The 115,343-nt window shown below is 34.1% G+C and carries 113 protein-coding genes and 1 tRNA gene (2 of these 114 only partly in view); 56 read left to right on the forward strand and 58 right to left on the reverse strand.

What is annotated here, in order from left to right:
• The 30 genes from QWY92_RS09005 to QWY92_RS09150 form a co-directional block, all read right to left on the reverse strand.
• On the reverse strand, positions 1-1,579 hold the 5' portion of the coding sequence (locus QWY92_RS09005) for a GH39 family glycosyl hydrolase (RefSeq protein ID WP_290270470.1). Its footprint begins 56 nt before the window's first position; 1,579 of the gene's 1,635 nt are visible here — the first part of the coding sequence; the start codon lies at positions 1,577-1,579; its stop codon lies beyond the left edge, outside the window.
• Positions 1,580-1,608: 29 nt separating this feature from the next.
• Positions 1,609-1,809 carry a hypothetical protein gene (locus QWY92_RS09010; RefSeq protein ID WP_290270472.1) on the reverse strand — a complete coding sequence of 67 codons (201 nt, stop codon included), beginning with the start codon at positions 1,807-1,809 and terminating at the stop codon, positions 1,609-1,611.
• 167 nt (positions 1,810-1,976) lie between these two features.
• Positions 1,977-3,569: a sialate O-acetylesterase gene (locus tag QWY92_RS09015; protein ID WP_290270474.1), complete on the reverse strand. Its 1,593-nt coding sequence runs from the start codon at positions 3,567-3,569 to the stop codon at positions 1,977-1,979.
• Between the two features lie 9 nt (positions 3,570-3,578).
• Positions 3,579-5,177: a sialate O-acetylesterase gene (locus tag QWY92_RS09020; RefSeq protein WP_290270476.1), complete on the reverse strand. Its 1,599-nt coding sequence runs from the start codon at positions 5,175-5,177 to the stop codon at positions 3,579-3,581.
• 151 nt (positions 5,178-5,328) lie between these two features.
• Positions 5,329-6,327, reverse strand: a complete 999-nt coding sequence (locus QWY92_RS09025) for a Kelch repeat-containing protein (protein WP_290270478.1) — start codon at positions 6,325-6,327, stop codon at positions 5,329-5,331.
• A gap of 6 nt (positions 6,328-6,333) precedes the next feature.
• Entirely contained in the window at positions 6,334-7,161 is an 828-nt protein-coding gene (locus QWY92_RS09030; protein ID WP_290270480.1) for a 3-keto-disaccharide hydrolase, read from the reverse strand.
• A 237-nt stretch (positions 7,162-7,398) separates the two neighbouring features.
• A complete protein-coding gene (locus QWY92_RS09035; protein ID WP_290270482.1) occupies positions 7,399-9,870 on the reverse strand; it encodes a leucine-rich repeat domain-containing protein in 2,472 nt (823 codons plus the stop codon).
• Positions 9,871-10,090: 220 nt separating this feature from the next.
• Positions 10,091-14,446: a CBM96 family carbohydrate-binding protein gene (locus tag QWY92_RS09040; RefSeq protein WP_290270484.1), complete on the reverse strand. Its 4,356-nt coding sequence runs from the start codon at positions 14,444-14,446 to the stop codon at positions 10,091-10,093.
• Between the two features lie 308 nt (positions 14,447-14,754).
• A complete protein-coding gene (locus QWY92_RS09045) occupies positions 14,755-15,777 on the reverse strand; it encodes a hypothetical protein (protein WP_290270486.1) in 1,023 nt (340 codons plus the stop codon).
• 21 nt (positions 15,778-15,798) lie between these two features.
• Positions 15,799-16,752 carry an alpha/beta hydrolase gene (locus QWY92_RS09050; RefSeq protein WP_290270488.1) on the reverse strand — a complete coding sequence of 318 codons (954 nt, stop codon included), beginning with the start codon at positions 16,750-16,752 and terminating at the stop codon, positions 15,799-15,801.
• 59 nt (positions 16,753-16,811) lie between these two features.
• On the reverse strand, positions 16,812-18,296 hold the full coding sequence (locus QWY92_RS09055) for a sulfatase family protein (protein ID WP_290270490.1): 1,485 nt from the start codon (positions 18,294-18,296) through the stop codon (positions 16,812-16,814).
• Between the two features lie 98 nt (positions 18,297-18,394).
• On the reverse strand, positions 18,395-19,201 hold the full coding sequence (locus QWY92_RS09060) for an SGNH/GDSL hydrolase family protein (protein ID WP_290270491.1): 807 nt from the start codon (positions 19,199-19,201) through the stop codon (positions 18,395-18,397).
• A gap of 49 nt (positions 19,202-19,250) precedes the next feature.
• Positions 19,251-20,840: a sulfatase family protein gene (locus QWY92_RS09065; protein WP_290270493.1), complete on the reverse strand. Its 1,590-nt coding sequence runs from the start codon at positions 20,838-20,840 to the stop codon at positions 19,251-19,253.
• Positions 20,841-20,873: 33 nt separating this feature from the next.
• A complete protein-coding gene (locus QWY92_RS09070) occupies positions 20,874-22,667 on the reverse strand; it encodes an arylsulfatase (protein ID WP_290270495.1) in 1,794 nt (597 codons plus the stop codon).
• Positions 22,668-22,721: 54 nt separating this feature from the next.
• Positions 22,722-24,557, reverse strand: a complete 1,836-nt coding sequence (locus tag QWY92_RS09075; RefSeq protein WP_290270497.1) for an arylsulfatase — start codon at positions 24,555-24,557, stop codon at positions 22,722-22,724.
• 178 nt (positions 24,558-24,735) lie between these two features.
• On the reverse strand, positions 24,736-26,226 hold the full coding sequence (locus tag QWY92_RS09080; protein ID WP_290270499.1) for a right-handed parallel beta-helix repeat-containing protein: 1,491 nt from the start codon (positions 26,224-26,226) through the stop codon (positions 24,736-24,738).
• 19 nt (positions 26,227-26,245) lie between these two features.
• The gene (locus QWY92_RS09085; protein WP_290270501.1) at positions 26,246-27,679 is read right to left on the reverse strand and encodes a right-handed parallel beta-helix repeat-containing protein; all 1,434 of its coding nucleotides are present in this window, start codon (positions 27,677-27,679) and stop codon (positions 26,246-26,248) included.
• Positions 27,680-27,710: 31 nt separating this feature from the next.
• A complete protein-coding gene (locus QWY92_RS09090) occupies positions 27,711-29,090 on the reverse strand; it encodes a 3-keto-disaccharide hydrolase (RefSeq protein WP_290270503.1) in 1,380 nt (459 codons plus the stop codon).
• A gap of 286 nt (positions 29,091-29,376) precedes the next feature.
• Positions 29,377-32,007 (reverse strand): glycoside hydrolase family 31 protein, encoded by a 2,631-nt coding sequence (locus tag QWY92_RS09095; protein ID WP_290270505.1) that lies wholly within the window; start codon positions 32,005-32,007, stop codon positions 29,377-29,379.
• 90 nt (positions 32,008-32,097) lie between these two features.
• On the reverse strand, positions 32,098-33,663 hold the full coding sequence (locus QWY92_RS09100; protein WP_290270507.1) for a sulfatase-like hydrolase/transferase: 1,566 nt from the start codon (positions 33,661-33,663) through the stop codon (positions 32,098-32,100).
• Positions 33,664-33,715: 52 nt separating this feature from the next.
• Complete coding sequence (locus QWY92_RS09105; protein ID WP_290270509.1) at positions 33,716-35,380, reverse strand: hypothetical protein; 1,665 nt, start codon at positions 35,378-35,380, stop codon at positions 33,716-33,718.
• 147 nt (positions 35,381-35,527) lie between these two features.
• On the reverse strand, positions 35,528-38,029 hold the full coding sequence (locus tag QWY92_RS09110; protein WP_290270511.1) for a glycoside hydrolase family 95 protein: 2,502 nt from the start codon (positions 38,027-38,029) through the stop codon (positions 35,528-35,530).
• Between the two features lie 253 nt (positions 38,030-38,282).
• Positions 38,283-39,098: an orotidine-5'-phosphate decarboxylase gene (pyrF, locus tag QWY92_RS09115; protein ID WP_290270514.1), complete on the reverse strand. Its 816-nt coding sequence runs from the start codon at positions 39,096-39,098 to the stop codon at positions 38,283-38,285.
• 13 nt (positions 39,099-39,111) lie between these two features.
• The gene (prfA, locus tag QWY92_RS09120) at positions 39,112-40,188 is read right to left on the reverse strand and encodes a peptide chain release factor 1 (protein WP_290270516.1); all 1,077 of its coding nucleotides are present in this window, start codon (positions 40,186-40,188) and stop codon (positions 39,112-39,114) included.
• A gap of 511 nt (positions 40,189-40,699) precedes the next feature.
• The gene (locus QWY92_RS09125; RefSeq protein ID WP_290270517.1) at positions 40,700-41,398 is read right to left on the reverse strand and encodes a hypothetical protein; all 699 of its coding nucleotides are present in this window, start codon (positions 41,396-41,398) and stop codon (positions 40,700-40,702) included.
• A gap of 508 nt (positions 41,399-41,906) precedes the next feature.
• Positions 41,907-42,872, reverse strand: a complete 966-nt coding sequence (locus QWY92_RS09130; RefSeq protein WP_290270519.1) for a hypothetical protein — start codon at positions 42,870-42,872, stop codon at positions 41,907-41,909.
• A gap of 51 nt (positions 42,873-42,923) precedes the next feature.
• On the reverse strand, positions 42,924-43,883 hold the full coding sequence (locus QWY92_RS09135) for a DUF3078 domain-containing protein (protein WP_290270521.1): 960 nt from the start codon (positions 43,881-43,883) through the stop codon (positions 42,924-42,926).
• A 72-nt stretch (positions 43,884-43,955) separates the two neighbouring features.
• Positions 43,956-44,648 carry a hypothetical protein gene (locus QWY92_RS09140; protein ID WP_290270523.1) on the reverse strand — a complete coding sequence of 231 codons (693 nt, stop codon included), beginning with the start codon at positions 44,646-44,648 and terminating at the stop codon, positions 43,956-43,958.
• A 22-nt stretch (positions 44,649-44,670) separates the two neighbouring features.
• Positions 44,671-45,852 (reverse strand): AIR synthase related protein, encoded by a 1,182-nt coding sequence (locus tag QWY92_RS09145; RefSeq protein ID WP_290270524.1) that lies wholly within the window; start codon positions 45,850-45,852, stop codon positions 44,671-44,673.
• 177 nt (positions 45,853-46,029) lie between these two features.
• A complete protein-coding gene (locus tag QWY92_RS09150) occupies positions 46,030-48,216 on the reverse strand; it encodes a glutamine synthetase III family protein (RefSeq protein WP_290270526.1) in 2,187 nt (728 codons plus the stop codon).
• 318 nt (positions 48,217-48,534) lie between these two features.
• On the opposite strand from QWY92_RS09150, the gene QWY92_RS09155 reads away from it, so the two are divergent.
• Together QWY92_RS09155 and QWY92_RS09160 are read left to right on the forward strand one after the other, a co-directional pair.
• A complete protein-coding gene (locus QWY92_RS09155; RefSeq protein ID WP_290270528.1) occupies positions 48,535-49,557 on the forward strand; it encodes a glutamine synthetase beta-grasp domain-containing protein in 1,023 nt (340 codons plus the stop codon).
• A gap of 428 nt (positions 49,558-49,985) precedes the next feature.
• Entirely contained in the window at positions 49,986-50,171 is a 186-nt protein-coding gene (locus QWY92_RS09160; protein ID WP_290270531.1) for a hypothetical protein, read from the forward strand.
• A gap of 58 nt (positions 50,172-50,229) precedes the next feature.
• Here the strand turns inward: QWY92_RS09160 and QWY92_RS09165 are convergent, their stop codons facing one another.
• The 3 genes from QWY92_RS09165 to QWY92_RS09175 form a co-directional block, all read right to left on the reverse strand.
• The gene (locus QWY92_RS09165; RefSeq protein ID WP_290270533.1) at positions 50,230-51,531 is read right to left on the reverse strand and encodes a leucine-rich repeat-containing protein kinase family protein; all 1,302 of its coding nucleotides are present in this window, start codon (positions 51,529-51,531) and stop codon (positions 50,230-50,232) included.
• A gap of 108 nt (positions 51,532-51,639) precedes the next feature.
• Positions 51,640-52,155, reverse strand: a complete 516-nt coding sequence (locus tag QWY92_RS09170) for a GNAT family N-acetyltransferase (protein ID WP_290270534.1) — start codon at positions 52,153-52,155, stop codon at positions 51,640-51,642.
• 11 nt (positions 52,156-52,166) lie between these two features.
• A complete protein-coding gene (locus QWY92_RS09175; RefSeq protein ID WP_290270536.1) occupies positions 52,167-53,111 on the reverse strand; it encodes a calcium/sodium antiporter in 945 nt (314 codons plus the stop codon).
• A 238-nt stretch (positions 53,112-53,349) separates the two neighbouring features.
• Here QWY92_RS09175 and QWY92_RS09180 point away from each other — a divergent pair, with 238 nt between their 5' ends.
• The 3 genes from QWY92_RS09180 to QWY92_RS09190 all read left to right on the forward strand — a co-directional run bounded on the left by QWY92_RS09180 (position 53,350) and on the right by QWY92_RS09190 (position 55,976).
• Entirely contained in the window at positions 53,350-53,709 is a 360-nt protein-coding gene (locus tag QWY92_RS09180; RefSeq protein ID WP_290270538.1) for a BlaI/MecI/CopY family transcriptional regulator, read from the forward strand.
• Positions 53,710-53,711: 2 nt separating this feature from the next.
• Positions 53,712-55,325 carry a M56 family metallopeptidase gene (locus QWY92_RS09185; protein ID WP_290270540.1) on the forward strand — a complete coding sequence of 538 codons (1,614 nt, stop codon included), beginning with the start codon at positions 53,712-53,714 and terminating at the stop codon, positions 55,323-55,325.
• Between the two features lie 498 nt (positions 55,326-55,823).
• Positions 55,824-55,976 (forward strand): SsrA-binding protein, encoded by a 153-nt coding sequence (locus QWY92_RS09190; protein ID WP_290270542.1) that lies wholly within the window; start codon positions 55,824-55,826, stop codon positions 55,974-55,976.
• A gap of 108 nt (positions 55,977-56,084) precedes the next feature.
• Here the strand turns inward: QWY92_RS09190 and QWY92_RS09195 are convergent, their stop codons facing one another.
• Entirely contained in the window at positions 56,085-56,390 is a 306-nt protein-coding gene (locus tag QWY92_RS09195; RefSeq protein ID WP_290270544.1) for a helix-turn-helix domain-containing protein, read from the reverse strand.
• A gap of 158 nt (positions 56,391-56,548) precedes the next feature.
• Here QWY92_RS09195 and QWY92_RS09200 point away from each other — a divergent pair, with 158 nt between their 5' ends.
• The 9 genes from QWY92_RS09200 (at position 56,549) to QWY92_RS09240 (ending at position 62,638) form a co-directional block, all read left to right on the forward strand.
• Positions 56,549-56,782, forward strand: coding sequence for a hypothetical protein (locus QWY92_RS09200; RefSeq protein ID WP_290270546.1), 234 nt, complete (start codon positions 56,549-56,551; stop codon positions 56,780-56,782).
• A 6-nt stretch (positions 56,783-56,788) separates the two neighbouring features.
• Positions 56,789-57,367, forward strand: coding sequence for a helix-turn-helix transcriptional regulator (locus QWY92_RS09205; protein ID WP_290270548.1), 579 nt, complete (start codon positions 56,789-56,791; stop codon positions 57,365-57,367).
• 111 nt (positions 57,368-57,478) lie between these two features.
• Positions 57,479-57,649 carry a hypothetical protein gene (locus tag QWY92_RS09210; protein WP_290270550.1) on the forward strand — a complete coding sequence of 57 codons (171 nt, stop codon included), beginning with the start codon at positions 57,479-57,481 and terminating at the stop codon, positions 57,647-57,649.
• A 1-nt stretch (position 57,650) separates the two neighbouring features.
• The gene (locus QWY92_RS09215; RefSeq protein WP_290270552.1) at positions 57,651-57,830 is read left to right on the forward strand and encodes a hypothetical protein; all 180 of its coding nucleotides are present in this window, start codon (positions 57,651-57,653) and stop codon (positions 57,828-57,830) included.
• 1 nt (position 57,831) lies between these two features.
• Entirely contained in the window at positions 57,832-58,068 is a 237-nt protein-coding gene (locus QWY92_RS09220; protein WP_290270554.1) for a hypothetical protein, read from the forward strand.
• 30 nt (positions 58,069-58,098) lie between these two features.
• Positions 58,099-61,464: a DNA primase gene (gene dnaG / locus QWY92_RS09225; RefSeq protein ID WP_290270556.1), complete on the forward strand. Its 3,366-nt coding sequence runs from the start codon at positions 58,099-58,101 to the stop codon at positions 61,462-61,464.
• Positions 61,465-61,898: 434 nt separating this feature from the next.
• Positions 61,899-62,144, forward strand: a complete 246-nt coding sequence (locus QWY92_RS09230; RefSeq protein WP_290270558.1) for a hypothetical protein — start codon at positions 61,899-61,901, stop codon at positions 62,142-62,144.
• Positions 62,145-62,154: 10 nt separating this feature from the next.
• Positions 62,155-62,376 carry a hypothetical protein gene (locus tag QWY92_RS09235; protein ID WP_290270560.1) on the forward strand — a complete coding sequence of 74 codons (222 nt, stop codon included), beginning with the start codon at positions 62,155-62,157 and terminating at the stop codon, positions 62,374-62,376.
• Between the two features lie 64 nt (positions 62,377-62,440).
• Positions 62,441-62,638 (forward strand): hypothetical protein, encoded by a 198-nt coding sequence (locus tag QWY92_RS09240; RefSeq protein ID WP_290270563.1) that lies wholly within the window; start codon positions 62,441-62,443, stop codon positions 62,636-62,638.
• A 26-nt stretch (positions 62,639-62,664) separates the two neighbouring features.
• On the opposite strand, the gene QWY92_RS09245 is transcribed toward QWY92_RS09240, so the two are convergent.
• The 9 genes from QWY92_RS09245 to QWY92_RS09285 all read right to left on the reverse strand — a co-directional run bounded on the left by QWY92_RS09245 (position 62,665) and on the right by QWY92_RS09285 (position 69,563).
• Entirely contained in the window at positions 62,665-65,394 is a 2,730-nt protein-coding gene (locus tag QWY92_RS09245) for a class I SAM-dependent DNA methyltransferase (RefSeq protein WP_290270565.1), read from the reverse strand.
• Positions 65,395-65,601: a hypothetical protein gene (locus QWY92_RS09250; RefSeq protein WP_290270569.1), complete on the reverse strand. Its 207-nt coding sequence runs from the start codon at positions 65,599-65,601 to the stop codon at positions 65,395-65,397.
• A gap of 88 nt (positions 65,602-65,689) precedes the next feature.
• Positions 65,690-66,712 carry an FRG domain-containing protein gene (locus tag QWY92_RS09255; RefSeq protein ID WP_290270571.1) on the reverse strand — a complete coding sequence of 341 codons (1,023 nt, stop codon included), beginning with the start codon at positions 66,710-66,712 and terminating at the stop codon, positions 65,690-65,692.
• 229 nt (positions 66,713-66,941) lie between these two features.
• Complete coding sequence (locus tag QWY92_RS09260; RefSeq protein WP_290270573.1) at positions 66,942-67,199, reverse strand: histidine kinase; 258 nt, start codon at positions 67,197-67,199, stop codon at positions 66,942-66,944.
• Positions 67,200-67,276: 77 nt separating this feature from the next.
• Positions 67,277-67,588, reverse strand: coding sequence for a hypothetical protein (locus QWY92_RS09265; protein ID WP_290270575.1), 312 nt, complete (start codon positions 67,586-67,588; stop codon positions 67,277-67,279).
• Positions 67,589-67,779: 191 nt separating this feature from the next.
• Positions 67,780-68,169 (reverse strand): BRCT domain-containing protein, encoded by a 390-nt coding sequence (locus QWY92_RS09270; protein ID WP_290270577.1) that lies wholly within the window; start codon positions 68,167-68,169, stop codon positions 67,780-67,782.
• Positions 68,170-68,252: 83 nt separating this feature from the next.
• Positions 68,253-68,540: a hypothetical protein gene (locus QWY92_RS09275; RefSeq protein WP_290270579.1), complete on the reverse strand. Its 288-nt coding sequence runs from the start codon at positions 68,538-68,540 to the stop codon at positions 68,253-68,255.
• A 183-nt stretch (positions 68,541-68,723) separates the two neighbouring features.
• Positions 68,724-69,290 (reverse strand): hypothetical protein, encoded by a 567-nt coding sequence (locus QWY92_RS09280; RefSeq protein WP_290270581.1) that lies wholly within the window; start codon positions 69,288-69,290, stop codon positions 68,724-68,726.
• Positions 69,291-69,299: 9 nt separating this feature from the next.
• Positions 69,300-69,563 carry a hypothetical protein gene (locus tag QWY92_RS09285; protein WP_290270583.1) on the reverse strand — a complete coding sequence of 88 codons (264 nt, stop codon included), beginning with the start codon at positions 69,561-69,563 and terminating at the stop codon, positions 69,300-69,302.
• A gap of 318 nt (positions 69,564-69,881) precedes the next feature.
• On the opposite strand from QWY92_RS09285, the gene QWY92_RS09290 reads away from it, so the two are divergent.
• The 17 genes from QWY92_RS09290 to QWY92_RS09370 all read left to right on the forward strand — a co-directional run bounded on the left by QWY92_RS09290 (position 69,882) and on the right by QWY92_RS09370 (position 83,975).
• A complete protein-coding gene (locus QWY92_RS09290; protein ID WP_290270586.1) occupies positions 69,882-70,442 on the forward strand; it encodes a hypothetical protein in 561 nt (186 codons plus the stop codon).
• Between the two features lie 54 nt (positions 70,443-70,496).
• Positions 70,497-71,012 (forward strand): hypothetical protein, encoded by a 516-nt coding sequence (locus QWY92_RS09295; RefSeq protein ID WP_290270588.1) that lies wholly within the window; start codon positions 70,497-70,499, stop codon positions 71,010-71,012.
• A 2-nt stretch (positions 71,013-71,014) separates the two neighbouring features.
• Entirely contained in the window at positions 71,015-72,922 is a 1,908-nt protein-coding gene (locus QWY92_RS09300) for a hypothetical protein (RefSeq protein WP_290270590.1), read from the forward strand.
• 10 nt (positions 72,923-72,932) lie between these two features.
• On the forward strand, positions 72,933-73,472 hold the full coding sequence (locus QWY92_RS09305) for a phage holin family protein (protein WP_290270593.1): 540 nt from the start codon (positions 72,933-72,935) through the stop codon (positions 73,470-73,472).
• A gap of 5 nt (positions 73,473-73,477) precedes the next feature.
• On the forward strand, positions 73,478-74,032 hold the full coding sequence (locus tag QWY92_RS09310) for a hypothetical protein (protein WP_290270595.1): 555 nt from the start codon (positions 73,478-73,480) through the stop codon (positions 74,030-74,032).
• 1 nt (position 74,033) lies between these two features.
• Positions 74,034-74,699 carry a hypothetical protein gene (locus QWY92_RS09315; protein ID WP_290270598.1) on the forward strand — a complete coding sequence of 222 codons (666 nt, stop codon included), beginning with the start codon at positions 74,034-74,036 and terminating at the stop codon, positions 74,697-74,699.
• Positions 74,700-74,760: 61 nt separating this feature from the next.
• Positions 74,761-75,630, forward strand: a complete 870-nt coding sequence (locus QWY92_RS09320; RefSeq protein ID WP_290270599.1) for a S49 family peptidase — start codon at positions 74,761-74,763, stop codon at positions 75,628-75,630.
• 36 nt (positions 75,631-75,666) lie between these two features.
• Positions 75,667-77,796 (forward strand): hypothetical protein, encoded by a 2,130-nt coding sequence (locus tag QWY92_RS09325; protein ID WP_290270602.1) that lies wholly within the window; start codon positions 75,667-75,669, stop codon positions 77,794-77,796.
• Between the two features lie 6 nt (positions 77,797-77,802).
• The gene (locus QWY92_RS09330; RefSeq protein WP_290270605.1) at positions 77,803-78,627 is read left to right on the forward strand and encodes a hypothetical protein; all 825 of its coding nucleotides are present in this window, start codon (positions 77,803-77,805) and stop codon (positions 78,625-78,627) included.
• A gap of 198 nt (positions 78,628-78,825) precedes the next feature.
• Positions 78,826-79,977, forward strand: coding sequence for a hypothetical protein (locus QWY92_RS09335; protein ID WP_290270608.1), 1,152 nt, complete (start codon positions 78,826-78,828; stop codon positions 79,975-79,977).
• The gene (locus tag QWY92_RS09340) at positions 79,970-80,560 is read left to right on the forward strand and encodes a hypothetical protein (protein ID WP_290270609.1); all 591 of its coding nucleotides are present in this window, start codon (positions 79,970-79,972) and stop codon (positions 80,558-80,560) included. Before QWY92_RS09335 ends, QWY92_RS09340 begins: the two co-directional genes overlap by 8 nt.
• A 7-nt stretch (positions 80,561-80,567) precedes the next feature.
• Positions 80,568-80,756 (forward strand): hypothetical protein, encoded by a 189-nt coding sequence (locus QWY92_RS09345; RefSeq protein ID WP_290270612.1) that lies wholly within the window; start codon positions 80,568-80,570, stop codon positions 80,754-80,756.
• Positions 80,753-81,085, forward strand: a complete 333-nt coding sequence (locus tag QWY92_RS09350) for a hypothetical protein (RefSeq protein WP_290270614.1) — start codon at positions 80,753-80,755, stop codon at positions 81,083-81,085. The genes QWY92_RS09345 and QWY92_RS09350 overlap by 4 nt, the downstream gene beginning before the upstream one ends.
• Positions 81,086-81,088: 3 nt before the next feature.
• Positions 81,089-81,373, forward strand: coding sequence for a hypothetical protein (locus QWY92_RS09355; RefSeq protein ID WP_290270616.1), 285 nt, complete (start codon positions 81,089-81,091; stop codon positions 81,371-81,373).
• Between the two features lies 1 nt (position 81,374).
• A complete protein-coding gene (locus tag QWY92_RS09360) occupies positions 81,375-82,016 on the forward strand; it encodes a hypothetical protein (protein ID WP_290270618.1) in 642 nt (213 codons plus the stop codon).
• Positions 81,985-83,667: a hypothetical protein gene (locus tag QWY92_RS09365; protein WP_290270620.1), complete on the forward strand. Its 1,683-nt coding sequence runs from the start codon at positions 81,985-81,987 to the stop codon at positions 83,665-83,667. The genes QWY92_RS09360 and QWY92_RS09365 overlap by 32 nt, the downstream gene beginning before the upstream one ends.
• 35 nt (positions 83,668-83,702) lie before the next feature.
• Positions 83,703-83,975 carry a hypothetical protein gene (locus QWY92_RS09370; RefSeq protein WP_290270623.1) on the forward strand — a complete coding sequence of 91 codons (273 nt, stop codon included), beginning with the start codon at positions 83,703-83,705 and terminating at the stop codon, positions 83,973-83,975.
• Positions 83,976-84,273: 298 nt separating this feature from the next.
• Here QWY92_RS09370 and QWY92_RS09375 read toward each other — a convergent pair whose 3' ends face one another.
• From QWY92_RS09375 to QWY92_RS09395, 5 genes are all read right to left on the reverse strand, one after another.
• A complete protein-coding gene (locus QWY92_RS09375; RefSeq protein ID WP_290270625.1) occupies positions 84,274-84,924 on the reverse strand; it encodes an N-6 DNA methylase in 651 nt (216 codons plus the stop codon).
• An 11-nt stretch (positions 84,925-84,935) separates the two neighbouring features.
• Positions 84,936-85,280: an ArdC-like ssDNA-binding domain-containing protein gene (locus QWY92_RS09380; protein WP_290270627.1), complete on the reverse strand. Its 345-nt coding sequence runs from the start codon at positions 85,278-85,280 to the stop codon at positions 84,936-84,938.
• A gap of 1 nt (position 85,281) precedes the next feature.
• Complete coding sequence (locus tag QWY92_RS09385; RefSeq protein ID WP_290270629.1) at positions 85,282-85,719, reverse strand: JAB domain-containing protein; 438 nt, start codon at positions 85,717-85,719, stop codon at positions 85,282-85,284.
• A gap of 16 nt (positions 85,720-85,735) precedes the next feature.
• On the reverse strand, positions 85,736-85,966 hold the full coding sequence (locus QWY92_RS09390) for a hypothetical protein (protein ID WP_290270632.1): 231 nt from the start codon (positions 85,964-85,966) through the stop codon (positions 85,736-85,738).
• A gap of 65 nt (positions 85,967-86,031) precedes the next feature.
• Positions 86,032-86,499: a hypothetical protein gene (locus QWY92_RS09395; protein WP_290270633.1), complete on the reverse strand. Its 468-nt coding sequence runs from the start codon at positions 86,497-86,499 to the stop codon at positions 86,032-86,034.
• 481 nt (positions 86,500-86,980) lie between these two features.
• Between QWY92_RS09395 and QWY92_RS09400 the strand changes: the two genes are divergently transcribed.
• From QWY92_RS09400 to QWY92_RS09475, 16 genes are all read left to right on the forward strand, one after another.
• Positions 86,981-87,232, forward strand: a complete 252-nt coding sequence (locus QWY92_RS09400; RefSeq protein ID WP_290270636.1) for a hypothetical protein — start codon at positions 86,981-86,983, stop codon at positions 87,230-87,232.
• On the forward strand, positions 87,229-88,599 hold the full coding sequence (locus QWY92_RS09405; protein ID WP_290270638.1) for a hypothetical protein: 1,371 nt from the start codon (positions 87,229-87,231) through the stop codon (positions 88,597-88,599). Before QWY92_RS09400 ends, QWY92_RS09405 begins: the two co-directional genes overlap by 4 nt.
• A 5-nt stretch (positions 88,600-88,604) precedes the next feature.
• On the forward strand, positions 88,605-89,549 hold the full coding sequence (locus QWY92_RS09410; protein ID WP_290270640.1) for a DUF6712 family protein: 945 nt from the start codon (positions 88,605-88,607) through the stop codon (positions 89,547-89,549).
• 1 nt (position 89,550) lies between these two features.
• Positions 89,551-89,856 carry a hypothetical protein gene (locus QWY92_RS09415; protein ID WP_290270642.1) on the forward strand — a complete coding sequence of 102 codons (306 nt, stop codon included), beginning with the start codon at positions 89,551-89,553 and terminating at the stop codon, positions 89,854-89,856.
• 1 nt (position 89,857) lies between these two features.
• A complete protein-coding gene (locus QWY92_RS09420) occupies positions 89,858-90,745 on the forward strand; it encodes a hypothetical protein (protein ID WP_290270644.1) in 888 nt (295 codons plus the stop codon).
• Between the two features lie 2 nt (positions 90,746-90,747).
• Positions 90,748-91,200, forward strand: coding sequence for a hypothetical protein (locus tag QWY92_RS09425; RefSeq protein WP_290270646.1), 453 nt, complete (start codon positions 90,748-90,750; stop codon positions 91,198-91,200).
• A 33-nt stretch (positions 91,201-91,233) separates the two neighbouring features.
• Positions 91,234-91,410, forward strand: a complete 177-nt coding sequence (locus QWY92_RS09430) for a hypothetical protein (protein WP_290270648.1) — start codon at positions 91,234-91,236, stop codon at positions 91,408-91,410.
• Positions 91,407-91,778 (forward strand): hypothetical protein, encoded by a 372-nt coding sequence (locus tag QWY92_RS09435; RefSeq protein ID WP_290270650.1) that lies wholly within the window; start codon positions 91,407-91,409, stop codon positions 91,776-91,778. The genes QWY92_RS09430 and QWY92_RS09435 overlap by 4 nt, the downstream gene beginning before the upstream one ends.
• Before the next feature lie 48 nt (positions 91,779-91,826).
• Positions 91,827-91,994: a hypothetical protein gene (locus tag QWY92_RS09440; RefSeq protein WP_290270652.1), complete on the forward strand. Its 168-nt coding sequence runs from the start codon at positions 91,827-91,829 to the stop codon at positions 91,992-91,994.
• A gap of 208 nt (positions 91,995-92,202) precedes the next feature.
• Positions 92,203-92,673, forward strand: coding sequence for a hypothetical protein (locus QWY92_RS09445; RefSeq protein WP_290270654.1), 471 nt, complete (start codon positions 92,203-92,205; stop codon positions 92,671-92,673).
• A gap of 215 nt (positions 92,674-92,888) precedes the next feature.
• The gene (locus QWY92_RS09450) at positions 92,889-93,173 is read left to right on the forward strand and encodes a hypothetical protein (RefSeq protein WP_290270656.1); all 285 of its coding nucleotides are present in this window, start codon (positions 92,889-92,891) and stop codon (positions 93,171-93,173) included.
• Positions 93,173-93,562 (forward strand): alpha/beta hydrolase family protein, encoded by a 390-nt coding sequence (locus tag QWY92_RS09455; RefSeq protein WP_290270657.1) that lies wholly within the window; start codon positions 93,173-93,175, stop codon positions 93,560-93,562. The genes QWY92_RS09450 and QWY92_RS09455 overlap by 1 nt, the downstream gene beginning before the upstream one ends.
• 19 nt (positions 93,563-93,581) lie before the next feature.
• Complete coding sequence (locus QWY92_RS09460) at positions 93,582-93,824, forward strand: hypothetical protein (RefSeq protein WP_290270659.1); 243 nt, start codon at positions 93,582-93,584, stop codon at positions 93,822-93,824.
• A 159-nt stretch (positions 93,825-93,983) separates the two neighbouring features.
• A complete protein-coding gene (locus QWY92_RS09465) occupies positions 93,984-97,553 on the forward strand; it encodes a phage tail tape measure protein (protein ID WP_290270661.1) in 3,570 nt (1,189 codons plus the stop codon).
• Positions 97,553-98,590 (forward strand): hypothetical protein, encoded by a 1,038-nt coding sequence (locus QWY92_RS09470; RefSeq protein WP_290270663.1) that lies wholly within the window; start codon positions 97,553-97,555, stop codon positions 98,588-98,590. Before QWY92_RS09465 ends, QWY92_RS09470 begins: the two co-directional genes overlap by 1 nt.
• On the forward strand, positions 98,583-100,409 hold the full coding sequence (locus QWY92_RS09475; protein ID WP_290270665.1) for a hypothetical protein: 1,827 nt from the start codon (positions 98,583-98,585) through the stop codon (positions 100,407-100,409). Before QWY92_RS09470 ends, QWY92_RS09475 begins: the two co-directional genes overlap by 8 nt.
• Here QWY92_RS09475 and QWY92_RS09480 read toward each other — a convergent pair.
• Together QWY92_RS09480 and QWY92_RS09485 are read right to left on the reverse strand one after the other, a co-directional pair.
• Positions 100,406-101,548 carry a site-specific integrase gene (locus tag QWY92_RS09480; protein ID WP_290270667.1) on the reverse strand — a complete coding sequence of 381 codons (1,143 nt, stop codon included), beginning with the start codon at positions 101,546-101,548 and terminating at the stop codon, positions 100,406-100,408. The genes QWY92_RS09475 and QWY92_RS09480 overlap by 4 nt on opposite strands.
• A gap of 158 nt (positions 101,549-101,706) precedes the next feature.
• Positions 101,707-101,780 (reverse strand) — tRNA-Arg (locus QWY92_RS09485).
• A gap of 82 nt (positions 101,781-101,862) precedes the next feature.
• On the opposite strand from QWY92_RS09485, the gene QWY92_RS09490 reads away from it, so the two are divergent.
• The 6 genes from QWY92_RS09490 (at position 101,863) to QWY92_RS09515 (ending at position 106,372) form a co-directional block, all read left to right on the forward strand.
• Positions 101,863-102,492, forward strand: coding sequence for a Crp/Fnr family transcriptional regulator (locus QWY92_RS09490; protein ID WP_290270668.1), 630 nt, complete (start codon positions 101,863-101,865; stop codon positions 102,490-102,492).
• Between the two features lie 359 nt (positions 102,493-102,851).
• Positions 102,852-103,409: a YeeE/YedE family protein gene (locus QWY92_RS09495; RefSeq protein ID WP_290270670.1), complete on the forward strand. Its 558-nt coding sequence runs from the start codon at positions 102,852-102,854 to the stop codon at positions 103,407-103,409.
• A 2-nt stretch (positions 103,410-103,411) separates the two neighbouring features.
• A complete protein-coding gene (locus tag QWY92_RS09500; RefSeq protein ID WP_290270673.1) occupies positions 103,412-103,825 on the forward strand; it encodes a DUF6691 family protein in 414 nt (137 codons plus the stop codon).
• Positions 103,826-104,620 carry a sulfite exporter TauE/SafE family protein gene (locus tag QWY92_RS09505; protein ID WP_290270676.1) on the forward strand — a complete coding sequence of 265 codons (795 nt, stop codon included), beginning with the start codon at positions 103,826-103,828 and terminating at the stop codon, positions 104,618-104,620. It abuts the gene before it with no gap.
• Between the two features lie 108 nt (positions 104,621-104,728).
• Positions 104,729-106,141: an MBL fold metallo-hydrolase gene (locus QWY92_RS09510; protein ID WP_290270678.1), complete on the forward strand. Its 1,413-nt coding sequence runs from the start codon at positions 104,729-104,731 to the stop codon at positions 106,139-106,141.
• A gap of 24 nt (positions 106,142-106,165) precedes the next feature.
• Positions 106,166-106,372, forward strand: coding sequence for a YgaP family membrane protein (locus tag QWY92_RS09515; RefSeq protein WP_290268282.1), 207 nt, complete (start codon positions 106,166-106,168; stop codon positions 106,370-106,372).
• A 78-nt stretch (positions 106,373-106,450) separates the two neighbouring features.
• Here the strand turns inward: QWY92_RS09515 and QWY92_RS09520 are convergent, their stop codons facing one another.
• The 7 genes from QWY92_RS09520 to QWY92_RS09550 all read right to left on the reverse strand — a co-directional run bounded on the left by QWY92_RS09520 (position 106,451) and on the right by QWY92_RS09550 (position 112,394).
• Positions 106,451-106,726: an ATP-dependent Clp protease adaptor ClpS gene (locus QWY92_RS09520; protein WP_290268259.1), complete on the reverse strand. Its 276-nt coding sequence runs from the start codon at positions 106,724-106,726 to the stop codon at positions 106,451-106,453.
• 69 nt (positions 106,727-106,795) lie between these two features.
• The gene (gene prmA, locus QWY92_RS09525; protein ID WP_290268261.1) at positions 106,796-107,632 is read right to left on the reverse strand and encodes a 50S ribosomal protein L11 methyltransferase; all 837 of its coding nucleotides are present in this window, start codon (positions 107,630-107,632) and stop codon (positions 106,796-106,798) included.
• Between the two features lie 390 nt (positions 107,633-108,022).
• Positions 108,023-108,772 (reverse strand): triose-phosphate isomerase, encoded by a 750-nt coding sequence (gene tpiA / locus QWY92_RS09530; RefSeq protein ID WP_290268262.1) that lies wholly within the window; start codon positions 108,770-108,772, stop codon positions 108,023-108,025.
• A 78-nt stretch (positions 108,773-108,850) separates the two neighbouring features.
• Positions 108,851-109,339, reverse strand: a complete 489-nt coding sequence (locus tag QWY92_RS09535; protein WP_290268264.1) for a TlpA family protein disulfide reductase — start codon at positions 109,337-109,339, stop codon at positions 108,851-108,853.
• 45 nt (positions 109,340-109,384) lie between these two features.
• Positions 109,385-110,461 carry an ABC transporter permease gene (locus QWY92_RS09540; protein ID WP_290268284.1) on the reverse strand — a complete coding sequence of 359 codons (1,077 nt, stop codon included), beginning with the start codon at positions 110,459-110,461 and terminating at the stop codon, positions 109,385-109,387.
• Between the two features lie 12 nt (positions 110,462-110,473).
• Positions 110,474-111,781, reverse strand: coding sequence for a BT_3928 family protein (locus QWY92_RS09545; RefSeq protein WP_290268266.1), 1,308 nt, complete (start codon positions 111,779-111,781; stop codon positions 110,474-110,476).
• Positions 111,782-111,851: 70 nt separating this feature from the next.
• A complete protein-coding gene (locus QWY92_RS09550; RefSeq protein WP_290268267.1) occupies positions 111,852-112,394 on the reverse strand; it encodes a DUF1599 domain-containing protein in 543 nt (180 codons plus the stop codon).
• A 133-nt stretch (positions 112,395-112,527) separates the two neighbouring features.
• On the opposite strand from QWY92_RS09550, the gene folP reads away from it, so the two are divergent.
• The 3 genes from folP to QWY92_RS09565 are packed head-to-tail and all read left to right on the forward strand — an operon-like array spanning position 112,528 to position 114,869.
• Entirely contained in the window at positions 112,528-113,352 is an 825-nt protein-coding gene (folP, locus tag QWY92_RS09555; protein ID WP_290268269.1) for a dihydropteroate synthase, read from the forward strand.
• Positions 113,353-113,364: 12 nt separating this feature from the next.
• Positions 113,365-114,048, forward strand: a complete 684-nt coding sequence (locus tag QWY92_RS09560; RefSeq protein ID WP_290268271.1) for a hypothetical protein — start codon at positions 113,365-113,367, stop codon at positions 114,046-114,048.
• A 35-nt stretch (positions 114,049-114,083) separates the two neighbouring features.
• Positions 114,084-114,869, forward strand: coding sequence for a diadenylate cyclase (locus QWY92_RS09565; protein WP_290268274.1), 786 nt, complete (start codon positions 114,084-114,086; stop codon positions 114,867-114,869).
• Positions 114,870-114,914: 45 nt separating this feature from the next.
• Here QWY92_RS09565 and QWY92_RS09570 read toward each other — a convergent pair whose 3' ends face one another.
• Positions 114,915-115,343: the end of an ABC transporter ATP-binding protein gene (locus QWY92_RS09570; RefSeq protein WP_290268276.1), read on the reverse strand. The gene runs 1,341 nt beyond the window's last position; only the last 429 of its 1,770 coding nucleotides appear in the window; the start codon falls outside the window, past its right edge; it ends in the stop codon at positions 114,915-114,917.

The following is a 115,343-nucleotide window of genomic DNA, read 5'->3' on the forward strand; positions in this document are numbered from 1 at the left end:
TTAGATTTCCGTTGCTATCTGCTTTTACAAATTCTGTTTTCATAGTATTTGCATAGGTCTTCATTACTTTAATTTCTTCACGTGTTGGTGGCTCTGGTTTCCCCATAGACTCCCAAAAATTATGAATATTACCGTGATCTTTATCTAAAATTTCAATTTCAAACATGGTATTAGCTTCTAATCCCGTTAAGGTAAAATCTAGTTTTTTAGCTGTCCCTGACTCCCGTTTATCGGTTCCTGCAGGCACTGCATTTTCATACTCTACGGGGTAATTATATGCTAGAGCCACAACATTTCCTGTTGAAGTTTCTTTACTTACAAACAAATAATCGTCTTTATATAATTGTTGATTTCCTAATTCATGAAGCATTCTATAAGCATGATATGATGGCTTTACAAGACCTTGAAAATTAATCATTCCGAAACCACCATGAAAAATGCTAGATGCGCCACCTTTTTCTTCAAAAATATCTGTAAACGTCCAAAAGGCTAACGAATTAGTTAAACCAATACAATCTAAATTAGATTTCACGATATAAGCTGCCGCTGGTAAACGATCGTGCATATCATCACGACTACTTGGGCTCGTATTCCATTCGGTTAAATGAATTTCAACATCTGGGTAATGACTTTTTGCGATGGTTTCATTCAACCATTCTAAATCCAATTTAAGCGACTTTGCAAAACGTGTTAAGCCTTTCCCTTTACCGGTTTCAGGATTAAAAGCATAATCGGTTGGATATGGGTGCGTAGTTACAAAATCTACTGGTAATTTTTCTTTATGGCAATATTCTAAGAAATCTTCAATCCATACACCATGCCACTGTAAACTATTGATATCTTCAGCATTGAACACAGCATCAGATGCTTTATCATCTGTGATTTCGCCATCAAAACGGGTATCTGGCACAAAATTACTGGTTGATGGGCCGCCTACTTTTAAACGTTCGTCTACCGATTTCACTGCTATAGCCGATTGTTTGTACAATTCAAAATATTGCGATTTGGTACCATCCCAAAACAATGGATATAAATTAGGTTCATTCCATACTTCAAAATACCAAGTAAGTACTTCTTCAATACCATAACGATCTACACAATGTTGGGTGAAAGCTTTTATTAAATCGTGCCATTTTTCAAAAGAATCATTGGCAGGAGTAATATTGGCTTTCCACCAAAATACCGTTTTAGAATCTTTAGCAGCCATGCTTGTTGGCAAAAAGGCTAATTCTACAAATGGTTTTACGTTTAAATCTAACATCCGATCGAATAAATCATCAATATATTGCCAATTATAAACCGTTTTACCACGCTCGATAATTACAGGAAACATATCATCGTGAAACAAACCATGAAAACGTACATATTCGAATCCGCAATTTTCTTGCACCTGTTGTAACTGCTCTAACCAGCCTGCACGCAAACCTTCGTTAGCACGACCAGCACCAACCATTTCACTCCAATAATGATCGAATTGTTCGCCAGTATCTTGTGCGTTAATCGATATCGATTTCTGCGCATTACCGAACAATGAACTCCCGATAATTAATCCAAAAACTATAATTTTAATTGCTTTCATTCTTAATATAAACGTGTTTATTTGTAAATTTAATATTCGTATTTAGGTACTTTATATTCCCTTATTTCGGTGTAATTATCACCCTTTTTCACACCGTATTGGTTTAATTCTGATTGCGCATGTTTAATAGCTTCAATCCCAACATTATTAATATGTTGCGGAGCTACTAAAATGGTTTCTCCTTTTTTTAAATCGATTGTAAATTCGTTTTCAGCAGTTTTTAACAACATGAATAGGCTTGCCTTTATTTATTTGAATAGCATTACTCCAATCATCTACTTTTAAAACACATGGCTTACCCGATAAGCTTTTATTGCTCAGTAAAACACAAAATGCAGAACAAATATTTTTCAAAAATAATTTCATAAAATGAGAACCTATTGAATGCTTTTATTATTTACTCGGTCAAAAATACGGCCGCAGGAAGTCCTTCCTTATTATACAAATTAGCCCCTTCTGGATTTCCAGACCAAGCATAACGCACCTGTACAGGATTGGCTATAGCTTTATGCCAAACCTCAACTTTATTTTTAGATGATATTTTTGCACTCGCTTTTTTCCAAACCCCATCTGCGCCTTTAATTTCGAACCATTTTAGAGGCTCTTCAACTGAAACAGTAGCTTCTAAAAGTATTTTCTTCCCCACCATTAAACCGGAACCTGTTTCTTCAAATTCAATTTCAATTTTATTAGATTTCACTTTCATAGATTTATATAAAGGACCACTTACCGCCGGAACGTCTATATTATAATCGTTTTTCAATGCCCATAAAGCCAAGCGTTTTCCAGCATCCATTTTATTGTGTGGGTGAATATCTTTAGGTTCTCCAATGTCATACAAAACTGCCATACCCGTGTTTGGTAATTTTAAAGTGCGGCGCAACTCATCGTTTACAGTAGCCCAACCTTTATCAGCTTCATCACTACCGCGATTACAAGCTGCTAATTGCACCCAGTAAAACGGAAAATCTCCTTGTGCCCATTCTGCCCTCCAACTATTAATCATGGCGGTAAAATACGTTTCATATTCATTTGGCATAAACACTGCATTACTTTCTCCTTGATACCAAATACCACCTTTTATAGCGTATGGAATTATAGCAGAAAGCATGGCATTATAATCCGATGCTGGTAATTGTCTATCATTTCTAGGGTCTTCAGTTGGTTTTGGTTTCTTACCTTTTTTCCCTTTTGCATTCCATTTGGCTAATTGTGCTTCATAAACTGTATCTACATAACCTTCGGCATCCATAATTTTAATGGTTTCCAAAGATTCTTTACGGCTAGCTTCAAAATAAGCTTTCATATTGGGGTCGGCCATATAAGTTTCTTCTGAAATCCACGGTTGAATTTTGGTTCCACCCCATGAACATTCCAACAATCCGATAGGCACTTTTACATGATTACGAATTGCTTTTGCAAAAAAGTAACCCGTTGCTGAAATTTTCCCAATTTGTTCTGGATTAGCACTTCTCCAATGATCTTCGAAATTCAATTTCTTTTCGAATAAAGATGTGGCTTGTGGCACTTCAATATGTCGAATCCAATCGTCATTAACCGTTGCTACTTCATTTCGGATATATTCTACTAATGGCTGATGTTGTGGATCTCTTGAATCACGAACGAATTTCGACATAGAAAAATCCATATTAGATTGCCCTGTACAAATCCACACATCTCCCGACAAAACATCGGTAATTTCGATTGTGTTTTTTCCGGAAACGGTAATTTTATGAGGTCCTCCTGCTTGAGGTGTTTTAATATCTACACGCCAAGTACCGTCAGCTCCTGTAACCACTGAAACATGCTCTCCCCAACTTGTAGAAACCGTTACGTTTTCATTCGGGTCTGCCCACCCCCAAACAGGCACTTCTGTATCTCTTTGTATCACCATGTGATTGGAAAACAAACTGTTTAGTGTGACATCGGCAAATGCAGATATCGGTAAGCAAATTATTAAAATAGCTAAGAGTTTAATACTGATTTTCATGTTCTCTTTTTAGTTTTTTGTTAAAAACACAGACGCTGGAAGCCCCTGTTTATTATATAAATTAGCACCTTCTGGGTTTGATGACCAAGCATAGCGAACGTCCATAGGACTCAAAACTTCCGCACTCCAAACTTCTAGTTTATTTTTTGAAATTATTTTAGCTTTTGCAGGTTTCCAAACACCATCCTTTTCTTTAATTTCAAATGTTTTTAAGGGTTGGTTTGAAACTTCAATGGCAGGATCTAATAAGTGTTTATGGCCTACCATTAATCCGTTACCTGCTTCAGAAAACTTTACTTGTATTTTGTTTCCTTTTATTTTATGTGATTTGTATAGTGGTCCACTAACAGCGGATACTTTTACGTGATAATCGTTTTTCAAAGCCCATAACGCCAGTCGGCTTCCTGCATCCATTTTATTATGTGGATGCACATCTTTAGCTTCTCCAATATCGTATAATACAGCCATACCAGTATTCGGCAATTTTAAACTCGCTCTTAATTGATTATTAACAGAAGCCCAACCTAAATTTGAGCGTTCATCAGGCACTTTATAATTTGCCAATTGCATCCAATAGAATGGTAAATCGGTTTGCTTCCAATCTGCTCGCCAACTTTTTATTAATGCTGTAAAATACGTTTGATATTCTTCTTCTAAAAAATGCGAATTACTTTCGCCTTGATACCACAAAACACCTTTTATTTTGAACGGCAAAACCGCAGAAAGCATCCCGTTATAAAGCGTTGCTGGCAATTGTTTATCTAAAGAAGGATGTATGGATGGATACGGCTTAGGTGTTTTCTTTCCGCCAGTTTTCCAAGCTTCAAACTTTGCCGTGTATGTGGTGTCTACATAATTTTCTGCAGATATTTTCTCGGTAATTTCCTTTGATTTTTTAAGGCTTGCTTCAAAATAAGCTTTCATATTCGGATCGGCCATATAAGTTTCTTCTGAAATCCATGGCTGAATACGTGTACCTCCCAAAGCACATTCCAGCAAACCAATAGGTACGTTAACTTCTTTCCGAATTGCCTTAGCAAAAAAGTAACCTGTTGCCGAAATTTCTTTTATTTGTTCTGGGTTTACGCTGCGCCAATGATCTTCAAAATTTAATTTCTTATTAAATAATGCGCTTTGAGAAGGCACGGCAATATGACGAATCCAATTATCGTTTGCTGTAGCCACTTCATTTCGGATATATTCAACTAAGGGTTGATGTTCTGGATCTTTAGAATTGTTAACCAATTTAGATATTGAAAAATCCATATTAGATTGGCCGGCACACAACCAAATATCGCCCGACAAGACATCGGTGATTTCAATTATATTTTTCCCGGAAACAGTGATATTATGCGGCCCACCTGCTTGAGGTGTTTTAATATCGATGCGCCAAGTTCCGTCGGCTGCAGTTACAACTGATGCACTAGCGCCCCAACTTGTAGAAACTATAACATTTTCATTCACATCAGCCCAACCCCAAATAGGAATTTTAGCATCTCGCTGCACCACCATGCCATTGGAAAATAAGTTATTTAATGTCACATCGGCAAATCCTGTTTTTGGAAAGCAAATAATTAAAAACACAACTATTTTAAAACTGATTCTCATGATCTTTTTTGTTCAACATTAGCAACGCGAAATTATTACGCTAGCTACTGCAATGTGGCAAAAAAAATGGAAATAGACTATAACTCCATACTCCTACACTATAAACAATGATTCATATTGCGGGTTTAGGCCTTAAAATAGCGGCTATTTCTTATAATTTATGAAAACATTCAATAGAAGTTAACTCGGAACTACCACCTCGTTCGGCACAGCCCGAAGCGATATAAAGTTTCTTTTTATGCCAAATTAATTGGGTGCCATGACGCCCTTGTTTTAAGGCTGGTAAACTACTCCAAGTTTCGGTTTCAGTATCAAAACAATCCACTTGATCGTGAGCTTGTTTTTGCGACATTGTTTCGCCGCCTGTGAATAAAATTTTATTTCCAATAGCAATGGCTGTACAACCTGCGCGTTGGTTTGGAACTGGCATTTCTAGCGTGCTCCAAGTTCCTGTTTTAAAATCGAAAACATCGACTTCTGGTACCGTTAAATGCATCACTTTTTTAATTTTCCCAGACGACCTTCTTCCGCCTAACATATACAACTTATCGTTAGATACCACTGAAACGGCATGATCGCGCGCCCGTGGTGCATCGGGCAATACTTCCCATTCACCTGTTTTAAAATTATAACAGTCGAACCACGTTACATGACCATCCCAATGCCCATCTAAAATACCTCCTGCTATATATAACTTATCTTTATAAACACTCGCCGTTGTAGAAGCCCTAGCTCTACCTTCCGGCATGCTAAAACCTTTAGACCAAGCATCTTTTTTAGGATTGTAAACATAAGCTTCCGTTAACGGTGTTTCATGTGGATATTTTCCCGTGTGCGCACCAACAGCATAAACTTTTCCTTGATATGAAACGCCTTGAAAATGATGAATTTCAATAGGCGGCTCCGCTCCATTTGTCCATGTATTTGTTTTGGGATTAAAAATAGAAACCGGCTGAATTCGGCGTCCGCCTAAAAGATAAAATTTCCCTTTAGCCTCTACAAAAGCAGCTTCGTGCCTTTTAACCGGCTCTCCATTACTTTCTATTATTTCCCATGCATAATTTTCGAACGACTGACTATGCAACGGTTGGAAAATACAACACAATAGCACCGCTTTAATTAAAACTATAGATTTAAAAAACTTGTACATATTCAATTATTTTAAGAATTTTTCCACAGGAATTATTTCGGTGAACTCCTTGATTTCGATATTCCGATAGTATATTTCGGCTGTTTCTGATTGAAAACCAATAATACCTTCGCTTGGGTTTAAATTAAAGGCCATATTAACCACATCACCATTTAATTTATGAATGGTGTATTCACTCCCCATCACAATAATTTCACAGTGATTCCATTGACCATTTAAGGCATTATGATTTTCTGTAGGTGAAGCAAAATGTAACCAACTTTTAGTTTCATCTAAAACACCACCTGCTTTAGGATGTAAATAAGAATCGCCTTCCGGAACCGAATACCAATCGTACTGTACGCCTTTTGGGCGAATTAAATCGCCTGTATGATTCTTATCGGTAACCTGATTGTAGCGTACCTGATACTCAATACCCGTTGGCCAAATTTTATCGTCGGTAACATGATAATACACACCAGCATCGTATTGCCATCTTTCAAAATTGTTAGCTATTTTTTCGCCCCATTTATAGTCGAATCTTAAAATATACTTGCTGTATTTCTTTTTTGTATAAAACAAACCATGTGTTCCGTTTTCTCCTGTACCTAAATCTAAACTATCGGGTGCGCCTTTAAAAACGTGAACCATTTCATTTTCAATAGCGAATATTTCTTTAGCCATTTCGGCATCGTTATTTCTTAATTTAAGATACCAACCATCCCAATTTTCACCATTAAAAATTTTTACAAAACCTGCATTATCGGCTTTGTTTTTTTGAGCGCTTCCTATACTTGTGCATAAAATCAGTGCTAGGATAAAAACGGCAGATGGATTAATTTTTAAAAACTTCATATGGATTTTTCATGCGTTTATAGATTGATAAAATGATGAAAACGGCTGTATTATGATACAACTATTACATGAGCTAAATTATTTATTTGTTTTTTCAGTTCTTATAAATCATCGTTAATTTAGTGTAAATTATAGTTCTTTTATAATAGTGAAATAAAAAAAACAGCATTAAGAATGATCTCAATGCTGTTTTTTTTCAAAAGATATAAAAAGACTTAAAGCTTTTTTCTGAAATTATCATTGCTTTATTATACGCTTAACAAATTGGTTATTTTCAACCTCAACTTTCATTAAATAAACACCTGAAGACAGGTTAGACATATTAATTTCTGATGATGTTCCGCTAAAGTTATTAGTTAATAAAACTCTTCCGTTTAAATCGTAAATACTCACATTTGCATTATTAAGTAATCTGCTTTTTATTGACACCAAACCGCTAGTTGGGTTTGGATAAATATTAAAATCTAAATCTTCTTCTAAGTTGCTCGTACTTAATGTTACCGACACCATTATTGTTCCGAATTTCTTCCAAACATCGGCTGCTTCATAAGCTGCTTTAGCTTCTGCACTAGGTACAAATAAAGTCGCATCAGCAAGATTTACTCCCGAAAATTCTGATGCCGTAATTGCTGCTGGAACTGGATTTAAAACCTGTACCGTACTTAAGTTTTTAAGATTTAAAAATGCGCTAGCTCCAATGGAAGTGACGTTACGTGGGATAATTACAGATGTTATTCCGGCAGCATCTCTAAAGGTTTGCGATGGTATTTCGGTTAATAAAGTTGAGGCCGATAAATCGACTGTTTTTAAATTTGTCATCCCTCTAAAAACGCTCGTTCCCATAGTTGATAATGTATTTGGTGTAGTTACCGAAGTAACACTTGAGTTACCATTAAAGGCACCATCTCCCACGGACTCGGCACCACTCATAATATGGTTTATTTCTAGAATTGAACTGTTTACGAAAAAACCTCTATCATCTATTACTTTTATTCCGTTTGTGGTTGTAAATGATAGCGTTGTTAAACTTCCACCTCTAAACGCCTGATAGCCTATTGATGTTACTGTACTTGGTAATTCAATAGTTTCTGTGCTACTGCCGTTGAAAGCATTATCTCCTATTCTAGTAACCGTAAATGGCGTTTCTGTTTCTGGGCTTGTTGCTGTACTTGGTACAACCACATTAACTAATGAGCTAGATATAACCTCGGCTTCGTAAGGGGCTAAATTTGTTACTTTATATTCTATATCTCCCACTATAAATGTATCACCAATAGTATTTTGTTCTGGTTCTTCAACAACAATATTATCACAATCGGAAACTGTATTAATGGTATTTCCTGTGCCATTATCGGTAAATGTTCCATTTGTATTAATAATACAAGAACTTACGGTTGATAAAATTTCAACAGGCATTTCGGTACAAGTATTCAAAATAGTTCCGCTAGTTGATGTGCTTCCTAGTGGTGAAAACGGATTCGCTCCAGATGGTCTTGTTGCTCCTAATTTTATAGGGTGTTCTTGAAGGCGTGTAGCATCATTCCATTTTTTAAGTGTGACGTTATGATTATTTCCTCCGATAGTAGCAATAGCATGCAACGTAGTAGTTGCCTCTGTTTCCATTAATGAAAGTTCTACGGTTGACGCACCTCCATTAAGATATAACAAGGGTCCATTAACAGCATCTCCTCTACTGTTTTCAATAGTTACCTCTTCCACTTGATAGCCCGCTTCGCAACCTGTAGCTTCACAGTTTTGCATTAATACATCGCCACCATAACGCGTAAAAGCAAAGCCAGAACGTGTGTTTTTGGCAACGCAATTTATAAGCGTAATAGCCCCTGTTGTATGGCCATCAACTCCACCTGCACCGTATGAACGATAACCAACTTCACTTAAAGATTTTGTATAACCAGGTGTGATAACTTTATTACCTTCATAATTAGTATAAACTGCGGCAAAACCTCTATCAAAAGCAGGCCCTTCTGTTTCAGCTAACATATCATCGGTTGTTCTTGTTACAGATTCAGCGTGGCAATCTTCAAAAAGCACATTTCTTCCTCCTTGAATAAAAAATAAATGTCCAAATGCCTCCGAATAAATAGAACAACGCTTTATATTAATATTTAATCCTTCAACTAGCAAACCACTGTGCTTACGTAATGTAACTAGATTACCATCGCCTTTCCCCAGAAGATCACCATATCCATAAGGGTAAGAACCGTTTATATTTAATGTAACATCTTCCATCGTATTATTTTCTCCTGCAATAGTAACAGATTGCATACCTGGACTTGAAGGCGCAGAGTTACCAATATCTGTTATTGTTAAGCCTTTAATGTTTACAAAATTCCCGGTAACATATAGCTCTATAATACGCGTACCATAATCATTTAAGAGCTCTGAATTTATTTCAATAGTAACACCGGTTAAATCAAAGGTGTTATTACTTCCACTGAATTCAATCATAGCGTGTCTGTTGTTCGCGTCCGGAATCGTGTTCTCAATAACCTCAGGAGTTAGATAATCTTCCATTTGATAAACGCCAGGATCCATAACAATGTTTTGGTCTGAATTACCTGCTGCCACAGCAAGCTCTGCAATACTAGATATTTGAGTTTGCCCCATAACCCCATGAACAGTAAAGAGGCAGAATGAAAAAACGAATAGTATTTTATTCATTTTAAATAATTGTAATTTTGTTTTCATACACTTAGTTTTTAATTATTTAGTTAGTAGTAATATTACTATTTAGTAAGATTAAAATCTATAAATTATCACTTCATCCCTTTAACTTATGGTCATTTCCAATTGTAAACACCCCTGTTTTTTTAGTTTAAAGAAATTCTTACATAAAAGAAGTTCTACCAAATAAATTTGACAGAACTTCTTACTTTAAATAATGAATGAATTGGTTGGTTAGTACGAATTACAACTTCACTATTTTTCTGGTGATATTTTTCGATGTATCGGAAATCATCAGCATATAAACACCGCTGTTTAATTGAGAAATATTTAATTCAACTTGATTTGAATCTGGTTTAGTTTCCATAACTTTCTGACCGCTTAAAGCAAAAACGTTGATACTGGTTTCATTTAAGTTTAAGTTCGCCGAGCCTAATGAAATATAAAGTGCATTTGAAACTGGGTTTGGATACATACTGATATTTAGACCTTCCGAAGAAGTACTTAACGATGTTGCTGCATATTCGATAATCAATTCAGGAACCGTATCGCCTTGTTCTTTGGAATAAAAATCGATACCAACACCACTATTCGCAGGATCTTTGATAGCAAAAGTGATGATATTATCGTCATTCGCTTCTTGAGCCACATAAGATGATACATCCCACTCACACCAAGTTTTAGAAATTGTAGTAATTTCGGATCGCACATTAGAATAGTCTGGTTTATTGTTCCAAGTTATTCCTGTTTCCGTCCAGCTATCATCAGCCACATCATATACCGTTCTTAAATCTCTATAACCTGTTCTTTGGAACAGCCTAAGCTTTGCAGAAACGACGTCACCAGGAACCGAATTTAAATCGAATTTCAAAATCGCATAACGTGCATCTAGTTTTGTAACCATCGATGTCGCTTCTCCAAAATTATCATTCGCTTTGCCTTCATGCACATAAGCATCGGCATCGGCTCCTAAAATCAAAGTTCCTGCAACTACAGGTACAACGGTTAATTCTTGAGAAACACTTGGTGCTTCATTATAAGCAGCATCGCCTTCCTGTGTTGCTGTTATAGTGGTTTGCCCTACCCCAACAATATGCACCATACCATCGACAATAGTTGCTACTGAAGTGTTTGAACTTGAATAACTCACATCCAAACCAGATGTTGCTGAAGCTTCTGGATCGAAATCATCTCCACCCAATAATTTATTAGACATCGTGAAAAACTGAATGGTTTGATCTTCTTTTACAATTCCTGTTTCAGCTAAAGTGAAATTATCTAATTTGAAAGTATTGGAAACTCCTGAAAAATAAATTTTTAAACTTTGAACGCCTTTTTCTAATTGAATATCTTCTGCAATAACATAATCTTTCCAATCGGAATCTCCTTCAGAATAAGGCGCACCAAACGGCACCGCTTCTTCTCCTGTTTTTTCTTCACCTCCAAAACTAAATTTAACATTACCTCCTGCTTGAGAAGCAGCATATTTAATACTAATGCTATAAATGGCAGTTTCTGGAACTGACACCGTGTAGGTTAACCATTCGCCAGCTTCTATGTCTGTTAAATTATATCCACCAGTTGTTATCGTTTCAACATCTACGTTGTCCATCATTCGGTATGCGCCACCTGAATTCCCAACGCTTAAATCCTTGTAAACTCGACCTTCACCATTTTGTAAAGGATCGTAATCAAAGTTCTCAGCTTCAACAACTTCAGCAATAGTGTGTACCGCATAATTTGGTAAACCATTAGCATCGAAACCCATTATTGGATCTCCAAAACATTCCACAGGTCTACGAAATGTAAGTGCTCCCCAACCAATAGCATCGTTAGTCCATCCGGCTTTTTCGTAACCACTTAATTCAATCGATTTATCTCGTGCACGTTGTGTCCATTTGGCTTCTTCTTCAGTTTTAAAACCTCTACCGATGTAATGTGCTGTAGACATTTCCCAAAGTGGACGATTGGTTGTAAACCCGCCAATACCTTCAGGACTCATAGATTTAGAATACCATCGGCCTGTTCTGTCAAACCCAGTAATAAAATTATCTGGTTCCCATGGCGTTGTTTGATCTGGATAAGATGCTATGGCCGATACGTTATATTTTAAAGAAAATTCAAGTCCTTTTAAAAATCGATCGTCTTCATGACTATACAAATCGTCACCTTGATTCCATGCCATTTCGGACATCGACCCTAACAAACCAATACCAAAAAGCACATGCCCTTGATCTCTTGACGATTCTTGGCACTGACCATTTTCGTATATATAATTGGTCATCAATTCATTATAACCATAGTTCGCTTCGGAATATCCACGCGTAATACCATAAGTATCCGAGTGATCTCCAACAGCGGTAGGCGCTTCGCTACTTGTATTTGGTCCGGCAGGATAAGGAAGATCGCCTGTGTGCTCGTTTAAAGTACCTTTTATGTAATGATAAGCACGATTATACATGGTTTCGTTATCCAAAAAGATACCCATAGCCATCACGGTACGCCATCCTGAAAGTCCTTGATTTCCGTGTCTTACAGGATCACCTAGATAAGATTTCCAATAAAATGTTGCATTATTTCTAATATCGGCAGGTTCTGTAGTAGTAGAATATCCTGGATATACCAACATATCTTTAAACGCTTGCAAATCTGCAGCTTCCCAACCTGGATATGTACTTTTAATAATTTCGGCAGCTTCTACCATAATGTATGCCACACCACCACTTAAAGCTTCTGTTCCACCACTAGTTACCGATGTTAAATTAGACCAAGCTTTGAAAATTTCGACAGCTTTATCAGCATGCTTTTTATCTCCTGTGATATAATATCGGATGGCATTATAATAAGCCGCTCTAATATCGCTGTTCCATGCATTGTAATTCACTTTAGAATCTCTTCCTAACTCGGTAAAAGATTCATCACCTTGCACTACATAGTCGTAGCTCGATTTAGCATCTAACTCCATTTCCTTGTACGATGCATACCACGGATCAATTTGCGCTTCAACCATATATTTCATACGGTCTAAATCTGATTTTTTATGCGAAATCCCTGGGTGAACAAATTGTGCACGAGGTGGTTTAGGAGCACTTGGTAGTGCATAAGTGGCTGGATCATTTTGGAAGTTTTTAGAATCGACATCGGTTACTTTTAACCAATACCAATATTGCGTTCCATTTTCTACAGAAGTATCTGTATAGCTTGTTCCTGTTACACCATTTCTTATTAGTTTTCTTCCACTAGCATTATCATCGGTATCTCTAAAAACACCTATATTTTGAATGTCTATATTTTCAATATCCCAATCTAAAGTTACAAAACCATCGCCTGCTGTTGCAGAAAGTTCCACACTTGGCTCTCCAGATGATGGATTAGCACTCGCCGCATTAGAGTTTATAGTGTTTTCTGAAATATCACTCGCTTTAACCCAGTACCAATAATCTGTACCTCCAACAACCGAATTGTCGATATACGTCGTTCCTGACACATTACTCGCTATTAAAGTACGTCCGCTAGCATCAGCATCTGTATCTCTAAAAACATCTTGTCTTACGGTTGTCACGTTATCTAAAGTCCAATTTAATTCCACAGTATTAATACCCGATGTAGCACCAAGCAAAATACGTGTTTGATTGGTTTGATAAACGCAGTTTACACTTGCATCAGAAATATTACCAGATTCGTTTACACCACCTGGCAAGCTATAATCTGCACTATCATCATCCGTATCATTTCCGTAGGCATTATTATCAGTTACAATTCCGGTAACACCGTTAACACCACTTATACCCTCTAATGTATTATTTGAAACACAGTTTCTTCTAATATCAATATTGGTTGTTGGCACACCTTCGGAATTAGCTAAAATACCCACATTACCATTATTTTGCACAATACAATCGTGTACTAAGTAACCAACTGTATTAGCCGCACGAACACCTCTAAAATAGTTGCCCGACATTTCACAATTGTATATTTTAATATCCTCACTGTAAGAAATATTAATACCATTTGCCGATGTAGAATTCAAAAACTGGCTATCTCGAACTTCTGCGCCATATACACGACGTAAGTACATATTATGTGCAAAGCCTTCTTGTCCTGCCGTTCCGTTTTCATCAAATAAACAGTCTTTTACTAATAAGTTTGTTGCGCCTTTAATATGAACGCCCCAACCCGTTTTTGTGCAATGCACATTTAAAATTTTGATATTGTCGTGATCTACACCTTGCGATGTAATTTGAATACCGCCGCCATTTAAAGCGTTAGTACCTTCTATTTCTAAATTCTGAATAACAAGATTTACCAAACCTTCCGCATCGGCAATTATCATGTTCATATTTACCGTCGTTTTAAGTAAACTTGCCCATTGTCCTTCGCCCTGTAATGTAATATTGCTTTTTATTCGAAGTGGTTCTGTAATATTATGCGTTCCTGAAGCAAGGGTTACAATACCTCCTCCACTAGCAGCGACATTATCTATTGCGGCTTGAATATCGCCTCCTGGAGCTACAGTTTCATCGGTTGCCCAAATAGATAGGGATAAAAAAAAGAAACAAACGAAACATATCGAATGTTTAAAAAAATAATAGTTCTTCATTCTTTAATTAGTTTAGAAAGAAGGCCTTACTCTGGTAACATTTGGGGTATTAAGAATAAATAGGCTACCTGCGTAGCATACTTAAAATGGTTATGTAATGATATTATTTTGAAAGCAGAATTCTTATAAATTATAGATATTTACCTATAAACTAAAGTTCTTTTCTGAGGATTAATTCGCACAATAACAGGTATTAACAAAAAAAGCCTACTTATATAAAAGCAGGCTTTAACATTTTATTTTTCGAAAATTTTAATTTTGAAAGGCAATCTGTTTATGAAAAACGTGATTCTGAATTACAATATACTTTAATTCCTCTCTGTTTTTGAGTCATAAAACTCATAAAAGTAACTCCAACTAAACGTCTCACCCGGTGCTACTTTAATATCAATATAGGTTTCTGGACATATTGTTTTTGAAGTTCCCCAAAGTCGGAATCTAGAAAGTGGTTGATCCCCTGTAATTTTAACACCTGCTCCTGTTTTAGAATGATGTATTCTAACATTAAAAGTATCAACATTATCATTCAATCCATTCAAGTGTTTAATAGCTATAGACTCATCTCCTAGAATATTTCTTTTGAAAAGGATTTTATTTCCTTCAATGTCGAAAATATCGCCCAAACCTCTACCTTCCCCGGAAACTTCAACAGGAAAAGTCATTTCAAAATCTTTACCAATGGTTTGATTATCAATAACCAAAAAATTATGATTGAAGCCAAAGGTTTTTATTTGTTGATTCCCTGTGTTTCTTAAAACATGAGAAACCTGCATTATTGATTGATTTTCAACGAGCCGAATGGTTTTAGTATAATCATAGGACACCGTTTTAGTATTGACAACATGTCCAAATTCCACGGTATTTACACTCGTTTTTAAAGTCCGTTTTCCTGGATTTATAATTTCATAGTTTTTGAAGTCACTATAATTTTCATCAGTCGTTTTTTTAAGAACGCCCACACCTATTTTAACGAAACCCTCACCAACAGCAACATCATTATAATTTAAAGGCGCATAAGCCTCGACAGGCCCCATAATGGTAGCGAATGGTGGCGGATTATCAGCATCAAACCACTGACCGAAATACGTATGCCCATCAAATTCTAAATTTGAAATAACACCCGACCAATCAAACCGTGTGCCTTTATAATAACCATCTTCTGAATCTGGTAGATATAAATTAGCTTTAAGTATCCCATTATTAATTTCTATTTCAGGATATTTTACCTCTTGACTATTTACCGAAAACAGACCAAACATCACAAGAAAAAGCATGTACCCCTCTGCCTTAGACAAGCATCTTTTTATATGTTTCGATTTAGTAGATTTCATTGCCATAGCATTTTTAGTTTACTATTTACGCTTTACCAAATGAGAAAGCATAAAATCGCTACAACGTTCAGCTATTCCTTCAAAAGAAGGAGAAATATTTTTTCCAGACATACTATGTCCTGCATTTTTAACGGCCAATAACTGCACATCTGCCTTTTTCTTTTTAGCCACTTCCATCATATAAAGTGAATTAATAATAGGAAGCGTCGTGTCTTTTTCGCCATGTACTAATAGAATAGGTAGGCTATTTTTATCTAAAAATTCCGTAGGACTCATCAAGTGTGCTAATTCTGGTTTTTCTTCAACACTTCCTCCTAAAAGACGATTGAAAAGTTTTCCATCTTCAAAAATAGAATTAGGTCTAATATCAGGGTTTAAACATGACGTAAAAGGGAAAAAAGAAGTTACAAATTTATACTCCGGATGAATATCGGCTAAACTTGGATCGCCAGGAAAAGGTGCGTCTGGAGCTAAAGCTGTAACCAAACTCAGGTGCCCTCCTGCAGAACCACCCCAAATGCCATATTCTTCTTTATCTAATTTATAGTCAACTGCATTTTTTAGAAGAAATCGCGCAGCATCTTTACAATCTACCACAGACTCGTAAGATGTTACAGGTTTTTTCGCTAATCGGTAATCTATGGTTGCACACACTATACCGTTATCTAAAAGGGTTTGCAATGTACCTAAAAAAGAATCTCTGAAAATATTTTCTTTTACACCTCCAGCCCAACCACCTCCGTGAACAAACACAACCCATGGGTTTTCAGCCTGAAGTACATCTGCATTAGGATAAAAAACATCCATGACTAAAGGTTTCCCATTGACTGTTTTATATACAACGTCTTTTTTATAGTTTTCCCCCTCTACAAAACCGAAATCGGCTGGTGCCTGGCCATGTAAAATAGAAACACTTAAAAGAAAAAAAGTAAGCATAATAAAGGCGAAATGAACCGGTGTTTTTATTGATTTCATATAATTTGAATTAAAGTAAAAAAGTCTCAACTTAATTTATGTTGAGACTTTTGTAAATATTATGATTTTTGATTCCAAAGTCTGTAAGGATCATCATGAGCAACCATTTGCTCTAATAACAAAGCTTCCATTTCTGCTAGTTTTTCTGCATATTTTGGGTTTTCAGCTAAATCCGTTTCCATTTCACCTGGTTTGTTATGCTCAGGTAAATATTCGTTTGGATTTTCTGCTAAGTTGAAAAGTTGAGTTTCTCTCACTTTACCGTCCATTACATCATACTTGATTAATTTCCAATCTCCCATTTTCACACTACGCATCCCTGGTTTTGTTCCACCAGCGTATACGCCATACATCACGTCGCGAACCGTTTCTTTTTCACCTTTAAAAACAGGTACCATACTTTTACCTTCAACGGTTTTTGGAGCATCAATTCCTGCTAAATCACATAACGTTGGTAATACATCTAAAAGGTACATATTTCCTGTTACACGTTTTCCTGAAGGAATCCCAGGTCCTTTAACTATAAATGGCACTCTCGAAGTATGCTCGTATAAGTTTTGTTTTCCTTGTAAACCATGACGACCAATAGCCATACCATGATCTGAAGTATAAACAATATAAGTATTATCTAGTTCGCCCATAGCTTCAAGCTTAGCTAAAACTTTCTCTAATTGATTGTCTACATTCTCTGAACAAGCGTACTCTCTACCTAATTCATTTCTTATTGTTCTTTCATCTCTATTTTTCCAAACACCACTTACACGTTCTTCATCTCTAAGTTCTGGATGTCCATGAAAAAACGGGTGTGCAGCTAAATAATTATCTTGAAGTTCTGGTTGCTTATCATTTGCAGCAGGCAATGAATTTGGATCTTTATGATTGGTTGCACCATACTTTTCTAACAATTCCGGCGTACCATTTCGAGTATCATGTGGGTGAGAAAATCCGAAATAGATAAAAAACGGATCTTCTTCTTTCGCAACTTCTCTATCTCCTAAATATTCTAGCACTTGCTTTGCATGCCAAGCACTTCCTGTTTCTTCTGTCCCGCCACGTTTTGTTGCATCGTGAACCACAGTAAATTGCTTGTTCGCTCCTGGATAAGAGTTTCCTTTTTTACAAGTTCTCATGGTTTTATAACCCGCACGATTAAAAACAGCTCCAATAGTTTGGTCGTCTATCTCGTTTGGGCCAGTTTGCTTTTGAAATTCTGCACTTGGCGGTAAATGCCATAACGTTCTTCCAGACATAATCATGTGGCGCGATGGTGTACAGACAGCTCCATTCATAGAACCCATGTGGCGCGCTTGCTCAACAACCACACCTTGGCTAGCCAATTTACTAATGGTTGGTGTTTCTAAAATTGAATTTGGATCGTAGGTTTGCAAATCGAATGGCGATTGATCATCCACCAGTACAAATAGAAAATTTGGACGTTTTGGTGCTTCTGCAACTTCCGATTTTGTTTCTGCTTTATTTTTACAACTTGTAAAAGCTAGCACTAAAACTCCTGCTAAAAGGGTGTGTTTAAAAAATTTATGCATACTATTTATTGTTTGTTTAGTTTTTGATATTAATGTGAGTTGTTTCAATTTTTATGACTTAGTCTTTTTATATTTTTAAATTAGGAGCACTTAATTATCTAAAATAAAACCTCATCTATAACTCGCGCCACTTCTTCGCCTTGCTGATTAAAACCTAAAGCTTTGTAATGCACATTTCCGGGAGCTTGCTCCCAAGCTTCGCGATGTGGCTTGGTAAAGGCATACAGATCATTAACGATTATATCGGGATGATTTGCTAAAACTTCTAACGCTGCTGTATTGTATTTAATACTATCACCTTTAAATCGACCTTTTGCATTTTCGGGAACAGGTGTTGTGGTTGCGAAAATTAATTTTGCTTTCGGAAATTTGGTTTTCAAATACTGACAAATGCCTTCTAAATTTTCTTTATATGTTTCAACAGACGACACTTGCTTACCTTCTGTTTTATTTAAGTTTTTTCCTTTAAGGTACTTTAAATCATGCAATCCAACATTAAAATGAATAACATCCCAATCGAATTTCCAGCCTTCCTCTAACCCCGGTTGAAACATGCTTTCTTGTAGCTTTTCCATATTCGGAATAAACTGATCGCTAGAACCTCCATTCTTAAACAAGCGATACACATTCGCTTTTCCTCTTAAAAGTTTCATCACTTTTGAAGAATAAGCTATTGAAATAGAGTCGCCATAAATAAACACATTAGGTATTCTCTTTTTTGGATGCACATAAACAAAGGCATCCGTTTTATAAGACTTCCCGATTTTGCCACACAAGGCATCCCAAGTATTTTTACAAATAGCTTCGTTCGTTTTTTTATAAACGGTTTTAGCACAAGCCATCGGAACCATACTGATTCCTACAGTCCCAAAACTTAATATTTTTATAAACTTTTTACGTTGCACGTGTTTCTCTCTTAAATTGAACGTTTTTTGATTTCAGAAATATCTTCCTTTAATTCAAACTCATCCATGTTAATTGGTCCCAGTTTTCTGTAACATAAGGTTGAGGTAATCCTTCTGTTGATCGGCCTGTTTTTATAATATCAGTGATTTTAGCTGTTAGCCTACTAACCACTTCTGGTTGCTCAAAATATAAGTTTGTAGTTTCTCCAGGATCGTTTTCCATATCGTAAAGTTCAAAAGGTGCTTCACCCTCTTTTGGTTCTATAATAACAGGTTTTAAAGAACCACCAGAACCTCTAAGCATGTTTAATTTCCATTTCCCTTCGCGAATAGCAAAATGCCCCGTAAATGAATGATGAATTACCGGTCTATCTGCTTTTTGCTTAACAGCGGCGTCCTTCATCATTGGCCATAAGCTGTAACTATCTTCTCCTGCATTATCAGGTATTTTAGCTCCAACAATATCAGCAATAGTTGCTAAATAATCGGTTTGACAAACTGGATCGTTTACTTGACTTCCTGCTTTAATAGCATTTGGCCAACGCATTAAAAACGGTACTCGGTGTCCGCCTTCATAAATATCACGTTTTCCACCTTTAAAATTCATACAACTATAATGTCCGTAAGTATTTCTTTGATAAGCATAATTAGATTCTGCACCATTATCCGATGAAAAAATAACCAAAGTATTTTCATCTAAACCATTTGCTTTTAAAGCATCCAACACTTGCCCGATACGATAATCTGTTTCCTCCATAAAATCGCCATAATTTCCGCAGTTACTTTTTCCTTGAAAATCAGGATGTGTACAATGTGGTAAATGTGGGCTTGTAAGTGGTAAATATAAAAAGAAAGGTTTTCCAGATTTAGATTCATCCGCAGCATTACCGATGTATTCAACGGCTTTATCGGCAAAAGTTTTAAGTACCAATTCGTCATTAAATGAAGGCGCTACCTCAACATAGCCTTTCGCTTGTTCTTCCTGATAAGGAGGCGTCATTCTATACGTACGTGGTGTTACATCCAATTTCTTTTTTGTATAAAGCGTTGGTGGATCAAGCACTCGATCGTTTTCTAAATAAGTTAATATACCATAATTCATAGAAGCAGGAATTCCGAAGAAATAATCGAAACCTTTTTCTATTGGACCATCTGTGAAAGGTTTAGACCAATCGCGACCACCCTTTTTCACATCACCTTCAAACTCCATTTGAAGGTGCCATTTACCAATCATGGCTGTACTATAACCTTGCTCACGAAGTAACGAAGCAATCGTCATTCTATCTTTTTCAATTAAACACGGGCCATCTGCACGTAAAACATTTTTCTTTAAACTTGTTCTCCAACTGTAACGCCCTGTTAACAGGCTGTATCTAGAAGGTGTACAAACCGCATCACTACTATGTCCATCGGTAAAAGTTACGCCTTCGTTAGCTAACTTATCCATATTGGGCGTTTTAAATTTCGCCTCTGGGTTAAGTGCTCCAACATCTCCATAACCTTGATCGTCGGTGTAAATAATAACAATATTAGGTTTTGTTTCTTCGGATACTTCTGTTGCCTGATTTTTACTTTGTTGCCCACAAGAGACTAATAAAACAAGGTTCAAATAAGCTACTAATTTTAATATTAATTTCATTTTGATATTTTAAATTCCGCCTAAATAGCGTTTTTAATTTATTTTTTCAACATATACATAATATGCAGGGTGTACACGACCTAACTCATCTATAAGTTGTGCTTCCATATCGTATTTTCCCGCTGGAATCTTCCCTGTAAAAGTTACTTCATCTTGATCTGCTTTAATGTCTAAAGTTTTAGAAATATTAGCTACATATAAGAAAGCTTCTTTAAAATCTGATTTTTCTCCAGCTGGCGATGTTTTATCATATTCGATAGCCTTTTCTTGAGCTGGAAACGTCGCGTTGATAGCTAAGTTCCTTTCTCTTGGAAACCTGCGTAAACTGATTTTATAATCGCCATCTTCAACAAATTCAATTTTCCACTTACCACCAGCACGAGCACCAGTAATAGCTCCATTTTGGTGCCAAGCTCCGCTAAATTTCCCTACAATCATATCGTGAGCTGAAATTCTACTCGGGTTTTCTTTTGGAGAACCTACTTTAATGTAAGCATAACGCTCATTAACTTCTTCGTCTACAAAAGATTGCCACCAGGTTTCATACCCCACACTTAAACGAGCAGCGACTTCTGGGTGTGCAGAAATAATGTTATTTTGCTGACCTAAATCGTTATTTATATTATACAGTTCTTTACCATCAACTAAACGCCAATCTTTGTCCATAACTGTATATTTTCTATACTTGATTAGGTTTTGTTCTCTTTGGGTATCCATATATAAAATTCGGTTTTCCCAAGTATCATTCTTAGCCTCTAATAAAGGTGTTAAACTTTTACCATCCAGTTTTTTAACCGGATTAAAATCTAAACCTAATAAATCTACAAATGTTGGTAATAAATCGTAATGCGCTACTAACTCATCAATATCTTTACCGCCTGTCAATTTTCCGTCTGGCCATCTAATATAAAGTGGCACACGGTGTCCACCTTCGTACTGGCTACCTTTACCACCTTTTAATCCTGCATTGTAAACACTTCTACCTGCTGCGGTACCATTATCTGTAGTAAAAATTACGATGGTATTATCGGCGATACCTAAATCGTCTAATTTATCTTCTAACTTTTTGAAATTGTCGTCAATATTGGTAATCATTCCATAAAAACGCAAGGTTCTCTCATTGATATCTTTATACTTTTTACCTTGGTATAAATCAAAATAATCTTTTGGAAGATTATACGGTGAATGCGGTGCATTGGTAGAAATATAACAGAAAAAAGGTTTGTCTTTATTGGTTTCAATAAAATCTAAAGCACCATTGAAAAACACATCTGAGCAATACCCATCATACTTTTCCATTTTACTATTGTGCCAGTAGGTATCATCGAAATAATCGTTACCCCAATAATCTGGACCTTGCCCTACACCTCCGCCACCATGACGAATAACTTCATGAAAGCCTCTATCTTCAGGACGAAAAGGATAATTATCTCCTAAATGCCATTTTCCGAACATGGCATTAGTATATCCGTTTTGAGCAAAAATTTGAGGTAAAGTCACTTCATCTTCAAAAAGAATAGAGCGCCCATTAATAGTATGAAACACATTAACACGATTACTATGGCGTCCCGTCATGATTGCTCCACGTGTTGGTGCACAGGTAGTTGATACGTGGTAATTTGTAAAACGAACCGCATCGGAATAAAACTTATCGATGTTTGGTGTCTGAATAAACTCATTTCCCTCACAAGCTAAATCGCCCTTCCCTTGATCATCGGTAATTACAATAATGACGTTTGGCTTCTGTTTTGATTGTGCCGAAAGCTTATCAACATGTGCAAATATGGTAACTAAGACTAAAAATAGTAATGACGTTTTTTTTCTCATTATGGTAAAAGTTAGGTTATTAATTCCTAAAAGTAAAAAATTATAAAACCTAACCTATATTTTTTCGACGAGCGTATAATATGCTCCTAATTCTTTACCTGAATCTAAAGTAAACCACGTTTGAAGTTGTGTTTCTCCTGCTTTAAGATCTACGGTGAATTCTACAAATTCCGCATTAGGATCTACAACAACAGACTGCTCTTCATCTTGAATTTTAATTCTAGCATTTTTAATAGTTAACTTTTTACTTTTTACACTTTCTCTAACCGTTGTGCCTTCTAGAGTTGGACGCACCGGAGCCACGCCATTTAAAGGTAAACCTGTTTCTATTGGCCAACGACGTAATTTTAAGTTGTAAGTTCCACTTTCAGCAACCTTTACTAACCAATACCCATTATCGATATAACCTTGTCTAATATGGCGTTGATGCCACGGACTTGCTGCCGCTGTAGTGTGCCAATCATGACCGTGTAACGTTGTTGGGTTTTCATTTGGAGTACCTACAATAATATAAGGTTGATCGGCATAACTTGGAGAAATTTCTTTCCACCAAGCATCATACTCTGCTTTAAAAGCATCCATTTTTTCAGGAAATTGATCGGCAACATTAGTACGTTGTTCCGGATCTTTACTTAAATCGTAAAGCTCGGTACCATTAACAAGTCTCCAATCGCCTTTCATAAAAGCGGTTCTTCTCCAAGGTTCTGGCACTTCAGTACGTTGCGAATTTGTAATAATCGCACGATCTACAAATGCTTCATTATGACCATCGATTAATGGTTTTAAACTTTTTCCGTCGAATTTTAAATCTTCTTTAACTTCTAAACCACATAAATCGACCAAAGTTGGTGCAATATCGTAATGTGCCGTAAGTTCGTTAATATCTTTTCCGGTAGTAATTCCACCATCTTTCCAGTGAATGAATAAAGGCACACGGTGTCCACCTTCATACATACTCGCTTTAATACCACGCATACCTGCGTTGAATCCTTTATCAGTAAAACCATCTAAACGATCGCCTCCTTTTTCAATTTTTGCTCCTGCTGAAGTTCCATTATCAGTAGAGAAAATCAAAATGGTGTTATCCATTAAATCGATTTCTTTTAAATATTCTACTAGTTTCCCAAGGTTCTCATCAACATTAGAAATTAAACCGTAAAAGGCTGCATTTGGTATGTTTTCATTATTTTCATAAGGATCTGAATATTTCTTATCAACAAAATACGGCGTATGTGCTGCGTTGGTAGATAAATAACAGAAGAATGGCTTATTATTCTTTTGATTTTCTGCCATGTAGTTTTTAGCATTTTCGAACCAAATATCAGTACAAAATCCTTCAAATTTCTTTAACTCACCATTGTGCTTGTAGGTATCATTAAAATAATCATTATCCCAATAATCCAAAGCTTGCTCAACACCACCTCCACTGTGTACTAAAACTTCTTCGAAGCCTTTGTCTTCCGGACGAAATGGGTAATTATCACCTAAGTGCCATTTTCCAAAAATTCCGGTTGCATAGCCATTATCTTTAAAAACTTGAGCAATAGTAGTCTCTCTATCTAAAATTAACGAACGCCCGTTTACAGTATGCCAAACACCAGCTCGGTTTGAGTGATGCCCCGTCATTAAAGCGGCTCTTGTTGGCGCACAAGTTGGAGATACGTGATATTGTGTAAAACGCGCACTTACATCGTAAAGATTATCGATGTTTGGTGTTTTAATTTCCTTGTTGCCAAGGCGTCCAATATCACCATAACCCTGATCGTCTACAACAAGTAAAATAACGTTTGGTTTTTCTTTCTTTACCTCAGTCTTTTTTTCTTCCGATTTACAAGACACCATAAATAAGGCGCATAAAATTACAGCAATAAGACCTCTACTTTTTTTCATAAGAATTAATTTATCTGAATAGATGTTGAATGTTTCAATTAAAATATCCGCGCTTTAGAAAACGGACATTTAAGAGCATAAAAATATCATTTCCTTAGAAATATGGATATAAACTATCATTCAAATACTATAAATTATAGGCTTATATTGAAAAAACTTCGATGTTTAGAGGGATTAACTACTTTTTTTCTTCGGAAGCAGGATAGGTTTTTACAAGATTAGCTGTTCCATAATCGGTTACTTTACCACTACTTTTCACTTGATTTCCTTCGGATAAATGACCTAAAATAACCGGATAATTAGTGCCGTTTTTTATTGAAATTTTTGTCGCACTATACGTTTTATTTCCAAAATGCTTCTTAAAATTTTCCTCATATCCTTTAGGTACATTTGGATAATCTGTAGTTAAAAACTGAAAGCGAGCAGGATAACCAACCACAATGGGTCTAAGTGTATTATCGATAGTTTCTGAAGGATTAGCTGCCGTTAATTTTATATTATGTCCATGCCCTTTTATGGCTGCAAATACATGGTTTCCGACAGCATGTGGAGCCGGTAAAACAGTTAAATCTATATTTTGGTTTGATACTTTATCAAAATGCATGTAAAGTAACGGCCCGTAAGCAGCATTGCCTTTACAATTAATCATTTCGCCACCATTATTTAGAGAATAGCCCTCGACAACACAATCTAAAACTGTGCTATTTTTAACCGTTACTTTCCCTTTTGCCATGTACAATTTAATACCGCCTCTACATTTTTTAACCACACAATTCTCGACGGTTACAGACCCTGGAATATTATAAGCGCGAATACCATCTTCCGTAAGGTTAAACATTACATCACGAGGAATAGGAAGTCCTTCCATTTCTCCAAGTGGCATTTTGTAATTAAATCGTTTTGGTAAATCACCATCGTTAGTTTCTGTGTAAGCATCGTTACTTGGGCGCACATCACCTTCAATGTAGGTGTTTTTAATTAGGGTTTTATCAGCGTTTTTCTGCATGTAAATAACATGTCCAAATGCTCTATGTTGAAATTCGCAATTATCAACCGTATTCCCCACGCCTGTAATTAACAAAGCGCAACGTTTGTCTAAACCGGTAGCATTACCTCTGCCAATACCGTACATATTGCCATAGCCATAAGGAAACGAACCTCTTACGGTTAGCTTTATGCCATCCACAGTATTATTATTTCCTGAAACGCGAATATTTGCACCTCCTTTTAAGCCTTTCGCCAAAGTTTTTCGGTTTTGATTGTAGCTCCCAAAATCGGTTACTTTCTCCATACCGTTTTGGTAAGTATCTTCGAAATCGCCTCCTCTTAAAATATTATTAGAACCTGTAATATCGAAATGAGCATCTTTACATGTTCCGACAGGGAAATTGATATAAACCTCATTCAGTTCAATAATATTGTTAGAACCGGAACATGGGAAACCTCTAGATTCTATTGGTAAATCGGTAATATTATATTTTCCTGGCTTAAGAATAATGTGCTGATTACTTTGCTGAACGGCTTCCCGTAACCCTGATAAACTAGACACTTTAATTTGATTTAACTGAAGTCCTTTTTCAACTGTTTTACTTTTGTTTTGAGCACAACTAAACTGCGCAACGACGAACATAAGTACTACTGCAATATTTATAAACTTGAGATGTTTCATTTTAAAATATTCTTATCAATTATTTTGTTTGAATGGTATTGTTTGTACCTAAATCTTCTATAGTTCCAGACGTTCTGCCTGTTACACCTAAGCTTTTATTCGAAAGATATAATGGATAATCGGTAAGATTATTAATTTCAAAATCGGAGCCTTTAAAGTCGTTTTGATGCGGGAAATTTCCATTTAATAAACGAATGTTATTTTTTACACCACCAACTTTAATTTCCAATCCGTGCTCTACGCCTTCATTACTTCCACGTAAAGTGATATTATGACCACGACCACCTATATAAGCCACACTTCCAGAACCATTCATGTATGGGTTACTCGCAGGAATAATCGTGATATCAGCATTAAAATTCTTGTCATTTTCATAAGTCGATGAATACACTGGACCGTAACTGCAATCGGCTCTACAATTCACCACATCGCCAGAACCTAATGAAAATCCGTTTTCACTACCAATAACTGTACAGTTTTCAACATACTTTTTACCAGTGGCATGCGCTAAAGTAACACCTGTTCTCATGTTTTTAACGGTACAATTTAATATGGTTGGATTAGATGTGCCACGCATAATAAGTTTACCATCGATAATAGTTTCACCTGCATTATAAGCACGAATACCAGCTTCGCCAGTACTTAACATATAACCTTTTGGAAGTTCGTATCCCCAAACCGTCATAAAATCAACTTTGTCGGCAGGCGAACCTGTACCTTTTTCTAATAACATATCGTCGGTACTACGCATTTCGCCTTCTACATAGCAACCTTCTATTGTTGGGTTACTTGCAGCTTGCATAAACAAACAATGCCCGTAACTTCTATGGATAAACGTCGAGTTTTTTAAGTGATTAGATTCTCCACGAATTAAACAAGAACTGTGTTTTTGGTGTCTAATTACGTTTTTTCCGCCCTTACCAAACGCATCGCCATAACCATAAGGAAACGATCCTTTAGCGGCTACGTAAAAACCTTCAACAAGATTTTCTCTTCCATCGATACACACATTTAGCGCGCCTTTTGTTGGCCCATCATAAACCGATCCTTCATCTATTAATGTTAGATTTTTAAGCACATTATTATTACCAACAATTTGAATTTCGTTAATTCTAATATTTCCATAAGATTGAAACACTTTTGTATCCACTTTAATGGTAACCCCTGAGAAATCGTAGGTGCTGTTATTTCCTTCAAAAAGCAATAATACTTTACACTCTTTTCCTACGAAAGACGATTTTTGATACAAACCATTTTTTACATCGGCAGCCGTTATGGAGTAAACACCTGGCGTCATTTTTACATGCACTTTATCCTGACTTAAATAAGGTATTAATTCGCTTAAAGAATTCACCTTAGTTTGTGCGCTAGCAGTGACACTTAGCAGGAAACACATCCCGAAAAGAAACATCGTGTTTTTAATTACTGAAATGGTACTCATAAATTTATTCATTATTAATCTTTATTTTATGTTTTTAATTGATTTAAAGTTGAACTTCTTTAATTTTTATTTCTCTGTAAATTAATTCTGAATACTCCGCTTGGAGTGCTATAAATCCAGATTTAAGCGATAAACCGCCATGTGTTGCATTGGTAATTTCGTTGATTAAAACTCCATTTAAATAGTATTTTGCACTATCTCCTCTAACCTGTAGCAAGACTTGATTCCAACCTGGCTTTTCTTCATCCGTCCATTTTTTTGAACTACTATAGCTTCTTCTTTCTATTTTTAAAATTTCGCCATCTTTTAACACATCACAATGTGCTCCTAGAATATTCCATAAATCGCCACAATCACCTTCTTGAATTTGATATTCTAAACTAGATGGCCATGCATAACTACCAACCGGACAATGATACAATAAACCCGCATCGCGTATTTTATCTAGGCGTGGTTCAAATTTACGCTCACCCCATTTAAATTCAAACTTTAAATCATAAGAGCTATAAGCTTTTTTAGTAATTGCAACCCCATAAGGCGCAGCCGTTTTCTTCCAGTTGTACATGGCTTTAAGCTCCTTTCCATTATATTCAAACATAGTGTTTGCTTCTTGCTCAGTCGCATCTCCGTTTGCAATAAAATCGTAATTGGGTCCCGTTTTTTCTGAATTTTCAAAAAGATCCACCCAAGTATTCAGTTTGGTTTCTCTTGTATTATCTAATTTTCTAATTAGAATATTTCTATAAGCAACACTTCCATGATCGCCCTGCAACCTTAATGGCGCAAAAGCAACCTCAGCACCATCTAAACCTTCACGAGTAGCTCCTGAAACTTCTATATTTTGATGAATAATTTGTCCGTTAAGAATAACCTTTTCGAACATGGCATTTTTAATTTTATTTCCTTCTTTATCAAATCTAGGCGCTCTAAAAATAATATCATAAGTCTGCCATTCTCCTAACGGCAAAGTTGCATTAACTCTTGGAGAAACACCTTCGTATCCCTTTTCTCCTTTAGGTTTACTTTCATCCCAACGTTGATAAATTCCTCCGCAATCGGAAAATTTTGGGTTTTCATTTCCAAAACTATCAAAAATTTGGATTTCGTATCTACTTTGAAAATAAATACCAGAATTGGAACCTTTTGGTAATAGAAATTCAATGTGTAATTCCATATCGCCAAACTCATCTTTAGATTCCAAGTGCTTCGTTTTCCCTGTAGGCCCATTCACAAAAACACCTTCTCCTTCTGTATATTGAAACGCCTTATTATTAACAGAATCAACATTTACTTTGTTTGCAAGAAACCAATCTCCTACAGGCTGTTTAAAATCATTTATAGACTTTAATTTAATTTGTCCAAAAATTGAATTTGAGAAACACGTTATTATCGCTAAAAAAACGATGTGTATTTGATATTTCATATTAATAATTGTTTTATATTCTTAATTTCCCATAGAAAACCAGTTACTCTTAATCATTCTCCAAGAATAGACCTAATAGTTCCTCTTGAAAAAAGAGTATTCTTTATTATTATTTCTAGCTTCTTTTTCTTGTAGGAGTAAAGTTAGCTCAAGCTGTAAAAAAATATTATAACGCATGATTCTTTTACTATAACAACGAACCATAAACACAAAAAGACCATACTAAAATTCAACTTTAGCATGGTCTTTTGTTTTTTTTCCGAATGAAACTCTTTAATTAATGCTCTTAAAATTGAACTTCAAATTCATCTCCTAAAAACAAAAATCTTTGTTCGCTATTTGCTCCTGCAATACGAAAAGCAAACTCAAATGGCGTATTGTTAAAATCGTAATAATCTCCATTCCCCTTTTTAACGGTTAACTTTTTATCTTTTTCAGAATACGAAAAAACAATTTCAGAATACGTTTTATTTTCATAATTATATGACGCTCCATCATCTAAATACATAGTAAATTCAGCATTTTCACCTGGATAAACTATAATATCTGTAGACTCTGTTGTTCTTTGATCGGCATATTGAAGCTTTGGTCCAATAGGCAAAATAGTTCCTGCTTTTACAAACATTGGCGTTTCGTCTAATTCCGCTTTTACAGTTACTTTTTTACCGCCTTCTATTTTTTCATCTGTCCAATAGTTATACCATTGTCCTTCTGGAAAATACATCTCTTTTTCACGATCTTTATAAGTTGTAACAAAACCTACCATAATAGATTCTCCAAAAAAGAACTGATCTTTAATACCCCAAGTATTTTTATCATTCGCATAATGATATACCAAAGGCGTCATTAACTGACGGCTATTATTGGTTATTTGCCATGCTTGAGAATAGATATAAGGCATTAATTGATATCTTAAATCTATAAACTTACGTGCTGTACTTTCAAAGGCATCATCGTATCTCCAAATTTCTGTTTCCGATACATACCCATGGATACGGAAAATGGGACTAAAAGTTCCAAACTGAAACCAACGGGTTAGCAACTCTATATATTCTGGATTTGTGTATTGATTATCGTATTGCGGATTGATAGATTTTGAATCTCTGAAGAAACCTCCAATATCATGTGTCCAATATGGTACACCAGCCATGGTAAAATTCAGTCCTGCCGGAATTTGCTCTGCAAATTGTTCCCAAGACGCTTCTACATCACCCGACCAAGACGTTGCTCCGTATCGTTGTTGCCCTGCATAAGCCGATCGTGTTAAATTAAAAACACGTTCCATAGGAAATTCTTCCCTGCGTCCCTCATACATGGCCTTTGTTACTAAAAGCGAATACGGATTCTGAACCTCTTCATACGGTCCAACTGCTGTATTTACTTTTGTATCATTTACGCCTTCTGGCTCCGTACCATCTAACCATATCGATTTTACGCCTTTGTGAAACATAGAATCACTTAATGCACGATAAAACTGCTTGCTTACTTTTGTATCGTAAATATCTACATAATTACTACTTTCAATTTTAGTAAGTCCATACTTTTCTTCCAAAGGTTTATTTTTCACCTCTGGCCAAACTGAAACCATTAAGTTTAAATTTAACTTAGTTAACTCTTTAACCATAGCATCTGGATCTGGATATTTAGCTCTATCCCACTCTGGACCTTTAGTACCTTTTGGCCAGTAAAACCAATCTTGCACAATGTTATCAACAGGGATTTCTCTTTCTCTCATTTCCCGAGCATTTTCTAACAATTCCTCTTGATTATGATACCGCTCTCTACATTGCCAAAACCCATAAGATTTCTTTGAAAACATAGGCGCCTTTCCTGTTAACGCTTGATAATTTGAAATGACTTCTCCTGGGTTATCTCCATAAACGAAATAATAATCGATGGCATTTCCTTTGATGCTACTAAAAACAGTTTTATTAAAATCGGGTTCATTATAAAATAATTTTCCTGGTATTTTTGCTCCCGTATTTTGGAATATCACTTTATAAGCTTTACCTGCTTCCAAATGTTTTTTCCCTGAATATCGTCTAGGCATCCATATGGTTGAATAATTAATAACATCCTCTCCATCTATGTTTACATTTATTTCCCCTCTCATACGGCCAGCATTATCACTTAATGCTAAAAACGTATATTCTCCTGTTTTCGTTGGTGTAAATGTTGTTTCACGAATGTTCTTTTTAGCAGCTTCTTTGGCGGCATAAGCTGCTACATTTTCTTTTTCACCATCAATAGGCGCTACTGCTTCCGCATTTTTACTTTCAACTTCACCTTTAGATTCAAATACTATCTCATTTTCAGGATTATTAAAATCGGTAAGACTATAATTATGCCAATAAATACCATAACCTTTAGTTGAAACCAAAAACGGAATAGCAATTTCCTGATTATATTGTTGTAAACGAATTGGAACGTTTTTCCAGTTCATGATACCACTTTGAAACTGCCCTAAACCATACAAACCTTCATCTCCTGCATGAAACCCTTGTGAAACATGGTGTTCCTTTCCTGCTTCTTCGGAATTAATAAATGTATGCTGATTTGTTTCAGATAATAAATTTTTACCGTCCTTAGTTTCATAAGTAATTGTGCCATCACTATTTACAAATACTTTTACCAACTTGGTGCTAATAGTGATTTTTTCAGATGATTCCTCTAACTTCCAATCAACCTTTTGTGGTTCTAAAACCGTTACATAATCTGGAATTTCAGACGGTGTACTTGTATTCAGTATTTTATTAACATGAATAATAGCTTCATCAATAATTTCAACATTAATATTTAAGCTATCCTGATGAATGGTGAGGCCATGTTCCGATTTCTCAATATTGTATTTATATTTTGAGTTACAGCTTACTAAAAAAAGAAGCGTTATACTTAGAAAGCAAATGTTTTTTGTCATTATAATTTTGGTTTTTAGTTGGTAATAAAAAGTTGATGCGATTTGAAAACATCTATATCAACCCGTTGGTATTTATAATTCACTTCAATGTTAGTTAATAGCTTTTTGATACATAGTCTCTGTTTTTGCTCTTAATTGTTCCAAAACAGCAGTATATTCAGAATTATTTACCAAATTATGTTGTTCAGAAGGATCTTTTATCACATCATAAAGTTCCTCGATCTTAGGGGTATGTTCGTAGTAAACTATATACTTCCATCGGTTTGTGCGCACACCTCTACTTCTATAAGATTTATTAGCTTTGATTAAATTCTGATTAATTTCATCTACATTGTCTTTGTAGCGTTCCTTAAACATATCTACTAAAAACAAATCCTCCATATAAACTGCATCACGCCATTGCGACATATCTTCAGTTTTACTTAAAACACCACTAATATCTCGACCTTGCATGCTTTCTGGCACTTCTAAACCTGCCATAGAAACAATTGTAGGTGCCATATCTACTGAAGAAATTAAAGCGTTTTCACGTCGTTGACGCTTAGATTCCGGCATACGTCCATCATAAATTATAAGCGGCGCCTTAACAGATTCATCATACAAAAGACATTTATCAAAAAGCCCATGAGAACCTTGAAAACGTCCATTATCGCTAGTATAAATAATAACGGTGTTTTCTAACATGTTCTTCTCTTTTAGTTTTTCAACCAAAAAGCCAACTTGTTCATCTACGGTATAGCCTTGCGTTGCAAAACGACGTACAAGCCTTTGGTACATTTCGGGTGTAGACGAGCGTTGTTTATGTAAATACACACCACGTGCATTTTCTTTTACTACATCTGGTAAAACTGGATTTTCACCTTCTACCCAGTTCTCTGGAGCCTTCATATTTGCACTTTTAAACTGTTCGAAGTGTGGCATAAACATATCCTGATTATTATCGTGTTTAACAGCATAAAAACTAACCGACAAACAAAACGGTTGATCTTCTGGCTGAGTGTCTATAAAACGCATCATAGCTTCTCCTGTTCTTAAAGTTCTTCCTGAATTTTGACGACCTTCTTTATAGATGTTTTTCAACTCGATATCGTCTTCTGGCCAGGTAACATGCCCTTGTCTATCACGTGTTTCACTTCCTGCAAAAAAATCAAAAACACCTCCCATATGTTCCTTATAAAAGTGCTCTTTTGGTGTACTAGGACGTGTAGCTTCATTTGTTACAGTAAAACCAACCTTACCAATAAAACCTGTTCTGTAACCCGCATTTTTAAGTAATGCAGGATAACTTTTAGTAAAATCATTTTGCGATAACGTATAATCATCCGGAGCTACAAAACCCACTCTATGATTTGAATTATATCGCCCTGTTAACATTGTAACTCGACTTGGCATACAAATAGCTACCGCGTAAAAGGCCTGATCGAACACCACACCTTCTGTAGCTAACTTATCAATATTAGGCGTATTGAATTCTGGTTTACCATAAATTCCCATATTATCCCAACGCTGATCGTCGGTCATTAAAAAGATAATGTTTGGTTTCGTTTTATCATCAGAGGTTTTATCTAAAACGCTTTCATCTTTCGACTGAGCATTCGTTATGAAAAACAAAAGCATGAACAAAGTAAGAGATACTATTTTATGTAAACTTGGCATAATTTGTCCCTTTATCTAGGTTAGTTTAGTTATTTTTATTCTAATTAGTCTCTTAATTTCTAGTGCGTAACTCGTTAATTTTTTTATCCGCATTGTTTGTAATGTGGCGATCGTATTTTTGAGTATAAAGCGTTGCTACCGATGGGTATTCCTCTGGAAGTTTATTGTAATCTTTCCAAGCTTTATCATAAGCTTTTATCCATTTTTTAACAGCCTTTGTATCTCCCTGTTTTTCAGCATCGGCCATGTTAATAATAATTCGGTATATTTTATAAAGTCTTAATCCATATTCCGAAGAGCCTATAGCATGGTTTTTAGTTGCTTCACTATCCCATTCAATAGATTTTGCCAACTTAACAATCGTTTTCCATTTGGCAACAGATTCATCTTTTTGTTCTAAATTCCGTTTACGTTCCTCTTCTCCTTTTACAACACCAGGCCAACCAATACCTTGATCTCGAGTCCACCAAGGGTTCATATCGCCATAAGTACTATTTCTTCCTCGCACTACAGCTTCCGCAGAAAGCAAACATAATTTTCTAAATTTAGCAACATCATCACCTTCTAAATTTAAACGTTCGGTAGCATATCTATTAAAAATAAATTCTTCACTTTTATCTGTATTCTGCCCCCATTGCGCCATAACCCAGGCGTTTAAATCGCACCACATTTCGCTTTGAATATAAGGCCCTTCCCAGCCACCACCACGAGACCACGTCCAGATACCAGCATATAAGTCTGGTCTTTTCTCTACGAATTCACCAATGCTATTAATTTCCTCTTCAGGCATTCTGGCGTGTTCCTCAAAACCATCAATAACACCATTGGCAACATAGTTAGGATAAGCGCCTTTACCTTCGTATTCGCGGGCTGCTTGAACCTCTATAATTTGTCGGTGACGTCCTTGACCAATTATTTTACTAAATGTACGTGCTCTATGAAAATCACCTTCACAATGTTTTATACTGATAATTAAATTATCGTGTGGTTCTATAGCATTGCTCACTTCCATATAGGGCCCCATTTTTCTATCAAAGGCAATCCATGTACGGAAAATAAGTTGCTTATTTCGCTTTACACAAATTTCTTCTCTAAGAATTTCCATTAAAGGAATAATTGTTTTTTTAGGACTATTTTTATTTTCAATAGCACCTTGATGATATGGTGCATCGTGTAAATAAGTTTCGCCAATACGCACTACCAAACCATCTAGATCTGGAAACTGATCGAACATTTCGTTAATTTGAGCACGGATAAACTTTTCCGTTAAAGCATTATTTGGATCTCCAAAAGTACTTTCAATATCATATTTTTCTATTAAACGCTTCGGAAATAAAACCAAATCGGACATGGCATAAATAGCCATTCCTTGTGCTTTACTACTCGCATGCATCTCTTTAATTTGTGCCGCTTTAGCATCGACCCATTGGCGTTCTTCAGAGCCTTTTGGTAAAATATCTTTATCTACAGATTCCCAATTTATGGCTAATGCAGGCGATTCAAACAGAAAATAAACCTTACCGTTATAGCCCATTTCTTTTATAACCGCTGGATCATTATAGGCCGATTGATAAGGAGCTTCACCAGGATTATGATGAACCATATCTAAAATTAATGGCGAATCAACATTGTTTTGAGCAGCAACCTGATTATTAAAAACACTTGCTAATACTAAAAAACATATTACTAAACACGTTTTGAAATTCAATTTACTCATTTATATAAAATTTAATTAATAGGATTAATATATGGGTTAGATATACTCAAACATAGAAAACTATTACTCTTATCGATTATTAATTCGACCAATAACTTCTGCATTCATATAACCAACACCTCTTTTTTAATCCTTTATATTGAATGTTTATTTTTTAACTAAAATAATTTCTTCTCCTGCTTTTGTTGGAATATCAAACAAATACGATGGTTTTAAAGTAAGCTCCTTTAACTGAGCCTTTTTTGAAACTAAGGGTTGCTTAATATCCGGTATGCTATAAAATTTATTTGAATTTATAGCTGTTGCTTTGCTCAACTGTTTTCCATTTTCAAAAGCGAGTTCATTATAAGCACGTACTCGTAAGTTTCCTCCTAAATTAGATTTGATAATGGCTTTTACAATTTCACCATTTTTCCATTCTAAAGATTCAATTACAAAACCACCTCTAGCGCGTAATCCTTTAACGTTTCCGTCTTTCCAAACATCAGGAAGTGCAGGAATTAAATGAATGGCTTCATCATGACTTTGCACTAACATTTCAGCTAAACCTGAGGTAAATCCGAAATTTCCATCAATTTGAAATGGTGGATGTGCATCTAACATATTGGCATATGTGCCGCCGCCTTTTGGAGACCCTGGTCTGCCCACCAATTTAATTTGTTCTCCCATTAATTTGTAGGCATGATTTCCGTCTAACAAACGCGCCCATAAATTTATTTTCCAGTTCATAGACCACCCTGTTGAAGGATCTCCTCTTTGGATTAATGTATTTTCAGCACCTTGAAACAACTCTGGGTTTCTGTAAGGAGACATCAAATTAGAAGGATACAATCCATATAAATGTGATACATGACGATGCTTATCTTCTGGATCGTCTAAATCTTCCATCCATTCTTGTATTTGATTGTATTGCCCAACTTTCATAGGTGGTAACTTTGTTAAAGTTGTTTCCATTTTCGCAACCAATCCTGCATCTACATTTAATAATTTGGCTGCCGCTATAGTTTTAGTTAACATATCGAACACCAACTGGTTATCCATTGTGGTTCCAGCTGCAATATTTATGCCTTTGTTACGTCCTTTAGGCCCGTGTTCTGGAGAAATTGTTGGAGAAATAATCAACCAATCATTTTTAGGTTCAGGAATTAAAACACTTAAACAAAATTCAGAAGCTCCTTTCATGGCTGGATATACAGATTTTAGATAACCTAAATCGCCACTATACATAAATTTATCCCAAACATGCTGAGCTAACCAAGTTCCTCCTGTTGGCCACATGCCCCATGTAGCACCATCTACTGGGCCTGCAATTCTCCATAAATCTGTGTTATGATGCGTAACCCAACCTTCTGCGCCATACATTACTTTTGCTGTTTCTTGTCCGGCCTCAGATAATTCTCTGACCATCTGAATTAATGGATCATGCATTTCTGTTAAATTAGTAACCTCTGCTGGCCAATAATTCATTTGCGTATTAATGTTTACCGTATAAGCACTTTTCCATGGTGGTGTTAAATCTTTACACCATAAGCCTTGTAAGTTCGCTGCTTGTCCGCCTGGTTGCGATGAAGAAATTAATAAATACCTTCCAAACTGAAAATATAAAGCTGCTAGAGCAGGATCGAAACCGTCTCTAAATTCTTTAATTCTAACATCGGTAGGATTCTTTGTAGATTCTGAAACTCCTAAATCTAAAGACACTCGATTAAAATATTGTTGGTAATACGATGAATGATCGGTAACCAAATCCTCATATTTTTTTTGTTCAGCTTTTGCTAAATAATTAGCTGCTCTTCCGTGAGCATCTGCACTTACGTCTTGGTAATTAACAAAGTTTGTTGCTATAGAAATATACAAAATGACACTATCTGCATTTTTAACCTCTAATGTATTATTGGTAGCTGTAAGCGCACCTCCGCTTGGCACAATCTTAACTCTAGAATCAAATTCTACTTCACCTTTAATAGCTGGTGTTTCTTTTGGTAACCTTTTATTTTTATTATCGCTGCCAAAGCCGGTCATAACTAAAAGATTACCATTTTCGGTATACGTTGAGACCTTTGCTGGCTCCGGACGATCCATGGAGGCAGTAAAACTAATTTTACCCGCTTTATTGGCCGTTAACTTAATAACAATAACTTGATCTGTAAATGAAGTAAACATTTCTCGATGGTACTCTACCCCATCTACGGTATATCGAGTTTTATTAATGGCATTTTCAATATCCAATTCACGGTAGTAATCGGTATAGTTTTCTTGATTTTTGAAATTCAATCTTAAATTTCCAACCGTTTCATAAGGCATTCCGTGCGATACCTTTGAAATAAATGACTTCTCAGCCAAACGATGTGCTTCATCATATTTTTCATCAAACAACAAATTTCTAACCTCCGATAGCGCTTCTTTTGCATTAGGATTATCATTTCTGTGCGGTCCTCCTCCCCAAAGTGTTAGTTCATTTAATTGAATATTTTCGTTAACAGGATTTCCAAAAACCATAGCCCCTAGTCTTCCATTTCCTAACGGTAATGCTTCATTCCAATCGGCCGCTGGAGCATCGTACCAGAGTTTATGTTGATTATCATTTTGGGCTAACACATTTCCGAACCCTACACATATTACAATAAAAGTGCTTAATACAATTTTCATCCGTTTTTCTGTTTTAAAAATAACTTTCTAATAATTTTTAACGAAAATAATATTTCCTATAATTTAAAGTATAAACCATGGCCTATTCCATATAAATTATAACTTTTTAATCATTTTCAACAAAACTAAGCCTTGATTTTTAAACATTTAACAAGAATAGGGCACTGACATTTTGATTTGTATGGTTTACAAAATAAAACAGCCATCTTCTATAAAAAAAGATGGCTGTTTTTATTAAATTATAAAATGTGTTTTATTCCAAAATCGCTTTCATGTCTTGTTGAAGTATTTCAGCACTTTTAGCTGCAGCTTCTGCAAAATCTTCGTTTGATGACGCATAAATAATACCTCTTGAAGAATTAATCAACAACCCAACATTTTCCGTCATACCATATTTACAAACGTCTTGCAAATTTCCACCTTGAGCACCAACACCTGGAACTAATAAAAAACTATGTGGAATAATTTTTCTAATATCAGCAAAGTATTCCGCTTTAGTTGCTCCAACAACATACATTAAATTCGCTGCGTTTGTCCACGTTTTAGACGTTTCTAAAACATGCTTATAAAGTTCTTTTCCGTCAACCGTTTTGGTTTGGAAATCGAAAGCTCCAGCATTAGACGTTAACGCTAACATTATTGTATGCTTGTCTTTAAATGCTAAAAATGGTTCTACAGAATCTTTCCCCATATAAGGCGCAACAGTGACAGAATCGAATGCTAAATCTTCAAAAAAAGCTTTTGCATACATAGTACTTGTATTCCCAATATCACCACGTTTAGCATCGGCAATTGTAAAAATTTCGGGATACTTTTCGTTTAAATACTTTATGGTTTTCTCTAAAGATTCCCATCCTTTAATGCCGTAAGCTTCATAAAATGCCGTATTGGGTTTATAGGCCACACACAAATGATGTGTAGCATCAATAATAGCTTTATTGAATGCAAAAATAGGGTCTTCTTCTTCTTTTAAAAGATGTTGCGGTATTTTATTCAAATCCACATCTAAACCAATGCATAAAAAGGATTTTTTCTTCTGAATTTGAGCTACTAATTCGCTTGTTGTCATTTTTAAATACCTTTTAAATCACATCGTTATTAGCCTTTAACTTCTCAGTATTTTCAGCTAACATTAATTCGTCTAAAATTTTCTGAATATCACCATTTACAATATTGGATAAATCGTAAAGTGTTAACCCAATTCTATGATCGGTTACACGACCTTGCGAGTAATTGTAAGTTCTAATTTTAGCCGATCTATCTCCCGAAGACACCATGCTACCACGTTTTGCAGCATCGGCTTCGTTCTTTTTAGCCAATTCCATTTCGTACAAACGAGAACGTAATACTTTAAAGGCTTTTTCTTTATTTTTATGTTGCGATTTTTGATCTTGACATTGCGCCACTAATCCTGTTGGTATGTGAGTTAATCGTACCGCAGAATAGGTTGTATTTACCGATTGACCACCTGGACCTGACGAACAGAAAAAATCAATTCGCACTTCTTTCGGGTTAATTTCTACATCAAATTCTTCAGCTTCTGGAAATACCATAACCGTTGCAGCACTGGTATGTACACGCCCTTGTGTTTCAGTTTGTGGTACACGTTGCACACGGTGAACACCGGCTTCAAACTTTAGAGTTCCGTAAACATCTTCTCCTGAAACTTCAAACTGAATTTCTTTAAAACCACCATTGGTACCTTCACTAAAATCTACCGTGTCAACACGCCAGCCGCGACTTTCGCAATATTTACTATACATTCTAAATAAATCGCCTGCAAAAATACTGGCTTCATCACCACCGGTTCCGGCACGTAATTCTACTACTGCATTTTTAGAATCTTCAGGATCTTTCGGAATTAAAAGTACTTTTATTTCTTCTTCTAACTTCGGAATTCCCACTTTAGCTTCTTCATATTGCATCTTGGCCATATCTACCATTTCAGCATCGCTACCGTCGGCAATAATTTCTTCAGCTTCAGCTAAATTATTAGTGAATTCTATATATTCTTCACGCTTATCCATCAGGAGACGCAAGTCTTTGTATTCCTTATTAAGCTCTACGTAACGTTTTTGATCGGTGATGATATCCGGTTGGATAATTAAATCGCTAACCTCGTCAAAACGTTGTTTTACTATTTGTAATTTCTCTAACATCTGCTTATTTAATTGGGAATCAAAAATACGATAATTTATGAATTTTTAATACTAACTAGGCGTCGAACTATCAGAACTATAAAAATATTTTGCAATATTTTTCGTTATTACAGATAATATGCAACAACTAGCGTCCATTTTTGTTTTTTACAAGCCATTTATGCTATGGTCGTTAGGCATTAATATGTTCTTCCTTTCCATGGGTTTTAGCTTATTCCCCATATTTTTAATTAAGCTAATACTCGTTTTGGTTTTGTGGTATGTTTTAAACGAAACAACAGCCAAGCGAAAATTAATGTTCTATAAAAATTTGGGCATTTCGAACTTTAAATTATTTTTCAGCTTATTTGTTATAGATTGCTTATTAAGTCTTCCGTTTCTTTTACTTCTGAAAGTGTTTCTATGATTTTTGAAATGGATGACATTAATTTATCTAATTAAAAACGGTTATACTACACTAGCTAAAGACTTAAATACCTAGAATATTTTGACTATTTAAACACTTCCGCCTTTAATCAAGATCTAGCACCGCTTCCTTTTTATTTTTTAACACAAAAGCAATAACCCCCAAACATAAACCATATGCGTAGAAAAAGGACCTAAAATAACTTGTTCCTACAAAATTTAGATAATGCGTGATAATAGCGAAAACCTCCGAACAAGTCATAAACGCTACAAAACCCAAAAAATATTTAGAGCGTAAATCTTGAAGTAAAAAATATCTAAACGAAAACACACCTAAAAGCACCAGAGAAGCACCATACAAAATATAGGCTAAAAGCATATTATTAGAGTCTAGAAAAGGATTAATAACGTCTAGAACACCATAAATTCCATAAATATTAACGGCTAAAATAAGCATATAAACCACATTATCTAACCGCTTGCTTTTTAGTCCTTTTTGCTTTGGGTACACGTAAAAAACAAGCATAATATATGCAAGTATCCTTAAAACAGTGGTTAAAATCCCATAATATGCATCTTCGTAAAAGAAAGCTATAAATCGAGGAATAATAAAAAACAACCAGAATAAAACAAGTATCCACTCCACTTTCTCTCTTACTATAATTAAATAAGCCATGAAAAAAGCAAGCTCCATACCTCCTTTTACAATATAGAGCGCTTCGGAACTATCAAAAATGAGACAACAGCAACATAAGAAAAAAAAGATCGATGCTATTGTATATAATTGATTATTAATCTTTAACATAACTTTTTTTAGGAGTATTTGTTCCAATAAAACTAAAAATTAATTTTTAACAGAATAAGGAGTGCAATTTAATTATACAAAATCAAACCTACTATATAACTATAAAATTTTTCCTCTTGAATGTATTATTTTTAACAGAAGCCTTTAAAACAAGCATTTTATTAATAAACCCCTTGTTTTATTGCATTATACAAACTCCGTTTAGCTCTTAATTTAACAAAAATAAGCTTAACAATCAGGATATTATCAATAAAAAATAATATATAAAACTGAAGCAATGAGTTAAAATTGTGGCCGTTTTCAAATTAGGTGAAAGAATTTCACATACCCAGCTTTTATTAAAAACCTATTGTGCGTATAAATATTATGAGAAATTTGTTAACCCAAAACTTGGTAATTAATTCGGGTCTAAAAAACCTAATCCATTTCGGATAAAACAACTTGAAGCATTTAGTAGTTTTACTTCTGAATAGACTTTAAAAAATCCCGTTATTGAGTTTAGTTTATATTAATCATCAAAATCGCCGCCACCTTCAACAGGCAACTGGTCTATAAAATCATCAATATCTGAAATTTCAATAAAATCTAACGACGGTAAAGAAAACTCACTTGGAAGCACTTTTCTTCCTATTAAATCGGAGACTCCCGATGTTACATGGATGTTTAAATCGACGCTCTTTTTTAAAATATTAAGCCCTATTTTAACCCATTTATTCTTTGCTAAAGCCTTTAAATTAGAGGTTTCTTGTTTATCATGAGATTCTTTTTTCTGAAAAACATCTCTTAAAAATAAATCTACCGCTTTAGATTGTTCGCCATTAACAATGGAATCATTATTAATATCACTAATTGTTGTTCTTAAATCGGATGCTAAAATAAAATTAACCTCAGATGGAATATTTCGGAAAACCATTTCTAATAATTCCCGCTTTACCTTAATTGCTTTCGTATCGAAAACTTCTTGTTTAAGAATTCCAGAATCGTCGTTATAAAGTGAATAATCAGACTTAAATCCTTTTATTTCCGTAGAATCTTTTACCTGTTTAGTAGTATTATATTTCGATAGTAAGTTAAAGGTATTATCTACCGGAGATGGCAGACTATTAGGGAACGTTTTATATTTTTCGTTTGTTTTGTAATTTGTAATACTCGTGCTATGTTTATTTTTTTCACCCGAAAATTTGTCGGAATAATACAAAACAACACTGTCTTTTTCTAAATCTATTATAATACCGGCATAATTATCAAAAACGGTATTTACACCGCCTCTTTTTTGCTCTCTTTTAATATAATTTTCTGAAATCGTATAGGTAGTATGCACTTTAAATAAACTTCCATATAAACCTCTAGATTCAGAGAGTGTTATTTCTCCTTCAAAATAAGGGGCTTCTTTTTTTACTTCGTTTTTACAGCTAAAATAACATGTCATAAAAACAAGACATATTATAGCATTTAAAACAATTCTATGCTTCATAAAAAGATATTAATCGGAACTATTTGATAAATATAATGAGAGAATGTGTTATTAGAAATCTACAGCAAAACCAACACCCAGAAATTGTTTCCATTGTACACGGGCACCAGCTTCAGCTGTTTCTCCATCGACATCGGTTTCAATAGTTGTTTTAACATCATCATCATAACGCAGTTGGGCCCCTAATGTCGCCCTAATAAAACTGTTTACTTTAAAGTCGAAATCTACACGCCAGTCCAAATCTACATTTCCGAAATTATTAATATAATCGGAATACATGCTCACTTGGTTTTTAATATTTATATTTTCCACCAACTCCATTTCATAGCTATTGGTTATTAAAACACCAACTTCTTGCCTTGTTCGCTCGCCGGGTCTAATAATCATACCTGCGGAATCATAAACGGCTTCTGTAACCCCAAAAGCGCCTGAGTTTGCTAAATTTTCATCTAAAACAAAAGTGGCTTTTAAAGTTATAGGTGAAAAATAGCATGACAACTTTTCTATGCGTTTACCATATTCCATTCCGGCTCCTAAAAACAAATAACCTGGTGCCATAAGCCTAGAAATAGGGTCGTCAGTATTTGGGTAACTATAACCATTTGTTAATTGTGTTCTAAAGTTTAGTTGCGCAGAATAAAACCAATTCGATTCTAAATCGGGCTTAAACCCCATACTAGAATTAATCTCTAAAACATCGTCTGTTTTTCTAAGCTCTCTAGATTGCTGCTTGTTTATACCATAACGAAAACGTGCATCGTTTCTCCATGAAAAGTACCGATCGCTATAATTAGCATTAGTTTCAAACCCTAATAAACCTGAAATAGAATTACTACCACCAGAATTCCAATTAACAAAGGCAACTTCACTTAAATCGAAAGTCGCTTTATTTTTTTGTTCCCATTGCGGACCATCATATTTTGGTTTTGCAACCTTTAAAAATAAAGAATCGGGCTGAGCGTAAACACTTTGAATAAGTAAACAAGTAATAATTAAAACAGAATTTTTCATGGTTACATTAGGTTGTTTTTTAAAAATACAGAAAACATCAATAATTGTACCGTTTTAACGGAAATTTTATAATTATATTTCAAGTGGTTTCTTTTTATCAAAATCGAGTACGCTATAAGCGAGCATTCCTGCTAATCCTAAAACGTATAAGGGTCTAGAAAAATAATACAAAATATCAAAACCTAAATAGTACGCCGATGATGTTAACACATTAGAAATTATAATCGCATATACAAAAACTAAGCAAAACCTTGCCTCAACAGTACCATAACCATAACTATAAGTAAATGCCAGAATAGCTAAAAACACATGTAGTGCTCCATAAAAAAGCACTACAACAGCTAAGGACGAATCCTTTGTTGCCATTTGCGTTAGGTTTAACAATTTATAAAGTAGAAAAACATTTAATAAAGCGACACTAAACAGCATAACCATAGTTGTTGGTCTATATTTTAAGCGTATTATTTTTGGTAAAATATCTAAACAAATACATATAGCAGCCAAGCCTCTAAAACCAAGAGCTATATTGGCATAGCGTACTGTTTCAAAAAAATGAATAAAAAAATCGGCACAAACCAAACTAAAAAAGGCTAGCAATAATAACACGTTTTTATAACCTTTTAACCAAACAAAAAGTATTAAAAAGACAACAGTACTAGTAAGTCGCATGTGTTGCATACCTTGAAAATCTAAAAAAGCGACACCTAATACGTTTGCTAAAACAAGCAACACGGCAACTTGTGAAATAACTTTTTTCGACTTCATATAAAAAAATAGTAAATATTAATTATTGATATACAAAATCCCCAAACTCACTATTTATTGTTAATTTTTTAGTTTCCGAAGCTTCTACTCTACCTATAATTTTAGCATCGACATTAAAAGTTTTAGATATCGCAATAATATCTTCAGCTATTTCTGGAGTTACGTATAATTCCATACGGTGCCCACAGTTAAATACCTGATACATTTCTTTCCAATCTGTTTTCGACTGCTCTTGTATCAGTTTGAAAAGTGGAGGAATTGGAAATAAATTATCTTTTATAATATGAAATTGATCTACAAAGTGAAGTATTTTAGTTTGTGCTCCACCTGAACAGTGCACCATACCATGAAGACTTTCACTATTAAACTGAGACAATATTTTTTTAATAATTGGCGCATAAGTTCGTGTTGGTGACAATACCAATTGACCAGCGTCGATAGGTGAATTCTCAACAGCATCTGTTAATTTCACACCTCCAGAATACACTAACTCTTCCGGTACAGCGGCATCAAAACTTTCTGGGTATTTTTCAGCTAGGTATTTACTAAATACATCGTGACGTGCAGATGTTAAACCATTACTTCCCATACCACCGTTGTACTGTTTCTCGTAAGTAGCCTGACCGAAACTTTCTAAACCAACAATAACATCACCAGCTTTAATGTTCGCATTATCGATAACATCAGTACGTTTCATACGTGCGGTAACCGTTGAATCTACAATAATAGTTCTAACCAAATCGCCAACATCGGCAGTTTCACCACCTGTTGAATGAATGGTTACTCCAAAGGATTTTAAATCTTTCAATAATTCTTCGGTACCATTGATAATTGCTGAAAGCACTTCACCAGGAATAACACTTTTGTTACGTCCGATAGTAGATGATAACATAATGTTATCGGTTGCTCCAACACACAACAAATCGTCAATATTCATTATTAACGCATCTTGAGCAATCCCTTTCCAAACTGATATATCACCAGTTTCTTTCCAATACATATACGCTAAAGACGATTTTGTACCCGCTCCATCTGCATGCATAATGAGACAGTAATCGTCATCATTTGTTAAATAATCGGGAACTATTTTACAGAATGCTTTAGGAAACAAGCCTTTATCTATATTTTTTATAGCGTTATGTACATCTTCTTTTGATGCAGAAACACCACGTTGTGCGTATCGTTTTGAAACTTCTTGACTCATAATATTTTATTGTGTTGCAAATCTACCTTTTTGAATGAAAAAATCCCACTAATTTGAAGCGGGATTTTCTTATTTTAATAATTTATGAATTTAATCTATATTTCTATACGATTTTGACAAATACATAAATAGCATTTTAAAACTAAAAATCACTTATAATTTAATAACAACCGCATGTTACCTTGTAAACAACAACTCGCGATATTTAGTTAATGGCCAAATTTCGTCGTCTACTAGAAGCTCTAGCTTATCACAATGATAACGAATATCTTCGAAAAGCGGTTTTACTTTCTTACAGTAAGCCAACGCCTTCTTTTCAATGTCTTCAATAGTATTTGCCTTTCTACGCTCATCAACCATTTTGGTAACATTAGAGTTAATACCTGCAATATGGCTCGATATATCTTGAATTAACAGCACCTGCTCTCGTGAAACATCGTGATATTTCTCTTCAAAAATTTCTTTTAAGCCTCGTACATTTTCAATTAAAATGTTTTGATATTTAATGGCCGTTGGTACAATATGATTTCTAGCAATATCACCTAAAACCCGTCCTTCAATTTGAATATGTTTACTGTACGCCTCCATTTCAATCTCGTAACGTGCCTGTGTTTCTACTTTGCTCATCACATTCATATCTTCAAACAAAGCGATACTTTCTTTAGAAATCTTAGCCTTTAAAGCTTCGGGAGTTGACTTATTATTACTCAATCCGCGCTTTTTAGCCTCAATTTCCCAAGGTTTTCCATAACCATTACCTTCAAACAAAATGGCTTTAGTTTCCTTAATATATTCACGCAATACATTAAAAATAGCTTCATCCTTTTTTAAATCTTTTTTATTGATTAAGGTATCCACTTCTATTTTAAAATCTTGCAATTGCTTTGCAACAATGGTATTTAAAACCGTCATTGGGTTACCACAATTTGCTGTAGACCCTACGGAACGAAACTCAAATTTATTTCCTGTAAAGGCAAAAGACGATGTTCTATTTCTATCGGTATTATCTAATAAAACATCTGGGATTTTCCCAATAACATTTAATTTAAGCTCGGTTTTTTCTGCTGGCGATAATTTACCTTTAGTTACGCCTTCCAATTCATCTAAAACTTTGGTAAGTTGTTCACCGATAAATACCGACATAATTGCCGGCGGTGCTTCACTCGACCCTAAACGATGGTCGTTACTTGCCGATGCCACGGTAGCTCGCAATAAAGCTTCATATTTATAAACCGCTTTTATGGTGTTTATAAAAAAGGTAAGAAACTGTAAGTTACTCATTGGTGTTTTTCCTGGGCCTAGTAAATTAACACCTGTATCTGTGGAAAGTGACCAATTATTATGTTTTCCCGATCCATTCATGCCTATAAATGGCTTTTCATGAAAGAGTACTTTAAAATGATGACGAGACGCCACTCTCCCCATAATATCCATTAATAATGAATTATGATCGACTGCTAAATTAGCTTCTTCATAAATTGGAGCCAACTCAAATTGATTAGGTGCTACCTCATTATGGCGTGTTTTTACCGGAATACCTAAAAGCATACACTCGGTTTCCAAATCGCGCATAAAGTTTAAGGCACGATTAGGTATCGACCCAAAATAATGATCGTCTAACTGTTGCCCTTTTGCTGCTGGATGCCCCAAAAGTGTTCGCCCAGTAAGCATAATATCTGGTCGGCTAGCAGCCAACATTTTATCTATTAAAAAATATTCTTGCTCCCAACCTAAAGAGCTAGTTACCTTTTTTACGTTTTTATCAAAATAACGACAAACCGCTGTTGCGGCCGTATCTACTGCATTCAAAGCGCGTAACAATGGTGTTTTAAAATCTAAAGCTTCACCGGTGTAAGCCACAAATATGGTTGGAATACACAATGTTGTTTCGTAAATAAATGCTGGTGAAGTAGGATCCCAAGCGGTGTAACCACGTGCTTCAAACGTATTACGAATGCCGCCATTCGGAAAGCTAGAAGCATCAGGTTCTTGTTGCACCAATTGGTCTCCACCAAACTTTTCAATAGCCATACCGCCACCAATAGTTTCAAAAAAAGCATCGTGCTTTTCGGCAGTCGCTCCTGTTAATGGCTGAAACCAATGCGTATAATGCGTAACGCCTTTCGATAGTGCCCAATCTTTCATGGAAGACGATACTTGATCGGCAATACTTCTATCTATTTTCTTACCTAGATTTATCGCATTCATCACCCCATTAAAAGCATCCTTTGTTAAATATTGGCGCATGGTATTTTCGTTAAATACGTTTTTACCAAACAACTCCGATCGCCTTTCCTTTTCTTCAATATGGACTGGTTTATAAGCCAGCGATTCTTTTATAGCATGAAATCTTAATATAGCCATTTTCAAAATAATTTTAAAATATTCTAACTTTAACAAGGTTAGTTTCAACCACTTTAATTCTAAAATGCAGTAATTAAAACAGAACACAAAAATAAGTCGCAAAAGTAAGAAAACATCCAATCTGTAAAGTTATTGTTAACATTTTTTCAGTATTTCCGTCAAAAAATCATATTTTTTTTAAATAATCCTTAAAAAACTGGGGTATAAATAAAAATAAGTGCCTCTATTGTTAAAACACCCCTAATAAATTCGTAGTAAAAACTTAAAAATATATATTTGTGATATTATTATCAATATTTCAATTATAAAATATTCATTATGGCAAAAATTAAATTAGAATACCTTTGGTTAGATGGTTACTATCCTACTCAAAACTTAAGAAGTAAAACTAAAGTTGAAGAGCATGAAGATTTCAAAGGGACATTAGAAGAAATAGGAAATTGGTCTTTTGATGGATCATCTACTAGACAAGCTGAAGGCGGAGCGTCTGACTGTTTATTAGTACCTGTTGCAATTTACCCAGATCCAGATCGTATTAACGGTTATTTAGTTATGACTGAGGTTATGAATGCTGATGGAACGCCACACGTATCTAATGGAAGAGCTACTATTGATGATGATGATAATGATTTCTGGTTCGGTTTCGAGCAAGAGTATTTCATTATGGATAACAAAACGCAATTACCTTTAGGTTTCCCTGTAGGTGGTTATCCTGCACCACAAGGAATGTATTACTGTTCTGTTGGTGGTAAAAATACACACGGTAGAGATTTCGTTGAAGAGCATGCAGATTTATGTATCGATGCAGGTTTAAACTTCGAAGGAATTAACCAAGAAGTTGCTTCAGGGCAATGGGAATACCAATTATTCGCAAAAGGCGCTAAATTAGCTGGTGACGAACTTTGGATTTCTAGATACTTATTAGATCGTTTAACTGAAAAATATGGTTACTATATCGAGTACCACCCAAAACCATTAGGTAAAGATATGGATTGGAATGGTTCTGGTATGCACGCCAACTTCTCTAATGAGATTTTAAGAACATGTGGTGACAAAGAAACTTACGCAGCAATTTGCGAAGCTTTCCGCCCAGTAGTAAAAGAACACATTGCTGTTTACGGTGAGTTTAACGACCAACGTTTAACAGGTTTACACGAAACTGCAGCTATTACAGATTTCTCTTGGGGAATTTCAGATAGAGGTGCATCAATCCGTATTCCTTTAATCGCAGTAGAAAAAGGCTGGAAAGGCTGGTTAGAAGATAGACGTCCTGCTTCAAACGCTGATCCATACAAAATTGCAGCAAGAATTGTGAAAACAGTTAAATCTGCAAAAGTATAATTCACATAGCATAAACATTTTGTTCATAATATAAGCGTTAACATTCATTTGTTAGCGCTTTTATTTTTTTCAAAAATTCAGGATATATTACTCTTAGAAAGAAGGCTTTGGGCGTTACCTTAATCCTGAAACAAGTTCAGGAACCAGGTCGGGCTTTCCGCTATATCTTTGTTGTGCCACTATAATTTCAAAACACCTATAAAACATAAGCTAACAGAAAACCCAAGGCTTATTTATAACAAAAAGGCTAGCACAAAAAAGGATGCCGCATCAATCCCTAACGCAAGTCTCCACCAACATTTTGAATTAGAAAAATAATTAACTTATTTTTACTTTGTTATTCTACTTAGTAATTTATTGCACTTATTAGTTATAAAATATGTAACAAATATTATAAAGTTTATACTAATTATAAAAACCAAAATAAGATGAAAAAAATAACGAAAAAGAAAACACTAATTCTCCTATCTATTGGAATGTTTGTAATTGCGACTTCTCAAATATTTTCTCAATTTATGGAATTATCAGATTTTGCGAAAGGTTCTTTTATGGGAATAGGTTTAGGATTACTACTCACCGCTTTGATTATTGGAAATTTTAGAACTATTCAATAAAGTTTCTATTAAGAACCTATAACCAAATAAAACAACAGTTACACATTAAAAACCTTATCTAAAACTCATCCAGCACCTCTAAAATCTCAGAAAAACCGGGACGTAATCTAACATCGTTACTTGAACAATCTGTAATTATTTTTTGCCATTTATCGCGAAGATCACTATTCATTTCCCGCTCATTAACAAGACCCAGCACATCTTCAACCAAACATCCAAATGCGCGTACCTCAACACGCTCAATAGCATGAGCAAGACCAGAATTAACATCGTAAAACGATGCTGCGCCAAAATCGCCTAAAAGACAATCTGCCGAGCTATTCACCAAAATGTTATGCGCATACAAATCGCCATGGTTAATACCTTTTTTATGCAACTGCTCACAAACCGAAGCTATACTTCTTGTAATTTTCAACAACGCTTCTGCATTAAAAACAGAAGATTCATCAAACACATCTCGCGTACAAGTTTGTAAACTTGGCGGATTTCCTAAATTGACGTAATCTGGAGAAATCAACGTCATTATTAAACCAATTTTATCTTCTGGATGGTTTTTTATTTTTCCTAAAACAGGAATTAAATTCTCATGAGTACCAGCAGCAATGGAAATAGCCATTTCATCGTCTGGTAAACCGTCGCTAGTTACATCGCCCTTAAATACTTTAACAGCAATATCTTTATTCTTCGATTTCCAAAAGGCTTTTGAAATAAATCCAGAAGCACCTTCCCCTAATAATTCTTTAATAGAAAAACCGTTCCAATCAAAAGCTTCAAAATCAGGTTGTAATTCTATTTTATCAGCTGCAGGATTACCTCCAAAAGCGACCCAACTTAATTTTGGCAACTCAAAAAACCAAACTGGAATCGTTTTCAATTGATTTGCCGAAAACCTAATGAGTTCTAAATTCACACAAGCTTTCATTTCAACAGGTAATTCTTCAATTAAATTTCCTGCTAAAGCACATTTTTGAAGCAACGTACAATCTCCAATACTCTTCGGAAGTTTTTCAATTTTGTTATCAGTTAAAATCAACCAATTTAATAACGGCGGAAATGCTTGTTCTGGAACCGTTTTAATTTGATTCGATTTAAAACCAATCATATTCAAATTAGGGCATTTTGCAAGCACAATAGGGAATTCCGTAAAGTTATTTCGTGCAAAAAATATAATTCTTAACCGCTTAAGTTGAGCGATACTTTCTGGTAAAGAAGTCAATTTATTATCCGATAAATCTAAAATCTCTAATGTTTCGGCAAGCGTAATAATTTCTTCTGGAAATTCTTCCAAGCCGCAAGCAAGTTTTAGTGTTTTCGAACCTATTAATTGTCCAGATTTTAATGCTTCTAAAGAATGTACCATGTATCCATTTTGAAGTTGCAAATCTAACTATTATAGACGTGTAAAACGCAGAAAACATCAGGTTTTTGGCGATAATTTACCACTTAAAAATTCAAAATAAAGAACAAACTAATAGGCCTTAAACATAATATGATTAGGATTTGATCGCGTATCGGAAAGTTTAAAATCATAATTGCCAACAATTTTAAACTCATTTTTTGTGTAGAATTTTATGGCTTTCAAATTTTCGACCCAAACAGCCAACCAAATTCCTTTTTGATTATGTTGTTTAGAAGTTTCAATAATAAAATTAAAGAGTGCTACTCCCAACTTTTTACCATGAAATGCTTCCAATAAATAAAGTCGATCCAGTTTAGTAACTGCAGCTTCATCAATCCATGGACTTAAAGCATTAATTTCTATTTTGGAAAAGCCCGCAATTTTATCTTCATAAGAAATAATATAATATTGAACGTTTTCGTTTTTAAACTCTTCAGCTATCGCTTTTTCTTGATAGGTTTTATCAACAAAGTTTTTAATATCATCTTCCGAAGCACTATGCCCATGAGATTCTAAAAAAGACTGTCTCCCAATTTCGGCAATTAATTGCGCCTCATTAGTGGTCGCTTTTTCTATTTTAAACATACTAAAAAAGTCTATTTTCCGGTAAATACCAAAAACATAAAAACGCCGTAACCAACAACTAAAGCAAAGCCTTTTAGCCTGCTAATTTCTAAGCGTTTTGGTAAAAATATTAACGGAATTAAAATGGCCGAAAACCCTAGCATCCAAAAAATATCGTTACTTAAAATAGACGCCTCTGTTACCGGAATTGGTTTTATCATAGCTGTTAAACCTAAAACCGATGCAATATTAAAAATATTAGAGCCAATTAAATTCCCTAAAGAAATGGCTTTTTCTTGCTTAGCTGCCGCGATAACCGATGCTGCTAATTCTGGCACACTTGTACCAATTGCAATAAGCGACACGCCTATTACAGCTTCTGACACACCTACAGAAAGTGCTATCGCTTTTGAGCCATCCACAAGCCATTCACTACCAAAGTAAAGCGCTGCAGCTCCAATTAATAGCCACACCCCTATTTTAAAGTTTGAAACGGCTGCCAAAGTATCATCAACCTCATCGGAGGCTGCGTCTTTTTTAACACTTCGTATTAGGTATACTAAAAACACGATAAGTCCTGCAAACAAAATACCTCCTTCTATAGCCGACAATACATTGTCATTTTTCAAAAAATAATATAATGCAATAGAGAACACCATCATTACCGGCCAATTCAGTTTATAAAACGATTGATCTACCGCAATGGCGCTTACCATAGCCGTGATTCCCAATACCAAACCAATATTTGCAATATTAGATCCTACAACATTATTTATAGCAATAGCGGGTGAGCCAGACAAGGCCGCTTGCAAACTTACAAGTAACTCAGGTGCCGATGTGGCAAAAGAAACGACCGTCATTCCAATCACCATTTTTGAGATATTAAACTTAAAAGATAACGCTACAGATGCACGAACCAAAAATTCGCCACCAATAACTAATAAAACAAAACCAAGGATAACCCAAAGTAAACTCATAATTATAATTTTTTGCTAAGATAATTATAACTAAAAACTGAAATGCTAAAAGCGAATAGTTTTTTTTAAAACAATAAAGAAAACGAAGCGCATAGATTTCTTAACCAGTTCACTGCTATTACAGAACATAACAATCCTGAAAACTTAAAAAATAGTTAAATAACTACTATTTTAGTTTTATAACTATAAAAATAGTTATATATTTGAAAACTACTGATAATTAACATTTTACTTTATAATGGAAAAGCTAACCAACAAAGAAGAAGAAATAATGCACATTTTATGGACGCTTGAAAAAGCTTTTGTAAAAGATGTTTTGGCAGAAATTAAAAACGATAAACCACATTACAATACGCTTTCTACTATAATTAGAAATTTAGAAGACAAAGGATATGTAGCCTACACGGCCTACGGAAAAACCCACCAATACTACCCTATTGTTTCTAAAGAAGATTATAGAAAAGGTTTTATGAATACCGCCATTAACAACTATTTTAATAACTCTTACAAAAACATGGTCTCGTTTTTTGCTAAGGAAGAAAAGATTAGTGTAGATGAGCTTAAGGAAATTATTAAACTCATTGAAAAAGACAATTAATTATGGAATACCTGTTAAAAGTATCTGCGTTATTAGCCATTTTCTATATAAGTTATAAAATCTTTTTGCAACGCGATACCTTTTTTGAGCAAAATAGATGGTTTTTAATACTCGGTATTCTCATAGCCTTTACTTTGCCTTTTTTAGTAATTCCTATTTATGTTGAACACATTCCAGTAGAGGCACCAAATTTTAGTAATATCCCTATAGAGGTTTCCGAAAATATCGAAACACCATTTAGTATATTAGATTATTTACCCGCAATATATTTAATAGGTGTTATCGGTTTTTTCATTCGATTTTTAATACAGCTCGCTTCCTTAAGTTTAGTTATTTCTAGAAGTAAAAAAGAAAAACACGGTAAATACACTTATATTAAAACGGATAAAAACATATCTCCTTTTTCATTTTTCAACTGGATTGTTTTTAACCCAAAGAACTTTACCAACACCGAATTAGAACAAATTCTAATTCATGAAACAATTCATGCTAACCAAAAACACTCCATCGATGTTTTACTCACACAACTAAGTTGCATTGCGCTATGGTTTAATCCATTTATATGGTTTTACAACAAAGCTTTAAAACAAAATTTAGAATTTATAGCCGATAATGAAACCCAACATCAAATAGATTGTAAAAAAACCTATCAAATCACCTTACTAAAAACAAGTTTGCCATCTCATCAAATGGCTTTAACCAATAATTTTCACACATCATTAATCAAAAAACGAATCGTTATGTTACACAAATCAAAATCGAAAAAAATCAGTTTATTTAAGTATGCAATAGTGTTACCACTGTTAACTCTATTTTTAATGGGTTTCAATACCGAAGAGGTTATTATCAATTCCAAAACAGAAGGTGTTTCTACCGTTAATAATTTAACAACCTCCGAAGACAAACTAAACCTTTACATTCATAAAGAAACCACAGACAATACTATAGAAAAACTTAAAAGCGATTTAGCACAAAAAGGATACTCATTAAAAATAGGTAAAATTAAAAGAAATAAAAACAACCTTATTACCGACATTAAAATTTCGGTAAGTTATAAAGCATCTCACAGCACGAGCTATAGCTCTAATTCTAGCGCCCCGATAAAAACCATTAATATTATTATTGATAAAAGCGACCATAGTATCACTATAAGAAATAGTAATGATGAAAACTTAAAAATAGGCCTTGAGATAACAAAGGCGCAAGTTCAAACGGACACCGATCGCTTATACATTATCGACGGTAAAATTATAGAAGAAAAAGGTTTTACTTTACAAGAAGACAACGTTAAATCGATAAATGTACTTAAAGGAAAATCTGCTATTGATAAATATGGGGAAAAAGCTAAAAATGGAGCCATCGAAATTACTACTAAGAACAATAATCAAAATAACTCAAATTCTGTTCAAACAAAAAACACACAATATAAATTAGAAATAGCGAAAGACAAACAACCTTTAGTGTATGTTGACAATGAAGAAATTGATTATAACAACTTAAAGGACATTGATCCAGAAAACATAGAATCAATAAATGTTTTAAAAAATAAAAATGCCACTGACAAATACGGAGATAAAGGTAAAAATGGCGTTATAGAAATTACCACAAAAAAGTAAACTCTCACTCATAAATTCAAATTTAAGGCACTCAGGAATGAGTGTCTTTTTTTATGTTTTAAAATTCACAAAAGACAAAACCATCAAAAACAGCTCTGTTTTACACCAAATGCCCCTTGGTTTCTCAAACACACCTTCAAAAACCCCTTGAAAAGTTTCAATTTAAAACCACATTAACAGTTTTTACATACAATTAAACACAAGCATAAAGCAAGTCACTAAAATATTAAAACAAAAACAGTTTTTACACTTACAAATCCGTATTCAGTTTCACCGATTTACATCAAATCACTTGGAGAATACTTCTCTAAAAATATATATTGAAAACTCGATCAAAAAACGAAGTCTAATATTAACCTTTAAAACCAATACATTATGATGACACTTGCAAAACTAGTAATCGATTTAATTACAACAATCCTTACAAGTATTTAACCACATGCCATGTAAAACTTAGTCTAGAATAAGTTTTACTATTTTTACAAAAAAAGGTTATAAATGCAAAAGCAAGTATTCAAAATTTTGGCAAAGGTTAACAAAGCAATCTTACCAAGTTACTCTAAAAAGCAACTCGATTTATCAAAAGCCAGTAAACTACAATTAGCCATCATAGGTTGGCGTGTTTACGTCACTAAAAACGCGTTAGATTAATTTAAATTTATCGCATAAAAAAAGCTCCCAATTTCTTGGAAGCTTATTTTTTCGTGACCTCGACTGGATTATTTTCAAAATTATAAACAGCACATTAACAATTGGTTATTAATTATTCGTGTCAGATTCGTGCCATTTTTTAAGCTTCTGCAATCTAACATCTATCTCTTTTATTAAAATTTGCGGAGAATCTCCATCAGCTTCATTACTTTCTCGAACCAAATGATTTACTGAACTATCCGTTTTAAACATATAATTCCAATCTATATCCGGAAAAGCTTTACTTACGGCCGTTATAAATTGAAAATTAGGCGCATTACTTTTTAAATATCGACCAACCATCACTTGTGAGTAGCCTATTTTTTCTCCAATCTCAATTTGCGTTAACCCCTTTCTTTCAAAGAAATTTGACATTTTTTCAAAGTAATTCATAATTTATAATGAGTATAAATAGTATCAATAAGTATTATTTGTATTTAAAAATAGTACTAATGTGTAATAAATTCTTTTTATTTGTACACAGAAATACAAAGCTATACACAAATATACAACTCATTAATAACAAATAAAATATGCAACCACACATTCAAAAAGCTTATCAATTTTTAGACGATCATTTACCAACGAATTATGTTTATGAAACTAATATCATTTTAAAAGAAGTCAACTTCGTTGTGTCTTCAGATATTATTAGAAATGTTCGAAATAAACGAACATATAATTTAGATATCCTTAATGCCTTATTGAAAGTTGCTAAAAAGCAAAAACACTCATTAGAGGCACTAAAAGAACAAACTCAAATATAATTAACTATGGCACTTACAAACAATCAACCCACGCTCTATCCAGGAATGATGGCTAGCGCTTCCGAAGTAGAATTTTTCGTTGTCGAGGACGAAATCAACTATATTTCAGAAGGAAAAATTAACTCCATTGCAAATGCCCCTTTTGGCATTATTCAATTAACTAAAGAGGAAATTGCAAAAGATCCCGAAGCAGATGCTGCTTTAAAAGAATGGCATCCCAATTCCGAATTTAAACGTCAAGTACAGTTTTTAAAATGTCGCTTTGGTGGTTTAGACTATACTGCAGACATGAAGGGAAACCAATTTGGTGAACCGGATTACTGGGATTGTCCAAAACGTGCAACCTGTCCTTTTAACGGTGTAATTTGTAAACTTCCAAAATACCAGGACAGCCAATTAACTTCAATAGATATTGAGTTAATGAAACTATTATCTACCACATATACCAATGAAGTTATAGCCGATAAGCTAAACCTTGCATTTGGGTCTTTCCATAAATTAAAACAAGCCTTATACTCCAAATTAGGAGATATTCAAACAAAACAAGAGCTGGCGCTTATAGCAAAATCTCTAAACCTCATTTAACCGCCGTAGGTTAGATATACGTTCTTTTTTTTACTGTGCAAAAGCACAATTTATTAGTTAACAATAATCCGCCATTTTAAGCGATGGCGGTTTTTTTAAAAAGATTAAAAAATGAAACAAACAACCCACACCGAATGGTTCTATTTCTTTACTGAATTGTTTGGTTATCGTTTTTACGAAAACAATAAAGAGATTCCAAAATACATCTTGTTTTATAAAGGTTACAATGCTGAACGATTAAAAGCTGCAGGATATCCTAAGTTTAAAATTAAAATCCGTTAACATGGTAAATCAAAAAGCAATCCAATCGAACATTAATCTAGTTAGCGCAAAGTTAAACCAGGTTAAATCTAGCACTCACTTTACAGATGAAGAAAGAGCGCCTTTAATAGCCAAATTAGAAACCGAGTTATCTCAATACGCCTTAGAATTAGAGGTGGTCGATGCTCATATAATATCATAATATGAATTCTCAATCTAAATACGAGCAAGAAAAAGAGCAGAAGCTTTTTTTTAAAGAAGAAAATAAAAGCCATCCTAAAGAACCTATTTATTATCTACACCGCAGGTTACGGCAAAAAGATATCCCTTACTCATCACGAAAACAAATTGTTTTTGTTTCTCCAGATGAAACTGAAGACAAGCACGTGCAAAAACTTTTAAAGGATTACAATTATACTGTACAAACTATTATCAAATAAGATTACAAAACCAAAATAGCTACTTCACCAATGCCATACATAAAAAAAGAATTTACAGACAGTCTCCTGGACAAGGTAGATATTGTCGATATCATTTCAGATTATACAGAGCTTAAACGTAAAGGGGCTTCTTTTTTTGGATTATCACCATTCCAAAAAGAAAAATCTCCATCCTTTAACGTATCTAAACAAAAACAGCGTTTCACGTGTTATTCCTCGGGGAAATCGGGTAATGCCGTAACCTTTTTAATGGAACACAATAAAATGACTTTTCCGGAAGCTATTGAAGAAATAGCAAAAAAATACGGAATACCTGTTGAATATGCCGATGAAAAGCAAGCTTCAGCTTATGCGAAAACCACCGAGAAAAAACAAAAGGCACGTCCTATTTTAGATGCTGCACTTGTGCATTATCAAAAAGCCTTGCTAAAAGTCCCCACAGATCATCCTGCAAAAAAAGAGGTTATTGGTAAACGCCAATACACTAAAGATATTATTGTAGACTGGCAATTAGGCTATGCTACCGGAGGTCGTTTTTTAACAGAAAAACTAAAAGAAGCTAATCTGTTAAAGCAAGCTCAAGAAATATCTTTAGTCGGAGATAAAGCTGATAAGTATTGGGAACGCATTATTTACCCAATTCATGATATCAAAGGTTTATTGGTTGGTTTTGCCGGTAGAGATATTTCCAATAAAGATTCTTCTGCAAAATGGATAAACCCTGCAGAAAGCATTATTTACCATAAGGACAAAATATGGTTTGCTTTAGACCGCGCATTGCGTTCTATTATAGAAACTGGAGAAGCCAATATTGTGGAAGGTTATAATGACGTTATTGCATGGCACGAGAACGGACTGCAAAACACCATTGCATCCTGCGGAACCGCCATTACTGAAACCCAAATACAAATTTTAGGTAAATATTGTAAACGCATCAATTTTACTTTTGATGATGACACTGCGGGAAAAAAAGCCATGCTACGCTATATCCCTCTATTTTTGGCTGCAGGATTTAGAGTTAATGTGCAAACTACGGCTAAATTAGACCCCGACGATTTTGTTCGCGAATACAAAACAGCTTTAGAAGAACATCAAACCATATTCAGCGGAATAAAAGCATTAGAGCAAGATGATGATTTTATGATGAATGCTTTGAAATTTGTAAATGATGGCGATGTTATTAGAGAAATCACAGATTCTAAACTATCTGCAGAAAAATACGCGCTTCAAAAAGTATTAATAGAAAACGGCGTAAAAACAGACGGCTTTAAATTTCTACTTCAAGAACATTTAACTGGTAACGATATTGACCGTAGCAAAGGCGCTTATAAGCTTTGCGAAATTATCGCGAAAATTGAAGACGAAGCTTTAAAAGAAATTTATATCCCCTGGTTAAAAACAGAATCTAAAGTTTCGGTGGCTACCTTAAAAAAATGGGTAAAACAAGCCGAAGCGAAATTTGAAGCTCAAGCCGAAGAAAAAGAAAGATCTAACCGGTATCTGTCTTATGATGGTGCATCTGCAGACGATGATTACACCTTGCCAGATGGCATTAAAAAAACATGGAAGGAAGTTAAAAACGATGTCTATAAATACGGCCTTTTTGAGTCTGATAATAAAATGTGGATTCGTAAAGGTACCGATGCACCCTACACGTTTAAAGCTATTACCAATTGCTATGTAGAAATTGTACAGCACATGAGTGACGAGGAATTTCCAATGAAGCTATTACGTATCAGGAATGTTTACGGCTTGGAAAAGATTTTCGATACCCCTTCGGAATCTGTAGATTCTCAGCAACGGTTCACAACCGTATTATCCAATAACGGGAATTTCATGTACACTGGAGACTCTCGCGAGTTTTTAAAATTGAAAGTGTATTTAAATGATAAAATGGGCGTTGGTAGAAAAGTTGAAGTTTTAGGCCACCAACCGGAAGGTTTTTGGGTTTGGAATAATTTAGTGCAGCTCTACGATGGTACGACCATAGATATTGACGATAACGGCGTATTTAAACACGATAAAGTTTCGTATTACGTGCCAAGTGCCAATAAAATTTACCGCAAAAACGTATTTAAATACGATGGCCAAAAACGGTTCCGTGTGCAGCAAGCCAAAGTAACCTTTAAAACCTTTGGTTCTAAAGCTATGGAAGTGCATCGGGAACACGCTATATCGGGCATTATGTTCGCCATTTCTTCTTTGTTTCAAGATGTGGTTGTAAAAGCCTTGGGTAATTTTCCTATTCTGTTTTTGTACGGACCAGGAGGTTCGGGTAAAGACCAGTTGGCCGAAATGATTCAATCCTTTGTTGGTATTCCTCAAGAATCTCAAAATATTGAAGGTGGAGCTTCAACCCTAAAAGCCAAAGTCATTGAGTTGTCGCAGTTTTTTAACGGGATCTCTCAATATTCAGAATACAAACGTGGTGACGACAAAGTGGACGGTATTTTTAAAGGTATATGGGATAGAAACGGTTATAAGCGTGGTAATATAACCAGTAAAATAGCCTTGGAAACCGTACCAATTCTTTCATCGGCTATATTAACCGGTAACGATTACCCAAATCAAGAACCACTAATTCAGCGTTTATTTGCGAACGAGATTACAAAAAACGAGTTCTCGGAAGCAGAAGGAAAAAGCTACGACGAATTTAAAGACATGTGCTCCGATGGTTACTCCTCTTATTCGGTTGAGTTTCTAAAGCATCGTAAACTATTCATTGAGCAATTTAAACAGAAGTTCCGTGCCTTCAGGAAATCGTTTATAGAGCGTGTGCCAGACGCAAAAACAAGGATGATCTCTAACGCTTCAGTTTTTGGCGCAACCTATGAGATATTCAAGGACAAAGTAGATTTCCCGTTTTCGTTTAAAGAAATGGAAACACATTTCATTAAATGTATAGAACAGCAAATGCGCAAACTACAAAGTGAAAGTATTATTAATAAATGGTGGGATTGCTTCTTAGCGGGTTGCAAAGCGCCTAGCCATTTAAGGTTGGTAATTAAAGAAGATTTTAAACTAGAAGGCCGTAGCTTGTTTTTTAACTACACCAACGTGTATCTAAAAATGCAGAAAATATGGTGGGAACAATATAAGGAAGCTATTCCTGGCAAATCTTTTATGAAGGACCAATTAAACCAATCGGAAGCATTTGTGGCTTACCATAGTAAAGGCATTAAAATGGATTCGGGGCGTGATGTTAAAACATCGTCTGGACACGAAATCGATTTGGAGAAAACAGGAATCTTCGACGAGATTTACGATGCCATACAATATCAGTTGTCGGCTCAAGGCGGTCAATTTGTGTTTCCCCCTGCAACCCCCTTAGAAAAAATTAATCCCGAGGATGATGAGCCCGAAGATCTCGACGAGCTTTTAAAAACTTTTCATTAAGAAGAGAAAAAAAAAATGAAAGCGTGTTTTAAACACCATACATTCCACACCTATTTAATATATTAATAATCAGTTATATATAAAAAGGAATATGTAGTGGAAAGTATGGAAAAGTGCGGAAGCCGTTTTGAGTTTCCATAACATTCCACACATAAAAAAGGTTAAAGTATTGAATATCAGAGGTATGGATGTATGGAAAGTTTTTACCTAATTCTAATACCCATGAGTAATAAAAAATAAAAAAATGTATACCAATAGCGATATAGAAATAATAGTAAAAAACTGTATAAACCTAGTGGAGCTCTACGCTGTAACCGCTTCTTTGTCCTTTTTAATAGATAAAGGGTACCTGGTGAAGTCGAGTTTTATAGCACAAATCACTTTGATGCGTTTTATTGAGTTAGAAAATTTAGAAATTAATTAGAATAGAAATTATGGCAGATACACATACTAAAATAGTTTTCTGCATTAAGGATGAACCTATCCTTTCAATGATAGAAAAAGAGTTTTCCTCTTTTGATTATGATGTAAAACACAGGACATCCACTAGTAGATATAAAACGGTAGAACTAAATGTGAATAAGCTTGTTCCATTTGATGATGATAATCAAGTAACAATTGAAGGCTACAAGGTTCTATTTGAAGATTTAAGATATTACTCCAAAACCCTTAAAAACTAGAATAGAAATTATGAAAATTTTAAAAAAACCAGACTTCATCATTTTTGATACAGAAAACCCTGACAGAATGAAGTTCTCCAGAATACCTTTAGGATTGCCGCAACCTTTAAATGCCGTAACGCTAAAAACAGATCACGACTTTTTGAGTGAACATTTTAGGCCAAAAGGCAATACGCTCCATCCAATTTTTAAAGATTTTGGAAGCTCGTATTATTATTGTGTTTCAGTTTAATAAAATGTCCATATACTAAACCCCTCTAATTCGAGGGAATTAAAATTAATTAAAACCCCATATTATGATAAAAGTAGGCGAAATAAAAGAAGTAAAGAACAAAGGGCTTGAATTTAAAATACAAGCCATAGACGAAGAATTTATAGTTATAGATGATGGTACCGGAAAAGCTACGCCTAAAAGATTAGGCGAAGTTATTACCGATGTTCCAGAGAATCCTTTCGGAATAAAAAAAGGAATCAAAATGATCATGAGTGAGTAAATAATAAAGCTATTGAAACCAGTGTTTTACTTACTTCTTTTTGTTTTCTTTTCGTTCAAAAGAGGTCCTTTATATTCATTGTATAAGTCAAATAAATACTCAATTCGAGTATTTTCGTTTGTAAATGCTTGTGGTCTATAACATAAATCAACTGCTTTATCCAACTCTAAATGTGCTTTTATTAACTTTGGTGGCATTGTTAATTGATGATACAAATCTGCTAAACTACTATCAGGAAATTCTGCTCTTACATCTAAAACCTTTTGTGCTTTTTCTTCAACTTTCTTTTTATTTTTTTCGCTTACTTCTTTTGCCCAAGGATAATTATTATAGACTACATCTTTTGAATATCTAAAACGACTTTCTAAACGACCACAAGTATATTTCACCCAAGTCATATGCATTTCAGACATTAGTACTCCAAAGTGATATAATTTTGCTTCTGGCATAATTAAATTACTATTAGTTGAAATAGTGTTCTTATCAATGAAACCTAATGGAATATATTTTCTATTTTCAGATGATACAACTGGAATTATTAGACAATTATCTGGATTGTGTGTTTCTCTAAATCTAATTGGAGAAAGATTTTGCATTCCTTTATCTGTGCTTTTTAATCTATCTAATTTCACTTGATTTATTCGTTGCATTACCATTGGCATTGTACGCAATTCACTTGGAGGGCAATCCACTAACCAAAGACAAAATCTTTTTTTATTATTTATAAATTCACTAGCTCCTATTAATTTTTTTATCCATTTTTCTGCTTTTGGTTCATTGTCTATTAAAAAAGACAAATCTTTTTCCTCAACAATTAACCCTTTACTTTTTGCATAGTAATTACCTTTTAAAATACTTGGAACATTGCAAATAGGTTTTCTGCTTTTTGTAATAAAAAGATCTTTAGCATCGACTAAATATGCATTAATATTTTTTACTGAAATTTCAGAAGGTTCTCCTTTGATATCTTCATAAGTAAATATTTTTTTGTCTTTTGTGTCAAAACTAGCAAACCCCACAATTATACAATATACAGCGGCCTTTCCTTTCGCTTCATTACTCCATTTAAAAGTAGTATGAGCAAAATGAATTTTGATACCAAATTCATTTTGTAAAGGATTCCAAAGTAAATTCGTTTGTTCCCCTTGAACTATTGAGTTAGTAGATACAAATGCCGCTTTGATTTGTGTTTTTTCAATATATTTTGCTGCCAAAATATACCAACCAGCAACATAATCTAATGTTCCTCCACCTGATTTTTTATTAAAAATCTTGACTATTTGACTACGCTGTTTTTTGTTCATTATATTGGAGCCAATAAACGGTGGGTTTCCAATAATATATGATAATTCTACTTTAGAAACCACCTCATTCCAATCAATTTCTAATGCATCATTATTTATGATCCTAGCTGCTTTTTTTAATGGTAAACGAGCAAAATATTGACCAAACTCTTCTGAAACCCGCATATTCATTTGGTGGTCAATCAACCACATGGCAACTTCTGCTATTTTTGCTGCAAATTCGTCATATTCTATACCGTAAAACTGGTCAACATCTAACCAAAGAATTGAAGAAACATCTAAAACTTGTTCTCCTTTTTTGAATAGCTCTCTTAAAATATCAATTTCTAAAAGTCTTAATTCTCTGTAAGTAATAATTAAGAAGTTTCCACTTCCACAAGCTGGGTCAAGAAATTTTAAAGTCGATAATTTATGATGAAATTCTTTAAGTTTTTTGGAATTTGATTTCACCTTTTCGAATTCATCTCTTAACTCGTCCAGAAAAAGTGGTTTTATAAGTTTAAAAATGTTTTTTTCGGAAGTATAATGTGCACCTAAATTTCTACGTTCCTCTGGGTTCATTACACTTTGGAAAAGTGAACCAAAAATTGCGGGTGATATTTTTCCCCAATCTAAACCAGATGCTTCTAATAAAATGCTACGCATTTTAGAATTGAAAGATGCTATTGGCAAAAACTCCTCGAATAACTTACCATTTACATACGGAAACTGGTTTAAATGGTCGTCTAAGTTTTTAAATCTTTTTTCTTTTGGTGTATTTAAGACTTGAAAAAACTGAGCCATTAATGCTCCTAAATCACTTCCATCCTCATTTGTTTTTTGGTCTAAAAACTCTTTAAATGTATCTTTCTCAAAAATACTTGTGTCGTCAGCAAAGAGAATAAAGAGCAAACGAACTAAGTAAACTTCTAAATGATGACCTTCATAACCAAACTCTTCGAGTTGGTCGTGAAGTTTCCCCATTAATTCAGCTGCTCTTATATTTACAGGGTCTTCTTCCTTAAATGTTCGCTTTTGATACCCGGCAATGAAGCCAAAAAGCTTTACATTTTTGTAAAGTTCTGAAACGTGAAATTCGTGTTCCGTTCTTTCATCAAGGTCAAAAAGTTTGATTTTATCAAAGTCAGAAACTAAAATATACTTAGGTAACTCGTGTTCTTTTAGTCCAGGAAAATAATCAGTAGCTTGTTCAAATGCTTTGTCTAAATTTTTTCCTTTTGATTTATGCTCAACGAGCAAAGTTCCTTTCCAAAAAAGGTCAATAAAACCTTGATTTCCACTTATTTTTTTAACTGGTTCTTCAAATGTTGCAACTCGCCTTCGTGATATTCCAAAAACATTAAAAAAATCATTCCAAAAACTATCTTTTTCAGCTCGTTCTTTTGTTTCTTCCGCCCATTCATTTGAGAACTTTAGCGCTCTATCTTTTATTTCATTCCAACTTAGTGCCATTTAGTAATTTAGTTTTTTATACTCAGTTAAGAATTCTTTATAAACATCTTCGGTACCGCCCATACTAGTTTCGAATTCTAAATATTGAAGTATTTCTTTTTCGCTTTTACCTTTTATATTTGCTTTTTTGTCTAAAATATCATTTGCTAAATCGCCAATTGGACTGTTATAAGATGAGCAATGAGTAATAAATTGTCTAAGTGTCATAGGTTCTAGTTTTAAGGAATGTCAACGGATTTGACAACTCAGTAAATATACACAAAAGTTTAGTGTAAGACAGAAGCACGCATGAAGTTTAGCTTTTATCGTATATAGTATTTCGTCTTTCGACTTCTTTCCTTATACCATGCAAATCTGGTTGAATTGTAATCCAGTTGATGTTTAATGCTTCAAGCATGTCAAATATCTCCCATAACTTATTTTGTGAAATTGTATACAACATTGGTTTTCCAATGCGTTCAGTGATAAGTCTTTTTTGATCAGGGTAGATATTTTCAAGCATCAAGTATTGATCTAGGGTTTTCATTTTTTCTTCTTTTGTGAATAATTCACCAGAATCGCACCTTCCTTTAAAATAATTAATAAATAATCCTTCTTGGGCTGCCATATTTTTATTTTGAAACCCTTGAACAAAAATTCTTTCTACGTATAAAACTTCTGAAACAATTTCAATTAAACGCTCAGGAAAAATCCAAATCCCAATTTTTTTATTCGAGTTTTTAAGGTTTTTAGGAATAGATTCAATTGCAAAAAATAGAGCTTTATAGTGATTTCTTGTAAAATCTAATAATCTGGTTTTAATACCATAATGTTGAGCTAATGCTAACTCTTTTAGTTGTTTGGAGCTAGGAAAAGTTGAAAACTCTTCAAATAACATAAGGTGTTCACTTTCTGTATTTGTATTAATTAACCTAAATGAATCATCTTCTACGTATAGACCCAAATTATTCATTCCTTCAATAAAACATTTAAAATCATGCAATTCTGATACATTATCTCCATTTCCACTTCTCAATGAGTTATAAGAGTTCTTGTTTTCAGGTTTGTTTATTTCTCTAAAACGTGTAGGTAGTAATTCCCATTCTGAATCTCGATGTCCACGAAAGAGTAATCTGTGATGTTTTCCATTAAGTCCATGAGGTAGTATATCAGATTTTTTAAAATCTAATGCTGATATAAAATCATCTATCTCGTTAAATTCATATAACCAATGAGTTTCTTTGTCGATAGGGGTTATACCACTAATAGTTATCCCTTCTGGATTAATCTTTGGTTCATACCTGATTCTAGACTCTATTGGTATATTAAATTCATGCATTTAGGTTACTGCTTTATGACATTATGCACAACGTCTCATATAAGAAACGTAGGACAGATAATAAACACTTTCGTTTCGGTTTATTACTTAGCTAAATATAAATATTTTGCTTTTATCTTTTCTACTATAAATGCCAAATTTCATATTTAGCGGACTTTGTAAAAAAACATAGAACTATGGAGTTAACACAAAAACCCTATGTTTTTTCATACATTGTTACCAGCTGGCTTTATTCTTTCGGCACGATTTCCTTAAGCACATCAGTTATTGTCGTTTTAAATTGTTCATCAGTATAGCCTAACGCTATTCCTATTGATTCAAGTCCGCTTGGTGTTTTATCAGACGTACTAACAACTAAACCATTTTCTAAAATTTGATTTCTCTCTATTTGAATTGAAAGAGATAAAATTTCAAAATCAGATAATTTTGGATAATCTTTCTTAAGGTTTTTTGCGATTGTATTGTAATTTTCAATTTCTGTTCTCATACTTTCTCTTTTTATTATGTATTTAAATCGTTATTTTTTTTATGAATGTATTTTCAGTTTTGTTATTATTTGGGGTTTTAAGTTCCCCAATCTATTCTGTCAGGATTCATTCTTATAAATTTGAATTTGTCAAAATCTTTAAACATTTTTGTTTTAGGATATCCTTTTTTTTCTTTTCTACTTGTCCAAGTCAGATGTGAAATAGCAAATTTTTCTTCATGATTATATTGTCTTATTTCAAATAAAACATCATCATTTCTTTGGTCTTGACAAAACGCTAAAAATTCTGTTGGTTTAAAATTTCCGTAAACACAGTCCATTGATTTGTCACCAATATTTAATTCGGTTGTTCCAATTAAAAAGTCGTTTGAAAATATTTTTGCTTTCACGAGAGTTTTTTGCTTGCTAGTAACGTTAAGTTTAAGTTTAAGAAACGTAGGGCAGTTGATAAGCACTATCGTTTCGATTTATTACTTAGCTAAATAAAAATATTTTACTTTTATTTTTCTCTTAAATGCCAAATTTTATATTTAGCGGACTTTGTTAATATTCAAAGAACTTTCAATTTTCACCGAACGCCCTATTTGCTATATACAGTGTTAGCGGTAGGTATTTCTCCTGTTTCGATTATGTTGAAAAATGTCTCTTTATCAATCAACTTAACTCCTTGTCTTTCTGCTTTTTCCATTTTTGAAGGTCCAGCGTTTCCACCACAACAAAGAAACATTAATCCCTTAGTTACACTTTTAGCAATATGAATATCGTTGTCATTAGCAATTTGAATTAATTCTTTTTTGTCAGCCGGAGAAAATCCAGTAAAGCAGACTTCAACTTTCTTTTTTTTAGCTTCTTGTGAGCGAAGAGAATAAACAATAGCCCAACCTTCTCTTTCTGTCATTTGTTCAAGTTGCTCGTCATCCAAGTCAGTTTTTGAACGAAGTATTCTAGATAATTTTTCCGATAAATTCATAATTATTGTTCTGAAATTATTTTATTGCTAGAGTAGGGATAGACTTAAAGTCTTTGAATGTCATTCATTGTTATGATGTGAGACTAATTACGAGGGTGTCTTCCTTTTTCAGCAATGATTATATTATTTTTTGATTTTTTTGAAACTAAAGTAACATCCATTTCTTTTGAATAAGTAACCCAAATCTCTCCATCTGTTCCTGATAAAGTTTCAAATCCAACTGTTGTAAAACTGTTTTGAATCGTAAAGATGTTTCTGCCGATTAAAGTGCTTACTTCTATTTGTTCTCCTTTTTTAGAAGTAAATGTTTCAGAGGAGCAACTTAAAATCATGATAAGTATGATAATCGCTGGTATTTTAAATAGTTTCATAATCTATGTTTTTGAAATTTAATATGTGATTTTAATTGACGCCAACGGTCTAGTGTATGATTTCGTTGCGTGGTTTAAACACTAAAGTTAGCAAATAAATCACAGATAGAAAGTCCGCGAGGCTTTTCGCAAGTAAGCAAAAAGCCAGCAATAAATTATATATGGTGTTGGCAAATCGTTATTCTACCAATCTTCTTCTTTTTTCTTTTTATTTAAAAAATCCAAATAATCTGAAACGTGATTGTTAAAATAGTTTTCAAGTGCTATTTTAATTTGTTCTCTAAATAACTTTCCATTTTTTTCATTATAAATTCTAAAGGTTTTCCCGTTTCCACCTCCTGAAAAATATAATTTCGTACTGTAAGCTGTACTTTTCATATCTATAGAAGTAATTTCAAATTTAACTTTACCTTCTTTAAATCTTAACTCAGTGTAATAAGTTGCGTTAATAAAGGTTTTACTTCCCCTTTTAGTTGTATGAACCAATAAATCTTGGGAAAATGTTTCAAATCGTAAATATTCATTTTCGATTTTCCCTTTAATTACTTTTTCAGGATTTTTGTATTTTACGTTTACGAACTGTCTACTTTTTTGATATAACTCGCTTGCTTTTTTATCTTTAACATCTAAAACAATGTAATTTTTTTCTATGTTTTCTTTGTTTTTCAATCCTTCTGGGGTTACCGTAAATTCTTGTCCAAAAAAAAGATTACTCGATAAGAATATGTATAACAATAATATTTTTTTCATATTTCCTTTTTAATTATAGATGTTGTTAAATATTTTCAATATTTTAGAATGTATTTCTTTTCCTAAAAGTTCATTGTGTATGTCTAATTTAGGAATTCCATTTTGATAAATGATGCCGTCAGATTTTTCTATTTCGTTACTAAAATTTGGATGTTCCTCTTTCAGTTTTTCTAATTTTTGACTAAATATATCAGATTTTTCTGTCAAGTTTTCTATTTCGTTTTTTATGTTTGCCAACACCTCTATAACTACAATCACATCCTTTTTTATCACGGTTATCTTTAATTATAACCTATAAACGATAGTTTTATAATAAAATCTAATCGGAGAAAAATCAATTAATAAACACCTGATGTTCGGTAAATTGAGTGATAGTAATATATGTGCCTCTTCAAATATAGAACATCACAAATTAAAAAATAGAATTAATTTTAACGTATTTACTTTCAACTTAAATACTGACTTATTTTAAAACCTATAAGTATTCAATCTAATACTTATAAGTGTTTTTTTTTATATATTTGATAGTCCTAAATATCTAAAAAGATTAGGTTATCCATTTTACGTTAAATTTTGAAATATTAATCCCAGGTGTCTAAAAGTATTGTTCCTATTAAAGTTCGTCCGCATTTAATACCATTCTTTTACAAAGAATTTAAGGCAGATACCGATGCGCACTATTTAAAAAGCAGAGTAAAAGCCTGTAAAATAGTGATCAACTCATCTTTGGGAAAAATGATACGTATAGCACTGGAGAAATGCGAGCATCCGGTAAAGCCACAAAAATTCTATATTTATTTTTCGGTGGCCAACAAAGTTTCCGATAAATCTACTGCAGAAATTTACCAAACCGTTAACGGTACCAATTCCTTTTTAAAAGTTCCAGAGCATGTGGCATCGGATATAAACGATATTTTCGAAGATCTCTTTCGTTATAGTTTTGTAACCACTGTTTACACCGCCATAAAATACGCGCCCAATTTAAAAGTAGAAAAAGTGATTTTGGATTTTATGGAGGAATACGATCTGGAAGAGCACGGCTTTAGAGTAGATTCCATGCGCAAATTATACAATAGAGAAGTTAAGGAACGTAACCCCTTATACCGTTTTCAGAGTAAAACAAGTAACAGATCCTTAAACTTTTCCAAATAATTTTCATGTCTTAAAAATTGACACGCTTTCTGTCATCTTTACAAAAAAAAGAACATGTCTATTCTTAGTAAAGTTGTAGGAGCTCCGTTTATATGTAAAGTCTATTTAGACTTCAACGGTTTTTTGACGGCTTTATCTGGAGCAGAAAATCAAAATTTCTACAATTCTAAAGGCAACCAATACACTTGGAAACCTTTGCATATTGGTTTAAAAACAGTGTCTTTTTCCGATAAGGAAAAAACAGCCTCTGCAGGATCAAGTTACGAGCAACAATTAAAAGTCACTTTTGCTAATACTGATAGCCTGCGAACCGATAGAATAGAAAAAATTAAATCGACCAAATTTGTTAGAATAGAATTATCCAACGGACAATCTATTGTTATGGGGCGAAATGATTATTTCCAAAACAAACCATTAGAAGTTACCTACGCTTCCGATGAAGTAAAAACAACCATAACTTTTAAAACGGTGTCCATCTTCCCTATTGGTTTATTAGAAATTAATGATGTCTCCAGTTTTGTAGATTTTTTAATTCCAACCATACAACCTAATAATTTAATAACAATATAAATATGTCCGTATTTCCATTAAATATATCAAGCAAAGAAGATCATCCCGATAAAATAGCCAAAGTACAAAGTGTAGATGTTAAATATTTTGAAACTGCAGAGGAGATAAATAAAAAAACTGCGGCTATACAAGAGAATCACAATGCTATTGTCGCACTATCCAAAGGCACAGGAGAAAGGTATGATTCTTTAGCAATTGCAATGGCTACAAGTCCATTACCCGAGGATAATACGCCTTTTGTTATTTCTGCAGAACCAGGAGCTAATGGACAGTATATTTTTGATAGTTCTCAAGCTGAAGGTTATTATTTAATTGAAGAGTTTATTTCTAAGGCTGCCGATGGTGACGAACTAGAAGGTAGTACTAAGTATTTTAATGGCGAACAAACTATTACGCAAATAAGAAAGGATTTTAATTTAGTATCACTATACACAAATGAAGCAACACAGTCTACAAATAACTATATAGCAAGTGGTGGTGGTTTAACAAAATCTGTAGTCGGTGACGTTGTAAATATGTTTGTCGATTCGGGTACGGGGTGGAAGTATTTTTTTTTTAACATGGATAATTATTGGTTAGCAAACCATCAATATTATGTAGTGTTTCAAGTATCTGTAAATACTTTTGACCCTGGTATAGATGGTAATTTTATGCCTACAATACAAGCTAAAACTACTACGAGCGTAACAATAGGTCTAGCCGAAGAAATGAGTAGTGTTTTAGAAGGCGAAACAGGTTATATTAAAAGCTTATTAACTTTAGATGAAACACTCCCTAATAACACTTCAAAGACTTTGCTTTGTCAATTTGCTAACTTCACAGATGGTCAAGTTGCAGATATAGATTTTGAAAATGTCTTAATTGTTGATTTAGGAGAAGTTGGTTCTGCGGATTTAATATCATACAATCAAATGGATGAGTATTTTGAGGCTTATGGTTTTCAAAAAGAATTAAAAGCTATAGATATGCCCGTTGTAGGGAAATCCTCTTCTAGTGAAACTGCTGATTCAACACTAAACGATATTCAAGGATTTGGCGATTCTTTAATGGCTCAAAATTACGTTTCTTTAATACCTGACAGGAATACATCTATAAACGGTTACGGTGGACAGAAATCTTACTATATAAGAGATAAGTTTTTAAGTTATGTTGATAAAACAAAAACTCAAATAATTTGTGTTGGGAGAAATAATTTGTTAGAATCGGGTTACATAATTAACGATATTAACACGATGGTTCAATACTTGGGCACGTCTAATTTTTTAGTTTTAACAACCCAAAATGGTGGTTATACAGGAGAGTTTAAAAGTGATACAGGTACTGGTTCTAAGTACGATGCTATTTTAGAAACTGAAAGACGACTATCAAGTATTTATCAAGACAGATTCTTTAATCAACGAAAAGCCATGATTGAAAGTTATGACTTTGGTGGGATTAAATTAACTTCCTCATTCGTTCAGCCTGCGCTTAATTCAAATGTGCAAATAGAAGTTGGTTCTGCTCATATTGGAAGCCCTAACCAGATTGCAGGCACAACATTCTTAAACACACAAAACTCAAACGACACAACTAAATGGCCGAGTTATGCAAATAAAATAACTATTGGAACCTTATACGAATATGATGTTTACGAGATTGTGAGTGTTGATTCCGACACTTTAATGACTGTAAAATTAATAGAAAACAATACATCATTCACTCCTAATGCCATAGTAGATAATCCAATAGATCCCACATCAGGTTCCACTTCAATAATGTACTTGAATATCTGTCAATTGATGGATGTGTATATGTGGGAGGGAGATGTAGTTCAATCCACTTTACGTTCGGATGGTGTACATATGTCTGCCGTTGGAAAGCAGTTATGTGCTGATTTAGTATCAAAAAAATTAAAATCTTTAGGAATATAACCCCAACCCTATGCAAACACCACTAATAACAGCCTTATTTTTAGGCATAAAAAAAAGTAAAATAGTTTTCTTCTCCTTGTACACCAACAAAGGATTCTTTTTAATACCTATAGGTGCGGTTGCTTTAGTAGTGAATTTAAAATCTGCTATTCATTTACTTATAGCGTTAATGATATTTGATTTTATAACAGGTATTGGCGCCAGTTGGAGCAACAAAAAAAAAGCTGAGAAAGCAGATCCTACTTTAGAAAAAAAGCAATTAATATCCTCCGAAAAATTAAAGTTATCGGGAGTTAAAATGCTTTTATATGGTTCTACAATTTGGCTTGCTTATAAAATTGAAGAGCTTTTTCTCATTAAAACATTCACCTTAGATTTTTCAGAAAAAGAATTAACACTAACTATTGGGGTTATTGCTTTTTGGTGTATGGTGGAATTATTTTCCATCATATTTGAAAACTTCAAAGCCATGGGTTTCGATGTTTTAAAAATAGTTTCAAAAATATTCAACACCTACAAAACCGCTAAGAAAGAAATCAAAAACATGTAAACGTTATGCTAAACAGAAAAACATTCTTCCAATTATATAGAGACCGTTTAGATAAAAACAAAAAAATATCTCAACAAGAAGTGGATGCCTTGGATTTGTTCCTGGACATGTTTGAAAGCGAAAAGGATTATTTTACCATACCACAATGGGCCTATGTGTTCGCAACTGTTTTCCACGAAACAGCATTTACATTCGAGCCGGTACGCGAAGCTTTTCATTTATCTGAAGCATGGAGAAAAAATAATTTACGGTATTACCCATGGTATGGACGCGGTTATGTGCAAACCACTTGGGAAGAAAACTATAGAAAAGACGAGGAGCGCACAGGAATACCATTTACCAAAAACCCCGATTTAGCCTTAGTGCCACGAAATGCGTTTTGTACCATGCTTTACAATATGAAACACGGTGTTTACACTGGTAAACGCTTAGATTATTACATCAATAATGATCGTAAATCTTATCTATATGCCCGCTATGTTATTAATGGAAAGGACAAACGATTTACTATTGCTTCTTATGCCGAAACCTTTGAGTTTATTTTAACTAAATCTATGTAGCATGAAAAACTTTATACAAATTACCGCCATTATCGTATTCGCTGTTTTATTTTTAAATCAGTGCAAACAAACTGCAGACTTAAAAAAATCTATTATTTCCGAAGCAGAAGTAAAAGCCGATACCATAGAATATTACAAAAACAAACTAGGTTTGGAGGTTGCCCAAAAGCAAGCCTATAAACTCGCTTCCGAAAAAACTTCGGTAGCTTTTAACGAAGCAAAAACAGAAAGCGCACAATTTGAAGCTGCAGCCGAAAACTGGAAAGATTTATACTCAGCTTTAAAAATTGAAGTGGAGTTTAAAGCCGATTCTGTAGATATTCCTTTTGATGAAAAAGTAGATTTTAATTTCTCCAGGGCGTTTTACAAAAAAAACGATCTCTATACCTTTTCGGGTGTGGTTAATCAACACGGAATTATAGTAAACACCTTGGCAAAAGCAACCATTACCCCTTTTACTGGAGAAAAAAACACAGGGTTTTTAACCCACGAATTTAGAACAGAAATAACGAGCTCCAATGCATCGATTACTATTCCATCATTCGACTCTTATAATTTTACCGGAAAACAAAAACGTTTTGGCGTTGGTGTGTCCTTTGGATTAGGGTTTTATCATAAAGGCTTCTTTGTTGGTCCGTCCATAAATTACAATCTTATACAGTTTTAGTAAATAACATGTCTTAAAAAAAAGTACCTGCTCAATTTATTTTAGCCATAAATAAATGAGTATGAAAGGTAGTAGTTTATTATCAGAAATAAGAAAAGGAGAATGGTTGCTCGATGTACATAACATTGCAGCGTATTATCCTGTTATAAACAAAATATTTTCGGGAACGCCGTTTCAATTCAATTCAGAGCCAAAATCAATTTTGTCTTTTGTGGATTCAAAAGGAAATCCTCTTAGAAAAAATTCCGAAGGGCAAACCATTGTTACTTCAGGATCTATTGCTATTGTAAAAATGCATGGCGAAGTTGTAAAAACTGGAGATTATTGTATTTATGGTGCAGACGAAATTGTAAACGCTTTAACCATTGCCGACCAAAACCCAAACGTTGCCGCTACCGTTTTTGATATAGATGGACCAGGAGGTGCTGTATCTGCTATTGGGTTATTTCAAGAATTTGCTAGAGATGTAAAAACAAAACCTATTGTTGGTTTTTGTGACTCTGCCCTATCCCTTCATTATTGGACAGCTATAGAAGTTTGCGATCATATTATGGCTGCAAACAATGTATCTGCTCGTTTTGGTTCTGTAGGTGTTGTATTAAGTTTTGCAGATAACAGAAAAGCCATGGAAGAGGAAGGCGTTGTTTTTCACGAAATATATCCAGAAGAATCTTCACATAAAAACGCAGCTTTTACAGAAGCTAGAAAAGGCGATTACAAATTAATAAGAGCCGAGTTCCTTTCCCCATTAGCAAAAATATTTCAAGCTCGAGTACGAGCGAAATTACCAAATCTTATAGAAGAGGATGGCACGCTAAAAGGAAAAACATATTTCGCCGACGAGGCTTTAAAAAGAAATATGATTCATAGCATCGGTGGGATGCAAAAAGCCATACGTATGGCTACCGTATTGAGTTCAATTAATAATTAATAAACCTTAAAAACAATGTTAAAAAAAACGTTACAGATGGCCACCTCATTGATGGTCTTTCTAAATTTAAAAGAGCTCCCGATTGCTGACGGAAAAGTCAGTTTTTCGGAGGAGCAAACCGAGAAACTGAAAGCAGAACTTTCAGAGGAAGTCTTATTACAAGCTATTGAAGCTTTTAATAAAGACATTGCCGAGAATTCTAAAGTAGAAGGTATTAGCAATGAAATTAAACAAATGTTGGCCGCCATGGAAACTCCAGAGGAAGCAGCCGCAAACAAAGCAAAAGAAAAGAATCCTGATGCTACGGAAGAAACGCCTAATGTGGACGCTCAATTAGTGGCTTTAAAAGCAAAAATGAAAGAACGTGATGAAACTATTAAAGCGTTATTGGCCGAAGCAGAAAGCGACACCCCTTTAGAGCGAATTTTAAACACACAAGCAAAAGAAATGATTAAACATAGTGCAACGCATTTATTTGCGTCCGGAAAGGACTTTGATGCTTTCGATGGGAGAAACTGGAATAAGTTAGCTGCAGGACAATCTGTAGGTGCTACAGATTGGACAGCATCCGATGGAGCAAATATTCAAAAGTTAAATGGTGATGCTGAATTATATTTTAGAGAAGATCCTAAATTTATAAAATCGCTACACCGTGACAATTTTGGTTTACCATCTGCATGGGGGAAAACATTTAATGTTGTAGATAAAATTACAACAGGTTCTATTACTACTGCAGAGATTACTCAAGGTAGAAAATTACCATGGTTACCAAAAAACAAACAATCTATTCAAGCGGAAGAAGGTAAAATTTTTCCAATTTCTATTGATATTGAATACGCTGGGCATTTATTATCACAAATTGAAGCTTCTTGGTTAGCATCGTTTAACATGGAGGGTTCACAGTATGATAAAATGACTTTTGTGCGTTTCTTATTAACCGAATTAGATAAAAAAGCTCGTTTAGAAGATAGAATTGCATCTATTAAAGGGGTTTACGTAGAAACGCCAGACGATGCAACAAAAGCAGGAAGTTATTTAAATAGACAAGATGGTTTATTAGTTCAACTTTGGAGAGCTCGTGATGTTCGTAAAATTTATAGAGCCTTTAAATTAGGCACGCCAACATCTGCTAATATCGCAGATTACATTCATAATTTAATTACTTCTTTACCTTACGAGGTTAGAACAGCTAATGGTTTAGAGCTTGGTTTATCTCCATCTCATTTAACTAGCTATAAGAATAGAATAGAGAATTTGCATGGTACTCAAAATGATTATAAAGGGAAACCAACATTTCCTAGAGATTATCCAAATATCAAATTTCAAGAAGTTTTAGATTTTGAAGGAACCGATTTTATGTATATCACAGAAACGGAAAATTTAGATATTTTAGAAAACAGACCGAAAGAAAAGAATTGGTATCGTTTTGGTTTCGATGGAAAACGTAATATTTTCATTGTAAACGATTACAAATTAGGCATTAGAATGAAACATATTGGTAATAAAGTAAAAGACGGAGATCCTGCTGAATTTAAAGTGCAGTCTGTTTGGTCTAACGATGTACCATTATTTAATGCAGATTTCTTTGCTCCTATTTACGATGATAAATCGGGCGAAATTACAGCAACGTTTAATCAGTTAAAAGTAGATGAAAACTGGGCTACAGATATTACAAAAATATCAGGTTTAGCCGAAGGTGTTATTTTAAAAATACAAGGCGATACCGCTTTAGCATCAAGTAAATATGTAAAAGATAATTCCGATTTAGATTTAGCTTCAGATTTCGATTTATCGAATGGAGGAACTTTATCGTTAATTGTTTTGGCCGATGGTACTTTAAAAGAATTAGCAAGAACAGCAGAACCTGCTTCAACTGCAGAAGAATCTGTTGTGTCTTATGATACAGCCACTTTAGATGCTGCAGATGGTAGTGAGTTTACTTACACAGGAACAGCGGCCTTAACTATTACAGAAATACTTAATGGAGTACAAGGACAGAAAGTAAAAGTGTACGGTAATGCAGCCGCTTCTCAAGATGTGACGATTAATACAATTGGAAACATTAAAGTAGCCAGTGCAGCCGTATTGAAATTAGCAACCGATTCTATAGAATTCGTTCTATTAGATGGTGTTTGGACAGAGTTTAACAGAGATATAACAGTTTAATATATTATGACAGTATTTAGAAAATCAGTACCAAAGCCTCAAGGAGGCTCTGGTACTGCTAAACCAAGAAACGGAAAACTTACCGTTATATATACGGACGATGTAATTTCAGAACCTACTAGAGATAGCAACGGCGTAAAAATGGTTGGAAACTATGTTTTAGCTCCTGGAGCAAAAATGGAAACATTGTATGCAACTCCATCTACTCAGAAATTCACTCAAGAAATTGAAGGAGAAGAGGATATGGAAGGTTTTATAAAAAAATTAGAAGCCATTCATCCTGCAGACGATTTAGCTATTAATGAATTCGTTCAAAATAACATTGGAGTTCCTGTTATTATTATTTTTGGCGAAGGTTGTGGATCTGCTGCAGGACGTGTTTTAGGTTCTGTTTGCAATCCAATGAAGTTAAAAGGATCTGCCGCTAATGATAATGAAGGCAGAAAAAACACTTTAATGTATGAGCAATCTGTAAAAGATGTGCATGTAGCCGGTTTTTATTATGGCGAAATTACACTATCCTCTAATTTTGAAGCTGCTACAGTAGATTTAGACTTAACCATAGCTAATGGAGCTGTGCAACAATTACCTGTTTTAGCAGCTACAGATACTATTTCTGTACTTTCTACAGATTTAGAAAACGGTACCATAGTTTCTTTAATTGGTGGCGGTGGTGCAGACCCTGCAGTATTAGATCCTGGTGTGCAAGGTGTAGTAAACGTTATTTTATTAAATGATACCCAATGGGTGGCATTGGATAAAGCTGTAATCAACCTCGAAGTAATAGCCGGTGGCGCAACAACGTATTTGTTAGAACGTTCCCGATCGTAAATATTTGTTTAATTAATAGTAAAAAAGCTGCTTTTGTAATGAAAGCAGCTTTTTTTTTGCATGTGCAAAATAATACCCATAAGTATTAATTCTAAAACTTATATGTATATTTGTTTGTGCAAATACTTCATGTCTTAAAAAGCCGCTAAAAACGCTTTTTCTTTACGATTAAAGCTTTAATGTACAAACCATTATATTATGAAAAACTTAGTAATACAACATTTTAAAAACCTACCAGCTTCTAAAACTAAGCAATTTAACGATGCACTGCAGTTGTTTAGAAAATGCCCAGGTAAAAATTTAGGTCAGGAACGTTTTTTTAATCAAGCCGGCTATACGCCTGCTACTTTAGAAAATCTAAATTACGATTTAAAAAAATTGGTAGGTATTACCGATGCCGATATTAGACGCGCACCTTCTAAAAAAGTGATTGTTTTAGACCCTAAAATTGAATTAACGTTAGCAGAATTAGAAAACACAGCTACTTTAGATTTTAATAAAGTTAGAGCCTTTCTATATCAAGAAAAAGTAGAATACCCAAAAATTCCAACTTTTGAAAAAGGCTTACCAGGAAACCATCAAATGAAAGCTTGGCTACAAGAAAACAACGTGGAAACTGAGGCTACTAAAAAAGATGATTTATTAGCTGCTATTCAGGTTTTTGTTGAAAAGTCTATTTATAATCTTGCTTTGGATTTTATGACTGCTCAGGAAGAATTAAACAAAGCTTTAAATTCTGAAGACAAAAAATTAACAGAAGAAGCTCAGTCTTTTGCTTTTGTTCCAAAGGCAGACACAAAAAAAGAAGACGTTTTCACTACAGCTCCAGACGATGTAAAAACACAAATAAAACTACGTGACGAGTTTCCTTTTTTAAATGAAGATAATTGCCCAGAGGAGTTTTACATATTAGTTGGAAAGAAATTCAATTACTATGATGCTTGGGTTAATGCACACGCCCATTTATTAGTGCATATTAAAGATATTAATCAAGATGCCTCACCAATTAACATGACAGACGAGGAAGTGTCGGAAATGGCTTTAAAAGCAGTCGAAAACTTTGAGGTTAACCATGCTATTTGGAAAGAATTAAACCATTACAAAGCAACTGGCGAAATTTTAGGCGCACACCCAATATTTATTGAGCGAAAACTTAAAGAATCTATTGAAGCTTTAACCGTAGAAGCTGGCACAAAACGCATTTCTAATCTTAACAATTACATACGCCGAGATAATAAGAACGCCGAAAAAGCAAAAGACGACGCAGAAAAAGACAAGTATTTGCAAAAAGTTGTAGGATGGGAAGTTGAATTAAACATGATAAAAACGAAGTTCAATTTTAGTGAATAAATTTTTTGATATAGCCCAGAGAAAGGAGGCGGAAGAAAAACAAACTTCAGAACATATAATTTCTAAATATTTGGTGTGCCATTACCAAAAAATTAAGAGTTTAAATAAAGAGCTGCAACGCTTACCGAGTTCTGAAGAGTTTTTCTTTTTACAATCGGACACCTCTTTCAATGCGTTTACATTTATCCCTTTAATAGGCGAAAAAGAAGTTATTACAGAACTGCACGCCTCCACCTACTCTATTTCCCGAAAGGTAATAGATGCTTTAATACAGTTGCATGATGAAGGTATTATTGAGCGTGTAACCTTAATGATTTCGGATTCATTAATAAAACGAAATCCGGCTACTATCGATTATTTAAACGCGCTAATATCTAGCAGAGCAAACTTTAATGTTATTTATAGTTGGGTGCATGCTAAAGTGGCCATTTGTAAAACAAAGGACCATTATTATATTATTGAAGGCTCAGGAAATTGGGCAAGTAATGCCCAATATGAGCAATATATTTTTGCCAATAGTAAAGGTGTTTACGAGTTTAGAAAAACATTGTTTACAGAAAGCAAATTGAGGAACACAAATTAAATTTATTATGAAAAAATACAAAAAAACAGGAATTATTTTAAGCTTTATAGTGATGTTTATATTGGGGGTGTTTTTTGAAAAAAAACAAGATTTAATATCTACCGAAATGCAAGCAACTCCCAAAATTTTGATCCTCAGTTTAATCTTTGTCATTCTATTGGTGTTGTGTTTTTTTGATGAAAAAGAGAAAGCATGAACCAAGAACTATCCATATTCAATTCGTTAAAACTATCTCAGGAGGAGTTTGAAACCATAGAGAATCTAGCGGCTACAAATTATGCGCCTAGCGATATTGCTTTGTATTTAGATGTGGATAAACAATTGTTTTTACAAGAATTTCACAATCCTGCAAGTTCGGTAAGACACCATTACAACAAAGGGTGTTTGGTGGCTTCGTTTGAAAAAGACAATAAAATGTTAGAAAACGCTAAAGGCGGAAATATAACAGCATACCAGGAAAGTAATAAATCGGCTGCTAAACGTGCATTCGAAAATCATAAACAAAGAATTTTAAATGAAAGTTAAATAATGAAAACAACTCTACTAATATTTTTAGCCATTGCCATGTTTTTAAGTTTGATTAAAAAAAACAAAAAAAGAAGCGAGCGCCAATATGAAAGTGATGTAAAAGAAAACGCAGACTTTCCCGAAGCTGTAGAATTAGAATCTTACAATGTATCAGATTTTGATCAGGAAATATTTAATAATTGGGCTGCTATGCCTAGTACATCAAGAACTGACGACGTATGTTTAACATTAACACGTCAAGAATTATTCGACTTCGCCGAATACTACCACAAAGCCAAATCTTAAAATGAATAAAAACACCCTCATAAAAGGCGTCACCATAAACGACATCTACGACTTTGTGGATAACGGCGATCCGGATAATACTCCAGAAGCTATTGCTGTTTATTTTGAGCTCATGGAAATTGTGCGGGTTTTAGATTTAAGAGCCATAGACTATGGCACCAAAGAATCTGTTTTAAAGCATTTAATAAAAATTGAAGGACTAACCAGGCACATGGCCGAAAAGGTTTATTATGATGCGTTGGAGTATTACTACTCATCGGCTAGACTATCCAAACAAGCCCAAAGAAATATCGATGCCGATAAAATAGATCGTTTAGTTGCTATTACCATGCCATTTGTGCAAGATGCTAAGGATGCCAAAATAGTGGCGGATATGATAGAGAAAGCACATAAAATCCGTCAAGCCGATAAGGATGAAGTTGCTTTTATTCCAGAGGAATGGTTAAAAGAAACGTGGACACTTTACACCACGGATATGATTGAAGCAGGCTTAGAACCTATTAACAACGATTTACTAATAAAACAGATTGAGAACTACCCAGAGCTTACCAATAAAGAAAAAGCACAAGTGAAAAAAGAAGCCGGTTTATTAACTTTAGAGATCTTCCCAGATGACAAAACGAACCCGCGTAAAGAAAGATAACAACGTTAAAATTGTTTACGATACCTGGTTAGGTGTTATGTGTGCTTTGGTTGCTGCTAAGAATCAAATATTAATTGTTGGTCGTGGCGCAGGTAAAACCACCAATTACATAGCAGAACGCTCTATGCTAATTAATAAAGAAATGCCTAGCGCTTATTTTTTCTTTTTGTGTGATACCTATGTTAATGCTTTAGATAACATTATTCCTTCACTATTGGAAGGTTGGCGGCGTAAAGGCTACAAAGAAGGTGTAGACTATGTTACAGATGCGCCTCCTCCTGCCCATTTTTTACAACCTTACAAACAACCATTATCTTACAAGCATACTATTTCCACTCGTTTTGGTAATTTTTACAAAATAGGGTCTGCAGATGTGCCGCAGTCTTTAGCGGGTAACTCTTACCAACATGGATTTATAGACGAGTCTAGAAATATAAACGATTTGCCAATTCGGAAGATAATGCCTGCATTGCGTGGGTTTCCTATAATATCCAATTCCGTTTTTTATAGAGGGATAACCGCAGCAACCGATATGCCTAATATTGCCGAAGGTGATTTTGATTGGGTATTGAACCATGAAAAAAACATGGACGTACAGCAAATAAAGGATAGTTTAAATGTTGGTATTAAATTAAACAACATACGGTTGCAAATTTATAATGCCATAAGGGATAAAGACCTTAATGCTATAAAACGACTAGAAAAACAACTCATTCGCTGGACGGAACGCCATTTACGCGTACGCAAAAACTCTACGTTGTTTTACCAAGCTTCAGCTTTAACCAATGTTGGGATTTTGTCTCCTGGTTACTTTCAAGATCAATTAGAACTGTTAGGTCCCGAGGAATTTAAATCGGCTGTATTAACCTTTAAGCCAACCATTAAAAAAGGTGAAAAATTCTACAGCACTTTAGGAGACCATCATTTTTATGATGATGGTATTCTTCCTGGTTATTACGATAAATATAAAATTGGTGATGCCGTTGAAGCTTCGTCTTTAGCTTTAAAATACATAAAACATAATGAGCCTATAGATGCGGGGGTAGATTTTGGTAATATGTGCTCCATGTTGTTGGGTCAAGAGCAAGGGAATTATGTGTACATATTGAAAAACTTATTTACACTGGCACCAGAACACACTAAGGAATTGGCTTTGCAGTTTACAGATTTCTTTAAGCATCATAAAAAAAAGGTACTCAATATGTATTATGATCGTTCCGGAAACCAAAACGCTGCAGTGAAAAAAGATTATGCTACAGAATTGGCGGGATTTATAGAAGAAAAAGGATGGAAGGTTAATTTGATGAATAAAAATCAGGCTACCATCTTCCAGGAGGAAGAGTTTAATTTAATGAAGCATTTTTTTGGAGGTTATAACAACAATTTACCAAGAATTATGATTGATAAATTTGGTTGTACTGAGTACAGATCTAGTTTAGGATTGGCTAAAACCAAAATGAGTAAACACAGACGTACTGGATCTACCATGATACAGAAGGATAAATCTTCCGAAAAATTACCTACACATCAATTACCTATGTTTAGTACCAATATGAGTGATGCCGGAAAGTATTTTTTCTTTCGTCCAAAATGGGTTAAAGAAACAAGACAGCGAGGGCTTTTACGTTTAGGTGCTCCTACTACAGGGTAAATTAATTATTTGAATAAATTATATATCTTTGAAATATGGCACAAACAACCTTTAAAAATCTATCGGTTTTAAAAACCGAACAGAAAAAACTTAAACAAAAATTAGGGTTAAAGTATAACGATACGGTAAAAATATTTATAGATATTCTATCTAAAGTTATGGTAGCGAACAGCATTAATGAGTTTGAAGCTTTAAAATTAATTAAGGATACGTTATCCATTTACAAAAACCCTGGTGCTCCAGAGTGTTTTTCTGCAGCTCTTATTGAGATTACTGAAGCTAAGAATTTTTCTGAGTTAAAAAAGTGAGTTATGGGTATTGGAAATAGAATAGAATTACCAGAGCCTATACATAAATATATTAAGAGAATAGAATCTTCATGGAATGATCATTTTTAACAAACCAAAAAGGAAACAAGATCCTATTTTAAAGATAGATTTGCTACTTACTTAAAAAGCCAAAAGGATGGGCTGGTCTCAAACAATGAAAAATTAAAAAAGACTTAACCCTATAGAAGTTTGCGAAAACTTCCCAAAAATCCCGAAAAACAGCACCACTGTACTGTTTTTCGGGATTTTTCGCGTAAAAAAGCATAAAAAAACGCCCCTAATCAGGGCGTTTAAGCAGGATTAGAGGCGTTTTGTGCTTATAAAAATCAAAATTGATACTGTAAGACATCCGCAAATTTGCCATCCTTAAAGTGTCCATATTGTGCACCTCTCCTCTAATTTCGTGCATTGCCATATTAATAGCCGTCATTTTACAGCAAATTGGGTCTAAATCTTGTGCTATAAAATAATTCCCTTTTGTTATTTGGTTACTTGCTAAAATCATACGACCACTACCGCTACACGGCTCGTTTATTTGTTTTCCCCAATCTTTTGGAGTTACAAAATTTGCCATCATGTCACAAACTGCCTTTGGTGTAAAAAATTGACCAAAGGCGCTTTTTTTGCTGTTGCTCGCTAAACATTCGTAATACTCCCCGAGCGGGTCGCACCATTCCCCGAAAGTTTTTGAATTATTATAAATTATAAATAATTCACCCATTAAATGCGCAAAGGTTGTGAGTTCCTTTTTTTCGTATTTTTTAATGGTTTCAAAATATAAACGTTCTTCCGTTTGCCGTGCTAAACAGCAAATAATGAGCGTTAATAAATCATCATATAAATTATATAAATCGTATTTATATTGAAAGCTAAAAAAAAGCGAGTTAAAATTTTTTAACTCGCTTGGTACATCTTTATTTTTTAACATGGGTTTGTTTTTTATTCGACTTGTGCATTAGAAAAAATATAGGCTATACCAAAAAATTTAAAATCTTTGTCCTCCTCTGCGCCTTCTTTTTTTTCGGTGCCTTTTAATTTTTTGCTCCAAACAAAAAAACCTTTTTCACCTTTTTTAACTCGCTTGTTTTCTTTAATCCAACCTTTAAAAGTTTTAAATTCTTGGTGTATTTCGTTAGTGTACATTTCAATTAAAATACTATTTATATTTCGTGGCTCGTCTTCTAGTTGTTGCACTGCTTTAGCTTTTTGGCTTAGTGCTTTTAAAAGTTCTTTTTTTTCGGTTCTGTCCTTGCATCCGAAAATTTGTGTATATAGGTTTTTCATGTTATAATATATTTTCGTCTGCAAAACTTAAATAACTGTCTTTTGAGATAATAAGATGGTCCAAAAGTTTTAAATCTAGGGTTTGCGCTCCTTGTTGAATTTTATTAGTTAAATCTTTATCGGCTTGGCTTGGTTGCATTTTTCCGCTTGGGTGGTTGTGACAAACAATAAACCCCACGCCATGAGCTTTTAAAATGGTTTGAAAAATTAATCGTATATCTACGGCGCAAGCGTTTAAACCACCTTCAAAAACTTTTTTAACTCCTAAAATTTCGTTGCTGTTGTTTACTACCATTAACAAAAAACTTTCTTTATACTCTATGCTTTTTTCAATCATAGATAAAAAAATCTGATGTGCGTCTCTGCTACTTGTTACCGTTTCCCGTTCGGCTTTTGCTATTCCGTAACTATACGAAATATCAATTTCTTTAATTCTCATTAACTTGCTAAGCATCTTAAAAAATGTATTCGTTTAAGTCGCTTTCGTTAACTCCTAAATTTTCAGAAATAAAAAGTTCTGCAATGGCGTAACTTTTATTAAATTCTTTTTTTACTTGGCTTTTAAAATATTCGTAATCGCTATAATTAAAAACCTTTAACATGCCCTTTTCTTGTAGTATCGTTTTTACTTGTTCGCTAGGTAAAAAACTATTATTTTTGTTCTTCTTAATCGCTGTAAGTGTCATAACTTTAGATTTTGAGTAAACCGCTAAACCTCGAACGCTTAGCGGTTTTTTAATTAATAAATGTTTTAGATTACAAAGTTTTGTACTTCGCTTTGTGTGTTAATTAAAATGTTGTTTAGGGTCAACTCTGCAAGGTTTATCATTTCTTCAATAATATTTGAGTTTGAAACCTCTAATTTAAAGCCTTCGGAATTTTCAAAATAAATACGCTCTTTTGTTCCATCGCTCGAAATTTTAAACTTTTCCAATTCTTCTTTTTTAACTTTTAAATGGCTGTATTTTTCCGTTAAGATTTTAAACTTTTCAGCGTTTTTAATTCTGTCCTCTGCTGTTGGTTTGAAGTTTGCAATCAAAAGTTTTGTTTGCTCTTTTAACTCGTCTTTTACTGCTTCGGAATTAGATCCCTTTTTCATGTCCTGGAACATGTCAAGTTTTTCGGGTTTCGTGCTACTTTTTGGAGTTGCTCCGTTTTTTGGAGTTTGCACATTTTCTTTTTTCGCTGTTGCTTTCGCAATGGTTTTAACTGTACTCATGATTTATATAATTTACTGATTAACAATACTTAAAGATACAAAAAAGTAAACAAAAAAACGACTTTTTACCCCGAAAAGACAGCGTAAAACACAAAAAATCAAGCCTAAAAACACAATAAAGAACCATTCTAAATAAGACAAAACAGGTTGAAAAACACCTCAAAAAACCACCTCAAAAAAAACCAAAAAACCTTAAAACGCTAAAAATCAAAAAAGTAACAGTTTATAAAAAATCGGAAGATTTTTTGTAGAACTCTTAACCCCGACACGCTAAGTTTCGTCTTTGTCTGTGCAAGGGTGCGCTTTTTAGATATATGATTCCAAAAAAACGCAACCAATAACGCCGTAACCCACTGTTTTAGGGGGTTACATCTTATCTCTTCATGTCTTAAATAATAATACTTGTATGTATATTATTGTACTATAATAAATACCTATGAATAACAAACAACCAATAAGCCAGAGAGCAGCACTCCAACGGATGCGCGAACTATCCTCTTTAAACATTCCTTTTTCTTTTGGATTTGTTTCATGCAATACAACCAATGGCCTATCGAAAGGTTATCGTGTTGTAACTAAAGGCATACTAAGACAAGGCCTACGAGGTGACCAAAGCAATAAAGCAGATGTATTGATTGCATATGTTGATTATGATGACCAACAAGAAGACAAGAATAGATTCTTTTACTATCCCTTATTAATGATGTTTAACGGACAAAAAGTACAACCATGAATATAGAACGGTACGGCAAAGAAGCAATAGTGCATAATGAAAGTATGTGCTATACATATAAAGCTGCAGAGAACCCTAGAGACTTCTCCGAACATAGAGTTAATAAGGAAACATTAGACTGGGTAAACAAAGATTACCACGTTGGTGATTGGCGTATACATCCATACGGTGATAATAACAACCTACCAAAAGAGATACAAAGAGTTATACAAAACAACTCCGATGCTCCTGGAGAATTAAAGCGTAAAACAAATCTATTGTGGGGGAAAGGTCCTAAGCTGTATAAGGAGGAGATTGTCGATAATGAATTGGTTAGAACATGGACAGAAGACCCCGATATTCAGGCATGGTTGGATAAATGGGATCACGAGGAGTATTTAATGAAGTGTTCGGTAGACTATCAACATTTAGAAGGGTTCTTTACTAAGTTTTTTCTAAATAAAGGTTACACAAGAACGGGTAGAACAGCCAAAATAGCAAAGCTGGAGCACTCGCAGTTAGATAGAACTAGAAAAGTATCACGACGAGAAAACAGAACATCTAAAGCTACACACGCCTTAATTACAGATTTCTCTTTTGAAAGCATGAGTGATCTTTTGGATTTGTCTGTATATCCGCTTTTCGATTTTAAGACCCCCTTTAAACATCATCCTGCAGTGCATTACAGTAATATGTATAGTTTTTGCCAGGACTATTATACTGTGCCAGATATCTATGGTGCACTAGAATGGATTAGACGCTCTAATGCTTCACCAATTATATTAAAAGCTCTTTCAAAAAATGGGATTAATCCATCATATCATATTGAAAGTCCTCAGGCATTTTGGGATTTAAAAGAAAAACAATTAAAACAAAACTGTACAGATCGTGGGGTTCAATTTAAATACCAAATGCTTATTGATTATGAAAACGAACTATTAAAAAGTGTTTCAAAAGTATTGTCATCAGAAGAAAACACCGGTAAATTTTGGCACACTAAAAAAGGCTTTGAAGTAGATGGAACAAACTTAATAGAACACGGTTGGACTATTAAAAAAATTGAGCAAAACGTTTTAGATTATATCAAAGCCCAGGAAATAATATCCAATCATTCATCAAAAAAAATAAGTTCATCTATTGGTTTGCACTCTGCTATTAGTGGTGGTGGAACAGATACTAAAGTAAACTCTGGAGGCGAACAACATTACGCTCTTCAAAATTACTTACTCACTCAAAATGATATACCGGAAATGATTGTAATGAAATGCATAAACATGGCGTTAAAAATCAATTTCCCAAATAAGAATCTAAAAATGGGCTTCTATCATATTTCACCTAAAAAATTACAAGACGTAACACCTAGCGAACGACCAGAAGCAAAACTATAATAACCATGGAATTACTTTTTACAGATAGTATCGCCAATCAAGAACTAAAAGGGCTACTCGGCTTTTTAGATATGGATATTCCTTTTGCTAATATGAAAGGAAAAATTAAAACTGCCACCAACGATGTTATTAATTTAATTGGAAAAGATACTTATGATCTCGCGGTGGTAGAGTATAAAAAATTGGATACCGATACGGAAAAAAACCACGATTTAATATTCGCGGTTAGAAATCCTATTGCCATTCAAGGGTATCGAAAATATGCACCACATAACGATTTAAGCCACACATCGCAAGGGCGGTTAAATAGGCTAGAAACAAATCAGAAGTCACCCTTCCAATGGATGATTGATAAAGACGATGCAGCACTAGAACGAAGCTACTACGAAGCCCTAGACGACCTTATTAAATATCTAGACGAAAACATTGCGGCATGGAAAGAAACCGATCAATACAAGATCACTCACAATTTATTCATAAGCACAGCCAACGACTTTGATGAAATATTCCCAATAGGAAATTCCAGACTTCTATTAATGAAATTGGCTCCAGGACAACGCAGATGTGAAAACAAAGATATTAAGGCCATTATAGGCAAAGAATTGTTTGCCGAATTAAAAGCAGATCCAACGTCCAACGAAGAATTGGTCGATAAAATAAAAGAAGCTACGGCCTATTATGCATTAGCATGGGCTATGCGTAGATTTTCCGTGCAGTTGTTTCCAGAGGGAGCACTGCAAGCATATAAAAGTGATAGATTAACAACCAACGCCTCTAAACCTGCAGAAAATAACGAAGCCTATTCGGTAGCCGCTTATTTTGAAATAGATGCAAAAGAGACCTTTGCAGAAATTGAGCAAATAATTACAGATATGAACACAGCAGATGTCGAACCTGTAGCTCCTATGATGTTTCAATCCAACAAAAACGATAAATTTTTAAATACATAACATGAAAAAGATAGCTAAACAAATCATTTCATTTTTTACAAAATGGTACAAAAATTACAAATATGGCAAACTTGCTTCCAAAATAGAAGTGGTTGCAAAAAAGAAAGTGGACGAACGTTTGCAACTGCGCTACGATGTTACTAAATACATTCGCCAATTTGCTAAACTGGATAAAGACAATAAATCGAAATACATTCCTTTAGATGCAAAAACCAAAGAACTCATCCGTTTTAATGTTGACGTGAAATTTGGACAAGATATGTCCAAATTAAACGTGCGTTTAAATAAAAAACTTCAAGTTGTTTAATATGCATAGTATAGAAATCCCCGAAGCTGGCGTTAAAAATTACGTTCCCGAAGATCTTTCGGAATGTAATACCGTGCAGTATATTAACATTTGCAATTTACTGTATAAACACGCCATTGGCAAAATATCCTTGGAAACGTTCAAAGAGCAAAGCATCTACTTTTTAGCAAATATGAAGTTAAAAAAAAATACAGATGATGACGTTAAATATGCCAATGTCTCCATGCTCTCCAGTTTAATAGATTCTTTTTTTGAAATAGATGCACACGATCAAAAAGTGATTAAGCAATATTTTATTCATAATCCTATTGAAAAAGTGCGGGGCAACTTCATTAATTTTTATGGACCATCCAATGAATTTAATAACGTGTCTTTTGGCGAGTATGTGGATGCTTTGTCGCATTTCTACGATTTTATAGAAACGCAAGACGAGCAATTTTTGTATTTATTATTTGCTACATTCTACAGAGAAAAAAGAACAACATTATATTCTGCAGGTAATTTTAAAAAAGACAAACGTGTGCCGTACAATCCTGAACGCGTAGAACTATTGGCAAAGCAATTTAAAACCCAAAACAAAGGTGTTATTTATGGGTTTTACATGTTGTTTACCAGTTTTCAAAAATATCTAACCACCGCTAAAATATGGGTTCAAGGCAAAGAAATAGATTTGGAATTACTGTATAAAGATTTGCCAAAAACTAAACGAACTCCAGAAAGTAACCTACCAGGAATAGGCATGAAATCTATTCTCTACACTATTGCTGCATCGGGTATTTTTGGGCCATTAAAAGAAGTGCGCGAAACATCGCTTTGGGAAATTCTTATACGTATGTACGATATCCGTAAAACAGACTTCGATACGCTACTAACCAATAATTCCAATTAACTATGCTTAAAGTAAACGATTTTAGAGCCTATATAGAAGAGATAAAAAACAGCGTAGCCGAAATTACTGTTGCTAAAACGGTTATGGACGATACCCAATTGGCTAAGATCCTGGAAGCGCAAACTTCCGATACTTATATTGTTTTAGGGATTATTCCAAAACACAAATTTAAAGGCAACGACTATAATTTAGAGTCTAACGACATCACCTCTATTTTAATTCTAAAAAAAGTGGTGCGCTCCAATCAAGATCACGAAATCTTTTTAGATGTTATTAATGAGGCGCAAACGGTAGCGCAAAAAGTAGTAAATAAACTAATAGCCGATTATGAAGATGATAGCAATTGCCATTTTATTAGGAAGCTTATTCCTAATTCTTTTGACATCAACCCTATTTGGGGATTGAATTCTTGCGACGGCTACGAAATTGATTTTTCTCTAACAACGGACGTTTAAAGGTCGTATATTTGTTTACTAAAGCAAATTAAAATGACTGAAACAGAAATTATTGAACTTTTTAAAATAGAAATTGAAAAACCAGACTTTAAAGCAAAAGCCGGAGTAAACAAACAACAGCATTATAATTACAGAAATAGAACAACCAAGGTTGGTTTAATGATTGAAATACTTTTTAAAGTTGGCGCCATAACCATTACAAAAACATGAGTTTACTAGACGAGAGAACAAAAACAGCCAATGCCATAGCAGAAGGCCGTTTTATTGCCCAGGTACTAAAAGATGAATCTACTGAAATTGATAAGGACGTAAAATCCCGAATGAATGCCTTTGCCTCCGCTTTTTGGAGTAAACGCAATTTTGCAGTAAACACGACTACCCTAACCTACACCACATTAAAGAAACACAGGTTTGTAGACATGAAAACGCGCCAAACTGAAAACGGTGTAATTAAAAAGAAACGCCACGAAATACACAACAAACCAATATTTGGACATTTAAACAATATAGTAAGAGAGTTGAGTTTTGGCTTTACAGAATCTGTTAAGGAAAAGTTTATGAAGTTGCAGGACTCTTAAAAAGCGATAATAGTAATACTTTGAAGGCTAATTTTAAAAGTATTAATTGTGAAATCTAAACAAAACAAGAAAAACCAAAACAAAACCATTGCCCACCACCTACAAGATGTATTCAATATCTATTTAGAATCTGATATAGCAGGCGATAACGAAGATAGGCGCGCTAAGCTAAATGCCTTTACACAGGCATTTGAGTTATTGAAAAACAGTGATTAAATGGATCAAAATACATTATTACGAATATAATACTCGAAATAATGTATTTATAAATATTTGTAACTCATGTAACACAAACTACTTATTTATTTTACTTTTATAGCTTAACTATTAAACTAAAGTTATGAAAAACATCTTTTTATTATTTTGTTTCATCAATATAAATCTGCTGTTTAGTCAAGAAATATATAAAGGTCTTCTTTATGGAATGACTAAAACCGAAGCGAAAAAAGAATTTGTAAAAAATAGAGATCAGTATATTACAGTAGATTTTACAAATAATTTTTATTATCGTATCTATAAGCAAAATTTTATTTTTTTAGATGATAAATTGAGTTGTGTGGTACTTTCACCTAAAGGATACGCTTTAGGAATGGGGTATGATTCAGCAAAAAACTACCTAATACACACAAGGTCGTTTTTCGAAGATTTAAACTATGAAACATTTATCGATGATGAATTTTGGAATGCACCAATAAATTACATACGTTCTGGAAGTAAATGGGGATTAGTCTTATATAATCCTGAAAAAACAAAAATCATTCAAATGTTCCCTCAAGAATTAAAAGATCATGTTTATTACGTGTATTTAAGAGTTTGGAATTATGATGTTTGGATGAACCTTTATTTAGACGCTCAGTCTGTAAACAGTGAGAAGTTAAAAGATAGTGGGTTTTAGTAAATTACAAATTCTTGTAAAAAACTACATGCAAACGCATTTTTTTAAATTTATAATTTTATCTTTGATTTGCGACAAATAGTAGAATCAAATTATGATTCCAAAAACTTTAATAATAAAATCCTGTACATGGCAACCTTGTGTTGCACACTTCAAATCTAATTTGACTGCTGTTTGTCGCAGACATGTACAGGTATTTATAAAAACAATCTATTATGCGACAAACAGTAGAAAACACCAGTACCCCACTAACAAACTTAGTTAGTACATTAAACACTTACGAACGCCAACAAATCCATAACGCTTTTGATGATATGGATAGCCTATTTAAAGACTGGTTATTGTTCGAGGATGCCGATGATAAAAAGCGCCGCCAAAACTACGTGTTCTCGTTACATGTTATCCAAGAATTAGGGAAATTGGTAAAAGCTATACCTGTAAAAAAGCCACACCCTTTAGTGGCACAAATGGAAATAAACCGCAATAAAGCCCAACAATAATGGTACGCTTTGCTGTGATTACCGTGGTTTTATTAGATAAAACTACAGTAACCTTTAATAATAACACGTTAAAAGAGGTAGCAACGGCATGTTTAGAACTTCCTTTGGCAGATAAAAATCCATTACTTATTGTAATAAGAGAAGACTATAAATTGTATTTCGATAAAAACTTATTTCTATCCTGGGCAACCAAAGAAATTAGTTTATCTGCATTAATCGAGGATGCTAAAACAGATGGATTACTCCGGAATAAAGTAGAAATCACCTTTAATAACGAACCTATAGATCCAGGAGCGCTCTGGGTACAAAAATGGCAACAATGTATTTTACTAAACGATGATTTTTTTGCTTGCACAATCCCCGATGATAGATTTGAAATTATTGGTTAACTTTATAAAAATTAAACCCATGATAGAATCTAAAAGTGAATTCAACGATTTAATTACGCGTTTAAAGGCAAAAGAAAAAACAAATAAACTTGGTAAAAGTTTGCAAATAAAGCTGCAAGCGTTTAAAGAAGTGGAACAGTTAATAAATAGCCTTGCTAGTCCTGGTGTAACTTGCACCTGTGGAAACAAAACCTTTACGCATAGACACACTAATTGGATAGAGTGTACTTCTTGTAATAAAATAAAAGTTTTGATGGATTAACTAATGGATAAAAATCGTTTCTTTTTAATAATTCTTATCTAACGTTAATATTTTAAGCAAAAACCACTTTCCCACCTCGGGGAAGTGGTTTTTTTGTATTTCTTCATGTCTTAAAAAGCCTTTCCTTGTTTAGTAATATTGAGCCAAAGATTACTACCAATGGCTAAGTATATTACAGATGAAAACATCAGGCTAAACATTATTATTAATGGTAATTCGGCTCAAAAAGAATTGTTAGATTTAGAAAAAACTACCAAATCCTACAAAAAAGCCAATACCGAATTAAGAGCCGAAAAGAAAAAACTTATAGCCGACGGAAAAAAAGAATCGGAAGCTTTTAAGAATCTTACAAAAGAAATTAGAGACAATAATGTTGTTATAAAGCAGAACGAGCTTCGAATGTCGGCTCTTCAAAAAGAAATTGGTATTACGGGGTTAACCATGAGCCAATTAAAGCAACGTGCTACTGTTTTAAGATTAGCTTTAAACCATGCTATTCCAGGCGGTGCCGATGAAAAAAGATACAACGCAGAGTTAAAACAAATATCGGCAAGGCTAACCGAATTAAAGACCAAAGGACAACAAACAAAATTGTCATTATCAGGCATTGCCGATGGTTTTAATAGATATGCAGCATTGGGCGCCTCTGTGGTTGCTACTACCACTGGTGTTGTTCTTGGATTACAAAAAATAATAGATTATAATGGTAAACTTGCCGATGCCCAAAGTGATGTGCAAAAAACCACAGGACAAACCAAAGAGGAAGTTGATGAACTTACTAAATCTTTCGGATCATTAGAAACTAGAACATCACGAATAGATTTATTAAAAATAGCTGAGGAAGGTGGTCGTATTGGCATTGCCAAAGATGAAATTCAGGACTTTGTTGCTGTAATGAATAAAGCCAACGTAGCGTTGGGTGATTCATTTAGTGGTGGTGTAGAGCAAGTGGCTAGTAAATTAGGTAAACTAAAATTACTATTTAAGGAAACCAAGGATATTGGTGTAGAGCAAGCTTACAGCAGTATTGGTTCTGCTATTAATGAGTTGGGTGCTAACGGTGTGGCTACAGAATCCAATATTGCCGATTTTGCAACTAGATTAGGATCGCTGTCCGACGATTTAAAACCCACCATACAAGACGCTTTAGGTTTAGGAGCCGCTTTCGAGGAAAGTGGTGTACAGTCGGAAATAGCAGGAAGATCCTATTCTATATTTTTAGGTGAAGCTGCGCAAAGATCGGACAAGTTCGCAGAAGTTATGGGGATTACTACTGCCGAAGTAGAAAACCTAATTAACACCAACCCAACAGAATTCTTTTTACAATTTTCTGAAACCCTTTCCGAAACCAGTGAAAGTGGTGTTGATACTGCAAAAACTTTAGATAAATTAGGGTTGTCTGCCGATGGTACACGTAAAATTGTAGGTGCTGCAGGAAATAATGTAGATCGTTTTAGAGAATTATTGGTGTTATCCAATAAATCCATGATTGAAGGGACCTCGTTATCCAATGAGTATAATATTAAAAACACAAATTTAGCCGCGACTTTAGATAAAGTCAAAAAACGTTTAATGGGTGCTTTTTCTTCCGAAGCTGTTACTTCTGGTTTAAATGGTTTAGTAACATGGATAGGGAAGTTAACTGGTGCGGTTACCAGTGTTAACGAAGCATACAATGAAGAATCTAAACAAACTGTTTTAAATGCAGTTAACTATAGGCGTTTAGCATCAGAAAGCCAAACCTTACTAAATCGATACCAAAACTTAACAAAGGAAGGTCTTGTGCCTACAACAGCGCAAAAGAAAGAATTAGATTTAATTACACTTCAATTAAAAGATAGATTAGGAGATAGTGTTATTTCTATAGATCAAGAAACAGGATCTTATCAATTAAATTCGGCTGCAGTAAAAGAACAAATTAAGCTAAAAGCTTTAATGGCAGATAAAGAGGCGGTCACTTTAATTTCTAGAAGACTAAGGGCAAAAGAAGCTATTGAAACAGAGACCTTAAATGCGCAATCAACTAAAAAGGAATTAGATTTACGACGCGAATATTTTGAAAGCACAAATGCTGAAATATTAAAAACCATTAGAACTACAAGTGGTATGACGGAAGCCGGTAAACTTCAATTATTAAGAAGTTTAGATGGGTACAAAGAATTGGATGTTGCAAAACAAAAAGACATCGTCGCAAATGAAACTCTAAACACTCAAAAACAAAGAGAAATAGACTTAACAAACCAATTAAAAGGTTTAAATGTTAATGAGACAGAAGCAGATAAATTGTTTAAAGAAACAACTGAATCTCCAAAAGAAGGTGCTGAAAAATATGTAGGAAATACAAGGTTTATTTTTCAAGGCGGAAAATGGGTACCTCAAAAAGACACTGTAATTCCTTCAGGGGGGAATGTTTCAGGTTCAGGTTCTGTAGATAGTGGTAAAACCGATGAAACAAAACTAACAGAACAAGATCTTACAGATTTTATAAAAAAACAACGTGAAGATAGGTTGTTGGATGGTAAAGAAGGGATTGAAAAAGAATTAGCTTTAATTGATGAAAAATACAATGCAGAAATAGAGAAGGCTAATGAAAATCATTTATCCACTACAAATTTAGAAGCTGAACGAGAGTTAGAAAAGCAAGAATTAATATTACTTCGCCAACAAGAATTTAAGGATAAATTAAATGAAATTGAAGAAAATGACAAATTAACAGCGGAAGAAAAAGAGGTTGAACAAGCCGAATTAGATTTCGAAAAACACACCAACAATCTTTTATTACTTCAGTTAAATAAAGAGGAGGAAACGGCATTATTATTAAGGTTAGAAGCTGCAGAAAAGACAGCCTTAGAAAACATTAATGATAAATACCGAAAACAAGATATAAAAGCTGCAGAAGCCACTCGGAAACAAAAGGTTGCTTTACAGAATAAAATATTAGATAACGCGGTAGATGTTGCAGGGCGAGAAACTAGAGTCGGCCAAGCACTTTTAGCTGTAAAAGGAATATTGGCAGCAAAAGAAACTTTAATATCGTTAGGTGTTCTAAAAGCTAAAGTAGCTACAACTACCGCTGGAGCAACGGCAGATATTGCTGCAGGAACAGCTAAAACAGCTTCGGCAGGTTTTCCTCAAAACATACCTTTATTAATTGGTTTTGCGGCACAAGTTGTTGGTATTATTGCAGCTATAAAATCGGCAACAAGCGCCGCTAATTCTGTAACAGCTACAGGATATGAAGATGGTTTATATCCCGTAACCAGAGCGCAAGACGGCAAACTATTTAATGCCAAATACGGAGGAAACACAAAAACAGGCATGGTTTACGAGCCTACCCTATTCTCCACGCCTAAAGGTAACTTCTTAGCAGGCGAAAAAGGAAGAAACGAACCGGAACTTATTGTAGATGGTGCAGCCTTTAAGCAAATTAACCCCGATGTTAAAAGTTCATTTATGCGCGAAATAGCCCGCGTAAAAGGATTTGAAGCAGGATTATACCCCACCCAAACAAGCACAAATGTAACTCCAGAAGCCACAACTGTAACTCTAGAAGGTGCAAACGGTTCTAATACAGAAATTGCCATGGCTTTAAATAGAGCATCGGCAATTTTTGAAAAATTAGAAAATGAAGGTATTATAGCATATATGAGCGACGATTTAAGAAACATGAAAAAAGTACAAAAAGGTTTGGACGATTACCAAACCTTACTAAATAAAAACAAAAGATAATGGTTAATTTTCCTTACAACTCAACGGATTTTGCATTTACATTAGAAGATTCTTTTATCAGTTTCACTACAGAAACTGCAGATACCTATTTTGATTTAAAAGTTACAATTATATCTTTCGATTTCTTTTCTGCAGTAGAAAAAGAAAAAGTTTTAGAATATAAAATACCGCTACTTAACCAGGCGCAAACCTTTAATATTGGTCGAAAAATACACCGCTATCTAACCAATTTAACAGCTTACACGAATGCGTTTGGTTTTATGTATAAAACAGCAAAAGTAACCTTTGAAGCTACCGAAATTAATATTGCAGATGAAAATATTGTTAGTACAGTTACTTTAGAAGATGTGCAGTTTATAGCAGGAAAAACCCCAAAGTTATTAGAAAACAATATTGCATTGCTTTCTAATAACACCAATTATGAGCGTGTTACCGAAAACGGATTATTTATTGTTAATCTATTATTACCTATTGGAGATCATGTTTTAAAAGTTTTTAAAAATGGCTTAGAACAAACTACAAGCACATTATCTGTTGCTGGGAATAATAATGTGTTTTCTAAGAAAATAAACGTGAAAGATTTTAACGGTACCAAAGGTGACGTATTTCAATTTGCTATTGCAAACACTTCTATAAAAAAACACTTTGTTGTTTTTCCAAATAACGTAACATCTAAACAACTTGTGTTTATAGATGAATTTAAACTCTTTAGAGTTTTAGAATGTACCGGACATTATTCTTTTCCTGATGAGTACGATCAAATAACACATACCTATTATAGGAATTTAGTGGAAGTCTTAGAAATTATAGAAACAACCGAAACCAATAAACTCAAAATTAATACCGGTTGGGTTCTAAAAACGGATACAGAAACTTTATCTACTATATCTAAATTCAAGCGCGTTTTTTTAATAGAAAATGATGAGCAAATATTAGACATGGTAATTAAAGCTAAAAAACTAACTAAAGAAGATACTGAAGCAGAATTGTACGAATATGATTTAGAATTTCAAATAAACCACAATAGCAATGCATAAAATAATTTTTGATACGTTTGAATTCGATTTAACGCCTTACAATATTTCTACGGTAGAGGATAATCATTGGTTTTTAGATGAGTTTTCAACAAAATATTCTTTTCCTTTTAATTTTAAATTAACCGAGGAACTCCTGGTTATTTTTGGCGACCTCTTAGATGATAATACTAAGTTTATAAAAAAACTCTACAATGTTACCTATGTTTTAGGAAACAAAATGGAATCGTGCGTTTTCGAAATTGAAAGTCAAATTGGGTTAGAGGTTACTTCAACTTTTCGTTTTGGGTATGATGATTTTCCAAATTTTGATAAAAAGCTTTCTGAACTCCCTTTGGAGGAATCTACTATTGCAGATGTTTATATCCATGCAAAAACTATTATACCCCAAACATGGCCTGCTGTTAATTACAATTACCCCCAAATATATACCGATGAGCATGAAGATGACCTTCCAACATGGGCAGATTTCAATAATATTATAAATAATTACAATGGAACAGATTTTTATGAAAACACATCGGACAATGATGTATTTGTAAATAATAATATTATACAGCCAATGCCTTATTTATTACATATATTAAAGCAAGGTTTTTTAGATGCAGGATACACGTTGCAAGGAGAAATATTACAAGATGAAATAATAAAGCAATTGTTGGTTTTTTTTGATGCAGATTATTTTAAAAGAATTGTTAGTGTTATAGACTATCAATTATTAAGAGAAAATTACGATAGCACAAGTGGTAATGGCGACATATATGAGTATGAAGATACCATTCAATTAGAACCAGATAGCACTTATGTTATAACGGGTTTTGGATATGCTTACCAAGATTTAGACCAAAACGGAGCTCTTACAGGTTCTACTATTAAGTATAAAGGTAAAAATATTGCTAGCGTAGGGAATAATTACTCTACGATTTGGAGGAGCTTCGACTCTACATTTACCACAGATTCCAACCCCGATTTAAGCACTCAAATATTAATTGTAACGGGGCAATCTGTTAGTTTTGACTTACATCCTTTAGGCTATAGATCTGATGTATATGCCCACTCGTTTTTAAATATATACGATATAAAAATAACAAGACAAGCAGAAACTGAAGCTGATGAAATCGAAATTATCCATGATGTTGATTTAAAAAAGGTAGTGCCAAATATTACATTCGGAGAGTTTTTTTATTCTATAAAAACAATGTTTAATTTAGAATCTAATATTCAAGGAAAAACCATTTATATCAATTTCCTTAAAAACAGTATTAACAATTCCAATATTACCGATCTTTCAAATTATTTGGTAAAAAAGCCAAAACGAACGTTTCCTGATGATGAATCGTATTTATTAGCTTTTAGTGATATAGAGGGGGTAACTTATGAAAAACTATTAATTCCTGAAGAGAATTTTGTTAATGGAGATGTGGAATTGGAGGATTCCAGAACAGAGATAGAAATAAAACCTATTCCTTTACCTATTAAAATTGTAAACGGTATTCAGACGGCTTATTCTTTGGGTAAACAAGATTCGAAAATATATTTGGCTTTATATAATGGTCTTAATGAAGATTCAATTAATGCCACAAATGACAGCACTCCAATATTAATACCTAATCTTTATTTTTCATACCATAAAACTTGGTTACATTTTTTATTAAACGCAATAGGCTACACTTGGGTTTTTAAAATGTATTTGGAAGAATTACAAGAACTAAACAAAAAAGTATTTGCCTATGGTAGACATCAAGTGATAGAAACCATAGACAAAACACAAATTGGAGAAGATTTATTTGAAGTTGAAATAGAAACAAAAACGCTACCTTAATACAAATCATCGAGCAAAAATATTTCTTTGTTAGCTTCTGCTGCAACAATATGATTGTAGATCATAGATTGCCGTAAATCGGAATGGCCAAGTAATAATTGTAATTTTTCAATTTTACCTCCTGCTCTTAAAAAGGAAGTAGCAAATGTGTGTCTAGACACATGGAACGTTACTTTCTTTTTTATACCAAGATTACGCATAATTACTTTTAACTCCCTATTTACATATTCGTTTGTAAAACGTTTTACAAATAAAGTTTCATCCTGAGCAATGAGTTCCTTTGCTTTTAAATTTAAAGTAATGGTTTGCATTTTATCCACCTTTTCGGCTCTAAATTGTATAAAATCCCCCTGTGCAGATTCTCGTCTAATACTCATTACATCGGCAAATCGTAAACCGGTAACGCATGAAAATAAAAAATAGCCCAAAATGGTTTTATGGCTTTTATAAACAAACTCCGAATCGAAATATTTTTTTATTTTTTTTAGCTCATAAGGTTCTAAAGAAACCCGATTTCCCAAAGTACTCCCCGATTTAATATCGTCCATATTGCAAGGTATTTTAATTCCTGTTTTTATAGCCAAGTGTAAAAACTTTTTAATCGACTTAATATTAGAATTAATCGTGGTTTTTTGGTTTCCAATATTAGCAAGGTGTAATTTGTATTTTTCAAACCAATTAAGATCTAACTCAGAAAACACCACTTGATCGTTATAATCTTTCAATTTATTTAAAACAGATTGCAGTTTTCTAAAAGTACCAGGACCTAAAGATTCTTTTTGCTCGTTTAGCGCATGTTGATAAAAGGAGCAAAAATTGACTCGTGGTAAATCTTCAACCAATTCTTTTTTTAGAGTTCTGGGCGTTAATACAATTTCACTAAGCCGGTAAACAGTCTTAATATTGATAATTTTAGAATCAATATTATCAATTATTAAATTAATGTCCTGGAGTCTTTTCTTTTGCACGGCATCTTCAACCTTATTAAAATTGACACGTTGCTTTTTTTTAGACCATAACTTTTTAGGGATATCTATGTCTAACAATAATCTTTCACGCTTGCCAAGGCCTGTAATGTGTAGATACAGAGGCACAAAGTCTTTGCTTTCGTAATTTCTAGGAATAAAGGTAGTTTTCATTGACACGTAAACTTTATGTGTGTCAATGCGCGTGTCAAAAATTAGGTTTTCAGTACTGCAAATCAAAATAGTTAGGTTTCATATTAATAAAAAAAATGCTCATGCTCAGTGTTTTAACTGTGCAAAAGCATTTAATTTATTTGTAAACTATTTTTTCGTGACCTCGACTGGATTCAAACCAGTAACCTCTTGAGCCGTAATCAAGTGCGCTATTCAGTTGCGCCACGAGGCCGTTTTAATGTGGGTGCAAATATACATCTTTTAATAAAAGCCCACCAAATTTTTTTTAACTTTTTTTATTATTATTTTTGAATATGGAAAAAGCCCTATTAAAAGAAAAATTCAGCAACGCTCTAGATCAAGATATTATAACCGAAATCTTAGAAGTCGGACGCTTTAAAACCTTTCAAAAAGACGATATCATAATCGATATCGACCAAAAACTAGAATACATCCCTTTGCTCCTAAGCGGAAACATAAAAATATTACGTGAAGATAACGATGGTAACGAACTCCTAATTTACTTTCTCGAAGCCGGCGAAACCTGCACCATGTCGCTCACCTGCTGCATGGGCACCTCAAAAAGTAAAATCCGCGCCGTAGCCGAAAGCAACTCCAGCCTCATCCTCATCCCCGTAATAAACATGCAAAATTGGTTCCACAGCAACCATAGCTGGCGTAATTTCATCCTCGAAAGCTACCAATCGCGTTTCAACGAAATGCTCGAAACCATAGACAACCTCGCCTTTTTAAAAATGGATCAACGCCTCTACAACTACCTTCTCAACAAAGCGGACCTCAGCGGCTCAAAAACCATTATCGTAAAACATCTCGACATATCCGAAGATCTCCACACCTCACGCGTCGTAATTTCTAGACTCTTAAAACAGCTCGAAAACGAAAATAAAATAAAATTAAGCCGAAACAAAATAGAAATTCTATAAAACATTTGGGCGCTACCCGAAGAGGGTCGGGCTATCCGCTGCAAGTCCTCGCACGCGCAATTACCATTGCACATGCTGTGGGCTTTTCACTACTATCCCTAGCGCGAGCACATCCGCCAACAAAAACGTCTACCTAATAAACGCATTCTTTTCTCTTATATACGTCCCTCTTTCTTCTTCTTTTGTAACCTCTTTTCTATAATCTTTCACCTATTATCTAGCTCTTATTAGCAAAGTAACTTCAGAACAAACTTATAACCTACTCCCTTAAAACAACTTATCCACACACAAAATTCAAAGTAACATTTATTACAAAACATACCGCACTAAGGCCATACCTTTGCACCAAATAAAAGAAAATGGAAATAATTTTGAACCCTTGGCCATGGTATGTATCAGGCCCATTAATTGCCATGGTTATGGCACTACTACTCTATTTTGGCAAAACCTTCGGTATGTCATCCAACCTTCGCACACTTTGTGCCATTGGAGGCGCCGGTAAATTTGCCGATTTTTTTAAATTCAACTGGAGAGATCAACTTTGGAATCTTACCGTAGTACTAGGCGCTATTATAGGCGGCTTCATTGCAACGCATTATTTATCAAACGATACACTTATCGATTTAAACCCAGAAACGGTTGTCGAGCTTCAAAATATGGGCTTTCAAAATGCAGGCGCATCACTTTTACCAAACGAACTATTCAGTATAGAAGTTATCAAATCACCTAAAGTATTAATCATATTAATTATTGGAGGTATACTTGTCGGTTTCGGAACTCGATATGCAGGTGGTTGCACATCAGGCCATGCCATTACAGGGCTAAGCAGCTTACAAAAACCATCACTAATAGCCGTAATTGGCTTTTTTATCGGTGGATTAATAATGACTAATCTTATTTTACCTCTAATATTTTAACTATGAAATTTATAAAATTCTTATTAGTAGGCATTGTCTTCGGTATTCTATTAGTAAAATCCGAAGCCGTTTCTTGGTATCGTATTTACGAAATGTTCCGTTTTCAATCCTTTCATATGTACGGCATTATTGGTACAGCCGTAATATCAGGTATTTTGTTTTTACAAATCTCAAAAAGAGGTTATATCAAAAGCATAAAAGGCGCCGATATATTTGTTCCTAAAAAAGACAACGGCATCACTCGCTATATTGTTGGCGGAATCATTTTTGGCTTAGGTTGGGCACTTATCGGTGCATGTCCAGGCCCAATGTACATTCTTTTAGGTACCGGTGTTTCTAGTATGCTTATTGTAATTGCCGCAGCCATAGTTGGTACATTTATTTACGGTATGCTAAAAAGTAAACTCCCACACTAAATGGATAGCTCTCAAATTATAGGTTATGTAGGCGCGCTAATTGTTGGTCTTGTTTTGGGCCTCATTGGTGGTGGCGGATCTATATTAACCGTACCATTATTAGTCTATTTACTAGGATACAACCCCATTGTTGCAACAGCATATTCTTTATTTGTTGTCGGAACCACCTCGCTTGTAGGTACTTTACAGAAATTTAAAGAAGGTTTGGTGGATGTTAAAACCGGTTTAGCCTTTTCGTTTCCATCCTTTATAGCCGTGTATTTATCTCGTCGCTATTTAGTTCCTAATATTCCAGAAACCTTATTTAAAGTTGGCGATTTCACGCTAACGAAAGACATGAGTATCATGGTGTTTTTTGCTATAATCATGCTTATAGCATCCATTTCCATGATAAAAAAAGGAAAGAATGAAGATAATGTCACAACAACAAGCCAACCTTATTTTAAAACCTTCATTCAAGGATTAACAATAGGTACCATTACTGGCCTAATTGGTGCAGGTGGCGGATTTTTATATGTTCCAGCATTAGTACTTTGGGCCAACATACCCATGAAAAAAGCTGTAGGAACATCATTAATCATTGTCACTATAAATTCACTTATTGGGTTTACAGGTGATATGCAAACATTAGAAATCGAATGGACCTTTCTTTTAACTTTTACAGCTATATCCATTTTTGGAATTATTTTAGGTAACTATTTTTCTAAATTTATTAGCAGCAGTAAACTCAAAAAAAGCTTCGGTTTTTTTGTACTACTAATGGCCGTATACATAATGTACAAAGAGCTTATGTAATAATTGTAACGTAGCAAACCATTAAAGTTTCTTAATTTTGAACCAAGAAATAAAAAAACGTATAGATTTCATTCATAGTGAAATCATCAAATCATAAAAAATTAAAACATGAAAATAGAACAAATATATACCGGTTGCTTAGCTCAAGGCGCTTACTACATAGAATCTAACGGCGAAGTTGCTATTATAGATCCATTGCGTGAAACACAACAATATGTAGACAAAGCAAATAAAGAAAATGCTAAAATAAAATATATTTTTGAAACGCATTTTCATGCCGATTTTGTTTCTGGTCATGTTGATTTAGCTAAAAAAACCGGAGCAACTATTGTTTTTGGACCAAATGCAGAAACCGATTATAACGCATACATAGCCAAAGACAACGAAACCTTTAAAATTGGAGAAATCACTATTAAAGTATTGCATACACCTGGGCATACATTAGAATCTTCTACCTATTTATTGATTGATGAAGACGGAAAAAACCATGCGATCTTCTCTGGAGACACTCTGTTTTTAGGTGATGTTGGCCGACCTGATTTAGCCATAAAATCTGATTTAACAAAAGAAGATTTAGCTGCGATGTTGTTCGATTCACTTCGTGACAAAATTATGCCACTTGCCGACGATGTTATTGTATATCCAGCTCACGGCGCAGGCTCTGCTTGCGGAAAAAACCTAAGCAAAGAAACCGTTGGTATTTTAGGTGAACAGAAAAAAACAAATTATGCTTTACGTGCTGATATGACGCGTGAAGAATTTATAAAAGAAGTGCTTGATGGTATTGCTCCACCACCACAATATTTTGCAAAAAATGCCATGATGAATAAATCGGGCTACGATAATTTTGAAACTATTCTAAAAAAAGGAGATACACCACTTTCTCCAGAAGCTTTTGAAGCGATGGCTAATAGTGAAGATGCTTTAGTTTTAGACGTTAGGCATCAAGACGATTTTGTAAAAGGCCATATTCCTAATTCTATTTCTATTGGTATTCAAGGTGGGTTTGCGCCATGGGTTGGAGCTTTAATAACCGATTTAAAACAACCTATTTTACTTGTAGTTCCTGAAGGAAAGGCACAGGAAACTGTTACTAGACTATCTCGTGTAGGTTACGATAATACTTTAGGCTACTTAGAAGGTGGCATAGAAAGCTGGAAAACCGCAGGAAAAGACATTGAAACCATTGATTCTATATCTGTAGATGAATTCTCTAAACGTTTTAATACTGAAAACATAGAAGTTTTAGACGTTAGAAAAGATGGAGAATATAACTCGGAGCATTTAAAAGGCGACAACGTTAAACATTTTGCCTTAGACTATATTAACGATAATATGAACAGTATCGATAAAAACCAAACTTATTACGTGCATTGTGCTGGTGGTTATCGCTCGGTAATAGCGGCTTCTATTTTAAAAGCAAGAGGTTTTGATAACTTAATTGATATTGCTGGTGGATTTGGAGCTATTAAAAATTCCGATTTACCAACCACAGATTTCGTATGTCCATCAACACTATAAATAATAGTCTTTTATTTTTTAGACATGGAAAAGAATATAGGTTCTATCGATAAAGCCATTAGAATACTTACTGGAATTACGGTTGCTTTACTGTATTATTTTAATATTATTTCAGGGACTTTAGCTTTTGTTTTAATGGTCGTTGCCATTATTTTACTGGTAACGAGTTTGATTAATTCCTGTCCAATTTATAGTCTTCTTAAAATAAACTCCACTAAAAAAGAAAAATAGAGAATTACATTAATAGCAAAAAAAAGACCTTTCAAATAAAATTTTGAAAGGTCTTTTTAATTTTTGCTTATATATATTTTACACGAGCTCGGCACTTAAACCAGCTTCTAACAGCATAGAACAGCGTGGTTTTAAATCGTCTAGCAAACCGGTTTTTACGGTACATTTCCCTTTGTAATGCACTAACATAGCACATTGTTCTGCTTGCTCTGGCGTGTGCTCGCAAGCATAAATTAATGTCTCGATAACATGGTCGAAGGTGTTTACATCATCGTTATGCAAAACAATCTCGTTTTGAGTTAAAACCTCCTCTTCTAATAATAATTCTTCAGATGTTTGTTCTCTTGTACTCATAATAATCCTTTGTTTTTTCAAATATTTTTTCGTTAGAAAAAGCATTTACATTAGCCATTAATTATTCTACTAATTTAGAAATTTTAACGATACCCAATTGTTTCTTTCTAACTTTTCTTCAAATTTTAACAAATGTTTTTCGCATTCCGCTGTAATTAACGGAATATCCTCAGCGTAAAATCCGCTTAAAAACAACATCCCATTTTCATTTAAGCAAGATGCATAAACCCCCATATCTTGCAGTAAGATATTACGGTTAATATTAGCTATAATAACATCGTAACTTTTGCCTTTTAAAACAGAAGCATCACCTTCTATTACTGTAATATGTTTCGCATTATTACGCTCTACATTTTCCAAACTATTAAGGTAACACCAGTTATCATAATCTACCGCGTCTAAAGGTTTTGCGCCTTTCATTTCAGCTAAAATCGCCAAAACACCAGTACCACAACCCATATCTAAAACCGATTTATCTTTTAAATCTGTTTTTAATACATGTTGAATCATCATGTGCGTGGTTTCGTGATGCCCCGTACCAAAACTCATTTTTGGCTCTATAATAATATCGTAAGTTGTATCTGGTTTCTCATGAAATGGTGCACGTACAGAACAGGCATCATCAACAATGATAGGATTGAAATTCTTTTCCCATTCCTCGTTCCAGTTGGTTTGTTCTATTTCGTTGAATTCGTAGGTAATTTCGAATTCATCAGAGTTCAATATTTGAATATCGTCTAAAATATCGGCATTCCATTCTTCTTTTTGAATGTATGCTGTGGCACCATCTTCGTTTTCTACAAAGCTTTCGAAACCGGCGTAACCCAATTCGGCTATTAAGATTTCGACTGCGGGTTGTAATGGTTTTACTTTAAATTGATACCCGATATAAATAATGTTTGACATGACGTGTTTTATTAGAGTGCAAATTTAAGTGTTATTAACGGAGTTCGTTATAAAATTTTATTAAAAATTAGTTTGAAGTGGTTACTTTATTACGGTTCTAGTCCTGCCAACATTAGTAGATATCACGCACAATTCCGTAAACCAGATTTGTTTTTCCTTTTCAAGAAAACAAAAAACACCTTACCAATTGAATGATAAGGTGTTTTTAATATGGTACTGGGTTGGCCCGCGTTAGGGATTGAGGCTTTGTTGGAGCTCTTTTTGTGTGGTTGCACTTATGCAACACAAAAAAGCGACTGCCAAAATATTTATATTCATGAGTTCTTTAATTGAAAAATAAGACGGCACGAATAAAGCCCGACCCTTTTCGGGGAACGCCCAAATTATTTTTTAAAAGGCATTTACAATTGCGAAAAAATCTTCAGCATTTAAAGCTGCTCCACCAATTAAACCGCCATCGACGTCTGGTTTAGAGAAAATTTCTTCAGCATTTGCTGGCTTAACACTACCTCCGTAAAGGATTGAAACCTCATCGGCTACATCATTTCCGTATTTATCGGCTAGTGTTTTTCTAATAAACGCATGCATATCTTGTGCTTGCTCTGGGCTCGCTGTTTCGCCTGTACCAATAGCCCAAACAGGCTCGTAAGCTAAAACGATGTTCTGAAATGCCGCTGCATCTAAATGAAACAAAGCGTTTTTAATTTGGTTACCTACAATGGTTTCTTCGTTACCCGATTTTCTGTCGGCTAATTCTTCTCCAAAACAAAAGATAACGCGCATTCCTTTTGCTAAGGCTGCATCTACTTTTTTTGCTAATAACTCGTCGGTTTCATTAAAATATTCACGACGTTCGCTATGCCCTAATATTACGGTATTGATACCGATACTTTTTAACATGCTTGCGCTAATTTCGCCAGTATAGGCGCCATTTTCGGCAAAGTGCATGTTTTGTGCAACGACTTCAATATTTGACATTTTTAAAGTTTGATATGCCTGAAATAAATTGGTGTATGTTGGTGCCACCATTACTTCGGCATTAGAGGTTGTTCTTTGGTTTTTTAAGGCGGTTAATAAAGATTCAGTTTGTGCTAAATCGTTATTCATTTTCCAGTTTCCTGCTACAATATTTTTTCTCATGGCTGAAATTAACCTTACCAATACAAGCAAGGTGTCTTTTTATTAGTTAATAATTGTTGTTTTCTACTGCTAAAATAGTTAATTTTTTAATGCTTCTATCAACTTATCGTCATCAGCTTCGATAACATTAAATACAACGATTTCGCCAGCTTTATTTATTACCATATATCTTGGAATCCAACTGATGTTTAAAAAATCGGCAAAATCGCAATCTTTTGCATTTGGCATAAAGTAATGATCGCCTTCCACTTGGTATTTCACAATACCGCGTTGCCACGCCCCTTGTTCTCTATCTAAAGATAAAAATACATAAGCTACATCTGGATTATTAGCTTGTAATGCTTTAACTTTTGGCATACCTTTAATGCAATCGCTGCACCAAGACGCCCAAACATCTATAACGATAGTTTTGCCTTTATGCTTATCTAATATGCTTTGAAAGGTTACTTCTGTACCGTTTTGAGCGATGAAGGTATCGTTTAAAGCTTCGGTTGAAAATTGCTTTGGCTCATCTTTACAGCTTAAAAAACTAATTAATAAAATGAAAATATACTTTAACTTGTTCATATAAAAAGGGTTTGAAAATGTTTACGCTTTCGCGGAAATAAAAATTTATTTTAATTTCACTTTTGGGTCTAACCAAACATAGATTAAGTCGACAAAAATGTTGATAATTACAAATAACACGGCAATAACTAAAACGGCGCCCATTATGACGGGTAAATCGAGTGTATTAAGCGCATTAACGATTTCTTTACCGAGGCCGTTCCATCCGAAAATATATTCTACAAAAACCGCGCCCGCTAGCATAGATGCAAACCAACCTGATATAGCGGTTACTACTGGGTTTAATGCATTTTTAACAGCATGTTTTTTTATGATTTGAAATTCGCTAAGTCCTTTAGCACGTGCTGTACGAATGTAATCTTGATTAAATACTTCCAACAATGAATTCCGCATTAACTGAATAACGACGGCCAAGGGACGAATACCTAAAACAACGGCTGGTAATATTAAATTTTTCCATTTAATATGCATGGCTTCGCCGAAATCGTCCAGTTCGTACAAACTGCCCGTCATTTCTAAATTAGTGTATTCGTGTAATAAAAAACCGAAAAACCAGGCAAAAAGAATAGCGCTAAAAAAGGACGGCACACTCATACCTAAAGTACTAAAAATCTGTATGGTTTTATCAATCCATTGATCTTTATATAATGCGGAAACAATGCCTAAAATAATACCCAAAATCATGGCGATTACAATAGCCGACACGGCTAAAACAAAAGTATTAGGTAAAGTTTCGGCTAGTACCTGACTTACTTTTTTGCCTTGTTTTGTAAAGGATTCTCGTAAATACGGGAATTTTAAAACGATTGTCGTATTTCCGATAGTAAATAAATTTGCTGCTGAATATTTTCCATCACGTAAAAAGGTGTAATCTTCCTTTTGATTGCAATGAAAGGAAATAGGCGACAAATCATTCAAGTAATAGAAATACTGTGTACTTACAGGTTTATCGAAACCGTATTTTTGTTTGACAATTGCGAGTTGTTCGCTGTCTTCATTTTGACCCAACATCATTTGAGCCGGATCGCCAGGAAGCACATTGAATAAAAAGAAAATAACGGTAACCACCCCAAATAATGTGAGGAAAGCGTAAGTTATTTTGTTTATTAAGTAGCTCAATATGGGTTATTAGTTTTATTTTTTTAATGTCACTTTTACCATACTCGTGTAATCGCTATGGTTTGCGGCGTTTATAGAATCTAATTCAGTAGTTGATGTTTTTAAAACATTTACAGACTCAATAGTTTCGGTATTTAGACTATCAACTTCAGACTTTGTTGCTGTTACGTTATCTATTTGATATAAAATATGTTCAACTTTTACAGCTTCTGCCTGTCTTTCAACCTTTGGTAGTTTTAAATCTTTAAGATCGTTCCAATGTACTTTTTGCGTAATTGTACCTTTTTCTAAAGCAATAATTCCTGGATTAGAACGCACAATAGTTTTCAGTGCTTTTTCATCACATAAATAAAATTCAAAATCGATGTTATAATCTTCTTTTAAAGCCTGCTTCTCCGTATTTCCTGATGCCGTAAGTCCGATAATTTTATAGCCATTTTTACGAGCTTCGTCTTGTAAGGCCTTTAATTTTAAACCACCTGCACGCTCCATACTCTCTAAATTGTATGAAACTACGATAATTAAATGCTCATCATTTAAAAAAGTTTCTGTTAAATCTTCATCGTCCGATTCAATAGAAAAATCATAAATTGGAGGTTCATAACCTGCTGAAACTTCTTTGGTATCTACACTTATAAATTCGCCTTCTACGGTTGGGTAAGCGCCGTTAGTGGTTATTATTTTTTCTTCGCCACCTACTTTAAATTTCCATGAATATTCTACTACAGGTTTTGCAGCATCTTCGGGTACACTCATGCCTTCTTGAATATTTGCGCCAATTTTATAAGCTCTAAAATCTTTAGCTGGTAGGTGCATTAATACATGATAGCCAAACCATAAACTAAAAATAAAACTAAGTAAAGCCAAAATAGTTGTTGTTAATTTCCCGAAAAGAGGTTTAACATGTTTTGCTCCAACAAAGAGAATAAGAATAAAAAATAGTAGTACAATATCTTTAGTAAAACTTTCCCATGGCGTTAATTTTAGGGCATCGCCAAAGCAACCACAATCTTTTACTTTATCAAAATACGCAGAATAAAAAGTTAAGAAAGTAAAAAATACAATCATTAATAATAAACTCCAAATCGTGAATTTTGGTTTATACCCAATAAGTAAGAACACGCCTAAAACCACTTCGAATACCACAACTAAAACCGATATCATTAAAGCGTAAGGCTCTAAAAAGGGTAGGTTTAAAACGTCAGGACTAAAATATTCGGCTAATTTGTATGAAAATCCCAACGGATCGTTCAGTTTAATTAATCCTGAAATAATGAATAATACACCAACAAATATCCGACTTATACTTACTAAAATTTTCATGCTTTTTTTATTTTAATTAAATGCTAAAACCGTCTGTTTCAACTTTAATCTTATTTTATTTATTTTTGATTTAAGCCTCTTGAGTCAGGTGAATCATTGCGAAAATGGCATAATTAATCATGTCCTGATAATTAGCATCAATGCCCTCGCTAACTATGGTTTTACCCTTATTATCTTCAATTTGCTTAACACGTAGTAATTTCTGCAAAATTAAATCGGTTAAACTACTTACTCGCATATCTCGCCAAGCCTCACCATAATCGTGATTTTTGTTTTCCATTAAGGTTTTGGTAGTCGCAATTTGCTTTTCGTAAAGTTCGGTAGCGGCTACAGTAGATAAATCGGGTTGTTCTACCACACCTTTCTCCAACTGAATAAGTGCCATAACCGAATAATTTATAATACCAATAAACTCGCTAATTTCTCCTTCGTCTACTTTTCTAACATCATTTTCTTGCAATCCTCGAATACGTTGTGCTTTAATAAAAATTTGATCGGTAAGCGATGGCAAACGCAGTATTCGCCATGCACTTCCGTAATCACTCATTTTTTTAATGAACAAACTTTTACAGGTATTTATAACGGCATCGTATTGTTTTGAGGTATCTTGCATGTATCGTTTAATTTTCTGTAAATTTCGCTTAAATTGTTTAAAGTTCAAAAGTTTTTAGAAGGAAGTTTGACGATACAATTTTAAAGTTTTACGTTTGATATTTAATAGGTAATATACTTGGATTTTTAACATTATGACGATCAATTGCAAAGGAAACCTCATTGATTTATCATCACCTAAAGTGATGGGTATTTTGAATATTACTCCAGATTCTTTTTATGATGGCGGACAACATAAAAACGAAAAACAAATGCTTCAACATACCGAAAACATGTTGACTGATGGCGCTACATTTATAGATATTGGCGCTTATAGTTCGCGACCAAATGCCGACCATGTTAGCGAAACCGACGAACTTAACCGTATTTTACCCATTGTAAAACTTATTTTAAAAGAATTTCCAAACACTTTAATTTCTATCGATACGTTTAGAAGCGCTATTGCAAAACATTGTATTGAAGCTGGCGCAGCTTTAATTAATGATATTTCGGCTGGAAAATTGGATACTGAAATGCTAAAAACAGTTGCCGATTTACAGGTCCCTTATATTATGATGCATATGCGTGGCGAACCGCAAACCATGCAAAACCATACCGATTACGATAATTTAGTAAAAGAGATGCTCTTTTATTTTTCCGAACGTTTGGCGGCTACAAAACAATTAGGCATTACCGATGTTATTATAGATCCCGGTTTTGGATTTGCAAAAACTCTAGAGCAAAATTTTGAATTACTGAACAAACTAGAATTATTTAAAATGATTGAACACCCAATGCTCGTTGGAATTTCTAGAAAATCGATGATATACAAAACGTTAAACACCACTGCCCAACACGCACTTAACGGCACCTCGGTTTTAAATACCGTTGCCCTCCAAAAAGGTGCTTCTATTTTACGCGTACATGATGTAAAAGAAGCTGTTGAATGTGTGAAATTAGTTGAATTGCTTCGTGCTTAGTTTTAATAAATTATGAAAAATATAGTCCCCCTTCTTATTCTATTATTTTTGTTTTCATGTGGAAATGAAAAAGTGTTGCAATTGCCAGAAATCAATCATTCCGAAATTTCGGAAATCAACGATGTTTCGGTGGCTTATCTTTTTTACGATGAAACCCAACCAGATAGTTTAGAATTGAATAGAAAAAACATTATTAACACCACAAATTGGTTGATTAATGTGGATAAACGCCTTAAGCTAAAACAAGTTATTCCGAAAATTTCATTTCTTCAAAAGAAAAAAGTAAGCGCTGGCCATCAAAAGGAAGGCGTTAAAAATTATTTCACTTGTCATGATACAAGTACGAAAAGCCCAGGATTTATTGAATTTACCGATATTACCTATCATCAAAACTCAGTTTCAGAATACTTAGAAACGGCTTCAACTTCAGAAAAAATAAAGCACGCCATACAAGTGAATATTAACGAAAGCCAAGAAATTACCATTATAAACTCCGTTTTAAATTCGCCCACTATAAATACATCCAAAAATAATTTAATTACCGATTTAAACCGTGTGGACATTAAAAACGGACAAATTTATTTAAGCTTTCACGAGAATTTACTCTTTCAAGAATACATTACTTACAAAATGCTATTCGATAAAGTAGGTTTTGACAAAACAACGATATCACAAGAAGAATTTATTTTTAATTAACTCTAATTTACTAAATTTACAAAAACACACTACCCTTGGAAATTTTTAATGACCTTTTAAACTTTAAAATCGTTGATATTATAGATGTTATTTTAGTCGCAGTACTACTTTACTACGTTTATAAACTAACAAAAGGCACGGTTGCCATCAATATTTTTATTGGCATTATTATAATATATTTTGTTTGGAAACTTACCGAATTCTTAGAAATGGAATTGCTTACCGGCATTTTCGGAGGCTTTATGCAAGTAGGAATTATCGCGCTTATTGTCGTTTTTCAACCTGAAATTAGAAAGTTTTTATTGATGGTAGGATCTACTAATTTTAATGGGAGACGTAAATTTTTACAACAATTTAAATTCTTAAAAACCGAAACTAGCGATGGCACTGATGTGGACGTTATTGTATCGGCATGTAATAAAATGGCGATGACTAAAACGGGCGCTTTAATAGTTTTTGAACGGAATAATAATTTAGATTTTATTGCCGACTCTGGAGATGAAATGAATATTAAAGTTACTCAACCTATTATTGAAAGTATTTTTTTTAAAAATAGTCCGCTGCATGATGGAGCCATCATTATAAATGATAATATTGTTAAGGCCACTCGTGTAATTCTTCCTGTTAATAACGAAAAAAACATACCAAAACGCTTTGGTTTACGCCACCGCGCTGCTATTGGTGTTACTGAAAAAACAGATGCCTTAGCCTTAGCGGTAAGTGAAGAAACAGGACATATTTCTTATTTTAAAGATGGTGAATTTGTAGTTTTCGAAAACAACGCCGAATTAATAGCGCTTATTAAAAAAGATTTAGCGTAATTCCTGTTCTATATTTTTCAAATTACAAGGCAACCTAACAAAACTCTAAGCAACATCTTGCTTTAAAAACTGCACTTCGTATAAGTTTCTATAATAGCCATTTTCTTTTTGAAGTAGCTCATTATGCGTGCCTTGTTCTACAATTTCGCCAGCATCCATAACAATAATTTTATCGGCCTTTTTAATGGTTGCCAAACGATGTGCGATAACAATTGAGGTTCTACCCTTTGTGATTTTATCGGTAGCATTTTGAATAAGTTGCTCCGAATAAGAATCGACTGACGACGTGGCTTCATCTAAAACCAAAATACTTGGGTTTGTAACATAAGCACGTAAAAATGAAATAAGTTGACGTTGACCAGATGAAAGCATCACACCACGTTCCTTCACATTGTAATGATAGCCGTTTGGAAGACTCATAATAAAATCGTGAATACCAATAGCTTTTGCAGATTCTATAACTTCGGCTTCTGT

Origin of the sequence: Algibacter miyuki, from assembly GCF_030409805.1 — a bacterium.
GTDB classification, from domain to species: domain Bacteria; phylum Bacteroidota; class Bacteroidia; order Flavobacteriales; family Flavobacteriaceae; genus Algibacter; species Algibacter miyuki.

What these genes read in the sequence shown, in the direction of transcription:
- QWY92_RS09010 (WP_290270472.1), bottom strand. Translation starts at nt 1,809, where the DNA reads ATGTTGTTAAAAACTGCTGAAAACGAATTTACAATCGATTTAAAAAAA.
- QWY92_RS09015 (WP_290270474.1), bottom strand. Translation starts at nt 3,569, where the DNA reads ATGAAAATCAGTATTAAACTCTTAGCTATTTTAATAATTTGCTTACCG.
- QWY92_RS09020 (WP_290270476.1), bottom strand. Translation starts at nt 5,177, where the DNA reads ATGAGAATCAGTTTTAAAATAGTTGTGTTTTTAATTATTTGCTTTCCA.
- QWY92_RS09025 (WP_290270478.1), bottom strand. Translation starts at nt 6,327, where the DNA reads ATGTACAAGTTTTTTAAATCTATAGTTTTAATTAAAGCGGTGCTATTG.
- QWY92_RS09030 (WP_290270480.1), bottom strand. Translation starts at nt 7,161, where the DNA reads ATGAAGTTTTTAAAAATTAATCCATCTGCCGTTTTTATCCTAGCACTG.
- QWY92_RS09035 (WP_290270482.1), bottom strand. Translation starts at nt 9,870, where the DNA reads ATGAAAACAAAATTACAATTATTTAAAATGAATAAAATACTATTCGTT.
- QWY92_RS09040 (WP_290270484.1), bottom strand. Translation starts at nt 14,446, where the DNA reads ATGAAGAACTATTATTTTTTTAAACATTCGATATGTTTCGTTTGTTTC.
- QWY92_RS09045 (WP_290270486.1), bottom strand. Translation starts at nt 15,777, where the DNA reads ATGAAATCTACTAAATCGAAACATATAAAAAGATGCTTGTCTAAGGCA.
- QWY92_RS09050 (WP_290270488.1), bottom strand. Translation starts at nt 16,752, where the DNA reads ATGAAATCAATAAAAACACCGGTTCATTTCGCCTTTATTATGCTTACT.
- QWY92_RS09055 (WP_290270490.1), bottom strand. Translation starts at nt 18,296, where the DNA reads ATGCATAAATTTTTTAAACACACCCTTTTAGCAGGAGTTTTAGTGCTA.
- QWY92_RS09065 (WP_290270493.1), bottom strand. Translation starts at nt 20,840, where the DNA reads ATGAAATTAATATTAAAATTAGTAGCTTATTTGAACCTTGTTTTATTA.
- QWY92_RS09070 (WP_290270495.1), bottom strand. Translation starts at nt 22,667, where the DNA reads ATGAGAAAAAAAACGTCATTACTATTTTTAGTCTTAGTTACCATATTT.
- QWY92_RS09075 (WP_290270497.1), bottom strand. Translation starts at nt 24,557, where the DNA reads ATGAAAAAAAGTAGAGGTCTTATTGCTGTAATTTTATGCGCCTTATTT.
- QWY92_RS09080 (WP_290270499.1), bottom strand. Translation starts at nt 26,226, where the DNA reads ATGAAACATCTCAAGTTTATAAATATTGCAGTAGTACTTATGTTCGTC.
- QWY92_RS09085 (WP_290270501.1), bottom strand. Translation starts at nt 27,679, where the DNA reads ATGAATAAATTTATGAGTACCATTTCAGTAATTAAAAACACGATGTTT.
- QWY92_RS09090 (WP_290270503.1), bottom strand. Translation starts at nt 29,090, where the DNA reads ATGAAATATCAAATACACATCGTTTTTTTAGCGATAATAACGTGTTTC.
- QWY92_RS09095 (WP_290270505.1), bottom strand. Translation starts at nt 32,007, where the DNA reads ATGACAAAAAACATTTGCTTTCTAAGTATAACGCTTCTTTTTTTAGTA.
- QWY92_RS09100 (WP_290270507.1), bottom strand. Translation starts at nt 33,663, where the DNA reads ATGCCAAGTTTACATAAAATAGTATCTCTTACTTTGTTCATGCTTTTG.
- QWY92_RS09105 (WP_290270509.1), bottom strand. Translation starts at nt 35,380, where the DNA reads ATGAGTAAATTGAATTTCAAAACGTGTTTAGTAATATGTTTTTTAGTA.
- QWY92_RS09110 (WP_290270511.1), bottom strand. Translation starts at nt 38,029, where the DNA reads ATGAAAATTGTATTAAGCACTTTTATTGTAATATGTGTAGGGTTCGGA.
- pyrF (WP_290270514.1), bottom strand. Translation starts at nt 39,098, where the DNA reads ATGACAACAAGCGAATTAGTAGCTCAAATTCAGAAGAAAAAATCCTTT.
- prfA (WP_290270516.1), bottom strand. Translation starts at nt 40,188, where the DNA reads ATGTTAGAGAAATTACAAATAGTAAAACAACGTTTTGACGAGGTTAGC.
- QWY92_RS09125 (WP_290270517.1), bottom strand. Translation starts at nt 41,398, where the DNA reads ATGTTAAAGATTAATAATCAATTATATACAATAGCATCGATCTTTTTT.
- QWY92_RS09130 (WP_290270519.1), bottom strand. Translation starts at nt 42,872, where the DNA reads ATGAAGCATAGAATTGTTTTAAATGCTATAATATGTCTTGTTTTTATG.
- QWY92_RS09135 (WP_290270521.1), bottom strand. Translation starts at nt 43,883, where the DNA reads ATGAAAAATTCTGTTTTAATTATTACTTGTTTACTTATTCAAAGTGTT.
- QWY92_RS09140 (WP_290270523.1), bottom strand. Translation starts at nt 44,648, where the DNA reads ATGAAGTCGAAAAAAGTTATTTCACAAGTTGCCGTGTTGCTTGTTTTA.
- QWY92_RS09145 (WP_290270524.1), bottom strand. Translation starts at nt 45,852, where the DNA reads ATGAGTCAAGAAGTTTCAAAACGATACGCACAACGTGGTGTTTCTGCA.
- QWY92_RS09150 (WP_290270526.1), bottom strand. Translation starts at nt 48,216, where the DNA reads ATGGCTATATTAAGATTTCATGCTATAAAAGAATCGCTGGCTTATAAA.
- QWY92_RS09155 (WP_290270528.1), top strand. Translation starts at nt 48,535, where the DNA reads ATGGCAAAAATTAAATTAGAATACCTTTGGTTAGATGGTTACTATCCT.
- QWY92_RS09160 (WP_290270531.1), top strand. Translation starts at nt 49,986, where the DNA reads ATGAAAAAAATAACGAAAAAGAAAACACTAATTCTCCTATCTATTGGA.
- QWY92_RS09165 (WP_290270533.1), bottom strand. Translation starts at nt 51,531, where the DNA reads ATGGTACATTCTTTAGAAGCATTAAAATCTGGACAATTAATAGGTTCG.
- QWY92_RS09170 (WP_290270534.1), bottom strand. Translation starts at nt 52,155, where the DNA reads ATGTTTAAAATAGAAAAAGCGACCACTAATGAGGCGCAATTAATTGCC.
- QWY92_RS09175 (WP_290270536.1), bottom strand. Translation starts at nt 53,111, where the DNA reads ATGAGTTTACTTTGGGTTATCCTTGGTTTTGTTTTATTAGTTATTGGT.
- QWY92_RS09180 (WP_290270538.1), top strand. Translation starts at nt 53,350, where the DNA reads ATGGAAAAGCTAACCAACAAAGAAGAAGAAATAATGCACATTTTATGG.
- QWY92_RS09185 (WP_290270540.1), top strand. Translation starts at nt 53,712, where the DNA reads ATGGAATACCTGTTAAAAGTATCTGCGTTATTAGCCATTTTCTATATA.
- QWY92_RS09190 (WP_290270542.1), top strand. Translation starts at nt 55,824, where the DNA reads ATGCAAAAGCAAGTATTCAAAATTTTGGCAAAGGTTAACAAAGCAATC.
- QWY92_RS09195 (WP_290270544.1), bottom strand. Translation starts at nt 56,390, where the DNA reads ATGTCAAATTTCTTTGAAAGAAAGGGGTTAACGCAAATTGAGATTGGA.
- QWY92_RS09200 (WP_290270546.1), top strand. Translation starts at nt 56,549, where the DNA reads ATGCAACCACACATTCAAAAAGCTTATCAATTTTTAGACGATCATTTA.
- QWY92_RS09205 (WP_290270548.1), top strand. Translation starts at nt 56,789, where the DNA reads ATGGCACTTACAAACAATCAACCCACGCTCTATCCAGGAATGATGGCT.
- QWY92_RS09210 (WP_290270550.1), top strand. Translation starts at nt 57,479, where the DNA reads ATGAAACAAACAACCCACACCGAATGGTTCTATTTCTTTACTGAATTG.
- QWY92_RS09215 (WP_290270552.1), top strand. Translation starts at nt 57,651, where the DNA reads ATGGTAAATCAAAAAGCAATCCAATCGAACATTAATCTAGTTAGCGCA.
- QWY92_RS09220 (WP_290270554.1), top strand. Translation starts at nt 57,832, where the DNA reads ATGAATTCTCAATCTAAATACGAGCAAGAAAAAGAGCAGAAGCTTTTT.
- dnaG (WP_290270556.1), top strand. Translation starts at nt 58,099, where the DNA reads ATGCCATACATAAAAAAAGAATTTACAGACAGTCTCCTGGACAAGGTA.
- QWY92_RS09230 (WP_290270558.1), top strand. Translation starts at nt 61,899, where the DNA reads ATGGCAGATACACATACTAAAATAGTTTTCTGCATTAAGGATGAACCT.
- QWY92_RS09235 (WP_290270560.1), top strand. Translation starts at nt 62,155, where the DNA reads ATGAAAATTTTAAAAAAACCAGACTTCATCATTTTTGATACAGAAAAC.
- QWY92_RS09240 (WP_290270563.1), top strand. Translation starts at nt 62,441, where the DNA reads ATGATAAAAGTAGGCGAAATAAAAGAAGTAAAGAACAAAGGGCTTGAA.
- QWY92_RS09245 (WP_290270565.1), bottom strand. Translation starts at nt 65,394, where the DNA reads ATGGCACTAAGTTGGAATGAAATAAAAGATAGAGCGCTAAAGTTCTCA.
- QWY92_RS09250 (WP_290270569.1), bottom strand. Translation starts at nt 65,601, where the DNA reads ATGACACTTAGACAATTTATTACTCATTGCTCATCTTATAACAGTCCA.
- QWY92_RS09255 (WP_290270571.1), bottom strand. Translation starts at nt 66,712, where the DNA reads ATGCATGAATTTAATATACCAATAGAGTCTAGAATCAGGTATGAACCA.
- QWY92_RS09260 (WP_290270573.1), bottom strand. Translation starts at nt 67,199, where the DNA reads ATGAGAACAGAAATTGAAAATTACAATACAATCGCAAAAAACCTTAAG.
- QWY92_RS09270 (WP_290270577.1), bottom strand. Translation starts at nt 68,169, where the DNA reads ATGAATTTATCGGAAAAATTATCTAGAATACTTCGTTCAAAAACTGAC.
- QWY92_RS09275 (WP_290270579.1), bottom strand. Translation starts at nt 68,540, where the DNA reads ATGAAACTATTTAAAATACCAGCGATTATCATACTTATCATGATTTTA.
- QWY92_RS09280 (WP_290270581.1), bottom strand. Translation starts at nt 69,290, where the DNA reads ATGAAAAAAATATTATTGTTATACATATTCTTATCGAGTAATCTTTTT.
- QWY92_RS09295 (WP_290270588.1), top strand. Translation starts at nt 70,497, where the DNA reads ATGTCTATTCTTAGTAAAGTTGTAGGAGCTCCGTTTATATGTAAAGTC.
- QWY92_RS09300 (WP_290270590.1), top strand. Translation starts at nt 71,015, where the DNA reads ATGTCCGTATTTCCATTAAATATATCAAGCAAAGAAGATCATCCCGAT.
- QWY92_RS09305 (WP_290270593.1), top strand. Translation starts at nt 72,933, where the DNA reads ATGCAAACACCACTAATAACAGCCTTATTTTTAGGCATAAAAAAAAGT.
- QWY92_RS09310 (WP_290270595.1), top strand. Translation starts at nt 73,478, where the DNA reads ATGCTAAACAGAAAAACATTCTTCCAATTATATAGAGACCGTTTAGAT.
- QWY92_RS09315 (WP_290270598.1), top strand. Translation starts at nt 74,034, where the DNA reads ATGAAAAACTTTATACAAATTACCGCCATTATCGTATTCGCTGTTTTA.
- QWY92_RS09320 (WP_290270599.1), top strand. Translation starts at nt 74,761, where the DNA reads ATGAAAGGTAGTAGTTTATTATCAGAAATAAGAAAAGGAGAATGGTTG.
- QWY92_RS09325 (WP_290270602.1), top strand. Translation starts at nt 75,667, where the DNA reads ATGGCCACCTCATTGATGGTCTTTCTAAATTTAAAAGAGCTCCCGATT.
- QWY92_RS09330 (WP_290270605.1), top strand. Translation starts at nt 77,803, where the DNA reads ATGACAGTATTTAGAAAATCAGTACCAAAGCCTCAAGGAGGCTCTGGT.
- QWY92_RS09335 (WP_290270608.1), top strand. Translation starts at nt 78,826, where the DNA reads ATGAAAAACTTAGTAATACAACATTTTAAAAACCTACCAGCTTCTAAA.
- QWY92_RS09345 (WP_290270612.1), top strand. Translation starts at nt 80,568, where the DNA reads ATGAAAAAATACAAAAAAACAGGAATTATTTTAAGCTTTATAGTGATG.
- QWY92_RS09350 (WP_290270614.1), top strand. Translation starts at nt 80,753, where the DNA reads ATGAACCAAGAACTATCCATATTCAATTCGTTAAAACTATCTCAGGAG.
- QWY92_RS09355 (WP_290270616.1), top strand. Translation starts at nt 81,089, where the DNA reads ATGAAAACAACTCTACTAATATTTTTAGCCATTGCCATGTTTTTAAGT.
- QWY92_RS09360 (WP_290270618.1), top strand. Translation starts at nt 81,375, where the DNA reads ATGAATAAAAACACCCTCATAAAAGGCGTCACCATAAACGACATCTAC.
- QWY92_RS09365 (WP_290270620.1), top strand. Translation starts at nt 81,985, where the DNA reads ATGACAAAACGAACCCGCGTAAAGAAAGATAACAACGTTAAAATTGTT.
- QWY92_RS09370 (WP_290270623.1), top strand. Translation starts at nt 83,703, where the DNA reads ATGGCACAAACAACCTTTAAAAATCTATCGGTTTTAAAAACCGAACAG.
- QWY92_RS09375 (WP_290270625.1), bottom strand. Translation starts at nt 84,924, where the DNA reads ATGTTAAAAAATAAAGATGTACCAAGCGAGTTAAAAAATTTTAACTCG.
- QWY92_RS09380 (WP_290270627.1), bottom strand. Translation starts at nt 85,280, where the DNA reads ATGAAAAACCTATATACACAAATTTTCGGATGCAAGGACAGAACCGAA.
- QWY92_RS09385 (WP_290270629.1), bottom strand. Translation starts at nt 85,719, where the DNA reads ATGAGAATTAAAGAAATTGATATTTCGTATAGTTACGGAATAGCAAAA.
- QWY92_RS09390 (WP_290270632.1), bottom strand. Translation starts at nt 85,966, where the DNA reads ATGACACTTACAGCGATTAAGAAGAACAAAAATAATAGTTTTTTACCT.
- QWY92_RS09395 (WP_290270633.1), bottom strand. Translation starts at nt 86,499, where the DNA reads ATGAGTACAGTTAAAACCATTGCGAAAGCAACAGCGAAAAAAGAAAAT.
- QWY92_RS09400 (WP_290270636.1), top strand. Translation starts at nt 86,981, where the DNA reads ATGCGCGAACTATCCTCTTTAAACATTCCTTTTTCTTTTGGATTTGTT.
- QWY92_RS09405 (WP_290270638.1), top strand. Translation starts at nt 87,229, where the DNA reads ATGAATATAGAACGGTACGGCAAAGAAGCAATAGTGCATAATGAAAGT.
- QWY92_RS09410 (WP_290270640.1), top strand. Translation starts at nt 88,605, where the DNA reads ATGGAATTACTTTTTACAGATAGTATCGCCAATCAAGAACTAAAAGGG.
- QWY92_RS09415 (WP_290270642.1), top strand. Translation starts at nt 89,551, where the DNA reads ATGAAAAAGATAGCTAAACAAATCATTTCATTTTTTACAAAATGGTAC.
- QWY92_RS09420 (WP_290270644.1), top strand. Translation starts at nt 89,858, where the DNA reads ATGCATAGTATAGAAATCCCCGAAGCTGGCGTTAAAAATTACGTTCCC.
- QWY92_RS09425 (WP_290270646.1), top strand. Translation starts at nt 90,748, where the DNA reads ATGCTTAAAGTAAACGATTTTAGAGCCTATATAGAAGAGATAAAAAAC.
- QWY92_RS09430 (WP_290270648.1), top strand. Translation starts at nt 91,234, where the DNA reads ATGACTGAAACAGAAATTATTGAACTTTTTAAAATAGAAATTGAAAAA.
- QWY92_RS09435 (WP_290270650.1), top strand. Translation starts at nt 91,407, where the DNA reads ATGAGTTTACTAGACGAGAGAACAAAAACAGCCAATGCCATAGCAGAA.
- QWY92_RS09445 (WP_290270654.1), top strand. Translation starts at nt 92,203, where the DNA reads ATGACTAAAACCGAAGCGAAAAAAGAATTTGTAAAAAATAGAGATCAG.
- QWY92_RS09450 (WP_290270656.1), top strand. Translation starts at nt 92,889, where the DNA reads ATGCGACAAACAGTAGAAAACACCAGTACCCCACTAACAAACTTAGTT.
- QWY92_RS09455 (WP_290270657.1), top strand. Translation starts at nt 93,173, where the DNA reads ATGGTACGCTTTGCTGTGATTACCGTGGTTTTATTAGATAAAACTACA.
- QWY92_RS09460 (WP_290270659.1), top strand. Translation starts at nt 93,582, where the DNA reads ATGATAGAATCTAAAAGTGAATTCAACGATTTAATTACGCGTTTAAAG.
- QWY92_RS09465 (WP_290270661.1), top strand. Translation starts at nt 93,984, where the DNA reads ATGGCTAAGTATATTACAGATGAAAACATCAGGCTAAACATTATTATT.
- QWY92_RS09470 (WP_290270663.1), top strand. Translation starts at nt 97,553, where the DNA reads ATGGTTAATTTTCCTTACAACTCAACGGATTTTGCATTTACATTAGAA.
- QWY92_RS09475 (WP_290270665.1), top strand. Translation starts at nt 98,583, where the DNA reads ATGCATAAAATAATTTTTGATACGTTTGAATTCGATTTAACGCCTTAC.
- QWY92_RS09480 (WP_290270667.1), bottom strand. Translation starts at nt 101,548, where the DNA reads ATGAAAACTACCTTTATTCCTAGAAATTACGAAAGCAAAGACTTTGTG.
- QWY92_RS09490 (WP_290270668.1), top strand. Translation starts at nt 101,863, where the DNA reads ATGGAAAAAGCCCTATTAAAAGAAAAATTCAGCAACGCTCTAGATCAA.
- QWY92_RS09495 (WP_290270670.1), top strand. Translation starts at nt 102,852, where the DNA reads ATGGAAATAATTTTGAACCCTTGGCCATGGTATGTATCAGGCCCATTA.
- QWY92_RS09500 (WP_290270673.1), top strand. Translation starts at nt 103,412, where the DNA reads ATGAAATTTATAAAATTCTTATTAGTAGGCATTGTCTTCGGTATTCTA.
- QWY92_RS09505 (WP_290270676.1), top strand. Translation starts at nt 103,826, where the DNA reads ATGGATAGCTCTCAAATTATAGGTTATGTAGGCGCGCTAATTGTTGGT.
- QWY92_RS09510 (WP_290270678.1), top strand. Translation starts at nt 104,729, where the DNA reads ATGAAAATAGAACAAATATATACCGGTTGCTTAGCTCAAGGCGCTTAC.
- QWY92_RS09515 (WP_290268282.1), top strand. Translation starts at nt 106,166, where the DNA reads ATGGAAAAGAATATAGGTTCTATCGATAAAGCCATTAGAATACTTACT.
- QWY92_RS09520 (WP_290268259.1), bottom strand. Translation starts at nt 106,726, where the DNA reads ATGAGTACAAGAGAACAAACATCTGAAGAATTATTATTAGAAGAGGAG.
- prmA (WP_290268261.1), bottom strand. Translation starts at nt 107,632, where the DNA reads ATGTCAAACATTATTTATATCGGGTATCAATTTAAAGTAAAACCATTA.
- tpiA (WP_290268262.1), bottom strand. Translation starts at nt 108,772, where the DNA reads ATGAGAAAAAATATTGTAGCAGGAAACTGGAAAATGAATAACGATTTA.
- QWY92_RS09535 (WP_290268264.1), bottom strand. Translation starts at nt 109,339, where the DNA reads ATGAACAAGTTAAAGTATATTTTCATTTTATTAATTAGTTTTTTAAGC.
- QWY92_RS09545 (WP_290268266.1), bottom strand. Translation starts at nt 111,781, where the DNA reads ATGAAAATTTTAGTAAGTATAAGTCGGATATTTGTTGGTGTATTATTC.
- QWY92_RS09550 (WP_290268267.1), bottom strand. Translation starts at nt 112,394, where the DNA reads ATGCAAGATACCTCAAAACAATACGATGCCGTTATAAATACCTGTAAA.
- folP (WP_290268269.1), top strand. Translation starts at nt 112,528, where the DNA reads ATGACGATCAATTGCAAAGGAAACCTCATTGATTTATCATCACCTAAA.
- QWY92_RS09560 (WP_290268271.1), top strand. Translation starts at nt 113,365, where the DNA reads ATGAAAAATATAGTCCCCCTTCTTATTCTATTATTTTTGTTTTCATGT.